The 97,560-nt window shown below is 42.0% G+C and carries 96 protein-coding genes and 1 other annotated feature; of the genes, 11 read left to right on the top strand and 85 right to left on the bottom strand.

What is annotated here, in order from left to right:
- Nucleotides 1–133 precede the first annotated feature (133 nt).
- From clpX to rpsO, 6 genes are all read right to left on the bottom strand, one after another.
- Nucleotides 134–1,387: an ATP-dependent Clp protease ATP-binding subunit ClpX gene (gene clpX, locus LOSG293_RS01785; RefSeq protein WP_152551065.1), complete on the bottom strand. Its 1,254-nt coding sequence runs from the start codon at nucleotides 1,385–1,387 to the stop codon at nucleotides 134–136.
- A gap of 186 nt (nucleotides 1,388–1,573) precedes the next feature.
- Nucleotides 1,574–2,890 carry a trigger factor gene (gene tig, locus LOSG293_RS01780; protein WP_034526293.1) on the bottom strand — a complete coding sequence of 439 codons (1,317 nt, stop codon included), beginning with the start codon at nucleotides 2,888–2,890 and terminating at the stop codon, nucleotides 1,574–1,576.
- A 204-nt stretch (nucleotides 2,891–3,094) separates the two neighbouring features.
- Nucleotides 3,095–4,282, bottom strand: coding sequence for an elongation factor Tu (gene tuf, locus LOSG293_RS01775; RefSeq protein ID WP_034526292.1), 1,188 nt, complete (start codon nucleotides 4,280–4,282; stop codon nucleotides 3,095–3,097).
- Nucleotides 4,283–4,582: 300 nt separating this feature from the next.
- Complete coding sequence (locus LOSG293_RS01770; protein ID WP_034526290.1) at nucleotides 4,583–5,515, bottom strand: outer membrane protein assembly factor BamD; 933 nt, start codon at nucleotides 5,513–5,515, stop codon at nucleotides 4,583–4,585.
- A gap of 64 nt (nucleotides 5,516–5,579) precedes the next feature.
- Nucleotides 5,580–7,307 carry a ribonuclease J gene (locus LOSG293_RS01765; protein ID WP_034526288.1) on the bottom strand — a complete coding sequence of 576 codons (1,728 nt, stop codon included), beginning with the start codon at nucleotides 7,305–7,307 and terminating at the stop codon, nucleotides 5,580–5,582.
- A 220-nt stretch (nucleotides 7,308–7,527) separates the two neighbouring features.
- Entirely contained in the window at nucleotides 7,528–7,797 is a 270-nt protein-coding gene (gene rpsO, locus LOSG293_RS01760; RefSeq protein ID WP_034526286.1) for a 30S ribosomal protein S15, read from the bottom strand.
- Nucleotides 7,798–8,079: 282 nt separating this feature from the next.
- On the opposite strand from rpsO, the gene rpsT reads away from it, so the two are divergent.
- On the top strand, nucleotides 8,080–8,343 hold the full coding sequence (rpsT, locus tag LOSG293_RS01755) for a 30S ribosomal protein S20 (RefSeq protein WP_034526284.1): 264 nt from the start codon (nucleotides 8,080–8,082) through the stop codon (nucleotides 8,341–8,343).
- Nucleotides 8,344–8,374: 31 nt separating this feature from the next.
- Here the strand turns inward: rpsT and holA are convergent, their stop codons facing one another.
- The 17 genes from holA to pdhA all read right to left on the bottom strand — a co-directional run bounded on the left by holA (nucleotide 8,375) and on the right by pdhA (nucleotide 25,753).
- On the bottom strand, nucleotides 8,375–9,409 hold the full coding sequence (gene holA, locus LOSG293_RS01750; RefSeq protein WP_034526283.1) for a DNA polymerase III subunit delta: 1,035 nt from the start codon (nucleotides 9,407–9,409) through the stop codon (nucleotides 8,375–8,377).
- Nucleotides 9,406–11,631: a DNA internalization-related competence protein ComEC/Rec2 gene (locus LOSG293_RS01745; protein WP_152551064.1), complete on the bottom strand. Its 2,226-nt coding sequence runs from the start codon at nucleotides 11,629–11,631 to the stop codon at nucleotides 9,406–9,408. The genes holA and LOSG293_RS01745 overlap by 4 nt, the downstream gene beginning before the upstream one ends.
- Before the next feature lie 38 nt (nucleotides 11,632–11,669).
- Complete coding sequence (locus tag LOSG293_RS01740; protein WP_034526281.1) at nucleotides 11,670–12,149, bottom strand: ComE operon protein 2; 480 nt, start codon at nucleotides 12,147–12,149, stop codon at nucleotides 11,670–11,672.
- Between the two features lie 74 nt (nucleotides 12,150–12,223).
- Nucleotides 12,224–12,925 carry a helix-hairpin-helix domain-containing protein gene (locus LOSG293_RS01735; protein ID WP_034526279.1) on the bottom strand — a complete coding sequence of 234 codons (702 nt, stop codon included), beginning with the start codon at nucleotides 12,923–12,925 and terminating at the stop codon, nucleotides 12,224–12,226.
- A gap of 76 nt (nucleotides 12,926–13,001) precedes the next feature.
- Nucleotides 13,002–14,045, bottom strand: coding sequence for a SepM family pheromone-processing serine protease (locus tag LOSG293_RS01730; protein WP_034526276.1), 1,044 nt, complete (start codon nucleotides 14,043–14,045; stop codon nucleotides 13,002–13,004).
- Nucleotides 14,042–14,533, bottom strand: coding sequence for a pantetheine-phosphate adenylyltransferase (coaD, locus tag LOSG293_RS01725; RefSeq protein WP_034526274.1), 492 nt, complete (start codon nucleotides 14,531–14,533; stop codon nucleotides 14,042–14,044). Before coaD ends, LOSG293_RS01730 begins: the two co-directional genes overlap by 4 nt.
- Nucleotides 14,534–14,535: 2 nt before the next feature.
- Entirely contained in the window at nucleotides 14,536–15,093 is a 558-nt protein-coding gene (rsmD, locus tag LOSG293_RS01720) for a 16S rRNA (guanine(966)-N(2))-methyltransferase RsmD (RefSeq protein ID WP_034526272.1), read from the bottom strand.
- A complete protein-coding gene (locus LOSG293_RS01715; RefSeq protein ID WP_034526270.1) occupies nucleotides 15,090–15,383 on the bottom strand; it encodes a YlbG family protein in 294 nt (97 codons plus the stop codon). Before LOSG293_RS01715 ends, rsmD begins: the two co-directional genes overlap by 4 nt.
- A gap of 9 nt (nucleotides 15,384–15,392) precedes the next feature.
- Nucleotides 15,393–16,553 (bottom strand): FtsW/RodA/SpoVE family cell cycle protein, encoded by a 1,161-nt coding sequence (locus LOSG293_RS01710; protein WP_034526267.1) that lies wholly within the window; start codon nucleotides 16,551–16,553, stop codon nucleotides 15,393–15,395.
- A gap of 160 nt (nucleotides 16,554–16,713) precedes the next feature.
- Nucleotides 16,714–18,552, bottom strand: coding sequence for a translational GTPase TypA (gene typA / locus LOSG293_RS01705; RefSeq protein WP_034526265.1), 1,839 nt, complete (start codon nucleotides 18,550–18,552; stop codon nucleotides 16,714–16,716).
- Between the two features lie 119 nt (nucleotides 18,553–18,671).
- Entirely contained in the window at nucleotides 18,672–19,457 is a 786-nt protein-coding gene (locus LOSG293_RS01700) for an inositol monophosphatase family protein (protein ID WP_034526264.1), read from the bottom strand.
- 6 nt (nucleotides 19,458–19,463) lie between these two features.
- Entirely contained in the window at nucleotides 19,464–19,751 is a 288-nt protein-coding gene (locus LOSG293_RS01695; RefSeq protein WP_034526262.1) for a UPF0223 family protein, read from the bottom strand.
- Entirely contained in the window at nucleotides 19,741–20,691 is a 951-nt protein-coding gene (locus LOSG293_RS01690; protein ID WP_034526260.1) for a hypothetical protein, read from the bottom strand. The genes LOSG293_RS01695 and LOSG293_RS01690 overlap by 11 nt, the downstream gene beginning before the upstream one ends.
- Nucleotides 20,692–20,821: 130 nt before the next feature.
- The gene (gene lpdA / locus LOSG293_RS01685) at nucleotides 20,822–22,246 is read right to left on the bottom strand and encodes a dihydrolipoyl dehydrogenase (RefSeq protein WP_034526258.1); all 1,425 of its coding nucleotides are present in this window, start codon (nucleotides 22,244–22,246) and stop codon (nucleotides 20,822–20,824) included.
- Nucleotides 22,247–22,253: 7 nt separating this feature from the next.
- Nucleotides 22,254–23,579: a dihydrolipoamide acetyltransferase family protein gene (locus LOSG293_RS01680; protein WP_034526256.1), complete on the bottom strand. Its 1,326-nt coding sequence runs from the start codon at nucleotides 23,577–23,579 to the stop codon at nucleotides 22,254–22,256.
- Nucleotides 23,580–23,651: 72 nt separating this feature from the next.
- On the bottom strand, nucleotides 23,652–24,629 hold the full coding sequence (locus LOSG293_RS01675) for an alpha-ketoacid dehydrogenase subunit beta (protein WP_034526254.1): 978 nt from the start codon (nucleotides 24,627–24,629) through the stop codon (nucleotides 23,652–23,654).
- A 2-nt stretch (nucleotides 24,630–24,631) separates the two neighbouring features.
- Nucleotides 24,632–25,753 carry a pyruvate dehydrogenase (acetyl-transferring) E1 component subunit alpha gene (pdhA, locus tag LOSG293_RS01670; RefSeq protein WP_034526252.1) on the bottom strand — a complete coding sequence of 374 codons (1,122 nt, stop codon included), beginning with the start codon at nucleotides 25,751–25,753 and terminating at the stop codon, nucleotides 24,632–24,634.
- Between the two features lie 296 nt (nucleotides 25,754–26,049).
- On the opposite strand from pdhA, the gene def reads away from it, so the two are divergent.
- On the top strand, nucleotides 26,050–26,610 hold the full coding sequence (gene def, locus LOSG293_RS01665; RefSeq protein WP_034526251.1) for a peptide deformylase: 561 nt from the start codon (nucleotides 26,050–26,052) through the stop codon (nucleotides 26,608–26,610).
- A gap of 16 nt (nucleotides 26,611–26,626) precedes the next feature.
- On the opposite strand, the gene LOSG293_RS01660 is transcribed toward def, so the two are convergent.
- The gene (locus LOSG293_RS01660; RefSeq protein WP_034526250.1) at nucleotides 26,627–27,127 is read right to left on the bottom strand and encodes a hypothetical protein; all 501 of its coding nucleotides are present in this window, start codon (nucleotides 27,125–27,127) and stop codon (nucleotides 26,627–26,629) included.
- A gap of 205 nt (nucleotides 27,128–27,332) precedes the next feature.
- Here LOSG293_RS01660 and LOSG293_RS01655 point away from each other — a divergent pair, with 205 nt between their 5' ends.
- The 4 genes from LOSG293_RS01655 to LOSG293_RS01640 all read left to right on the top strand — a co-directional run bounded on the left by LOSG293_RS01655 (nucleotide 27,333) and on the right by LOSG293_RS01640 (nucleotide 31,307).
- Nucleotides 27,333–27,554 (top strand): DNA-directed RNA polymerase subunit epsilon, encoded by a 222-nt coding sequence (locus tag LOSG293_RS01655; RefSeq protein ID WP_034526248.1) that lies wholly within the window; start codon nucleotides 27,333–27,335, stop codon nucleotides 27,552–27,554.
- Nucleotides 27,551–29,227 carry a ribonuclease J1 gene (gene rnjA / locus LOSG293_RS01650; RefSeq protein WP_034526247.1) on the top strand — a complete coding sequence of 559 codons (1,677 nt, stop codon included), beginning with the start codon at nucleotides 27,551–27,553 and terminating at the stop codon, nucleotides 29,225–29,227. Before LOSG293_RS01655 ends, rnjA begins: the two co-directional genes overlap by 4 nt.
- A 145-nt stretch (nucleotides 29,228–29,372) precedes the next feature.
- Complete coding sequence (locus LOSG293_RS01645; protein ID WP_034526246.1) at nucleotides 29,373–30,332, top strand: diacylglycerol/lipid kinase family protein; 960 nt, start codon at nucleotides 29,373–29,375, stop codon at nucleotides 30,330–30,332.
- Nucleotides 30,333–30,344: 12 nt separating this feature from the next.
- Nucleotides 30,345–31,307, top strand: a complete 963-nt coding sequence (locus LOSG293_RS01640) for an ADP-ribosylglycohydrolase family protein (protein WP_051907161.1) — start codon at nucleotides 30,345–30,347, stop codon at nucleotides 31,305–31,307.
- A 35-nt stretch (nucleotides 31,308–31,342) separates the two neighbouring features.
- Here LOSG293_RS01640 and LOSG293_RS01635 read toward each other — a convergent pair whose 3' ends face one another.
- From LOSG293_RS01635 to LOSG293_RS01605, 7 genes are all read right to left on the bottom strand, one after another.
- Entirely contained in the window at nucleotides 31,343–31,543 is a 201-nt protein-coding gene (locus LOSG293_RS01635) for a hypothetical protein (RefSeq protein ID WP_034526245.1), read from the bottom strand.
- 137 nt (nucleotides 31,544–31,680) lie between these two features.
- The gene (locus tag LOSG293_RS01630) at nucleotides 31,681–32,649 is read right to left on the bottom strand and encodes a C40 family peptidase (protein ID WP_051907160.1); all 969 of its coding nucleotides are present in this window, start codon (nucleotides 32,647–32,649) and stop codon (nucleotides 31,681–31,683) included.
- 192 nt (nucleotides 32,650–32,841) lie between these two features.
- Entirely contained in the window at nucleotides 32,842–33,840 is a 999-nt protein-coding gene (locus LOSG293_RS01625) for a DUF1002 domain-containing protein (protein ID WP_034526244.1), read from the bottom strand.
- 117 nt (nucleotides 33,841–33,957) lie between these two features.
- Nucleotides 33,958–34,710 (bottom strand): serine hydrolase, encoded by a 753-nt coding sequence (locus LOSG293_RS01620; RefSeq protein ID WP_034526243.1) that lies wholly within the window; start codon nucleotides 34,708–34,710, stop codon nucleotides 33,958–33,960.
- Complete coding sequence (locus tag LOSG293_RS01615; RefSeq protein WP_034526241.1) at nucleotides 34,703–35,602, bottom strand: C40 family peptidase; 900 nt, start codon at nucleotides 35,600–35,602, stop codon at nucleotides 34,703–34,705. The genes LOSG293_RS01620 and LOSG293_RS01615 overlap by 8 nt, the downstream gene beginning before the upstream one ends.
- 126 nt (nucleotides 35,603–35,728) lie before the next feature.
- Complete coding sequence (locus tag LOSG293_RS01610) at nucleotides 35,729–36,808, bottom strand: dipeptide epimerase (protein ID WP_034526239.1); 1,080 nt, start codon at nucleotides 36,806–36,808, stop codon at nucleotides 35,729–35,731.
- Nucleotides 36,809–36,820: 12 nt separating this feature from the next.
- Nucleotides 36,821–38,446 carry a peptide ABC transporter substrate-binding protein gene (locus LOSG293_RS01605; RefSeq protein ID WP_034526238.1) on the bottom strand — a complete coding sequence of 542 codons (1,626 nt, stop codon included), beginning with the start codon at nucleotides 38,444–38,446 and terminating at the stop codon, nucleotides 36,821–36,823.
- Nucleotides 38,447–38,681: 235 nt separating this feature from the next.
- On the opposite strand from LOSG293_RS01605, the gene LOSG293_RS01600 reads away from it, so the two are divergent.
- Nucleotides 38,682–39,125 (top strand): Lrp/AsnC family transcriptional regulator, encoded by a 444-nt coding sequence (locus LOSG293_RS01600; protein ID WP_034526236.1) that lies wholly within the window; start codon nucleotides 38,682–38,684, stop codon nucleotides 39,123–39,125.
- Nucleotides 39,126–39,162: 37 nt separating this feature from the next.
- Here LOSG293_RS01600 and LOSG293_RS01595 read toward each other — a convergent pair whose 3' ends face one another.
- From LOSG293_RS01595 to LOSG293_RS01405, 39 genes are all read right to left on the bottom strand, one after another.
- Nucleotides 39,163–39,711 (bottom strand): C39 family peptidase, encoded by a 549-nt coding sequence (locus LOSG293_RS01595; RefSeq protein WP_034526234.1) that lies wholly within the window; start codon nucleotides 39,709–39,711, stop codon nucleotides 39,163–39,165.
- Nucleotides 39,712–40,815 (bottom strand): DmpA family aminopeptidase, encoded by a 1,104-nt coding sequence (locus LOSG293_RS01590; RefSeq protein WP_034526232.1) that lies wholly within the window; start codon nucleotides 40,813–40,815, stop codon nucleotides 39,712–39,714.
- A 91-nt stretch (nucleotides 40,816–40,906) separates the two neighbouring features.
- Nucleotides 40,907–41,374 (bottom strand): arginine repressor, encoded by a 468-nt coding sequence (locus tag LOSG293_RS01585; protein WP_034526230.1) that lies wholly within the window; start codon nucleotides 41,372–41,374, stop codon nucleotides 40,907–40,909.
- A 34-nt stretch (nucleotides 41,375–41,408) separates the two neighbouring features.
- Nucleotides 41,409–42,881, bottom strand: a complete 1,473-nt coding sequence (gene arcD, locus LOSG293_RS01580; protein ID WP_034526228.1) for an arginine-ornithine antiporter — start codon at nucleotides 42,879–42,881, stop codon at nucleotides 41,409–41,411.
- A gap of 30 nt (nucleotides 42,882–42,911) precedes the next feature.
- On the bottom strand, nucleotides 42,912–43,601 hold the full coding sequence (locus LOSG293_RS01575; protein ID WP_034526225.1) for a Crp/Fnr family transcriptional regulator: 690 nt from the start codon (nucleotides 43,599–43,601) through the stop codon (nucleotides 42,912–42,914).
- Nucleotides 43,602–43,663: 62 nt separating this feature from the next.
- Nucleotides 43,664–44,608, bottom strand: coding sequence for a carbamate kinase (gene arcC / locus LOSG293_RS01570; protein ID WP_034526222.1), 945 nt, complete (start codon nucleotides 44,606–44,608; stop codon nucleotides 43,664–43,666).
- Between the two features lie 73 nt (nucleotides 44,609–44,681).
- Nucleotides 44,682–45,713: an ornithine carbamoyltransferase gene (gene argF, locus LOSG293_RS01565; RefSeq protein WP_152551069.1), complete on the bottom strand. Its 1,032-nt coding sequence runs from the start codon at nucleotides 45,711–45,713 to the stop codon at nucleotides 44,682–44,684.
- Between the two features lie 29 nt (nucleotides 45,714–45,742).
- On the bottom strand, nucleotides 45,743–46,975 hold the full coding sequence (gene arcA / locus LOSG293_RS01560) for an arginine deiminase (RefSeq protein WP_034526218.1): 1,233 nt from the start codon (nucleotides 46,973–46,975) through the stop codon (nucleotides 45,743–45,745).
- A gap of 378 nt (nucleotides 46,976–47,353) precedes the next feature.
- On the bottom strand, nucleotides 47,354–48,361 hold the full coding sequence (rbsR, locus tag LOSG293_RS01555; protein WP_034526216.1) for a ribose utilization transcriptional repressor RbsR: 1,008 nt from the start codon (nucleotides 48,359–48,361) through the stop codon (nucleotides 47,354–47,356).
- 80 nt (nucleotides 48,362–48,441) lie between these two features.
- A complete protein-coding gene (locus tag LOSG293_RS01550) occupies nucleotides 48,442–49,434 on the bottom strand; it encodes an aldo/keto reductase (RefSeq protein WP_034526213.1) in 993 nt (330 codons plus the stop codon).
- Nucleotides 49,435–49,522: 88 nt separating this feature from the next.
- Nucleotides 49,523–50,431 (bottom strand): N-acetylmuramic acid 6-phosphate etherase, encoded by a 909-nt coding sequence (gene murQ, locus LOSG293_RS01545; RefSeq protein ID WP_034526211.1) that lies wholly within the window; start codon nucleotides 50,429–50,431, stop codon nucleotides 49,523–49,525.
- A 163-nt stretch (nucleotides 50,432–50,594) separates the two neighbouring features.
- Entirely contained in the window at nucleotides 50,595–52,049 is a 1,455-nt protein-coding gene (locus LOSG293_RS01540) for an amidase (RefSeq protein ID WP_034526209.1), read from the bottom strand.
- Nucleotides 52,050–52,152: 103 nt separating this feature from the next.
- Nucleotides 52,153–53,133 carry a ribose-phosphate diphosphokinase gene (locus tag LOSG293_RS01535; protein WP_034526206.1) on the bottom strand — a complete coding sequence of 327 codons (981 nt, stop codon included), beginning with the start codon at nucleotides 53,131–53,133 and terminating at the stop codon, nucleotides 52,153–52,155.
- 61 nt (nucleotides 53,134–53,194) lie between these two features.
- A complete protein-coding gene (recD2, locus tag LOSG293_RS01530; RefSeq protein ID WP_034526205.1) occupies nucleotides 53,195–55,681 on the bottom strand; it encodes an SF1B family DNA helicase RecD2 in 2,487 nt (828 codons plus the stop codon).
- Nucleotides 55,682–55,701: 20 nt separating this feature from the next.
- On the bottom strand, nucleotides 55,702–56,385 hold the full coding sequence (locus LOSG293_RS01525; protein ID WP_235786779.1) for a tetratricopeptide repeat protein: 684 nt from the start codon (nucleotides 56,383–56,385) through the stop codon (nucleotides 55,702–55,704).
- Nucleotides 56,386–56,396: 11 nt separating this feature from the next.
- Entirely contained in the window at nucleotides 56,397–57,056 is a 660-nt protein-coding gene (locus LOSG293_RS01520) for a histidine phosphatase family protein (protein ID WP_034526201.1), read from the bottom strand.
- 129 nt (nucleotides 57,057–57,185) lie between these two features.
- Nucleotides 57,186–58,310 (bottom strand): tRNA 2-thiouridine(34) synthase MnmA, encoded by a 1,125-nt coding sequence (mnmA, locus tag LOSG293_RS01515; protein ID WP_034526199.1) that lies wholly within the window; start codon nucleotides 58,308–58,310, stop codon nucleotides 57,186–57,188.
- Between the two features lie 115 nt (nucleotides 58,311–58,425).
- Nucleotides 58,426–58,767 carry a DUF1831 domain-containing protein gene (locus LOSG293_RS01510; protein WP_034526197.1) on the bottom strand — a complete coding sequence of 114 codons (342 nt, stop codon included), beginning with the start codon at nucleotides 58,765–58,767 and terminating at the stop codon, nucleotides 58,426–58,428.
- A gap of 1 nt (nucleotide 58,768) precedes the next feature.
- Entirely contained in the window at nucleotides 58,769–59,932 is a 1,164-nt protein-coding gene (locus LOSG293_RS01505) for a cysteine desulfurase family protein (RefSeq protein WP_034526195.1), read from the bottom strand.
- A 20-nt stretch (nucleotides 59,933–59,952) separates the two neighbouring features.
- Nucleotides 59,953–60,651 (bottom strand): 5'-methylthioadenosine/adenosylhomocysteine nucleosidase, encoded by a 699-nt coding sequence (locus LOSG293_RS01500; RefSeq protein ID WP_034526193.1) that lies wholly within the window; start codon nucleotides 60,649–60,651, stop codon nucleotides 59,953–59,955.
- Between the two features lie 10 nt (nucleotides 60,652–60,661).
- Nucleotides 60,662–60,943, bottom strand: a complete 282-nt coding sequence (locus LOSG293_RS01495) for a hypothetical protein (RefSeq protein ID WP_034526190.1) — start codon at nucleotides 60,941–60,943, stop codon at nucleotides 60,662–60,664.
- 9 nt (nucleotides 60,944–60,952) lie between these two features.
- Nucleotides 60,953–61,498, bottom strand: a complete 546-nt coding sequence (locus tag LOSG293_RS01490) for an NUDIX hydrolase (RefSeq protein ID WP_034526188.1) — start codon at nucleotides 61,496–61,498, stop codon at nucleotides 60,953–60,955.
- Nucleotides 61,499–61,560: 62 nt separating this feature from the next.
- Nucleotides 61,561–61,779, bottom strand: coding sequence for a cold-shock protein (locus LOSG293_RS01485; RefSeq protein ID WP_034526186.1), 219 nt, complete (start codon nucleotides 61,777–61,779; stop codon nucleotides 61,561–61,563).
- A 93-nt stretch (nucleotides 61,780–61,872) separates the two neighbouring features.
- Entirely contained in the window at nucleotides 61,873–64,674 is a 2,802-nt protein-coding gene (ileS, locus tag LOSG293_RS01480) for an isoleucine--tRNA ligase (protein WP_034526183.1), read from the bottom strand.
- Nucleotides 64,675–64,777: 103 nt separating this feature from the next.
- Nucleotides 64,778–64,987, bottom strand: a binding site (T-box leader).
- 2 nt (nucleotides 64,988–64,989) lie between these two features.
- Nucleotides 64,990–65,697 carry a DivIVA domain-containing protein gene (locus LOSG293_RS01475; protein WP_034526181.1) on the bottom strand — a complete coding sequence of 236 codons (708 nt, stop codon included), beginning with the start codon at nucleotides 65,695–65,697 and terminating at the stop codon, nucleotides 64,990–64,992.
- Nucleotides 65,698–65,719: 22 nt separating this feature from the next.
- The gene (locus tag LOSG293_RS01470) at nucleotides 65,720–66,502 is read right to left on the bottom strand and encodes a YlmH family RNA-binding protein (RefSeq protein ID WP_034526178.1); all 783 of its coding nucleotides are present in this window, start codon (nucleotides 66,500–66,502) and stop codon (nucleotides 65,720–65,722) included.
- A 19-nt stretch (nucleotides 66,503–66,521) separates the two neighbouring features.
- Complete coding sequence (locus LOSG293_RS01465; protein ID WP_500797333.1) at nucleotides 66,522–66,779, bottom strand: YggT family protein; 258 nt, start codon at nucleotides 66,777–66,779, stop codon at nucleotides 66,522–66,524.
- 39 nt (nucleotides 66,780–66,818) lie between these two features.
- Nucleotides 66,819–67,241 (bottom strand): cell division protein SepF, encoded by a 423-nt coding sequence (locus LOSG293_RS01460; protein WP_034526174.1) that lies wholly within the window; start codon nucleotides 67,239–67,241, stop codon nucleotides 66,819–66,821.
- A 103-nt stretch (nucleotides 67,242–67,344) separates the two neighbouring features.
- On the bottom strand, nucleotides 67,345–68,619 hold the full coding sequence (ftsZ, locus tag LOSG293_RS01455; RefSeq protein WP_034526171.1) for a cell division protein FtsZ: 1,275 nt from the start codon (nucleotides 68,617–68,619) through the stop codon (nucleotides 67,345–67,347).
- Between the two features lie 24 nt (nucleotides 68,620–68,643).
- Nucleotides 68,644–69,963, bottom strand: coding sequence for a cell division protein FtsA (gene ftsA, locus LOSG293_RS01450; RefSeq protein WP_034526170.1), 1,320 nt, complete (start codon nucleotides 69,961–69,963; stop codon nucleotides 68,644–68,646).
- A gap of 130 nt (nucleotides 69,964–70,093) precedes the next feature.
- The gene (locus LOSG293_RS01445) at nucleotides 70,094–70,927 is read right to left on the bottom strand and encodes a cell division protein FtsQ/DivIB (protein WP_034526168.1); all 834 of its coding nucleotides are present in this window, start codon (nucleotides 70,925–70,927) and stop codon (nucleotides 70,094–70,096) included.
- 30 nt (nucleotides 70,928–70,957) lie between these two features.
- Nucleotides 70,958–72,052, bottom strand: coding sequence for an undecaprenyldiphospho-muramoylpentapeptide beta-N-acetylglucosaminyltransferase (gene murG / locus LOSG293_RS01440; RefSeq protein ID WP_034526166.1), 1,095 nt, complete (start codon nucleotides 72,050–72,052; stop codon nucleotides 70,958–70,960).
- Nucleotides 72,052–73,431 (bottom strand): UDP-N-acetylmuramoyl-L-alanine--D-glutamate ligase, encoded by a 1,380-nt coding sequence (murD, locus tag LOSG293_RS01435; RefSeq protein WP_034526164.1) that lies wholly within the window; start codon nucleotides 73,429–73,431, stop codon nucleotides 72,052–72,054. Before murD ends, murG begins: the two co-directional genes overlap by 1 nt.
- A gap of 24 nt (nucleotides 73,432–73,455) precedes the next feature.
- A complete protein-coding gene (mraY, locus tag LOSG293_RS01430; RefSeq protein WP_034526162.1) occupies nucleotides 73,456–74,433 on the bottom strand; it encodes a phospho-N-acetylmuramoyl-pentapeptide-transferase in 978 nt (325 codons plus the stop codon).
- 18 nt (nucleotides 74,434–74,451) lie between these two features.
- A complete protein-coding gene (locus LOSG293_RS01425; RefSeq protein WP_034526160.1) occupies nucleotides 74,452–76,605 on the bottom strand; it encodes a penicillin-binding transpeptidase domain-containing protein in 2,154 nt (717 codons plus the stop codon).
- A complete protein-coding gene (gene ftsL, locus LOSG293_RS10085) occupies nucleotides 76,602–76,844 on the bottom strand; it encodes a cell division protein FtsL (RefSeq protein WP_235786778.1) in 243 nt (80 codons plus the stop codon). Before ftsL ends, LOSG293_RS01425 begins: the two co-directional genes overlap by 4 nt.
- 165 nt (nucleotides 76,845–77,009) lie before the next feature.
- Nucleotides 77,010–77,954, bottom strand: a complete 945-nt coding sequence (rsmH, locus tag LOSG293_RS01415; RefSeq protein ID WP_034526154.1) for a 16S rRNA (cytosine(1402)-N(4))-methyltransferase RsmH — start codon at nucleotides 77,952–77,954, stop codon at nucleotides 77,010–77,012.
- 28 nt (nucleotides 77,955–77,982) lie between these two features.
- Nucleotides 77,983–78,414, bottom strand: a complete 432-nt coding sequence (gene mraZ / locus LOSG293_RS01410) for a division/cell wall cluster transcriptional repressor MraZ (RefSeq protein WP_034526151.1) — start codon at nucleotides 78,412–78,414, stop codon at nucleotides 77,983–77,985.
- A gap of 434 nt (nucleotides 78,415–78,848) precedes the next feature.
- Entirely contained in the window at nucleotides 78,849–79,199 is a 351-nt protein-coding gene (locus LOSG293_RS01405) for a DUF3397 family protein (protein WP_034526149.1), read from the bottom strand.
- Nucleotides 79,200–79,346: 147 nt separating this feature from the next.
- Here LOSG293_RS01405 and LOSG293_RS01400 point away from each other — a divergent pair, with 147 nt between their 5' ends.
- A complete protein-coding gene (locus LOSG293_RS01400) occupies nucleotides 79,347–79,466 on the top strand; it encodes a DUF4044 domain-containing protein (RefSeq protein WP_081919850.1) in 120 nt (39 codons plus the stop codon).
- 47 nt (nucleotides 79,467–79,513) lie between these two features.
- Here the strand turns inward: LOSG293_RS01400 and LOSG293_RS01395 are convergent, their stop codons facing one another.
- The 4 genes from LOSG293_RS01395 to LOSG293_RS01380 form a co-directional block, all read right to left on the bottom strand.
- Nucleotides 79,514–81,847, bottom strand: coding sequence for an FtsK/SpoIIIE family DNA translocase (locus tag LOSG293_RS01395; RefSeq protein ID WP_034526146.1), 2,334 nt, complete (start codon nucleotides 81,845–81,847; stop codon nucleotides 79,514–79,516).
- A gap of 19 nt (nucleotides 81,848–81,866) precedes the next feature.
- A complete protein-coding gene (locus LOSG293_RS01390) occupies nucleotides 81,867–82,379 on the bottom strand; it encodes a tRNA (cytidine(34)-2'-O)-methyltransferase (protein ID WP_034526143.1) in 513 nt (170 codons plus the stop codon).
- Between the two features lie 243 nt (nucleotides 82,380–82,622).
- A complete protein-coding gene (locus tag LOSG293_RS01385; protein ID WP_034526140.1) occupies nucleotides 82,623–83,474 on the bottom strand; it encodes a methyltransferase domain-containing protein in 852 nt (283 codons plus the stop codon).
- Between the two features lie 11 nt (nucleotides 83,475–83,485).
- A complete protein-coding gene (locus LOSG293_RS01380; protein WP_034526137.1) occupies nucleotides 83,486–84,643 on the bottom strand; it encodes an AI-2E family transporter in 1,158 nt (385 codons plus the stop codon).
- A gap of 104 nt (nucleotides 84,644–84,747) precedes the next feature.
- Between LOSG293_RS01380 and LOSG293_RS01375 the strand changes: the two genes are divergently transcribed.
- The gene (locus LOSG293_RS01375) at nucleotides 84,748–85,365 is read left to right on the top strand and encodes a copper homeostasis protein CutC (RefSeq protein ID WP_051907158.1); all 618 of its coding nucleotides are present in this window, start codon (nucleotides 84,748–84,750) and stop codon (nucleotides 85,363–85,365) included.
- A gap of 40 nt (nucleotides 85,366–85,405) precedes the next feature.
- Here LOSG293_RS01375 and LOSG293_RS01370 read toward each other — a convergent pair whose 3' ends face one another.
- The 3 genes from LOSG293_RS01370 to yjbM are packed head-to-tail and all read right to left on the bottom strand — an operon-like array spanning nucleotide 85,406 to nucleotide 87,768.
- Nucleotides 85,406–86,305 (bottom strand): RluA family pseudouridine synthase, encoded by a 900-nt coding sequence (locus LOSG293_RS01370; protein WP_034526135.1) that lies wholly within the window; start codon nucleotides 86,303–86,305, stop codon nucleotides 85,406–85,408.
- The gene (locus tag LOSG293_RS01365) at nucleotides 86,298–87,107 is read right to left on the bottom strand and encodes an NAD kinase (protein WP_034526133.1); all 810 of its coding nucleotides are present in this window, start codon (nucleotides 87,105–87,107) and stop codon (nucleotides 86,298–86,300) included. Before LOSG293_RS01365 ends, LOSG293_RS01370 begins: the two co-directional genes overlap by 8 nt.
- A 1-nt stretch (nucleotide 87,108) precedes the next feature.
- On the bottom strand, nucleotides 87,109–87,768 hold the full coding sequence (gene yjbM / locus LOSG293_RS01360) for a GTP diphosphokinase (protein ID WP_034526130.1): 660 nt from the start codon (nucleotides 87,766–87,768) through the stop codon (nucleotides 87,109–87,111).
- Between the two features lie 266 nt (nucleotides 87,769–88,034).
- Between yjbM and LOSG293_RS01355 the strand changes: the two genes are divergently transcribed.
- Complete coding sequence (locus LOSG293_RS01355; protein ID WP_369690582.1) at nucleotides 88,035–88,646, top strand: DsbA family protein; 612 nt, start codon at nucleotides 88,035–88,037, stop codon at nucleotides 88,644–88,646.
- A gap of 37 nt (nucleotides 88,647–88,683) precedes the next feature.
- Here the strand turns inward: LOSG293_RS01355 and pepF are convergent, their stop codons facing one another.
- The 5 genes from pepF to LOSG293_RS01330 all read right to left on the bottom strand — a co-directional run bounded on the left by pepF (nucleotide 88,684) and on the right by LOSG293_RS01330 (nucleotide 93,756).
- Nucleotides 88,684–90,483: an oligoendopeptidase F gene (gene pepF, locus LOSG293_RS01350; protein WP_034526126.1), complete on the bottom strand. Its 1,800-nt coding sequence runs from the start codon at nucleotides 90,481–90,483 to the stop codon at nucleotides 88,684–88,686.
- A 37-nt stretch (nucleotides 90,484–90,520) separates the two neighbouring features.
- Complete coding sequence (locus tag LOSG293_RS01345) at nucleotides 90,521–91,582, bottom strand: competence protein CoiA (RefSeq protein ID WP_051907157.1); 1,062 nt, start codon at nucleotides 91,580–91,582, stop codon at nucleotides 90,521–90,523.
- Between the two features lie 71 nt (nucleotides 91,583–91,653).
- Nucleotides 91,654–92,364: an adaptor protein MecA gene (locus LOSG293_RS01340; protein WP_034526123.1), complete on the bottom strand. Its 711-nt coding sequence runs from the start codon at nucleotides 92,362–92,364 to the stop codon at nucleotides 91,654–91,656.
- A 129-nt stretch (nucleotides 92,365–92,493) separates the two neighbouring features.
- On the bottom strand, nucleotides 92,494–92,895 hold the full coding sequence (gene spx / locus LOSG293_RS01335) for a transcriptional regulator Spx (protein WP_034526120.1): 402 nt from the start codon (nucleotides 92,893–92,895) through the stop codon (nucleotides 92,494–92,496).
- 120 nt (nucleotides 92,896–93,015) lie between these two features.
- Nucleotides 93,016–93,756 (bottom strand): MBL fold metallo-hydrolase, encoded by a 741-nt coding sequence (locus LOSG293_RS01330; protein ID WP_034526119.1) that lies wholly within the window; start codon nucleotides 93,754–93,756, stop codon nucleotides 93,016–93,018.
- Nucleotides 93,757–93,871: 115 nt separating this feature from the next.
- Between LOSG293_RS01330 and LOSG293_RS01325 the strand changes: the two genes are divergently transcribed.
- Nucleotides 93,872–94,384 (top strand): hypothetical protein, encoded by a 513-nt coding sequence (locus LOSG293_RS01325; protein WP_034526116.1) that lies wholly within the window; start codon nucleotides 93,872–93,874, stop codon nucleotides 94,382–94,384.
- 43 nt (nucleotides 94,385–94,427) lie between these two features.
- On the opposite strand, the gene LOSG293_RS01320 is transcribed toward LOSG293_RS01325, so the two are convergent.
- The 3 genes from LOSG293_RS01320 to LOSG293_RS01310 form a co-directional block, all read right to left on the bottom strand.
- Nucleotides 94,428–96,440: a heavy metal translocating P-type ATPase gene (locus LOSG293_RS01320; RefSeq protein WP_034526113.1), complete on the bottom strand. Its 2,013-nt coding sequence runs from the start codon at nucleotides 96,438–96,440 to the stop codon at nucleotides 94,428–94,430.
- 1 nt (nucleotide 96,441) lies between these two features.
- Nucleotides 96,442–96,900: a CopY/TcrY family copper transport repressor gene (locus LOSG293_RS01315; RefSeq protein ID WP_051907156.1), complete on the bottom strand. Its 459-nt coding sequence runs from the start codon at nucleotides 96,898–96,900 to the stop codon at nucleotides 96,442–96,444.
- Nucleotides 96,901–97,027: 127 nt separating this feature from the next.
- Nucleotides 97,028–97,420 carry a DUF1398 family protein gene (locus LOSG293_RS01310; protein ID WP_034526111.1) on the bottom strand — a complete coding sequence of 131 codons (393 nt, stop codon included), beginning with the start codon at nucleotides 97,418–97,420 and terminating at the stop codon, nucleotides 97,028–97,030.
- Nucleotides 97,421–97,560: the final 140 nt, after the last annotated feature.

The raw sequence follows: 97,560 nt of genomic DNA, 5'->3' as shown, positions 1-97,560 counted from the left end.
ATTAACCAGAGACCGCTTAAAATACTTGACTGGAAAACACCGTATCAGGTTATGCTGACCAATTTGTCCAAAAATTCGGATTAAATTTGCAATCTACCTAAAATGAAATTTCATTTTAGTCTTCTTTGATTGATTATGATGCTTTTTGATCTTTCAAAACCATTTCTGGTTCTGCTTTTTCAGTAACTGTTTCTGGGGTGATGATAACCTTTTCAATATCATCACGACCCGGAATTTCGAACATAATGTCGCGCATGACATCTTCAATGATTGACCGTAGTCCACGGGCACCGGTATCACGCTCAATGGCTAACTTAGCCATTTCTTTCAAGCTAGCAGGTTGGAATTCAAGTTGAACCCCATCCAACGAAATCAGCTTAGTATATTGCTTAACTAGTGCATTCTTAGGCTCAGTTAAGATTCTAACTAAATCTTCTTCAGTTAACTTCTCTAAAGCCGTCAAAATTGGTAAACGACCAATAAATTCAGGGATTAATCCAAACTCCAATAAGTCTTCAGGTACAACTTGTTGCATCAGACTTGCTTGAGCATTGAGCTTCTTTCGATCAGTATCCGTACCGAAACCAATTGTCTTATCACCTAAACGGTTCTTGACAATGGTCTCAATACCGTCAAAAGCACCACCTACGATAAAGAGGATGTTCGTGGTATCAATCTGAATAAACTCTTGTTGTGGGTGTTTTCTGCCACCCTGAGGTGGAACATTTGCTGTTGTGCCTTCAAGGATCTTCAGCAATGCTTGTTGGACCCCTTCACCGGAAACATCTCGAGTAATCGAAACATTTTCAGCCTTTTTAGCAATCTTGTCAATTTCATCAATATAAACAATACCCTTTTCGGCACGTTCAACATCATAATCGGCATTTTGTAAGAGTTTCAGCAAGATGTTTTCAACGTCTTCACCAACATACCCGGCTTCTGTCAACGTCGTAGCATCTGCAATTGCAAATGGGACGTTTAGAATTCGTGCCAAGGTCTGGGCGAGGAAAGTCTTACCTGAACCGGTTGGTCCAATCATGCTAATGTTACTCTTTTGTAATTCAGGACCATCTTCGTCCTTTTCCTTGTTCAATTGGTTCACACGCTTGTAATGGTTATAAACCGCAACAGACAACGTCCGTTTGGCTTCTTCTTGGCCAATCACGTATTCATTCAATGAGTTGACGATTTCTTGTGGTGTTGGTACCACTAAATCAGCGCCAGCTGCTTCCATGCTGAATTCTTCATCGATAATTTCCTTACATAAATCGATACATTCATTACAGATGTACACACCCGGTCCAGCAACGATCTTCTTAACTTGATCTTGTGACTTGCCACAAAAAGAACAGTTTACAGGACCGTTCGTATCGGTATTTTCAAACAAGCAACTCACTCCTTTATGCTTTTTTCATATATTTCAAATAAATTAACCGTTCAGCTAATATACCACAACCTCTACCATCTGACATGATAAAGGCTTGTTACTAATTTAAATTATACAACAAAGACCCTCGAAAGAAATTAATTAGCTTTCTCGGGTCTTTTGTTAAAGCCAAGTTAATCGATTAAATTACTCTTTGTCGGCTTTCTTGTCATCTTTTTTAGCTTCTTGCTTTGCTGAATCAGTAATTAATTCAACAGCCTTCTTGATAGCAATGTCATGCTTCAACATATCATCAGAAAGGGCAGCACGTACGGCACTTTCTTCCATACCGTATTGGCCAGCTAAGTCTTTAACTTCTGCTACGATATCTTCTTCAGCTGGTTCGATCTTTTGATCTTCAACAACGGCTTCAAGAACGAGGTTAGTCTTAACACGACGTTCTGCATCAGCAGAGAATTGCTTACGCAAGTCAGCTTCAGTTGTACCAGTGATTTGGTAGTAAGTCTTAGGGTCGATACCTTGTGATTGCATGTTAGCAAGGTATTGATCAGTTTGACGTTGAACATCTTCTTGGATCATGGCTTCTGGAATGTCCTGTACTTCAGCATTGTCAACGGCAGCAGTAATTGCAGCGTCTTCGATTGCATCGTGGGCTTCGTGAGTCTTTTGTTCCTTGAGTTCGTCCTTGATCTTAGTCTTCAATTCTTCAAGACTGTCAACTTCTTCATCAACATCCTTGGCAAATTCATCATCAAGTTCTGGTAATTGCTTTTCCTTAACTTCATGAATAGTTGTCTTAAAGGTTGCATCTTTACCTTGAAGTTCTTCTGCTTGGTATTGTTCTGGGAACGTTACCTTAACTTCAACGTCTTCGCCAGCCTTGTGACCAATCAATTGATCTTCAAAACCAGGAATAAATGAGTTTGAACCTAATTCTAAGGCGTAGTTGTTAGCTTGGCCACCATCGAATTGCTTGCCATCAACGTAACCATCGAAGTCAATAGTGACAGTGTCACCCTTCTTAGCTGCTTCGTCTTCTTTAAGAACAAGTTCAGCTTGTTGTTGACGACGCTTTTCAAGTTCTGCATCAACATCCTTAGCGTAAACACGTGTGTTTTGCTTAGGAACGCTTAAACCTTCGTATTCGCCCAACTTAACATCAGGCTTAACAGTTACGACTGCCTTAAGAACCCAAGGCTTGTCCTTTTCCATTGATTCAACGTCAATGTGAGGTTGGTCTACTGGTTCGATTTCAGTATCTTTAATTGCTTGTTCGTAAGCTTCTGGTAAAACGATGTTCAAAGCATCTTCATAAAGTGCTTCTTCACCATACATTTGGTTAAAAATTTGGCGAGGAACTTTTCCTTTACGGAATCCTGGTACAGAAAGGTTTTTCTTAGTACGGTCAAATGCCTGATCGATACCCTTCTTGATTTGGTCGGCGCTAATTTCAAAGGTTAATTCACCTTGGTTAGCTTCCTTTTTTTCAAATTTTGCAGTCATTAGTTTTCCTCCGAAACGAAAGTTATTTAATTACAATTCTATTAATTGCATACGAATTTTAGTTTAACGTATCCAGCTAAAAAAGTAAATTACTTTCACGTAAAATCCGCTTGATAGCGGTAAGTTTTGCCATAAAAACAAAAAAAGAGTTCGAAAAGTAACCTTTTCGAACTCTTCTTTTACTAATACTAAAATTAATTAATCTTAGTCAAGGATTTCTGAAACGACTCCGGCACCAACAGTGTGGCCACCTTCACGAACAGTAAACTTAGTACCCTTTTCAATGGCAGCTGGAGCAATCAAGTCAACTTCGAAAGTGACGTTGTCACCAGGCATAACCATTTCAACACCATCAGCTAATTCGATAACACCAGTGATATCAGTGGTATGGAAGTAGAATTGTGGACGGTAGTTTGAGAAGAATGGCGTATGACGGCCACCTTCTTCTTTAGAAAGGATGTAGACTTCTGACTTAAACTTAGTGTGAGTTTGGATCGAACCTGGCTTTGCAAGAACTTGGCCACGAACAACTTGTTCACGGTTAACACCACGAAGAAGCACACCAACGTTGTCTCCGGCTTCACCGAATTCAAGAGTCTTACGGAACATTTCAAGTCCAGTAACAGTAGACTTAATAACTTCTTCCTTCAAACCAACGATTTCGACTTCGTCACCAACGTTAACAGTACCACGATCGATACGACCTGAAGCAACAGTACCACGACCAGTGATCGTAAATACGTCTTCAACAGGCATCAAGAATGGCTTGTCGTTGTCACGTTCTGGAGTTGGGATGTATTCATCAACAACATCCATCAAGTGAAGGATAACCTTTTCTTGTTCTTCGTCGCCTTCAAGAGCTTTAAGAGCAGAACCGCGGATAACAGGAATGTCATCACCAGGGTAATCGTATTCTGAAAGTAATTCACGGACTTCCATTTCAACCAAGTCGATTAACTCATCATCATCAACAAGATCAGTCTTGTTAAGGAAGACGATAAGGTATTCAACACCAACCTGACGCGCTAACAAGATGTGTTCACGCGTTTGTGGCATAGGACCATCGGTTGCAGCAACAACTAAGATAGCACCGTCCATTTGAGCGGCACCAGTGATCATGTTCTTGATGTAATCAGCATGTCCTGGGGCATCGATATGGGCGTAGTGACGCTTTTCAGTTGAGTATTCAACGTGGGCAGTGTTGATCGTGATACCACGTTCACGTTCCTCAGGTGCCTTATCGATATCAGCGTAATCTTCGGCCTTAGCCAAACCCTTAGCGGCTAAAACTTTAGTGATAGCTGCGGTTAAAGTAGTCTTACCATGGTCAATATGGCCAATAGTACCAATATTTACATGGGGCTTACTTCTGTCATATGTTTCTTTTGCCATTAAATGAAACCTCCTGTTTTATCGCAAGAATAACTTCAGCACCACAGGCATGGTGCCAAAAATCCTTTGAGTATAATTATACTACTTCTTCACAAAAAGACAAAGTTACGTGTCTCTAGAAGAATCCTTAAAGTATTATATAGACTCAATTCGCTTTTGTAAACCAAAAATAGCTATTTTACTGATTTTTCCGAAAAATAGTTTATCGGATTATTTTCCAGTCCATTTTTAACGGATTTTAGGCCAAATTGTGTCCTAAATTGACCGGAAAAGTCAAAATTGCCTGTCATTCTAAAAAAATCACTCTACATTTTTAAACGAATCAATCATGCTTTTTGTATATTCTTGCAATTTTTCCTGCCAATTGCGAATATTCGCTAACTTTAAATTATCCACGGGCAACGATTCATCAGCATCGTAAACATGTACCAAATGATTGACCCAAAGTTGAGGATCATTAATGACCTTGTTCGTATAAGGATACAGATACATGGCTTGCAATCTGAGTTCTTCTTGCAACTGTGCCCCTAAGATAGGATCTTTTTTGGCGATGGACTCGTCTAAAGCCTGCATCATCGCCTTAAAACTTTGCATTTTTGAAAGCGGCTGTAACTCGCTACCCTTGATCTCATGACTGGTTTCGTCCAACCAATAAAATTGAAATTGGTTGGTCAACTTCATCTTTTCAATGGATTCCAACAAGCTTGCCCGCACTATTGGGTGAATGAATGGATCCAACAATAAAAATTGTGTGCCCTTCAGCCAATCAGACAAAGGTAATTTTCTGGCTAATTGAAACCGATTAATTTGAGTAATGACTGGTTGATCCGCCATATGGTAAAACTCATTTAAAACTTGGTGCTGGAATTCCACCAATTCCGTTTGTGATTTCACCTCTGCTTGCTGCAATTTATCTAATGCGCGTTGCTTAACATCAACCGATAATTTTGTACTACCCAAAAGTTCTCGTAGCAAAATAAAAGATTCACTTTTCAGAAAAACGGCCGTTAAAAAAGCAAAGTTAGTTTCATCATTTAGATAAACGTCCAACTTTTCTAAAATAATGCGTTCCGCTTCTTCATACTGTTGATTCAAGTAATACGCGTTACTTAATTCATGATTCATACCGCTTGTCGGGTTGGTAGCATAAAGTTGTTCAAATAGTGCAACAGCAGCCTGAAACTTTTCTTCTGCAATCGCCTTTCTAGCGTTTATTAGTAGCTCATCCTCCACTGCTTATCCTCCTTTTATTGCAAAAGAACCGGAGTCAATGTTCACTCCGGTCCTTATTTTTAGTTTATTCAGTTTCTTTTTCGGGCTTTGCTGTCGCCTTACTCTTGCTTTGCTTACTACGGTGGTGTTGGTTAACCTCCATAATAACTGGCAGAATCACTGGATGACGCTTAGTTTGCTCAAACAAGTAATGATTCAAGTTTTCTCGAACATCTTGCTTTAAGTGACCCCAATCAAATTCTTTATGATCTAGGTTAGCTTGTACAGCCTTTTTAATGATTTCTGAACTTTCGTGCATCAGATTTTTATTGGATTTTACATAGACAAAGCCACGAGACGTAATCTTAGGCTCGGCAATAATCTTCTTCTTCTTACGGTCAATCGTCACAACCGCAACAAAAATACCATCATCTGAAAGCACCTTACGATCACGCAAGACAATGTTTCCGATGTCACCAACACCAATTCCATCAATCATCGTATTTCCGACATCGATGCTACCACCCAAGAACATCGTCTCACCATCATAGGTCAAGACGTCTCCCTTAGCAGTCAAGAAGATGTGATCTGACTTCATACCAACTTCTTGAGCAGCCATAGCATGTGCCTCAAGCAAACGGTACTCACCTTGAACTGGAATCAAGTACTCTGGCTTTAGCATGTTAATCAAGAATTGTAAATCATTCTTGCTGGCATGGCCGGAAGAGTTCAATTCATTGGAGATTGAAATCACTTCTGCTCCAGCGCGATAAATCATGTCGTCCGTCTTAGCAACCGTGGTCTCCATAGCATGTGATGGTGTCGTTGTAATAAAGACAACATCCCCAGGCTCAATCTGTGGCCCCTTTTCTTGCTTGTTGGCCATTCTTTGCAGTGCCTTGATTGGTTCACCCATTCGACCAGTCTGTAAAATGACCGTTTCTTCTGGAGCTAATTTATCTAAATCAGCTTCTTCAACCAATAAGTTGTCGACGGGTAAAATTAATTTATTTAGTCTCAACGCAGTATTGACGATTTTTTCTAAATCGTGACCGGTCAAAAGAACTCGCCGACCAGTATTAGCGGCAGCGTTAAAGACTTGTTGTAGTCTGATAATGTTGGAAGCTACACTAGCAACGACAATTCGACCATGATTATATTTAAAAGTTTCTTTAACGAAGGCCGCAATATCCCGCTCATTGGTCGTTTCAGAAGGATTTTCAGCATTGGCCGAATCACTTAAAAGGGCTAAAACACCTTTTTGACCGATTTCGGCTAATCTAGCATAGTCTGTTTGGAAATCACTAGTTGCCGTTTGGTCAAACTTAAAATCACCTGTGTAGACAATTTGGCCTTCATCCGTACCTAACACAATTCCCATTGATCCAGGAACTGAGTGGGTAGTTCTGAAGAACGAAACCTTGATATCGCCAAAGTCGATTTCAGAATTGGCATCAACAACATGGAAGTCCGAAAACTTCTTGGCGCCTTCAACGCTTTCAACTGCTAACTTAGCTAATTCAATGGTCATCTTTGAGCCAAACACTGGAACGTTAAACTCGCTCAAAAAGTATGGTAATGCCCCAATGGCATCAGCATGTCCGTGAGTTAAGAAAACCCCTACAATTCGGTCCTTATTTTCCTCTAGATACGAAAAGTCTGGAATCACAATGTCAATTCCCAAAAGACTATTCTCAGGATACTGGAGACCACAATCCAAAATGTAAATGCCATCGTTGACATCCACAACATACATATTCTTCCCGTTTTCACGGACGCCGCCAAACGGGCTAATCTTAATCTTGCTACTCATAATTCACCTCATACACTATAGTTTTCGTCTAATATCATCTGAGATAACTAAGCTGCGCTTGAATTATCTCGCTATTTCATTAATCCAAATCACTTTGGAAACGATCTTATTTAAACTGCTTACAGTGTACCATATTTTAGAACTTTGCAATATAGAATGGGCTTTTTTATCATTAAGCAACAAAAAAAGCTCTCCCAAATTGGGAAAGCTTGAGTCGATATTAACGACGTAATCCTAAACTGTTGATAAGTTCACGGTAACGTTGAACATCCTTGCTACGAAGGTAAGCCAACAAGTTACGACGGTGACCAATCTTCTTCATTAACCCACGTTGTGAATGGAAGTCTTTTTTGTGAGTGCTCATGTGGTTGTTGATTTCAGTAATATCAGCAGTTAAAACTGCGATTTGTACTTCAGCAGAACCAGTGTCGCCTTCGTGACGCGCGTACTTCTTGATGATTTCGTTCTTTTGTGTTTGACTAATAGCCATTGTGTAATACCCACCTTTCAAATTTTTTTGTCCCCTTCACTGAGTAAAACGGCTGTGAGTGTCCGTTAAACTAAGTTCGGGATAGTTATCACACTCCGAATAGTATATCTTAGTCCTTGCACTCGCGCAAGTATCAATCTTTATTGATACACCCTATCAAGTAAAAAACCTTTACATTTAAACTGAGAATTGTTGCATTCAGTTCTAGGATTCTGTATAATAGCAAGCGTTGAAAAAAACGATGACCAGGCAACGGTTTTCTACTTGTTGGAGGTGAAATAGATGCCAATTATTAAATCTGCGATTGAACGTGCACGTACTAACGTTAAAGCTAACAAGCGTAACGCACCACAACTTAGCGCAATGAGAACTTCAGTTAAGAAGTTTGAAACTGCTGTAACTAAGGGTGACGAAAATGTAGCTGACTTGTTCAAGGCTGCTTCGGCTGCTGTTGATCACGCTGCATCAAAGGGCTTAATCAAGAAGAACAAGGCTTCACGTGACAAGTCACGTATGGCTGCTCGTCTTGCTAAAGCTGCTAAGTAAAAAAATCCGATCTAATTAGATCGGATTTTTTTTATGCGGAAATTGAGGTGTTGTTATATTGCACCATGAACATTTCAAATAACATTTCTGGATCTTCCGCCGTTGATTTCAATTTCTTCTCAACATCAATCAAACCAAGATAAGCTCTTTGCAGCAGTAACACATCAAAGTGCCGAACTGTTTGCAAAGATAACTTAACCCGATATGGATGCACTTTTAATGTACTAGCCAAGGTTCCCTGACTATAACCATGCTTATTAAGAATATGGACTTGCAGTAGCAGCCTAAACTGTCCAACTAAAATAGCATTAATTTGTAACGGTTCCACTTTTGATAACAATAGATCTTGATACAGACGAATGGCTAATTCGGTGTCACGTGCCAAAACCGCACTGACCAAATCAAAAACGTTCTGATCCAATGTTTTGGTCACTAATCCGGTAACTGCCTCGTCATCAATAACTTTCGTGTCATTTCTAAAAAGTTGTAATTTAGGTAGTTCATTCATAATTAATGTTAAATCAGCGTTAGTCCGTTCCAACAATAGTTGCTCCGCAGACGGTTCAATCGTAAAACCATTTTGTTTCAACTCAGTTTGAATAATTTGCCTAATTTGAGGTTCCTTAAGGTTGCTGATATCCACGACTTCGGCAACTTTTTTTAATTGCTTAGAAATCTTTTTTCGTGCATCTAATTTTTCGTATGGGGCAAAAAAGACCAGAATAGTGTCAGGCTGTGGATGCTCCAAGTAAGCCAATAGCTCATCCAAGTCATGATTAACCTTAATTCCCCTTTTTGTCGAACCCGTAAAGAAATACGGGTTATCAATAAACACAAGTCTGCGTTCACCAAAAAAAGGAGCAGAGGCTGCATCTGCCAAAGCTTGTGATACCGGCGTTGTTTCCATATCATAAGCAGCAAAATTCATCGTTAGTTCCTCTTCCGGGATTAACGATTTTAGTGCTTTTCTGAAATTTTGTTGTAAATATGGCTGATCACCTAGTATCAAGGTAACGTTTGATACTTTTTTTTCGTTGATTTGCGTTAAAAATTCTTTGTAAGTCATCTGTTCTCCTTTAGGAACGTTTTCCAACTACCAGTTTGGTGATTTCGAAACGTATAGGTAATCATGCCATCGACTTGGGTATTGAAATACGGAATTCGCAGTTTTGCAAGCGTTGCTAACGTTTCTTCATTCGGATGGCCATAACGATTTTTCCGTCCAGCTGATATAATGCCTACTTTGGGGCTTAATTGTTTGAGCACTTCAGGATCTGAGGACGTCTTGCTTCCATGATGTCCAAGCTTTAAAACGTCAACCTTCAACCCTGGGTACTGACGTATAATCTCACGCTCTCCGTCGCGATCAAGATCCCCCGTAAACAACCAGCTTAAATTACCCATCTCACAGTATAACACCATGGAATCCCCATTTTCACCCAGTCCCGGTTTAAACGGATGAACTACCTTAAAGGGTGAGTATGCCGGCTGGTTTCCCGCTTGTAATGGCATAATTCGGTTTGTCGAAATTAAGCCCTTCACTCGCTTCAAAAAATCAGGATTTTGCTGCATCCCCTTTGGGACATAGACATGATCGACGCGTAAATTTCTTAAAACAACTGGTGTATCCCCAGTGTGGTCAGCATCTTTATGACTCAAATACAACCCATCCAGATGCGCAATTCCCTTACTTTTTAAGTAATTAATCGTAATGGTTTCAGCTCGACTTCTTGCTGTCACCTTTCGAAAACCTGGTGTCTTAAAATTGAGTCGACCACCCGTATCAATCATAGATACGGAACGATTGAACGGTTCTCTGACCAAGAAGCAATCGCCTTGGCCGATATCAAAATAAGTAACTTCACCATTCATCGGCAAATGAATGCCCATAAACATGACCACATAACTCGCTAGAATAGTTAATTTAATCCAACCCGTCCTGCCGCGCTGACCAATCAGAATAAGCGTCAGCACAAAAACGATTACTAACCCTTCTAAGGGTGGCTTGCCAAAAGTAATCATCCCCGGCAACGTGGCAATCCCATTTAAACAGTCATTAAACCACCCAATCAATACATTAACGAATTGGGCAATTAATTGAAATTTGAGTCCCATAACCCCGCCAATGAAAGTTAACGGAAAAATCACCACACTAAAAAGTGGTAATACAAGCAGATTACTTAATAAGGACAATACGTGCCATTCAAATACGTGAAATAAAATAAAGGGCAAACTCACTAAATTCATGAGCAAAGTCTGTTTGATAAACGATACGTCATTTAAAAATAATAAACAAAATGCCAAACCAAAGCTTAACTGATTACCAAATTGCATCAGTAAGGCAGGCTGAATTAGCGTACATATTAATAAAGTTAAACCAAAATTATCAATCGACTCCACTTTAAACCCTAGACGATTAGCCAGCAGCCGATGCTCAGCCATAAGAATTGCCCGCAATAAGCCAGTGGCTCCACCCGTAAAGATGAAATACAACGGCAGCAACCCCAGAAGGAGCCACTCGATAAGCCGCTTGGAGCGTTTGAGAACCGTCAGCGAGCGTTCAACAATTGCCATAAAGAGTGTGACGTGCAAACCTGAGATGCTAAAAAGATGAATTAAGCCTAGTTGTTTAACCCCACTTAGCTGCTCATAGAAGTTCTGATTCCGAGCCCCCAGTACTAGCCCTTGATAATAGGTTTTCAGGCTTCCTGGTAGTTGATTCGATGCTTGAACCGCTCGATAGCGTGCAACGTGGCAGCCATTCAGGATAATTGCACTAAAACGAGCGGCCTTCACTGGCGTAATCCGTTGAACTTCATTAATCTTAATCGTATTTAAAATTCCAGATTGCTCATCATAGCGTCTTCTGTCGAACTCATTAATGTTAGTAGATTGAAGCGGTTCGCTAATATCGCCCACTATCATCAGATTAACCGTCGTTGAAACCGATGTAAACCGGTTTATTTCTTGGGGATCATTCAGAAAATAGATTGCCGTCACCTTAGCGTGATTGGGCAATTTTCCCGTTAACCTAAGCTGATTACCAACTAAGTCAATTTGATCCGGTTGAACTTGCAACCTTAGCGTCGCATTTTCCCTCGGCTCAAGTCGCAACTGACGTTGATGGTGATTAAAGCTCATAAAAAATAACCCGAACATTAATAGCAATCCTGCACTAATAAAAACCAGTCGTAGCCGTCGTAAACACAAAATTCGAATAAACCAGTAGGCAACAACTGCCAATCCGAGCCATTTATTGCCATAAAGCGTCATGGCTAACCCACTCACTAATACGGCCGGAAATATTAAATCGCCACGTTCAATAATTAATCAGTTAGATAAGTGTCTAACGATGTCGCTTCAAGAATATCAGAACTGAGCGACACCTGCTCCAAGTCGATGTTTTTAAGTTCCAGTAATTTTTTTGCGTAAGGATCATTGTGATAGTTCCTGAGATAATAAATTTTAGAAATGCCCGCTTGTAGTAGCATTTTAGTACATTGTAAGCACGGGAAATCTGTCACATAAATCTCTGCACCCTCGGTCGATTCGCCAAATTTAGCACATTGTAAAATGGCGTTCATTTCAGCATGAATCGTCCGAACGCAATGACCGTCCACCAAGTAGCAGCCTTCATCAATACAGTGTACATCCCCTGCAACAGATCCATTGTACCCACCCGCAATAATCCGTTTATCACGGACCAATGTCGCTCCTACAGAAAGGCGATTACAAGTACTTCGTGAGGCAAGTAAAACTGCTTGAATCATAAAATATTGATTCCATGGTATCCGTTTATCTTCCATAATGACAACTTCCCTTCGGCAACATTTCCATACCAGTATAGCAAAAGTTCACGACAATTCTGTCAATTTTCCAATCACACTGAAGCACTATCCGCAATTTTTTCGACAGTTTTATCGCCAAACCCACTGATATTCTTCAAGTCTTGAACGGATTTAAATGGACCATGCTCATCGCGATACTGAATAATTTGCTGGGCCTTCTTCTCACCAATTCCTGAGATTTGTTGCAGTTGAGTTGCATCGGCGTCATTCAAATTAATCTGGCTACTTTCACTTGATGCACTTTCATCTCCCGTAGGACTCGAACTAGTGACTGGTGTTCCGGATAGTGAACCAGGATTTCCTTTCACCTCTCCTTTTACAGGAACATAAATAACTTGTTGATCTGATAGCGTTTGGGCCAAATTAATATGTTTTTGATCTGCGGAAGAATTGAATCCACCAGCCAAATCTACTACATCTTTCACGCGCATGGTTGCAGTGACTTGAAAAACGCCAGGATTTTTCACCGCCCCTTTCACGTCCACCATAATTTGCTTATGGTCGTCCGTTGATCCAGATTGGCGAAAGTGGTTACTACTCGCAGTTGTGGTACCACTAACTTCCGTAGTCTGACTACTACTGGTGGATAAACTCGTTGGCTGTGCATCACTAGGTGCCTCGTGATGCCCCATCAACATCATTCCCACGCCAATCAGAACAACTGCCATCACCGCAACAAGGCCCAGTAAAATTTGAATCCGATATTCTTGATAAAGTTCCTTCAACCTATCCAACTTCTCGCCTCCTTTCATAGAGTAATTACGAAAAGAAGCGACAAAAAAATCAGCCAAATTTAAATTTGGCTGATTTTTATTTTTGAAGATAAGCAAGTGCTTGGTCAAAGCTCTTAACCGGTACAATCTTCATATTAGGTGCATATTTCTTGGCCGTTTTTTTGGCCTGTTGATAATTAGTTAAATGATTTGGCTCATATTTCAACAATTCTTTGGTTGGCTTGACGTATGGTGCAAAGAAAATAGTAGCTCCTGCCTTCTTTGCAGCAATAATTTTTTTATCGATGCCGCCAATTTCACCAACTGACCCGTCTGGATTGATCGTTCCAGTACCGGCAATTTTCTGTCCATGCGTAATATTGTCCCCGGTCAATTGCGAGTAAATTTGTAGACTAAACATCAAGCCACCTGAAGGACCACCAATATTACCAGGGTCCACCTGAATAGGCACTTTAGTTGTGACCTTAATATTATCTGTTAAGGTAATCCCAATTCCCGCCACACCCTTACCAATATTAACTAATCGGCCGGTTGCTTGACGTTGATGACCGTTATGCGTAAACCTAATCGTCAACTTGTCATTCTTTTTATGCTTTCTAATGTAACTTTGGAAACCATAGGCACTTGAAAAATGTTGATTATTGACCTTGGTTACGGTGTCACCCACCTTTAATTTTGACTTAAAGTTGGAATTTTTACTGATATTCAGAACGTAAATTCCGAGATATTTTTTATCAATTTTTTGATGGGCAGCTTTATAAGCGGTGGCAATTGCCTCGTTAATAGCACTCTTCATATAGAAAGTTTGTACCTTCTCGTAGGTTTCACCACTTTGACCCCCAGTGACAGACGCTTCACTCACAACCTCATAGTAATCTGGATGCATCTTCGCCCATACGTATGTAATGGGTCTCGCACGCGCAATTCGCACAGAAGTAATCATAAATGAACCCTTATCTTTATCTGGATGCTTAGAAATGTCGACAAAACTACCTAAATCATCCGCAGACCCTGGAGATTCAATATAACTCGACATCGGCCAGTAAAGGCCAATAAGAATCGCTACAAAAGCAATCAAGGCGAGTATCGTACCTGTTAACCGACGTTTACGATTTTTCATTTTCTGGTATCCTCAAACTTCCCAGATTCCAAAGCATCAGCGACCACCGCAGGCACTAGTTCAAGAATTGAGCCTTTGAAATGAACGACTTCTTTTAACAAACTAGACGCCACAAAATCATATTTGGAATCGGCAACCATAAACAAAGTCTCTACATGTTCATCTAAATAGTGATTCATCTGAGCCATCTTTTTTTCTAGCTCAAAGTCAGCACTATTTCTCAGCCCTCTGATGATAATGTTAGCCTTGACCTTTTTTAAAAATTCAACGGTTAAGCCCGTTTCAGTCTTCACAGAAACGTTTTTAAGATCAGCAACGCTCTCTTCAATGAAGTTCACCCGCTGTTCTGCGGTAAACATGGACTGTTTACCTGTATTAATACCAACAACGACAATGACTTCATCGAAGATTTTGCTGGCTCGCTGGATAATATTCAGGTGTCCATTGGTAATTGGGTCAAAACTTCCCGGATAAACTGCTACAACCATGTTTATTCCTCCTCACCGAATCGATAAATCGTAATTTCTGTGATGCCATAATCCTTTTTTTCAACTAACCGGAATCCGGTCACGTCCGCTAATTTCGCATTTTGATCAGTTTCACAAACAATTAGCGCATTGGGTGCAAGTAAGTTGAGTTCATTCAACGTTTGCATCTGTTCAGCAATTTTTTGTAAGGCATATGGCGGATCAAAGAAGACCAACGAGAACTTGACTGCATCTGCTGAAAATTGCTTAAGCGCCAAATTGGCATCTCGCTTCACCACTTTAAACCGATCCGGTGCCTTCGTGACTTCGATGTTTTGTTTGATTGTCTTAATAGCCAAGCCTTGTTTGTCCACAAGATAGGCCTCGTCAACGCCTCGAGAAACAGCTTCAATACTTAAGCCACCTGAACCCGCAAATAAATCTAAACTAGTGCCACCATCAAAATAAGGACCAATGATATTAAAAATATTTTCCTTAATTTTATCCGTTGTGGGTCGCGTCTTCGTCCCGGGAACAGCTTTTAACTTTCGCCCACCGAATTCGCCGGCTACAATTCTCATTCTTCTTCCTCCGCTGCATTTAAAACTTCTTTGGTTGGTTCATTTCGATCTTGTTTCCTAAACCAGACATCTAACTCTGCTCTTGGGGACTCAACCACACGTTTGACGAAATGCTGCTTTTCAAGCTGTTGTTTAGTTTCTTCAAGCTTTTCCTGGTTAACAAACAAAACGGCATAGCGCATTCGCCGCGAAATATAAGCCATATCGCCAAACCGTTTTAACTGTCTCATTTGTTTTAAATTATACGTGTAAACAATTAATTCTTCTTTAGCTTGAATTTTAAATTCCATGTATCCACCTTATTCTTCGTTCATTTTTTCTTTAGCACTAATATTTAACAACGTCCCAATTGCAATACTTGCGGTAATCATACTGGAACCTCCGTAACTGACAAACGGGAACGTCACCCCGGTAATTGGGAGCAATCCTAGTACACCGCCAAGATTGAACATCGTCTGGACAGTGAAATAGGTTGCAATACCGTAACAAATTAACGAGTAAAAATTGTTCTTACTCTTAATTCCTAACATGACCGTTCTTAAGATGATGGTCGCTAGCAAGATAACTAAGAATAAACAGAAGAGTAACCCAAGCTCCTCGGCTGTAATGGCAATGATAAAATCGGTATTTGGCATAGGTAAGTACCCTGTTTTTTGAATCGAACGACCAAGTCCAACACCGAATAATCCACCGTTACTCAATGCATAGTACGAATTGACCAATTGTTGCCCTACTGATTGTGCGTGAGCAAACGGATTCTCAAAAGCCACAATTCGTTGCAACTTATAGGAGTGCCCAGCGAGCGGTCCATTTGCCATCCAACTTAATAATGGTAGTAGCCCAAAGTAACCGACCCCTAGCGCACCGACGAGCCAGCCTGTGCTTCGTTTAATTCCCATCCCACTTGCTAACCAAATAACGGAGACAGCAGAAAAGTTAATCACAGCTCCACCCAAATCCGGTTGTGCCAAAATCAGCACAATCAAAATCCCACTTAACATCATTGGCGCTGCTAACTCACGCCACCAATCCCAATTCGATTCGTGCATTTCTGACTGCCGTCTTGGAATCGAAACATAGTAGGCACTTAAAATAATTAAGAAATACTTGGAAAATTCAGCCGGTTGAATACTGATAAAGCCCAGATTAATCCAACCCGCCGCCCCATTAACTGTTTTACCAACCACCAGCAGCCCTAGAAAGACCACAGCGAAGATACACCAGATAACAAACAAAAACCTAGCATTTTGCAACTTTTTAAGATTGAACCGGAAGAGGCCTATCACCATAGCGATACCAACAAAGAAGAACAATGTTTGCCGAATCAGATAGCTCGTCGGTGTTCCACCCGTTTGCATCGAAATATCTGAGCTTGACGAATACACCATGATGATTCCCACCACGGATAAAATCAAAAATGGAATTAAAATATAATAATCTAAGAATTTAAATTTTTTCATACCTTTTCACTTATCCACCACATATGTATGTAACAGTCCCCAATTTAATTATTGCCATCATTATATCATAACCGCATGTTACCAACGCGGTTTAAGGGGACTGGAGACTAATCTTTGAACAAAATAAAAGAACTGCCATTTCTGACAGTTCTCTGATTGTTTACTTGTTAGAACGGTTCTTCTTTGCTTCCTTTTCACGAGTGCTTGTGTTAAGGATTTGCTTACGCAAACGAACGTTTTCAGGCGTTACTTCACAATATTCATCATCGTTCAAGAATTCAAGTGATTCTTCAAGTGATAAGTGAGTAGGCGTCTTAATACGTGATGCTTCATCAGAACCAGAAGCACGAACGTTAGTTAAGTTCTTACCCTTAGTGATGTTAACAGTGATGTCGTTATCACGGCTATTTTCACCAACAATCATACCTTCGTATACTTCAGTACCTGGTTCAATGAGCAAAGTACCACGACTTTCAATACCCATCATGGCGTACATCGTAGCCTTACCAGAGTTCATTGAAACAAGGGTACCCTTTGTACGACCTGGGTGCCAGTTCTTGATAACTGGACCGTACTTTTCAAAGGTATGGTTCATGATCCCGTAACCACGGGTCATTGACATGAATTCGGTTGAGTAACCAATCAATCCACGTGATGGTGCAAGGAATGTCAAACGGGTTTGACCGTTTTCAGTTGATTCCATGTTTTGCATTTCACCTTTACGTTGTGACAAACTGTCAATCACACTACCAGTGTATTCATCAGGTGTGTCAATTTGAACTTCTTCAAATGGTTCGCTTTGAACGCCTTCAATTTCGCGGTAGATAACTTGTGGACGTGATACTTGTAATTCGAAGCCTTCACGACGCAATGTTTCAATCAAGATAGAAAGGTGAAGTTCACCACGACCAGAAACTGTCCAGGCAGCTGGTTCACCAGTGTTTTCAACTCGAAGAGAAACGTCGGTTTGTAGCTCACGCATCAAACGATCTTCAAGTTGACGACCCGTCACGAATTTACCTTCGCGACCAGCAAATGGTGAATCGTTAGTACGGAATGTCATTTGAAGGGTTGGTTCGTCAATCCGGAGAACAGGCAAAGCTTCAGGATTTGAAGCATCTGCAACAGTTTCACCAACGTTGATATCTTCCATACCTGAAATGGCAATCAAATCACCAGCCTTGGCTTCATCGATTTCAAGACGCTTCAAACCGAAGTAACCGAAAAGCTTTGTAACCCGGAAGTTCTTCTTACTACCGTCAAGCTTCATCAATGTCACGTTATCGCCGACCTTGATCTTACCTCGGAAGATACGACCAATACCAACACGTCCAACGAAGTCGTTGTAATCCAACATAGCAACTTGGAATTGAAGAGGTTCGTCTTCGTTATCAAGTGGTGATGGGATCTTTTCAACGATCGTATCAAAGATTGGTTGCATTGTGTGTTCTTGAGTTGCTAAATCAGGATCGTAGCTTGAAGTCCCGTTCATAGCAGATGCATAAACAACTGGGAAATCAAGTTGGTCTTCGTCAGCACCAAGTTCGATGAACAAGTCAAGCACTTCGTCAACAACTTCTGAAGGACGGGCACCTGGGCGGTCAACCTTGTTGATCACAACGATTGGGATCAAGTGTTGATCCAAGGCCTTCTTCAAAACGAAACGAGTTTGTGGCATTGTTCCTTCAAATGCATCAACAACAAGAAGAACACCATCAACCATTCGCATGATTCGTTCAACTTCACCACCAAAGTCAGCATGTCCTGGTGTGTCCAAAATGTTAATTTGCTTGTCCTTGTAACGAACAGCAGTGTTCTTTGAAAGAATGGTGATACCACGCTCACGCTCAATGGCGTTAGAGTCAAGTGCTCGGTCCTCAATTTGGACATGTTCATCAAGTGTATCTGATTGCTTTAGAAGCTCATTAACTAACGTTGTTTTACCATGGTCAACGTGGGCAATGATGGCAATGTTACGAATATCATCTCTGGTTTTCAAAATATTCTTCCTTTCATTACTTAAAACTTTTTCTTACATCTGGTCCGCCTAAAGCTTGGAAGACCTCATCAGTAATTCATAGTAATTCGCATAAAAAAACTGTGACCTACTCGTCACAGTCAGACGTTCTCGTTTACAATTGTTCGAATGTCTTGTTGTGCTTTCCCTGTCGTTACCAATACAAGGTTAGATGATAACATATCTAAAGGCGAGCCGTCAATCTTAGTGACCACTAATCCAAGTGTTTCTGCAAGAATTCTGCCAGCGGCAAAATCCCAGGGTTTCAAAAATGAGCTATAGCCAACCGTTTTGCCAAGAAAAGCATGGATAAACTCAATACCTGCAGATCCGTATATGCGCATACCTCGACTATGACGAATAATCTCTTGCATCCCCGATATATTGCCGATTACCAACGGGCCACTCGCACCAAACAGGCCTTCACTCAATGGAATATTATTGGGTGCTGTCAAGCGCTCATCGTTTGCGTACACTCCTACTGCAGGACCACCAGCGTATAGAACGTCATTCATCACGTCAAAAATATACCCAAGTACTCCCTTGCCATCTTGGTATAAGGCAATCATGATGGCAAAATGATCCCGCTGTTTAACGAAATTCATGGTGCCATCCAAGGGATCGACAATCCAAACATTTCCATCCATCGAGGTTAAACAATCACCGAATCCCTCTTCACCCAGAATTTTTGCATCAGGATCAAACGTTCGAATTTTTTCTATCAAAAAACGTTCACTCGCTTTGTCGACATTAGTCACCAAATCTCGTGGTCCCGTTTTTTCGGAAACCTCTAAATCTTTGTGCATCATTTTCTGCATTAAATCGTAATCCGCATGGAGCCATTTGCGAACCGTTTGATCAACTCGAATGATTGCTTGTTCATCCATTACACTTTACCCCTCACTCATTTTCACTCGTTTACTAGTTGCTTTTTGACTAGCTTGCATCGTTCGGTAAATACTGTACCCACTCGCTTTCTGAAAACTTTTATCTAATTGCTTTTCTTGCGCCTTAGTTGGCACAACTTCCTTGAATTGTTTATACCAACCATCTAATTCATTCTTGGAAACCCCATTTGCTGATTCATACGCCTCTTCCACACAGTGATAGAGGTTAGTAACTGCAATCATGTCTTCGGTGCTCCAATCCGTTTCTAATGGGTATTGATAACTATCCTTCATTATTAATATTCTCCAGTCCACCGTTTTCAATTTTATTGATCAGGGCCTTAATGGCAGTTTCAATTTCATTATATTGTGTTTGCTCATTTTCGGACAGTGAAAGCTCCGTTAACTTCGTCTGTCCATCTTGATTCACCAAAACCGGTGTGCTTGATACAAATGTGCTACTACCTGCACGGTCCGCCTTAATGTTAGTTACGGGAAGAATCGCGCTCTCGTTCAGCAACAGAGCCTTAACAATTCTAATCACGGCTAATCCCTGGAGCGTCGTATTTTCTGGTACGGTCACCGCTGAAATCTGAGTTTCCAATCCCGTTAGATCCTGAGCAGCAAAGTTGGAATCTTCATTTGCGACGTACATCAAAATGGGCGCTGGACCAATATAGACCCGACTCCAGGCAATTAAGGGATCACTTGCACGACCAATCACTGAAACATTGGGATCTTGGTCGCCGACCTCTAGTTGCTGGCGTAATAGTGCGTTTAGCAAAAGTGCTTGCGGCGTTGTCCCAACACCAATCACCTTTGCCCGATCCATACCCGTAAATCGCCAAGCAAAATAGGTCAATATCTCATCGAGGATGCCTGAAATCAGTAATTTACCTGTAAATCCATTTTCAATGGCCTCATTGACACTTTCCCGAAAAATTGGCAGATTCGCCTGAAGCAACATGAGCTCATCTACTTCCTCATCGGAAGCTGGTAACTGACTCTGGAACATAATCGCCAACTCAGCATCTGAATAATCTGCAGGAGTCCCAATGGCGATTGTCGTCTGACTGTTGAGCTTGCCTGCTGTAATTAATGTTCGATATTGCACTTCCTCCTCATCTGAATGTGTGAGCACAACAAAACTGAGGGGCAATTTTTCGCCCATCACTAATTGTAAGAAACTCTTTATATTGTCGTATTCTCCGGAAAGCACAATCTTAACTGTCATCAAAGTTCCTCCAACCAATTTTAAGTCTTACGCTTTAATTATAAGTTTATTCGAACGGATATCAAGCTGTGAAACTATGTATACAAAACGAGGACCTGACTTAATCGTCAGACCCTCGTTTTTAACCGCTTTAAATGTGAGTTGGGAATCCAATCGCAATATCAGCAGCTTCTTGAATTGGTTCGCTCAAAGTTGGATGTGGATGAATTGTCAAAGCAATATCTTCCGCATTCATGCCAGAGTTAACTGCCAAGCTTAATTCGGCGATTAAATCACTGGCACCAGGTCCAACAACTTGGCCACCAACGACATTATTGCCATCCTTGGTTGTAACAAGGCGGACAAACCCTTCAGCTTCATCAAGTGAAACCGCACGGGCATTACCAGCAAATGGGAATTTTGCAGTTGAAACTTCGATTCCCTTTTCCTTGGCTTCGCTCTCTGTCAAGCCAACTGTTGCTAATTCTGGATCAGCAAAACATACGGCTGGAACGCCAGCATAATCATTAGCTGTATTCTTGCCGGAAATGGCGCCAGCGGCTACTTTACCTTGGAAGAAGGCTTTGTGAGCCAAAGCTGGACCAGATGCAATATCACCAATTGCGTAAATATGTGGTGATGCAGTCCGACCTTGAATATCCGTTTCAATGATGCCGCGCTTATCAGTCTTTACGTCCGTAAATTCAATCCCGATATCATCGGTGTTTGGTTTACGGCCAACTGTTACCATGCAGTAATCGGCCTTAACAGTGCTTGCCTTACCGTCTACTTCATAAGTAACTGTTACGCTGCTGTCGTCTTGTTCGGAACTCTTGGCCATGGCATTGGTTACAATGTCAACGCCCTTCTTCTTCAAACTCTTAACAACGATAGAAACCATGTCCTTATCGAAGCCAGCAAGAATTGAATCAGTTCCTTCAAGAATGGTAACGTGTGATCCTAAGTTGGCATATGCGCCTGCTAACTCAGTACCAACATATCCGCCACCAATAACAACGAATTCCTTAGGGATATCTTTCAATCCAAGTCCACCAGTTGAGTCAACAACACGGCCTTCAAACTTGAAGCCTGGAATTTGGATTGGACGACTACCGGTTGCGATAATTAAGTCTTTAAACTCAATTGTCAAACCATCATCAGCACTCATGAATTGCTTTTCACCAGTGGAAACAACTCGTAAACGAGTATCACTGTCAATAACAGCTTCTCCTTGGATCACTTCGACCTTGTGCTTCTTGAGTAGCATCTTAACGCCACTCGTCATTCGGTCAACGACCTTGGTTTGCTTCCATTCTTGTGTTTTTGCAAAATCAATTGTTGCAGGTTGCGTTGTAATTCCCCAAGTTGAGGCATCGTTTGCTTCTTGCAAGCGGTGACCAGCGTTGATTAGCGCTTTAGAAGGGACACATCCCACGTTCAAACAGACACCACCAAGTGTATCTGATTTTTCAATTATAGTAACTTTTTGACCCAATTCAGCAGCACGAATGGCTGCGACGTAACCACCAGGGCCGGAACCGATAATAACGGTGTCCCTCTTCTCAGCATCAGCCATATTTATGTCATCCTTCCATTAATAGCATATCTGGATCGTGAAGCAATTGCGTAATTTCGTTCAAGACACGTTGAGCAGTAGCGCCATCGATTAAGCGGTGGTCATAACTCAATGAAAGCTTCAACATGTTACCAATTACAATTTCACCATCTTCGTTAACGATTGGTTCCTTGGCGATCTTACCAACACCCAAGATTGCAACTTCTGGGTAGTTGATAACTGGCGTGAACCAGCCACCACCAATTGAACCAACGTTACTAATCGTAATTGAACCGCCTGACATTTGAGCTGCACTAAGCTTGTTATCTTGGGCAGCTTGCGTGTTTTCAGAAATTTCCTTGGCAATAGCAAACATTCCCTTAGAATCTGCGTTCTTGATGTTTGGTACATACAAGCCGTGTGGTGTATCAGTTGCAATACCCACGTTGTAGTAATGCTTGTAGACGATTTCTTGAGTTGAATCATCAATAGATGCATTCAATTCTGGGAAGTCTTTCAAGACTGCTACAAGTGCTTTAACAACATATGGTAAGAAGGTCAAGTGAATGTCGCGATCTGCGGCTGCTTGCTTGTACTTCTTACGGTTAGCCATCAAGGCTGTAACATCAACATCATCAAATGAGGTAACGTGAGGTGCCGTATGCTTAGAAGTTACCATGGCCTTAGCAATGGCTTTTCTAGTCATTGACATTGGTTCACGAGTTTCCAAATCAGGTGTAGCTGATGTGTAAGGCTCGATTGGCGCAGCTGCAGTATCAGTAGCTGCGGCTGCTGGGGCAGCGGTTGCGGCAGCAGGAGCTGCGGCAGCAGGAGCTGCGGCACCTGAACCTGCGTTATCAATATCGGCCTTCAAAACTTGTCCGTGGTTACCGGTTGGTGCCACGCTCGTAATGTCAACACCCTTGTCACGTGCATATTGACGGACTGATGGCATTGCCAAAACTAATTTGTTTGGATCTGCGGCTGCAGGTACATCGGCTGGGGCGGCTGCAGGAGCAGGAGCTGCTTCAGCTTTAGGAGCCTCTGGGGCTGCGGGAGCTGGTGCTTCCTCTTTAGGTGCTTCAGCAGGAGCTGCTGACTCACCAGTGTCGGGAGAACCATCATCGATTTCAACGAGCACATCGCCGATTTCTGCGGTTTCCCCTTCTTGTTTAACGATCTTCTTAATTGTTCCAGCAACTGGAGAAGGTAATTCAGAGACTGATTTGTCGTTTTGGATTTCAACTAAAACGTCGTCTTCCTTAACGGTGTCTCCTTCTTTAACATCCCATGAAGAAATTTCACCTTCGGCCATTCCTTCTCCGAGTTCTGGGAGCTTGAACAGATAAGCCATGAGACAACTTCCTTTCTCTTACAAAATAATGATTAAATTCGATTTACTAAATGAATTCGCTTTCAATTCTAATTAGTAATTTACGAGTTCACGAACCTTTGCTTCAATATCATCGGCGTTTGGAATCCAATCATTTTCAGCTTGAGCCCATGGATAAATTGAATCTGGAGCTGCAACACGGCCAATAGGTGCATCCAATGACATAATGACATTTTCAGCGATATCTGAAGCAACTGTTGCACCGACACCAGCCATTCGTTGTGCTTCTTGAACAACGACCACTTTGTGAGTCTTTTCAACAGAAGCAAAGATAGTATCAGTATCGATTGGAGAAAGTGAACGTAAGTCAATGACTTCTACAGAGATATTTTCTTTCTCTAACTTTTCAGCCACTTTAAGTGCTTCATTAACTTCAGCACTGTAAGCAACAACCGTTACATCGGTTCCTTCTTTGACAACTTTAGCGCTGTCTAGCGGAACAGTATAGTGACCTTCAGGAACTTCATCCTTCATTGAACGGTACAACTTCAAGTTTTCCATGAAGAGCACTGGGTCATTGTTTTCAACGGCAGAGATTACAAGGCCTTTTGCATCGTATGGGTTACTTGGTGTAACCACACGTAAGCCTGGAACACCAGTGAAGAAGTTTTCCAAGTTATCGGCATGCATTTCAGCGGTATGAGTACCACCACCAAATGGTGTCCGGATGGTAACAGGCATTGCACGTTTGCCACTGAAACGGAAACGGTTACGTGACATTTGACCAGCAATTGAATCCATTGCTTCAAAAGTAAAGCCCATGAATTGAATTTCTGGAATTGGACGCCAACCAGTCCATGCAAGACCAATTGCTAAGCCCAAAATACCTGATTCGGCAAGAGGTGTATCGAATACTCGGTCTTCCCCATACTTGTCTTGAAGCCCAACAGTCGTACGGAAAACACCACCATTTTTACCAACATCTTCACCGAAGATTAGTGTCTTTGGATCTTTTTCTAAAACTTGATCCAACCCATCAGTAATAGCTTTGATATAAGTCATTTTAGCCATGGTTATTTCGACTCCTTTGCTTCGAATTCAGCAATTTGCTTCTTGATGTTAGGCGTTGGTTCTTCGAACGTCGTCTTCAACATCTCAACAACAGTTTGCTTTGGTGTTGCTTCAGCAGCTTTCATTTCTTCCTTAAAGCTGTTCTTGTATTCTTCAACAAGCTTATCTTCTTGCTCTTGTGACCATAACTTCTTGTCCGTTAAGATCTTACGCATTCTGATAAGTGGGTCTTTATCGAACCATGGTTGTTCTTCTTCCTTAGTACGATAACGACTAGGATCATCACCAGCTGATGAGTGAGCACCGTAACGGAATGTTAAGGTTTCAAGCATGACTGGGCCATTGCCTGCAGTGATGTAGTCACGCGCTTCTTTAGTTGCTTGATAAACGGCCAAGACATCCATACCATCAACTTGGATAGATGGAATTCCCATTGCAACCGCTTTTTGAGCTAACGTTTCAGCACCAGTTTGTTTTGCACGTGGAACTGAAATTGCGTAACCATTATTTTGAACGAAGAATAGTGCTGGTGCTTGGTAGGCAGCGGCAAAGTTCATACCTTCATAGAAGTCACCTTGCGATGTACCACCATCACCGGTATAAGTGAAGGCAACTGCATCTTTGTCACCGTTCTTCTTAATACCAAGTGCTGCACCGGCAGTTTCGACGTATTGAGCGCCGATAATAATTTGTGGGAACCATGCACGGCCCTCTCCATAATCATTACCAATGGCGTTACCCTTTGACCATAAGAAACCTTGCTTTACACTTGCTGCATGTTGAATTAATTGCGGAAGGTCACGGTAAGCTGGGAATAAATAGTCTTTATCAGTCATTGCTGATACAGATCCCATCTCACTGGCTTCTTCACCTTCAGTTGGTGCGTAGAAACCTAAACGACCTTGACGTGAAAAGTTCATGGTTTGTTCATGTAAAGCACGTTCCCAAACCATTTTCTTCATCAAATCAACGAGTTGATCATCTGAGAAGTTATCGAATAACTTCTGATTAACGATTTTTGCGTTCTCGTCAACAATTTGAAGGGGGTTCTTATATGGATCGCTCATTGTTGATTTGATTTTGTCAAAATCAACGGCTTTTGCTTCTTTCTTTGTCGCTGCCATAAATAACACTTTCCTTTCCGTGGTTATGTAAACATTGCTTTTAAAATTTCCAAAAAGTATGAAAACGCCCTCAAGCAATGAAATACTTTTTAACTACGACTTTAATTTAACATTTTTCATTTTTCGTTGCAAGCCCTTTCATCGGCTTTAATTCAATATTTTCATGAAAATATTGTCAGAATGGTTTTTCTCGATTATGAAAAAAATTTACATTAATTATTTTCATAATTCAGTTCGAAAAATGCTATATTCTATGATAAAATTATCTGATTGAGTACGTGTGGAGGTAAATAAAAGTGATATTAATGAAAGACATCGTTCGTGATGGTGACCCCGTCTTACGATCAGAAGCAAAACAAGTAACTTTCCCCTTAAGTGAGGAAGATCAAAAATTAGCTGCAGATATGATGGAATACTTGGTAGTTAGCCAAGATCCAGAACAAGCAAAGAAGTACGGATTACGAGCCGGCGTCGGTTTAGCAGCCCCTCAAGTGGGAGTTTCAAAGATGATGGCTGCCGTTTTGGTGCCATCTGAGGATCCCGAAAAGGCATCCCCCTTTACGGATGTCATCATTAATCCCGTCATCATCAGTAACTCGGTACAACCAGGTGCCCTCTTAGAAGGTGAAGGTTGTCTTTCCGTTGATGAAGATGTACCAGGATATGTGCCACGTCACGACCGAATTACCCTTCGTTATCAAAATCTAGATGGTGAGACCAAAAAAGTCCGTTTGCGCGACTATCCCGCCATTGTTTGCCAACATGAGATTGATCATCTTCACGGCATCCTGTTCTATGATCATATTGATAAAGAGCATCCATTCACTGCACCAGAAGATACAGTGATGTTTGAATAAAAAAATGAGTTGCCGTTTATGGCAACTCATTTTTGTCATCCAATTTTTTTAAATCCTCTAGATATTCAACTGTGGGTTCGTTCATCAAATAGGCGACATCCAAATGAAGGCGATCTTCATGCTGCCAAAGATCTGATACCTCAAACACGACATCAGAAACAGAAGAGCGCACCTGGTTAGCATCGGCGTAAGCCTGTAATTCCCTGCTCAGCGCTGTCCTTAGTTTCTTAGCCTCGTTCGTGTCACCTTTAAAGTCTTCGATGACATACTCAAACGCCATGACACCTCTGCCCCACACATTTGCCACTTCTTTTGAGTGAGTGGTCGTTCGTTGGTCAGGTGTTAGCTGTTCGTGCGCCACTAACTGATCTAACGCCCAACTCATGGCCCGGTCAGTTTGCCGTTGAGCATCTTCCTGAAGACGTCGCGTTATTCGTCGAACAAAGTAGCGTCTAACGCAGGCAAAAATGATTAAAATGACGATTAAACCTACAATAACTGTAATCGCTAAATTCATCTCGAAATCTCCCTTATTAAGAAGAATGTTAACCTAGTGTCTAACAATATCTTATCATTCATCCAGCAAAACAGGTAATTCTATACTTAGAATGTAAGTTATGCTAAAATTATACTTAATTGTTGTGTATAACAACCTGATGTTCGGAAAAATATATGTACCTTAGTCACCTTGACTAAAATTTAATTAAAGGAGTCATTATTGAATGATTTTTAAAGTTTATTACCAAAATGATCAAATCAAGAATCCCAAGCGAGAAAGCACCCACTCACTTTACATCGAAGCTGATACAGAAGTTGATGCACGTGCCCTCATCGAAGCTAACACAGATTACAACATCGAATTCATCGAACCTTTAGAGGGTAAGTTCCTTGAATACGAGCAACAAAGTCCTGAATACAAACTCACGGAGTTTAGTACTAAATGACCAAGTTAAACGTCAAAAATAACGAAGCCGCCATCTATGGTGTGGGTGGCCTCGGTGAAATTGGAAAAAATACTTATGGTATCCAATTTCAGGATGAAATTATCCTAGTTGATGCAGGTATCAAGTTCCCAGAAGACGAATTACTGGGAATCGATTACGTCATTCCTGACTATCAGTATCTAGTTGCTAATCAGCAAAAGATTAAAGCGCTAGTTATTACCCACGGTCATGAAGACCATATCGGTGGTATCCCCTATCTTCTAAAGGATTTGCATGTGCCAGTTTACGCTGGACCCTTAGCACTTGCACTGATTAAAAACAAGCTCGACGAACACGGGTTATTAAAAACCACAGAACTACACACAATTAACGAAGATACTGTTCTTAAGTTCCGTAAACTAAGTGTTTCGTTCTTCAGAACAACCCATTCAATTCCTGATACACTCGGAATTGCTGTGCATACACCGGTCGGCGTTATCGTCCAAACTGGTGACTTTAAGTTCGATCTCACGCCAGTTACCAACCAGCCACCTAATCTCCAAAAGATGGCTCGACTCGGTGAAGAAGGCGTACTCTGTTTAATGGCAGATAGTACTAACGCTGAACGACCAATTTGGACAAAGTCAGAAAAATGGGTTGGTAAATCCGTTCGTAAGATTTTTGATCAAGTTGATGGTCGAATCATCTTTGCTACTTTTGCATCTAACATTTCGCGAATTGAAACGGCTTGCGAGGTTGCCCTCGCCCATGGCCGTAAGATTGCGGTGTTTGGTCGAAGTATGGAAGCTGCCATTGTGAACGGTCGTGAATTGGGTTATTTGAATATTCCAGACGACGCTTTGGTTGATGCTAATGACATCAAGTCATTACCTGCAGACAAAGTCATGATTCTTTGTACCGGATCTCAAGGGGAACCTATGGCAGCCCTTTCTCGGATTGCCAATGGTACCCACCGTCAAATTTCAATTCAACCAAACGATACGGTTGTTTTCTCAAGTAACCCAATCCCTGGTAACACAATTAGTGTTAACCACGTGATTAATGAACTTGAAGAAGCTGGCGCCCACGTCATTCATGGGAAGGTTAACAACATCCATACTTCTGGTCATGGTGGCCAAGAAGAGCAAAAGCTCATGCTTCGTTTAATGAAGCCGAAGTTCTTTATGCCAATCCATGGTGAGTACCGCATGTTGAAAATCCATACTGAGTTAGCTGAAGAATGTGGTGTACCTTTGGAAAACAGCTACATCATGGAAAACGGTGATGTCTTAGCTTTGACGAAGGACTCTGCTCGGATTGCTGGCCACTTCAATGCCGGAGATGTTTACATCGATGGTAATGGTATCGGTGATATCGGCAACGTCGTTCTTCGTGATCGTCAACTCTTGTCTGAAGAAGGTTTAGTTGTCGTTGTAGCGACAATTAACCTAAAAGAACAAGAGATTCAAGCTGGTCCAGATTTGCTATCACGAGGCTTCGTTTACATGCGTGAATCCGGAGAACTTCTAAATGAAGGCCGTCGCCTTGTCTTTAGAACAATTCGCCGGGCAATGCGTTCGAACAAGGCCAACGAGGCATCGATTCGAAATGCCATCATTGATGATCTTCAGAATTTCTTATACGAAAAGACGGAGCGTCATCCAATGATTTTACCAATGCTAATCATCAATTAAACTCAAAACTGCGAATCCATTCTCTGGATTCGCAGTTTTTTTACATAATTGTTAAAATTAAGACAAATGAACCATTTAATGGGTATACGATTTTTTAAAAATTCGCTATAATTTAGTTCAGTGCTGTTTAGAGAGGAGAATTCAGGTGGCCATTAACTTTTACATAATCATTAACGAAACCGCTGGTGGCGGAAAAACCCGCCTTCTATGGCCTGAAATTAAACAGGAACTTGATCAACGCAACACCAGTTATGACTTCACATTTTCAACATACCCAGAACATACTGTTGAACTGGCTGAGCACTGGGCAAAGCACCTTGATCTCAGTACCCCTGAGCAACCAGTTTTACTCGCAATCGGTGGCGACGGCACACTGCATGAAGCCTTGACTGGCTTAGTCAAGGCTAACAGAGCACCACAAATACCGGTCGCCTATTTACCTATTGGTTCAGGCAACGATTTTGCTAGAGGCATGGGAATGGCAACCAATTGGCATAGCGCGCTTAACCAAATTCTAAATTGTACTCACGCCAGTAGAATTAACATTGGTACTTACAACGATACGATTAAATATGAACGTGGTGTTTTCACTAATAATCTTGGCATCGGCTTTGACGCCGCTGTGGTCTCAAAAACCAATCACTCTCCTCATAAGGAACGCCTCAATAAATTTAACCTAGGTTCATTAAGCTATATTGCGTCAATCATTGGTGTTCTATATAACCAAGAAGCCTTTCCATTGACGGTTCACATCGACCACAAACGTGACATTTATTCAAAAGCTTACCTTGTGACGGTATCTAACCATCCTTATTTTGGTGGTGGCGTTAAAATCATGCCACCTGCTTCCGTTAAGGACGAAGCCTTAGACTTAATCGTGATTGAAAAACATAATATTTTTGCCCTGCTCTTATTACTGCTCACTATTTTTCGTGGCAAGCATTTGAAGTACAAGGCCGTGCACCATTATCATGGTCAAAACATTCAGCTGTCCATCCCCTCAATCGAATATGGTCAAGTCGATGGTGAAGAAATGGGTGGCAGGTACTGGGACCTATATTTGGGAACGAGCACCTATCCGATTTGGATTGATCCGACACTCTAAGGAGGCGTTGGCATGAACCACAAGCTTATTAAAAATACCATTTACGGTGTCGCGATTGGCGATGCACTCGGTATGCCTCACCAATTTCTCCCCCCTCAAGAATTCGATAAACAGCCAGTCACCGAAATGACGGGCTACGGCGCGTTCAGTTATCCTGCCGGCACTTGGTCCGACGATACCAGTCTAACGCTTGCGTTATTGGACAGTTTGTCACAGGGGGTTAATTACACCCAGATAATGCAGGCATTTGCTAATTGGTATCAATTAGGCAAATATACGCCAACTGGTATTGCATTTGATATTGGCGCCGGTACTGCAGAGGCTATCAAAACCTTTCTAGCCGGAACTCTTGCACTAGCTGCGGGGAGCTCTAAGGTGACTAATAACGGTAACGGTGCCCTCATGCGACTAGCACCTGTGGTTTTATACTTGGCTAATCGAGACGACACATTAAGCCTTGCGGAACAATTCGAAATTCTGCATAATACCACTCGTCTCACACACGGACATGTGCGCGCGCTGGTTGCTTCTGGACTACTGGGAATGGCGATGTTAACCGTTCAACGGCATCCAGAGTGGCCGTTAAGACGAGCACTAACCACCGGCTTTCAGATAGCACGTGACTATTATCAAAACCAACCAGCGTTCCAATCCGAACTGATAGACTTCAAACCATTATTTCATCTGGAGCAGTTGATTAATACCAATCGAAACGACATTCCCAGTAGTGGCTACGTAGTAGATACCCTGATTGCAGTTAGCTGGTGCCTACTCACCGAACCCAATCCTAATGCGTGCCTGCTGAAAGCTGTTAATCTGGGCGAAGACACTGATACGATTGCAGCAATTACCGGCGGTGTTCTTGGACTTAACCCTGCAACTCACTTCAGTCATTCCTGGCTCTCCCAGCTTAAAGACCGAGCCCAAATTGATTATTATATCCATCAAGCAACTGAATCAGCCAATTTTAATTAGAAAAAGACACCCGAAAATTTTTTGGGTGTCTTTTCTTAGTCCTCAGAAGCTTCAATTGCTTCAAGAATCATTTTGAGCTGATCACATTGCTCGCTCAGGTGATGCGCTTTTTGGGTTAAGTTGCTCGTTTGCGTGGCTGTGGCGGTTCCTGCATATCGACCCGCGTTAGTTTCTAACTGGGTTAATTCGCTGTGTGCAGCTTCGTATTCAGCCAAAATCTCGGCTTTATTACTCACTTAAAACACACTCCTTTTAACAAAATTAGAAGTCTTTACTAAATCTTTACTTCGATAAGAGCACTATACACCCCACCACCCATTTTGTTAACCCTTTTGAGCGAAAAAAAACACCGATTTTATCGGTGTTTAAACGTTTATTTAACTGTGCCGGCAAAACTAGGCATCAAGTACTTACTAATCGTTTCAATTTGAACATTTTGTCCAGGTGTTGGTGCAGCAACATATTGATTATTACCAATATAAATGGCATCGTGATAAGTTGAGCCCTTGCTACCCCAGAATAGGATGTCACCAGGAACAGCCTTACCAACTGAGTGCGTTGATACATAGGATTCCTGAGCAACTGTATTGTGTGGTAATGAGATGCCAGTAGTGTGCTTATAGACATAAGCGACCAATCCGGAACAATCCATCCCTTTCAAAGAAGAACCACCCCATACGTATGGAATGTTCTCACCAGCCAACTTAACCGCTAAAGAGGTAACGGATGTCGTTGATGCAGTCGAGCTACTACTATCATCTGTATTCTTTGATGATGAAGCAGAAGTAGCAGAACTTGTACTAGTCGATGAAGCACTAGTAAAATCAACGTGATCTTCTTGCTTAGCCGTTGTTGTGGCTGCCGTACCACTCACTTTAAGTTGTTGACCGACGTAAATCGTATCGCTCTTTAGCTTGTTCAGTGACTTCAGCTTAGTAACCGTTGTGTCATAAGCGGACGCAATCTTAGAAAGCGTGTCACCTGACTTAACTTTATATGTATTCTGAGTTGATTGCTTTACTGTCGTCGCGCTAGAAGTTTGAGAAGCCGTCGCTGTTGGCGCTTTGGCCTTTGTTGCTGTTGTTGACGATGAATTTTTTTGCGTGATGGTCAACTTTTGACCTACGAAAATGAGATCCTGATTGTTCTTGTTCTTCTTGATATTGTTCAACTTCTCGATTGTTTGAACCGAGACGCTGTTCTTCTTGGCAATGCTCCAAACTGTATCATTAGCTTTAACCGTCACCGTTTTGGCACTCGCAGCTTCACTAGTGACCAACAAGAAACCAGCTGCACTAGCTACTCCTGCTAATACCTTAATCGAATTGTGACTATGTCCCATTAATCTTCACTCCCTTGAAGTAAAACTATGTTACTTACAAACAGTTAGATGTAACTGCTTCCAATATCCACATCATACCACATCTCATGAAATTTGTTGAAAATTTGCTTAAGAAAGTCTAAAGAACTTAGTAAATCCTTAAGCTCAGTCCACAAAAAAATCCGTCAACCACGCGGGTTAACGGATTTTGTATTAGCCAAAAAGGTTAGTAAAGAAGTCGACAATCTTTTGCCAGATTTGTTGGACGAAGTTTAAAGCTTTCTTGGCATCGGCACTATTTGCAAAGTCTTTCACCGAAGCCATTTTATCGCCAATTGAATTTTTAATATTATCAGCCGCGTTCGTTACGTTGGTGATATAAGTCTTAGTCGTTGAGACTGGTGCCTTTTGCACATTGCTCAAGGCAATGACAATATTATTGATTGAGGTACTTGGCGTTTGATTCTCGATACCTTGTTTCTTCAAAGCGGTATTCAGCATCTCTTGAATATCAGCTTTAGTTGCTAAGCTATTATCCGATTGACGTTGTTTTGCCAACTTACCGGAAACGTCACCGACGGCTGCCATCAATTTACCAGGATAACTGCTGTCATCACTGTTTTGGTTAATAGCTGGTTGTGTGGCATCCAACACATCATTAGCGGCTTGGGTGTTCTCCTTATTTAAGGAAAGGCCATCAGTTGCCAATGCTTTATAAACACCAGTTAACGCAGATTCACCTGAAACAGCCTTATCAGCGGTTACCGTAATAATGACATCTTTCACTCCAGCCATCGTAGCAACCATGGCATATTGTTGAGCCGTAACCTGAGTAATATTATTTTTACCGTTATATTTTTCAATATTGACCTTAACGCCAGTACCGGGATCCGCTGGCGCTAGCGAAACGGAACTAATCATACTAGCATCCGTCGTGCCCGCCGAGTTCAAGTAGGTCGCGTAGTCACTCCCCGTTGCTGTGAGAGCTTCGTAGTTTGATTTAACTCCTAATGCATCAGCAATGGCATCCTTGTCCTCACTGGCCAAGCCTGCACCATAGACGACATAAGGTTTCGAAAGCGCCTTAGTCTGAACAGCCGATTCACTTGTTGCATCAGCACTATCCGCAAAAGCTGACTGAGCCGGTAAGATTGCGCCCATCAAGATTGCTGCACCTGCAAAAACAATTGCGATTTTACTTCGCCATTTCATAATGAGACCTCATTTCAATTTGATGTCTTAATTGTACTATGAAATCCGCAATGATTGGTTATTTAGCATACGATTTTAGCGAATTGCTAATCCTTTTAGTAATCCATAAGAATTCGCTCACGATAATAAGGCGTTAGCAACCGTTAAGCCCAATTGTTGTAGATCCAAAAGCGTCTTGGAACGGTCTACTTGATTTTGCGTCAGTACAATAATGTCAACCAACTGGTCGGCAACGGCAAACCTGGCGATATCATGGTCAACACCATTGCCCTCTCCGGTTTTGTTATAAACATCAATTGGCCATCCCAGTTCATCAAAAGCCCCAGGAAGCTTGAAGCGCATTTGTTGATTTAAAAACCAGTCTAAAACGGATGCTGGCGCAGTCTCCAGAATCAGTTCAAATATCGTCATCATTTCATTAGCAGAGGTCGTATTTTCTCGTCCCTGGCTAAGTGCGATTCGATCCATTAACTTCCGGTTTAGTCGGGTAGCACTAAACCCATGCGTACTTAGCCAGTCATTAATTGTCGTCATCCCCACTGCATCAATAATCAAATTTGCCGCGGTATTATCCGAAACAACAATCATCAAACTCAGTAGATGACGCACTGTGTAACGCCCCTCTTTGAAGTTCTGTAATACTCCGGCACCACCAACAACTTGATCCGTTTTCAAAACGAGTTGTTGGTTCAAGTCCAGTTTTTCCAGAGCGACTTTTAAAATTGGCAATTTTATCAGCGATGCAGCTGGAAAAATACTATCCGCATTTTTTGCAATCAGTTGCTCACCATTTAGATCAACCAGTGCAGCCGCATTCGTCATGGTACTCAAACGTGTCGTCAATTCGCCTTTTAATTCTGCCTCATTCATGCCAATATCTCCTTGCTCCTGCCAGTTCAGGTGCATAACGCATTTCAGTTAGCGTCCCAATATCGACGTTTTTACCAATCGTTCGGGACTGAATCATTTGTCCGTTACCCACGTAAATGCCGACGTGGTGGACATATCCCTGTCCACGTTCATGGGCAAAAAATAACAAATCGCCAGGTTTTAAATCTTCCGGAGCCACTGCAGTCCCATTTTCGCTTTGATCGTCAGCATCACGTGGAATTTCAACACCCAAGACCCGATGTAAATTATAGGTGAGTCCTGAGCAATCAAAACCATAAGGACTAATTCCGGCCCACAAATAGCGGAGTCCCATAAACTGCTTTGCCAGTGCGACTAACTGATCACCCATGCTCGCACCGGTCACTGGAACTTCGGTAGCTTGCTTTTCAATGAAGAATTGTCCATCCAGTGGCGTCTCAACTTCGAGTAAGTCATCCTGACTCCCCACAACCTTAAATGCCGTACCCATTGTAATTTCAAGCACTGGATGACCTTCTGCATCTAACAACGATGTCTTAGGAATTGCCACTTGAACTTCTGTGGTGGGTTCGACAAAGGCTTCTGAAACGGGCTGACTCAATAACTTAAGTGGTACCCAACCTTGGTAACCATCCTCACCTGCATCATCCTGCTGGGCAAGGACTGAAACTTTGGCCCAATTCCCTTGGGTTTCTAAAACTTCAACTTGATCATTAAAAAGTGCCTGAGTGGCTAATCGATCGCCGTCAGCCAAATCGATTGAGCTTTCTAATGACATTTCTGACACCCATTTTGCAACATCGCCTTCGAGCGCTAGTCGATCTTCTTTTCGGGGTGCATCTGGTTTTGTCCAGATCGTGGCAACTGGCACGATAACTCTTCTTATTTCCATTCGAATCCCTCCTATTTCACTACAATATACAACATTGACTCTTGATTCGAAAGTAACTGTCTCTCGATGACTCTCTATGAAAGTAAAAAGGCTGCGACTAAATCTCGTCGCAACCTTTCCTTAATTTTATTTTTCTGTAATCCCAAGACCATTGGCTTTTGGTAAGGTAATTAACTCTCCCACCGTTTTAATGCCGCCTGCCATTGGATTTTCTGAAAACATCATTGACGCATCTAAATCAACGTATTTAATATTTGATTTTGCAGCCGCCAAATGTGCAGCTGCGGTGACGGAAACGACAGATTCAATCATGCTGCCCACCATGCATGAAATACCTGCTGCCTCAGCTAAGGTGTTAATTTTCAGCGCATTATCAATTCCGCCCGCCTTCATGAGTTTCAGATTGATAAGATCACACCCACCCATATGAATGAGGCGATCGGCATCCGCAACGGAAAAAATACTCTCATCAGCAAGGATTGGTGTATTTACGCGTTGCGTCACGTATGCCATTCCCTCAAAATCTGATGCCGCCACTGGCTGTTCCACCAATTCGACAGCTAACTTCTCCGCTTCCATTGCTTGAATGGCAGTTACGGCCTGCTTAGGGTGCCAACCCTGATTGGCATCTAAGCGAATTTTGATTTCTGGTCCAACTGCCTCTCTGAGCTCACGAACTTTTTGTAGATCATGCTGTTCAGAATCACTTCCAACCTTCACCTTCAGTGTATGAAAGCTCTGTGAAATTAGCCGTTTTGCGTGCGAAATCATTTCGGTTGAAGTGCCCACACTCACCGTATAATCCGTTACCACTTGCTGACGAAATCCACCCAATACCTCAGATAATGGTGCCTGATACTGTTTTGCAAGTAAGTCATTAATTGCAATATTCAGAGCAGCCTTGGGACTCGAATTATGAACAGCCGCCGTATCAATTAATTGCTTAATCGCCTCACTATTAGACAAGCTCATGCCTATCAATTTTGGTCCAATTAAGTCATCAATTATATAGTGAATACTTGCCTTACTATCACCCGTTATGACTGGTGTTGGTGCCGCTTCACCATACCCGACCTCGCCATTACTCAAATAAATAGCCACTAGAACAGTTTCAGCAGTGGTAACGGTTCGTAACGCCGTCTTAAATGGTTCCTTAAGTGGAATCGCAACGTCTCGCGAGACGATTCTTTCTATTGTTGGTTCCAATTGCTAGTCCCCCTATTTATCGATATAAGCTGACTTATAATCGTAGTTTGCACCAGCTGTGTTATAAACGATACCCTTGACGTAAGGACGTACCAGCCAGGCTTCACCAGATTGGTAAAGTGGCGTAATACCCTGCTCCTTCAGCAAAATGTTTTGGGCTTTCACCATGTCGTTCCAACGCTTAGTTGCGTCATTGGCATCGGCATTGTTGGAAGCATCAATTAGTTTGTCATAAGTCTTATTTGACCATTGAGCGTTGTTGCTACCATTTCCACTAGTCGTAATATTCAAGAATGTGATTGGATCAGAGAAGTCGGCAAACCAGTTACATACAGACGCCTCAAAATCATGATCAGCTTGTCTTGAAAGAAGCGTTCGGCCTGGAATGTTGCTCAATGAAACCTTTAGGTGTGGTAGTTGTTGTAACTCACTTTGAAGGTATTGGCTCAATTGTTGCATATCGTAGCCATCCGAGTTTAACAATGTGAAACTAACTTCCGTTTGCCCTGATTCCTTCAAGCCTTCGTTCCAAAGCTTTTTCGCCTGAGCCACGTTGTGCTTCATGGCTGCTGGCACTTCTATATCCTTCGTGAAATCAGTGCCGTCAGCTGGTGATTTGGCTAGTCCTTGCGAAACGAAACTCTTAGGATTAACTGCTCCGCCACCAACAACCTTTGAAACAAGCTCATCACGGTCAATAATCATTGACATTGCTTGACGCATTTTTTCGTTCTTAAACATCTTGTTCTTTTGGTTAAATGCAATGTAGTACGATGATGATTGACGACGATTGACTAGGTTTTTATCGTTCTTCATTTGTTTTGCTTGAGTCGTCGATAGCTGATCCATATCCAACTTCTTTTGGTTATAAAGATTCAAACCAGTTGACTGCTCTTTAATGACTTGAACGTTAATTTGTTGCATCTTAACGTCTGACTTATCCCAGTATGATTTGTTACGCTTCAAAGTATACTTCATGCTGGAACCATTCCAGTTCGTCAACGTAAATGGACCGTTGTAGACTTGTGTCTTAGCTGTTGTCCCATACTTGCTACCATACTTGTTTACAACTTTCTCGTTTTGTGGGAAGAAGACTGGGAAGCCCATCAATAATTTGAAATATGGAATCCGCTTTTCTAGCGTCACGGTTAGCTTATACTTACCATCCGCTTTGATACCAAGTGAACTCACTGGCTTTTTCTTATTCACAATTGAATCTGCATTTTTAATTCCGGAAAAGAGATACGTATATTGTGAAGCTGTTTTAGGGTTGACCGTGCGTTGCCATGAATAAACGAAATCTTGTGCCGTAACAGGGTCCCCATTACTCCATTTGGCATTCTTACGAAGATTAAACGTATAAGTTAGTCCATCCTTCGATACGCTATTCGTTTTAGCAATACCGGGTTCAACCTTACTATTTGCCCCCAAACGAACAAGACCTTCACCAACATTATTCAACGTATTAAAAGTTGCTAACGCGGTTGATTTAGATAAGTCAACACTCGTTAGTTGATCACTCGATGATGTTGAAAATTCTTGCTTAGATGCGCCAGTACTTGAATTGCCACAAGCAGCTAAGATCAGTGGAACAACTGCTAACCCTATGCCCACCGTAATTCGCTTCGATAAATGCATGCTTCCCACTCCTTAATTGTTAATACAGATTTTTGATTTACTATTACTAACTTAACACAAAATTTAATGAAAATATATTCACTTATTCATTTATACTTAATCATTACTTAATCATAAATTTTACTTTATATTTAATAGATATATTCAAAAATAGCTTTATTTTATTAAGAAAAATCGTTCAAAACTGCTTATTCATATGATATTATTTAATAAAATTAAGTTAGGCGGCTGTATAATGGACAAAACGGATATCATAATTATTAGTGAATTACAAAAAAATGCACGAGTTTCGTTAAAGGAGCTGGCTGAAAAATGTTTCATCACCTCACCAGCAATTGCTGCCCGCATCAATCGTCTGGAAACCAATGGCATTATCAAAAGTTACCAAGCTGTGGTGGATTTACCTAAATTAAATTACAACGTTAAGGCCTTTATTCGTTTACAACTAGATCCAACGCTTGAACCGCAGTTTTATCAGTTTGTCCGTGAATCCAAACACGTTCTGCAGTGCGACTGCGTTACTGGTGACTATTCTCAACTTATCCAGGTCGCCTTTGAAAATACCGGGGCGCTCGATCAGTTTGTCAATCAGGTTTCCCAATTCGGAAAAACAAGTACTCAGATTGTATTTACAACCAGCATAGATAATCGAGGCCCTCAACTGTCTCAAGGCGAATAAAAAAGCAAATTCTCAGTTTGAGAATTTGCTTTTTTGCTTACAGAATGACAATTGCCATTTTCCGCGCATTATAAATTTGTTCAAACTGATCTCGCTTCAACCAATACTGCCCATCAATCGGATCACTGACATGAACCTGACTATCATTCACACCATCCAAAATGACCGCATGATTATTGACTGGCGCCTCACCAAATTTGTAGGCTTTCCACACCGGTTTCTCGAAATGCACAGTCACATATGCCAAGACAGGATTGCCATGGTTGACCTCATTGTAGAGCCAATTCACATTCGCTCCCGTTAAATCCCTGACTGAACCATAACGACGTGACCAACGCTTTAACGGTACGGTGAAAATAGCCTCGAAATTTCCTGGCTCCGTTCGAAACGGTGATCCGCCAAACCCATGATAGGGATTGGCATCTTCAGCAATTGGCATTTGCTTCAAAAATTCCAAGTAAGAAAGATTTGTCAGTTTGCCTTTGTACCAGAAACCTTCTAGGAGACTAGCCGCTTCACAACCATTTTCAGCACCAAACGCTATTTGGTCAATATTGGGAACCCCCAAGAATTGCTTTTCAGTCATTTAAATTAACCCCAATTCCTGTTGAACTTTCGTAATCAACTCATGATTAATCGTTTCATCCTGACTCATTTTTTCTAAAATTGCAGGTAAGCTCATTCTTAATTTTCCCTTACGATCAACCACGGATTCAGCATGAACTAGTGAACTCCGAACCGATTCATCCACGCTACCGACTACGGATCGGAAAAATTGATCAATTTTATCGTCGTTATAACGAATCACCGATTCTAGATTATTTTGGGGATAGTGTGCCACCCGGTTGGCGGTTGAAAAAGCGACAACAATTTCGCCACTACCATGACCAATGAAGGAACCGGTTCTCGTAATTCCAACACTTGCTCGCTTCGCCAACCGTTTTAACTGTCTAGCGTCCAACGGAGCATCTGTTGCAACAATTGTGATAATTGAACCGTGTTCCTCTTTCTTTTCGGCTTGTTTTAAATAATCAAAAATTAACTGACCGATAGATTCGCCCGCGATGACCAGATCACGGAGAAAACCGAAATTACTCATGACCAGCGTGCCAATCGTAAACTGTTGTTGATCCACATCCACTAGTCGAGAAGAAGAGCCAATGCCCCCCTTCAAGTCATAGCACATCATACCCCGTCCGGCACCGACAGCGCCTTCTTCAAATTGAGTAGCACTATTTTCAAGTGCCATTGTCACGTCAGTTTCCTGAATGGCCATTTTGCGAATATCTGACACATCCCCGTCATTACACTCCAAAATAACCGGGTTAACCGTACTAGTCGTATCGCCAATATCTGAATTTTGTGCCAGCATCGCTTTAGTTAAAGCATTCAGTGCTGTCCCCACCCCAAACGTGTTCGTTAACACTAGTGGCGTTTCAAGCGTTCCCAGTTCCTCAATCTGAACAAGGCCCGCACTTTTCCCAAAACCATTGATGACATGAGTTGCCGCCGGTAATTTTTGTAAAAAGACATTGTCCGTTTGTGGCAAAATTGCCGTGACACCAGTATGGACATTTCCATCATCAATAGTCGTATGACCAACCTGAACACCCGGTACATCCGTAATCAAATTAAACCGACCCGTTCGACCAGTTGAGACATCATTTGATTGTCTATTTTTTAAACCCATCATCGCACCCCAATTCTTTTTCTAAAAATAGCATTGGTAGCCAAAATGGTCAACTATACAAAAAAAGTCAGGCCTCCGCCTGACTTCCTTCTTAGTTCAATAAACTCTGATCTGCATTTCCTAAAAATAACTTGTTGACCGCTGTAGCAGCGATGAGATTTTTGCTAAGTAACACAATTGTGTCATGTCCAGCTAGGGTTCCAACTATATTTGACAGCTGCAAGTCATCAACAATTGCCGCTAACATATTCGCATAACTCGGCAAGGTATGAATAATATTGATAAATTGAATTTGCTCAACCTTAACCACCGTATCGTGAATAGCATCAAAGAGGCGTTGCTGGTCTAAATCGTTCACTTTAGCGAAACGAACAAACCGCACTTTTCCCATTTCATTAGGCTGCTTCACAATTTGCATCTCACGAATATCCCGAGAAATCGTTGCTGGCGTAGCCGAAATTTGGTTTTCTTTAAGCTTTTCCATCAACTCATCTTGAGTTGCAATCTCAAACTGGTTGATCAGTTGTTCAATTTTCGACTGTCTAATGGCTTTGTTCATAACGAATTCCTCGCAGACTGCTCAATGCGTTAGTTTAAAACATATCACTAAATGTGCCCCATTCGAGACCAGTTACACCATTCACACCAAGGTGGAAGATTTCAAAAATGGTCAATAGTGCTAACAAAGCAACTAGAATGGCCACAACCATTTCAGTGGGACCAAATACTTTTTCAGCTTTATTGTCTCGCTTTTGAAGCAACCAGTATACTGGAATGCCTGCTGCAAACAGCAATGACATTAATAAGATGTAACCCAGGTTGGCAGCATAGAGCAACCAAACGGCATAAATACTAGAGATGACACCGACCCAAATATTGCCAGTTCTGCCAGCAACCGAGGCATCTTCTTGTAACGAATACTTTAACTGATAGAAAGCCGAAAAGGCGTATGGAATCAAAATTGCAGCACTCGCAATTGAGTAGAAGAAGTGATAAGCCTGTGCAGTAATCAAGTATGAGAACATGAATAATTCCACACAGATATTCGTAAACCAAAGTGAATTAACCGGCGCACCATTTTTATTTTCTTTAGCGAAAATCTTAGGGAACGTCCCTTCTTTGGCAGCTTCATATGGTAATTGACCGGCAAACATGGTCCATGATAACCAGGCACCAATAACTGAAATAATCAGTCCAGCATTGACTAATACGGCACCCCATTTACCAACCACACTTTGAAGTAACGCAGCCATGGCAGGTTGGCTCAATTCAGCTAATCCTGCTCTTCTCATAACACCCAATGACAGTAGGGTGATCAAAGCGTAAATCAAAATCACTGTAATGATTCCAAGGACGGTCGCTCTACCAACATCTTTCCGACGACGTGCACGTCCTGAGAAGACAACGGCACCTTCAATACCAATGAATACCCAAACAGTTACTAACATCGTGTTTCTAACTTGACTCATGACGTTACTGAATTGGAAATCACCTGATGGCGTGTACCAGAAACCACTAGTGAACACACCGAGGCGAAAGGCAATAATCATCGTGACTAAGAAAATGAAAATTGGAATTAACTTGGCAATCGTGATGATTGTGTTCACGAATGAGGCTGATTCAACCCCACGTAAAATCATAAAGTGACAGGCCCATAAAATAACTGAAGCAGCCAAAATGGACCAAATATTTTGACCATCTTTGAAGACTGGGAAGAAGTACGCTACCGCACTCATCATCAGAGTTGCATATCCAACGTTCCCTAACCATGCAGATAGCCAATAACCCCATGCGGAGTTAAAGCCCATGTATTTACCAAACCCAGCTTCTGCATAACTGTAGACCCCAGCTTCCAGATCTGGTCGTTTCATCGTTAAATTTTGGAATGTTTTGGCTAGCATCAGCATCCCGATACCAGTAATAACCCAACCAATAATAATTGCTCCGGCACCCGCACCGGCTGCCATATCGTGCATTAAGTTGAAGACTCCACCACCAATGATGGATCCAACAACTAATGCAATTAACTCAAGTAAACTTAATTTTCCCTTTCCAGATTCTTCCATTGTTAACACACTTCCTTATCCGTCGTATTATTAAGCAAGAGTCTCCCCGAAAAATGTGAAATTTTTATGCTGATAACTAATTAAACCATCTGAAATCAATTTTTGAACGGCTCGACTCGCAGTTTCTCTAGTCGTCCCACTCACTCGCGCTAATTCAATTAACGTAATCGGATACGGCACATAAGTTTCGCCATTGGCTTTAGGCTCACCTAACTGTTCACTAAAAATCTCTAATGCTTGCTCAACGCGTTTAGTTGCGCTAGAGATAACCATCCGTTGTAACTGGTCTTCATTTCGATTGATGATTTGACCCATTTCTTGAATGACCCGTTTGGTTGCCAATTGATTCTCCTGAATCACAGCTTCAAACTTGCTCATCGGAAACGAAATGATTTCAATGCTCGTCATAGCCTCTGCCGAATAGGCGTACTCCTCATCCTGGAATAAGCCACGATAAGGGAAGCCCTTCTTTTCTTTAATGTAACTAAGAAAGCCAAAGTTACCTGTATCATCTAGTCGTTCAGTTCTAACTAATCCCGAGATCATAAAGTAATAGCGATCCCGCATATCACCTTGATCGAATAGGATTTGCCCCTTTGCAAACGTTTTAACTTGCATCTGGTCAGTCAGATAATCGAATTGATCGTCCGTAAAATCCTTAAATTCCGCGACTCTTCTTAACCAAGCCTTGTACCGGGGATATTCATCTTTGCTTATCATGAGTTAACTCCTCCCATAAGGTTCAAGAAAAGTATAACCCAAAACGTTTTTGTTTTGCTAAACTATCGTGTGATGATTGTTCCGGAACCATTTTCAAGGAATTCGCCCACATTTTCCAAAGAGGTCACAACTGCTTTTCCGCCGTTACTATTCTTAACAAAATCAATTGCAGCTTGGACCTTTGGCAACATGCTACCCTTAGCAAATTGATCTTCTTTAATGTAGGTTTCCAGTTCGCTAACCGTCACGTTTTCCAGCTTCTTTTGATCCGGCTTATTGAAGTTAACATAAATGTTATCCACAGCAGTTAAAATAATCAAAAGGTCAGCATCGACGAGTTCGGCTAATTTTTCTGAAGCAAAGTCCTTATCAATAACGGCTTCGCGACCAACTAATCGATTGCCTTCTTTAACAACTGGTACGCCACCGCCACCAACTGAGATTGGCACAATACCGGCATCCACCAAGGCATTAACCACCCGGTATTCCTTAACGCCCGTTGGAATTGGTGATGGCACAACGCGACGGTAACCACGACCCGCATCTTCAACAAAGGTTTGATCAGGATTTTCTTGCCTCTTTTGATCAGCTTCTTCTTTTGAATAGAATGGCCCAATTGGTTTCGTTGGGTTCGTAAATGCCTTATCGTTAGCGTCTACTTCCACCTGTGTCACAACGGTTGCAACATCAACGTCCAAGTTAGATTCTGCTAGAACCTCACCCATGGCGTTTTGCATCCAATAACCAATGCTTCCTTGGGTCATTGAAACAGCCGTATCAAGTGGCATTGCTGGGTTCTTTTCGGTGCTACCCGCAGCTTGCTGAAGGAGCAGGTTTCCAACTTGAGGACCATTTCCGTGAGAGACGATTAACTTATCGCCCTGCTTAACAAATTGAACCAAGTACTTTGCTGTATCTCTTAATGCTTGTTGTTGTGCCGCTGCTGAGGCGTCCTTTGATAAAATGGCGTTACCACCTAATGCGACCACGACTTTTCTTCCTGACATATCGATTCCACCTTTACTTTTTCTATTAAAAACGAGCACATAGTTCGTCACTACATGCTCGTTGTAAATTTGATTAAACTCGTGGGATAAAGAGATTCCCTAGAGTTGCAGCCATCATTGCTTTGATAGAATGCATTCTGTTTTCAGCTTCTTCAAATTGACGAGCATACTTGCTATTGAACACTTCATCCGTAACTTCCATTTCTGAAAGACCGTACTTCTCTTTGATGTCTTCACCAACTTGAGTATCGGTATTATGGAAGGCTGGCAAACAGTGCATGAAGATTAATTGATCATCTGGTGTACCAGTTGCCTTCATCGCAGCCATATTTACTTGATAAGGCTTCAATTCTTTGATTCGTTCTTCCCAATTGTTTTCACCCATTGATACCCAGACGTCAGTGTAAACAATGTTAGAACCCTTCATACCTTCAGCAACATCATCAGTAATCAATAACTTTGCGCCAGACTTCTTAGCAAATTCTTTGGCAATATTTTGCGTTTCGTCTGTTGGGAACAAGTGCTTTGGTGAAACGATGTGTACGTTCACACCCAAAATGGCACCTGTTACTAGGAGTGAGTTGGCAACGTTGTTACGTCCATCACCCATAAATGTTAATGTCAGACCCTTCAAGTGACCAAAGTTTTCTTTGACCGTCATGAAATCGGCTAACATTTGAGTTGGATGCCATTCGTCAGTCAAACCGTTCCAAACTGGCACACCGCTGTCGCGAGCTAAAATTTCAGCATCGCTTTGTTTAAATCCACGGAATTCGATCCCATCGTACATGCTACCAAGCACTTTGGCAGTATCTGATGTGGTTTCCTTCTTACCCAAGTGAATATCACTTGGTCCAAGGAAGTCTGGGTGAGCACCCAAATCAACTGAAGCCGTCACAAATGACGCACGGGTTCTAGTTGAAGATTTTTCGAAGAGTAAGGCAATATTTTTGCCTTCCAAGTATCTGTGAGGAATATGGTTCTTCTTTAAATCCTTTAAATGTAAACCAAAATCAACTAGGAATTCCAATTCTTCCGCAGTAAAATCCTTTTCGGCAAGAACACTACGTCCTTGGAATACGCTTTGTTTAAAGTCTGACATAATCATAACCCCTATCTTTTATTTTAAATTTATTAAAGATCTTCACGAACCAATGGCATACTCATGCAACGTGGGCCACCCCGACCTCTTGATAATTCACTTGAGAGAACGTCAATCACCTTAAGGCCATGTTTTCTGAGTAATTCATTTGAAACATAGTTACGGTTATATGTTACAACAACGCCTGGGGCAATGGCCAATGTGTTTGAACCATCATTCCATTGTTCACGACCTGCGATAATTGGATCACCAGCACCGGTTGGAATTAAGTCAAGATCATCTAATCCAAGCGCATCCTTAAGAACTTGCTTCAAATCAGTTCTGTGATCGAGACTCAACTCGCCATTCTTACCTGGTGTGATTGTCCAAGTATCAATGTGACCACCTTCACCAAGAATACCTGGGTGAACCGTGAATTGATCCGTGTTGATCATGGTAAACACAGTATCCAAATGCATCATGGCGTGGTTATGAGGAATGCTAATGGCAATCACTTTGTCAAAGTTACTGTCCTTGAAGAGGTTTCTGGCAATATCTTCAATTGCATTTGCGGAAGTCCGTTGTGAAACTCCAATTGCGAGAACGTGGTCACTGAGGACAAGTTCATCGCCACCTTCGATTCGAGTGTCATGGTTCCGATCACGCCAAACGTTCAAACCTTGGTTAGCAAAACGTGGGTGATATTTAATGATTGTTTCCATAAATAGTGATTCTCTTTGACGAGCAGCAAATGTCATGTGGTTGATGCTTAAGCCATCACCAATTGAGGCTGCTGGATCACGTGTAAAGTAAAGGTTAGGCATTGGATCCATAAAGAATGGATAGCTTTCTTCTTCAGCGGCACTCACAAGATCACTTGGAATGAAGTCAAGTTCGTTCTTACGAACCCCACCCATAATCTTGTTAACCATATCTTGAGTGCTCATGCTCAAGAGATATTCGCTCAGAGCATCATGGGTAGCACCCATTGCGTAACCGCTTTCAGTTAACATCTGTTCTAGGAAGGCGTGTTTTACTTCTTCCCCACCAGCATCAATTGCTTCTGCTGATAATTTTTCGAGATAGAGAACTTCTGTCCCGTTTTGACGGAGTGTTTCTGCAAAATTGTCATGTTCCTGCTGTGCAATTGGTAAGTATGGAATATCATCGAACAAAAGACGTTCCATCATATCAGGGGTAAAGTTTTCAACTTCCACATCTGGTCGTTTCAACATTACGGTTTTTAATTTACCAATTTCTGAATTTACATGGATTGGACTTGTCATTTAGCATTCCTCCTATTACTTCTTGATTACGTGATTAAGCATATCGTGAAATGTAACCGCTTTCTAGAAAAATTTTACATTCAAAATGAGATGGATTTCGCATTCTAATTTTCGTCTGAATAAGGCCTTATAAAATTATTCACAAATCCACAAATTCATTAATAAATTGATTAATATGCACAAATAAATGTATAAAATTAGAAAATTAAAATTAGATAAAATGTGTTGTTTTTAAGAAAAATACTTATATATCAGTGTTTTTAGCAATTTATCATTACTATCTTCACATAATATTCACATTTTACATAAATAAGTGGATATTTGTATCCTAGAAATTAAGTGTATAAAAAAAAGACAGCATGCACGCTGTCTCTGAAGTTACTTGCTAAGTTGTCTCACACTCTCGCGTTCGACTAATCGAATCGGTAACTCCCGAATTTGTGGCGGTAGTTGCCGATTATTCAATCGATTGATCAAAAGTTCAGTCGCAGCCTGTCCCATTTCAAAGGCTGGTTGATGAACCGTTGTTAATTTTGGCGTTATATATGTAGCCAAATCAATATCATCGTAGCCAATCACCGAAATATCTTCCGGAATCGTGTAGCCCTGTTCCTGCAGCCCTCGATAAATACCAATCGCAATCTCATCACTAGTCGTAAAGACCGCAGAAGGCCTCTTGGCTATCACTTGCGATACTGCGGCATAACCGCCCGCTTTACTGGCCTCTGAGTAAACGAACGCTTCATTAGAAAGAGGTTTTCCAGCTTTCTCAAATGCTTGCTTAAAGCCCCCAATTCGATGAGAAACGTTTTCTGTAGGATTTTCTGGAGCCACGATGGTCACTCGTTCGTGGTTATGCTCCAGCAAATAGTTCGCAGCCATTTTCCCTCCAGCTTCATCATCGATTCGAACACGATCACCTTCACTAACCGCATTTTGGTCAAATAATAGGTAAGGAATTCCGTTACGCTTCAAAATGGTATCCACGGCATTTCGATCAATTGTGGCACTCGCAATAATCAGGCCGTCTGCTGCTCGCTGAATCAGTTCCTCAAGATAACTTTGGAGCTGTTTCGTATCGTTCGCATCAAAAATGATTGGAACAAATTTATTCTTTTGTGCAGCATCCTGAATGCCCTTGATAAACATACTGAAGAACGCATTAGCGATATCAGGTACGAGAACCCCGATTGTTCTAGCGGATTTCATTATTAAATTACGCGCATTAAAATCTGGAACGTAGCCCAACTTTTTTTGTAATTCAGCCACTCGGTGTTTCGTTTCCTCGCTGAACCGATCCCCTTTGCCATTTAAGATTTGAGAGACGGTCGTCACTGAAACCCCTGATGCTACTGCTAAATCCTTAATGGTCACTTTTTTAGTCATACAAACCCTTCCATTCACCATTTACTGAGAAGTGTTGCTCTTAAAAAAATCGAAACGTCACCGTTTCGATTTCTCTCCTGCTATGCTTTTAGAATTCTTTCAATTTCAGCCAATTCGTCAGCAGTAAAGTCTAAGTTTTTCATAGCTTCTAAGTTGTTGAGCAAGTGGTGAGGTTTTGAGGCCCCAGTAACGATACTTGCAACTGTCTTACGCTTAAGTAGCCATGCAATACTCATTTGTGCCAACGTCTGATGACGACCTTGAGCCAATTCATTGAGTTGGTTAAGTTTCTTTACCATCTTATCATTGCCCTGTTCCATCACTTCTGTACTGCTCCAGTGAATTTGGAAGTCATCTGAAATACCATTAAGGTACTTATCAGTTAATAATCCCTCTGCAAGTGGTCCATAGGCAACTAAACCGAGATTATCTGCGTCAAGCTCATCAAGTAAGCCGTCCTTTTCAATATTACGATTAAGCATGTTGTAAGAGACTTGGTTCACAACGAATGGTGTATGCAAGTCCTTGAAAATTTTCGCAATTTCATGCGTTTGTTCACTCGTATAGTTTGAAATACCCACATACAGCGCCTTGCCATCGCGAACCAACTGGTCAAGCGCCACCGCCGTTTCCTCAAGACTTGTCTCAGGATCAAATCGATGGCTATAGTAAACATCAACGTAATCAAGACCCATTCGTTTCAAGCTACCATCTAAAGCATTAATCAACGTCTTGCGTGAACTCATTTCACCATAAGGACCAGGCCACATATGGAAACCAGCCTTGGTCGTAATCACTAATTCATCACGATAAGGTTTGAGGTTCTTTTGGTACACTTCACCAAACATCCGCTCAGCTGCACCAGACTCAGGTCCGTAGTTATAAGCTAAATCGTAACTGAAGATGCCACTGTCAAATGCTTCAAGCATCACCGCTTCACTATCTTTGAAGTTTGCGTCATCCCCAAAACTATGCCACATCCCAAAAGAAATAGCTGGTAGTTGGAGACCGCTGTTACCTACTCGTCTAACCGGCATTTTACCGTCATAACGATTTTCATCCGCTTTATACAAATCTCTCACTCCTTAATCGTTGTCATAACTAAATTGTAAGAGACTTAGGCGGTCATAGTCAAGAAGTTTCGCCGTTCTAGCTGAATCCTCATTTTACGTTATCGCTTAAATTGACTGCTTTGCTAATATGACCATCTGCAGCATCTAAAAGTCGCTTTGCTTCCTCGATTGTTCCCTTTGTTTCGATGAGAACAATGGCCAATGGCACATTATTATTCGTACGAGAAAGCGCCCGTTCTGCTGCCAAAGTCGATGTTTCCGTAGCTGCTGCAATAATCCGCTTAGCCCGTTGCATGGTCTTCGCATTAGTTGGTACAACGTTAATCATCAAATTCTGGTAAACTTTCCCGGATTTAATCATAATTCCCGTAGACAACATATTTAAAATCATCTTTTGAGCAGTCCCAGCCTTCATCAAGGTTGCTCCAGTAATCACTTCTGGTCCCACAATCGGACAAAGGGTAATGGAAGAAACAGCTTCTAGCGGACTGTCCGCCACACAGGTAATCCCAATGGTTAAAGCACCAATACCTGCTGCGTATGCTAAAGCCCCATGGGTATACGGTGTTGTCCCGCTCGCTGTAATTCCAATCACAATATCCTGATCCGTTAACTTAACGTTTCTCAAGTCTTCAGCGCCTTGTTTGCTATTATCTTCGGCACCATCAATTGTTTTGGCCATAGCTTCCATACCACCAGCAACAATGCCAAAAGCTTGATCATCATCTAGGCCGTAAGTTGGTTTCAATTCCGTTGCGTCCAAAACGCCTAACCGACCAGACGTTCCGGCCCCTATGTAAATTAACCGGCCACCATTATTAAAGTTAATTACGGCTGCATCAATTGCCCGAGCAACATTTGGCAACTCCTTTTGAACTGCTCGACCGACTCGTTGATCTTCCCTATTCATAATGTCGGCCATTTCTAATGAACTCACTTCATCGATATGCGTTGAGTGCCGATTCCTTTGCTCGGTTAATAAATCTTCGAAATTCATGCGTTCCGCCTCCCATTTCGCCAATCAAAATCTATTATCATGAATATTGTATCACATAATGATAGCGCTTTCACTACCCGTAATTAATTCCGAACTTTTTGCAGGTAAGTTTCACAAAGTCGATCCGAGCACGTAAGTTAGCGGCCTAAATTCCTGAAAAAAATTACAAACGCTTAAATTGATCAGCATTTTCAAATAATTTCCCAATCCGTAATAGTTTCATTTCATCGCCCTTTTTGGCTAAAAACTGAATGCCTAATGGTAAACCATCTTGAGTCACATGGGTTGGTAAACTAATTGCCGGCTGTCCCGTTAAATTGGCCTGTTGCGTGAACGGTGATCTTGTCAGTGCAGGAAGCCATTGATCATAAATCAATTGTTGCTGTGCTGACGGAGAAAACGACTCAATGATTGCCAACTTTTGTTGATTTTCAGGTGAAATTAAAGGATCACCCACTTTTGGAGCGGGCCAGGCTGTCGTGGGTGTCAGGTACAAATCAAAGTCATCTAAAAATTGATCCATGACGTAACCCGCAGCATCCCATTTGCTCAGGGCATGACTGTAGTCAGCTGCACTAATATGTTTCCCCGTTTCGGACAACGCCCATGTTAACGGTTCAACTTCATCCTTTTTAATTGGTCGCTGAAACCCAATCGCCAGGTCTTCCATCATGGCTGCTGTCTCACCAGCATTCATTTGATAATAGGTCTCCATCAAATCAACGCCATTCACATCTGGCGATGCTTCTTCAACTTCATGACCTTGTTCTTCTAAAAAATGAACTGCTTGGTGAACTGCTTGCTTTGCTTCGTCGGAAACTGGCGTCCCAACAGGTGAAACATCGCTAAAGGCAATTTTTAACTTCGGTAATGGTTTTGCCAGTCCAGCCAAGAAACCGGATTTAAACGGTGGCACTTGGAAAACAGCTGCTGTCTGGAACGTTTGTAAACTATCCAATAAAGCAGCAGTGTCTGAAATGTTGCGAGTTAATCCAAAATCAATTGCCGCTCCCTGCCAAGAACGCCAGTCACTAGGGCCAACTGGGACACGTCCCCGGGTTGGCTTTAAACCAACTAAACCAGAAAATGAGGAAGGGATACGAATTGAGCCACCACCATCACTTCCAGCCGCAATTGGGACTAACTTAGCCGCCACGCTTGCCGCCGCACCCCCACTAGAACCTCCTGGCTGATAGTCAAGATTCCACGGATTATGCGCGTTTCCATATAATTTAGAATCAGTAATATTTTTAAACCCGAATTCAGGTACATTCGTCTGACCAATAATAATGAATCCTGCCCGTTGAAGCGCCTGCACAAAAAAGTTAGTTTGTGAGGCAACCTGTTGTCTTAACAGTCTGGATCCTGCTGTGCTGGATTCTCCAGCAAGAGACTGTCCGAGACCTTTAATAAGCAAAGGTACTCCTAAAAAAGTTTGGCCTTGATCAACAAGTGCCTCACTTTCTTGAAGCGCCTTTTCTTGACGTTGAGAAATCACAGCGTTTAACGCTTCGTTCTTTTCGTCAATCCGCTTGAAAGCATCCAGTATGAGTTCCCTACTTGATACTTCCTTTTCACGCACTAATTTTGCCATTTGTAATGCTGAAAGATCATCCATGCTTTCATCTCCAATGATTAATTAATCTAATCTTACCATGAAAGCGAATTCATTTACCGATAAAAAAGAAGCGTGTTCAAAAAACACGCTTCTTACTTAGAAACTATTTGTTAAGATCTTCTTTTTCTTGACGAATTAATTCCCCAACGCTTTTTTGGTCATAGATTCGACGAATGGTTTTACCCATTAAATTGCCAACAGACATAATGGCTAACTTATCAATTTGCTTTTCTTCAGGTAACTGAATGGAGTCAGTAATGACCACCTTTTTCAAAGGCACATCCTCTAGCTTTTGTGCAGCATCGCCACTAAAGACAGCATGCGTTGCTACCGCGTATACCTCATTGGCACCCGCTTGCTCGAGTGTTTTAGCCGAATTGGCCATCCGAACCCCAGTATCAATAATATCATCGATTAAAATAGCCCGTTTGCCCTTAACTTCACCAATGACAGCATCTGGCGAAGTGGTTGACTCACCATCATCACGGTTATCAATAATTGCAATTGGTGCGTGCAAGAATTCAGCCAACTTTCTAGCATTCGAAACCCCAGAATGGTCTGGTGAAACAACGACTACATCTTCCACGATATCATTGTCAATGAAGTACTTGGCTAATAATGGTGCCCCTTGCATGTGATCCATCGGAATATCGAAGAACCCTTGTAATTGAGCAACATGAAGGTCAAGCGTGACAACCCGACTAACCCCGTCCATCTCAAGCATTGTCGCAATTAATTTGGCTGTAATGGGTTCTCTTGAACGTGCCTTACGATCTGCTCGCGAGTAACCATAGTAAGGAATCACAACGTTAATTGAATTAGCACTCGCACGTCGAACAGCGTCAATCATAATGAGCAATTCCATTAGCATGCTATTAACTGGATCAGAAACTGACTGAATCAAGAAGACTTCGTCACCTCGAACACTTTCTTCAATGTTGATTTGAATCTCACCATCACTAAAATGCTTAACTGAAGTTTCTCCCAGTTCAACGCCAGCTGCTTTGGCAATCTTTTCTGCTAAAGGTTTATTTGAGTTAAGCGCAAATAATTTTAACGCTCCCTTTGTTTCGTTTTCCGACATGTCGTGCCTCCATTTATTTTCTAGCATGATTATCTCAACAATTACGACCTAAAGCAAGCGCCTATGCCCGTTTTGGCATAAATTGTTGTGGTGTCACATCATTCATCCCAATCATGGGGTCAATCCGACCACTTAAAACTAAATCGTTCGTTAAGCGGGTTTCATGTGGTAGTGGTGTTTCTTCTGGTACTATAGCTGCCACCGGTTGTGCTTCTTCCGGATGACTCGTCTCGTCAGTAACAGCAGGCTCAACTGGTTTACCCGTAATCACCGTCTGGATGCGTTCCTTTAATGTTGTCTTTCGATTAACTGATTCATTTTTAACACTTTGTTCAAATGAGTTTGTGTCACCCAGTAAAATCAGCATTTTTTCAGCTCGGGTCACCGCAGTGTACAGCAGATTGCGTTGCAACATTCTCGAATACTGTGGGACCATGGGTAGAATCACCATCTTAAACTCTGACCCTTGAGACTTATGAATCGAAGTCGTGTAGGCCAGCGTAATTCGAATCCAATCGTTTCGGCCGTATGTCACTTCAGTTTGATCAAACGCAATGGTAATCTGATCTGATTTGGGCTGATTTCCTTTATCACTGGCTAAATCAATTCCAACAATAATGCCAATATCACCGTTGAATACGTTATTCTCCGGGCTGTTGACTAAATGCAACACCTTATCGCCGATTCGGAAAACTTGCCCCCGAAATTCAACTTCCTTTTGCCGACTATTGGTATGGGGATTCATGATATTCTGAATCGTTTGATTTAGCCGGTCAATCCCCGCTACCCCACGGTACATGGGTGCCAACACTTGAATATCAGAGGTACTAAAGCCCTTGGCCTTGGCGCGAGTTACGATTTGGCCAATTACTGATTCCATTTGGCTTGCTGTACATGGGATAAAAGACCGATCAGGCTGATTCACTGTAAAATCATCTGGAAGGCGGCCCTCTTTAATGCTGTGTGCCAACGGGATAATGGAAGAACCATCCCCTTGACGATAAATTGTCTTTAATTCAATTTTAGTTAATTCGCCACTTTGCAATAGATCATGGAACACCTGTCCTGGTCCAACTGATGGCAACTGATCCTTATCACCCACTAGGACAACTTGCATGTGGCTGGGAATGGCCCGTAATAGTGATCTAAAGAGGAATACGTCAACCATCGACATTTCATCAACAATCAGTAAACCGCCCTCTAGTTCATTCGTATCAACGTCATTGCTGGATTCTCGACCCGTTAGTCCCAGCAGCCGATGAATCGTGCTAGCTGGCAATCCGGTGGTCTCACTCATCCGTTTGGCAGCACGGCCAGTTGGCGCAGCCAGTAAAACAGGAAACGGTTTGTCCTTATACTCGTTAATATCCAGTGACAAATCGTGTACTCGACCATAAAGGGAAACTAAACCATTAATAATGGTAGTTTTCCCAGTACCCGGTCCACCAGTCAGAAGAAAGACCCGGGAATTTATAGCCGTTTTTAAGGCTGCTTTTTGAGAATCATCGTACTCAATGCCAAGCTGTTTACCAACAACCCTAAATTGCTTCTCAATCACCGAATCCTCAACAGCTTCAACCGTTTCATCCTTTAACAAACGGTTGAGGTGTTCCGCAATTTGCCACTCGCTTTCATAAAGGTCCTTCAGGTAAATTCGGTCTTCATCCCCGACGACTTTTTTCTCCTGTGCTAAAGCCACTAACTGCTCCGCCACCGTTTGTGGATTAATCTGCATTTGCCGACTGCCCTCAAGCAATTGCAGCGTGGTCTTCATCAAAGGTTCTGCCGAGGTATAGACGTCGCCATCCTGCATCGAAAGGTCCTCAATTGTCTGCAATAGAGCAGCCCTAACTCGCTTGGGGTCGTCGGGCTTGATGCCAATTTGACTAGCCACTTGATCCGCACGCTTGAAATTAATTCCCACTATGTCTTCGACCAACTGATAAGGATTTTCTTTTAAAACATCAAGGGTTTCGCCACGATATTTTTCAAATATTTTAGCCGTCAATTGACTCCCGAAGCCATAACTATTGAGGCCAATAATAATTTGGTCCATCCCGTTATTTTCGGTCAGGTTCTCAATTAGGGTTTGTTTCACCTTATCCTTTAACCCTAATGCATCTAGGCTAGTCGGATCCTTGATAATTTTATCAATCGCTTGAAGTCCCAGATGATCCACAATTTTTTCGGCGGTTTTCTTTCCTAAACCAGGAAAATCATCTCCGGACAAATAACTGATGATTCCTGCTCTAGATGTTGGCGTTTCATTTTCGTAGTTTTCCGCCTGAAATTGGCTCCCGTACTTCGGATGAGAAACCTGCTTACCGACAAATCGATAGGTCGTTTCTTCATTAATTTCCGCAAAATTGCCGATGACGACGATCTCATCTTCGCCCCAGTCTAGGTTGGTCTCAGAGATACGTACCAGCAACACTTTATAGAAACTATCGGGACTAGAAAAGAACACAGCAGCTACGTTTCCAACCACGAATTTTTTTCCCTGATTAGCTACTGGTTGCTCATCGAATAAATTAATGGATTCTGCCACTGTGTCCCCTCCGTTTCAAGTTAATCTTCATCTTGTTGGCGTTGTGAATTGAGCAATTTTTCAATGCCTTCAAGTTTTTCTTGTTGTTTCTTAAAGTAGCCAGGATCGAGTTCCCTAGCTTTTTCAAAATAATCATCAAATGGTTCGGTCAACACCATTGCAACCAGTCCTCGATCAAAGGCCGTTTTACCATCTTTCGGATTAATTTCAAGTACTTGATCGTAGTAGCGAGCTGCCTCATCAAAATTACCCAAAGCTAATAAACTTTCGGCTACCAATCTTAGGGTATCCGTATCCTGATTGTCCTCATTCAAAGCAGTTAAAGCAAAGGCTAGTGCTTGTTTGTTATTGCCAAGTGTCACGTAACTTTGCGCTATCATTAAATACGTATCCTTGAGGAGCTTTTTCGTTTTTATTTTTTTAAATTCTGAAATGGCAGCTTCCAACTTTCCGGAAGAATAATAAACATTGCCTAATCCATAAGTTAAGGTGTCCTTTGTCTCATCATCCGCGTCTTGGAAAAGGCCAAGCGCCTTTACAAACAACTCTTCAGCCTGCTCATAGCTCTTCACTTCAATGAGCATTGCACCTAAATTATAGTAATTTTGGGCATTTTTAGGTTCAGATTCGACTTGTTTGACCAGCCCCTGTAGAATCTGCTCTGATTTTTTTTGATTAAGTTTGCGATCATAATGATTATCCAAGATGCCGCCTCCTAAATTGTACTGGTTTCATCTAATTCACTGCCTAAATATTCTGTATTATTCCAATCACTAAGGGTAAAGTGTTGTCCGCCGTCTTGTGTCTCTAAGACTGTCGTAGAAGTATTAGCTAAACCGCCACGATCTCGTAAATGAGCAATGGGTGTACCGAGAAGCGCATTAATTTCTGTGTTAAGTGCAGCACCATGGCTGACAACTAACACATTTTGAGTGGGACTGGGATAACGTTGGGCTATTAATTGGATAGCGGGCGTCATTCTTTGGATAACGTCCTCAAAGGACTCGCCACCAACAACCTCAGCCTGATACTTTTCTGGATGATTTCGAAACGCGTCAAATTCAACTGGAAAATTGGCCTTCACATCATCAAACTTTTGGCCTTCCCATTTACCCAATCCAAATTCAGCTAGCCGACTCCAGAGGCTCAGAGGTACTGGTCGGTCGAATTCAGACGCAATTCGTTCAGCTGTAATTCGAGCGCGTTTAATAGGACTCGCAAATACGTGTTCAAACTTAAACTGTTTTAGATAAGTTCCGGCTCGTTTCATATCCGTATAACTCTGCGGCAACAGCGGTGAATCGCCACCGGAACCCTGATATCTGGATTCGAGATTCCATTGCGTTTTTCCATGCCTAACAAAATAAATTTTCAACGTTATCTTCCTCACTCTACGTTTTTCGCATCTTAATTATTATGCCAGTTTGACCACTAAAATTCAAAAAAATCGCCGATAATAAAAAGCCACAACCAATTCAAAATTGGCTGCAGCTCTGCTTTAAATTTAAACGTATTGTAATTGACGACTCGTGTTATAAGCAGCATCAATAATTGCACTACCCAAACACTCCTCACCGTCATAGAAAACAACGGCTTGACCCGGCGTAATGGCTCGGACAGGTTCGTCAAATTGAACCGTTACCTTTTGACCATCATCGCTAATGTGAACCGTCACACCGCTATCCTTTTGACGATAACGGAATTTAGCTGTGATATGGAAGTCATTACCCTTATCTAGGTTATTCACCCAGTGGATATCTGAAGCTTCCAAATGAGTGGCATAAAGATGCTCGTTGTGATAACCCTTACCTACGTAAAGGACATTCTTTTCGAGATCCTTACCGATCACAAACCAAGGCTCGTTATCCTCACCGTCGCCACCAATACCTAAGCCGCGACGTTGGCCGATTGTGTAGTACATCAATCCGGCATGATCACCCTTAACCTCACCATCCACGGTCATCATCTTACCAGGTGTAGCAGGTAAGTATTGTCCGAGGAAGGACTTGAAGTTCTTCTCACCAATGAAGCAAATACCAACTGAGTCTTTCTTTTCAGCAGTTGCTAAGCCAGCATCCATTGCAATTTGGCGAACTTCAGGCTTAGTAATATCCCCAATTGGGAACATTACTCGGTCAAGCTGCTCAGTTGAAAGTTGACTCAAGAAGTAAGTCTGGTCCTTATTTTGATCAACGGCACGCATTAAGTGCATGTGGCCATTCTCGTCACGAGAAAGTTGTGCATAGTGGCCCGTTGCAACAAAATCGGCACCAAGATCAAGTGCGTAGTCTAAGAACGCCTTGAACTTAATCTCCTTGTTACAGATAACATCAGGGTTTGGGGTTCTCCCCTTCTTGTACTCATCGAGGAAATACGTGAACACGCGGTCCCAGTACTCCTTCTCAAAGTTAACAGAGTAGTATGGAATCCCAATCTTCGCTGCTACTTTAGCAACGTCCTTGTAGTCTTCTGTCGCCGTACAGACACCATTCTCATCGGTGTCGTCCCAGTTCTTCATGAAGACCCCAACGACGTCGTAGCCCTGCTCCTTAAGACGCAAAGCGACAACTGAAGAATCCACACCACCACTCATGCCGACAACGACACGAGTGTTGCTGTTGTCTTGCATTAAAATCACCATCATTCTTTTAGGTTCTGGAGAATCTACGATTTGAAGGTCGCAAAATCCAGTAAACCTTAGTTTAATCAAATCCGGCAACGATTGCAAGCCCGGTGTGCCATTTCTAACGGACTTCCAATACCTCGCGTTCTTCGAGAAGCTCAATTAAATGGCCAAACTGTTCAACCAACTTAGCATGATTTTCGTTTTTAAAAATATTGACCCGTTGAAGCCCATTAGCACTAACCGTTGAAAGCTTGAAGCTACCCAAATCTTTGGCTACCATCATTTTAAGTTTAATACTTTGTTGGTAAGGAGACTCTGGATCCAGTGAGCGTTCCAAACTGAAATTGCCCACCTTACTTTCGACAAATCCGAGATCCTTGAGGGTGTACTTTTTAACATTTTGACTCAACACGTAAGTCTTTTGATCACCTAAATCAGTTACTTCAGTTGCAAATGCCATTTTACTTTACCTCACTTCGTTTTTTTAATCGATTAACAATTGCGGTAATACTTGCAATCAGCTGATCAATTTCCTCAGCTGTGGTCCCGCGACCAAAACTAATCCGAATTGATTCTGCAATTCGGGGACTATCATCCCCATACATTGCAGTTAAAACATGTGAAGGCTCGATTGAACCAGCCGTACATGCCGACCCACCTGAAATTGCAATTCCTGCAAGATCCAAGTTCGTTTGCATTACATATGTCGAAATACCCTTAATCCAAATATTCAACACGTGTTGAAGCTCGGAACGGTCCAAGTCACCATTCACTTCAAATGCAATGTCGTTGGCCTTTAAACCTTCAACAATCTGCTGTTTGAAACCCGCGTACTTCTCTTGACGTGCGGCTTTTTCAGCACTCGTAATTTCTTCAACAGCTTTGGCAAAACCAGCAATTGCAGGTACATTTTCAGTCCCTGCTCGGCGCTTTTCCTCTTGTTCGCCACCCTTGAGTAAGCTAGGAATATTAACACCTTCACGCTTGTACAAGAAGCCAACCATCTTAGGCCCATTGATTTTATGTGCTGAAGTTGACAACATGTCAATGTGGTCCCGTTGAACGTCAATATCTAATAAGCCATAAGCTTGAACCGCGTCCGTGTGGAACCAGGCTTGGTGATCCTTTAACAGTTCACCAATTTCATGAATCGGCATCACTGAGCCAACTTCATTATTACCACTCATGATTGAAACGAGAATCGTATCATCTCGAAGCGCATTTTTTAAGTCATCCAATGAAATATGTCCAGTTGCATCAACTGGTAAATAGGTTACTTCATAGCCTAGACTTTCCAGATACAGCATGGGTTGTAGTACCGCTTGATGCTCAACTGCAGTGGTAATGAGATGCATGCCTTCCTTTTTTCTAGCAATGGCGGTTTGGATAATCGCTGTATTATCGCCTTCAGTCCCACCACTAGTGAAGACAATTTCGTCATCCGTCGCGTTAATACTTTGGGCGATAATATGCCGACTTTGTTCAAGTACCGTGTGAGATTCTCGACCGAGACCATATAGAGTTGACGCATTGCCATATACATTGCGCATTTTATCTGTCATTTCGGTCAATACTGCCTCAGACATCGGTGTCGTTGCGGCGTTATCTAAATAAATTTCTTTCACGATACTTCCTCCTGTATAGTTTAGCTTTTGGCTTCGTCAGCAAAAAGCGCTAGTAACATTTTTGCGGAACGCTTACCCGCATCAATAATGAAATCGTCAAAATTGACACCAGCGTCCTCATTTCCGACATCTGACATCGCTCTAACAACGAGGTAAGGAATGTCAAAATCATGGGCAACTTGTCCCACTGCGGCACCTTCCATTTCGCTAGAAAGGGCATCCGGGAAGTAAGACATGATTTTTGCAATAGCTTCCTTGCTGGCCACAAATTGGTCACCGGAAACGATTAAGCCTAGCTTAGTATTTAAACCAGTCTCTTTAGCTGCAGCAATCATCTTTTGTCCCCACTCTTTTGAAGCTTCAAAACGAGCTGGTTGACCAGGTAGTTGTCCGTACTCGTAGTTAAAGGCCCGTGCATCTGCATCATGGTAGGCTGTTTCAGTAGAAACGACCACATCGCCAATTTGCAGACCTTCGCCAATCCCACCAGCAGAGCCAGAATTAATGACTAAGTCGACATCAAAATTAATAATCAGAAGCGCGGTTGTAATTCCGGCTTCGACTTTTCCAATCCCTGAACGGACTAAGACAACTTCTTGTTCACTAATCGTTCCCGTGTAAAAGGTAATCTCTCTAACCTTTGTAACTGATTCATTTTCAAGTGCATCCCGAAGAGACTTAATCTCTTCATCCATCGCACAAATAACACCAAACTTCATTACATTCCCTCTAATCTACAAAAAATAAGATTAGCATCACCAAAATAATGCCAAGGACTAGGTAAAGAATTGTCCAATTCAGCTTTCGTTTTAGCTTTGCAACCTTGTGTTCCGTTAGTTCTTGTTGCGCAGATACCAGCTCTTCTGGTGCCTGTCGATGCGTTCGCGCATATTCTTTTTCAACTTGAATCCGTTTGCGATCCCGCTCCTGAAATTCACGATCTGCCTCTTCACGCTGTTGACGGTATTGTTTCCGTGTCATGCTTGATTTATCATTCGATTGCTCATTCATGAGATCACCCTACTTTTGCATCAATTCAAAATACCAGATAGCCATAATTGTTTTGGCGTCTTCAATCTCGCCACGTTTAATGAGTGCCTTGGCCTCATCGAGCGTATAAGTCTCTAAATTAAGAAACTCACCATCGTCACGTGGCAATTCATCAGTCACCGACTCAAGGTCACTAGCCACGTAGAGCGTCATTTCCTCATCAGAAAAACCAACCGAAGAATAAAAATGGGTAATTTCTTCTAGATAGCCTGGTTTAACACGCACTTCTTCATTTAATTCACGAATAACTGCGTGCGCTTTATCAGCGTGATCCCGATCATCCAGCTTACCCGCAGGAATCTCAAGGGTTTCCTTTGCAATTGGTGCTCGCCATTGTCGAACCAAAACAATTTTATTGTCATCGGTAATTGTTAATACACCCACGGCACCAGAATGGTGGACCACTTCGCGAAACGCCGATTCTCCATTTGGGAGTTCGACTGTTTGTCGTTCCACATCAATGATGACTCCCTGGTAGATTGAGTCAGTTGAAATAACTTTTTCTTCTAAATTCATGATTAATCTCCAAAATTAGTCTTAACAAAACTAGTTTAACGGTATTCCCGTTTCTTTGCAATTTAAGCGAGTTGATCTTCGTCGATTACATTCACTTTGGCTGCTTGTGGTCCTTTTTGACCCTGAACAACAACTAGTGAGACCTTTTGGCCTTCTTTTAATTCCTTGTATCCTGTTCCTTCAATGGCACTGTAGTGAACGAAAACATCGTCCACGCCAGGGACCGTGATGAACCCAAATCCTTTTTGACTATCATAACTTTTTACAATTCCTGTGATCATAAGCGCCACACTCCTTTAACTTGACCATTATGGCACGAAAAGAGGCTCAAGACAAAACGATTCTTGTCTGAGCCTCCATTTTTAAACGAAATATTATTCTTCAAAACCCTCTGTTGCAGTTTCTGGGAAATCTTGACGCACGATTGCAGCACAACGCGCACAGAATTCTGGATAATCTGAGTCGGCACCGATATCGGTCTTAGTGAGACGACAACGTTCACAAACTTCACCAGGTGCATGTGTCACTGTTAAAGCAATCTCATCGTTGAAGTTTTCAGCGTCAGCTGGTGCATCAGCCAAATCCTTCACCTGAAGTTCAGAAACCATCAAGATTAAGCGCACGTCAGTATCTAGTGAGTCGAATAAGCGCTTCGTCCCTTCACTGGCGTAAACTGTCAAACTGGCATCCAGTGACTTACCGATAACCTTCTCGTCACGTGCTTCTTCAAGCACTTTGAGAACATGACCACGAAGCTTCATAAATTGATTCCACTTAGATTCAATATCATCAGCATTCGCGATTTTAACTGGTTTTGGCATCTCTGCTAATTGAACAAAGTCTTCTGGTTCTTCAAGGAAGGACCAAATTTCTTCAGTCGTATGTGGCAATATTGGCGTCAACAGTTTGAGCAACGAAACCAACGTCTTGTAGAACACCGTTTGCATTGAACGTCTAGTATGGCTATCTGCTGAATCAATGTACAGAAGGTCCTTAGCAAAATCCAAGTAGAAAGCAGAAAGATCTGTAATCACAAAGTTCATCAGGCGCTTGTAGATGTTCAAGAAATCAAAACCGTCGTAGTCCGCTTCAATTTCGCCGACAAACTTGTTTAACTTAACCAACATAAATTGATCGGCAGATTCTAAATCATCGTCCGCAACAGTATTGGCCTTAGGATCGAAGTCAGAAAGGTTAGCTAACAAGTAACGTAGTGTGTTTCTGAGTTTCTTGTAAGAATCCGAAATCTTAACGAAGGCTTCCATTGAAACTCGTACATCGGCAGAAGAATCAACTGATGCAACCCAAAGACGGATAATTTCTGCCCCCATCTTATCGATTACTTCTTGTGGTGCAATGGTGTTACCCAAAGACTTACTCATCTTGTGACCTTGACCATCAAGCGTAAAGCCTTGAGAAAGCACTTGTTTATATGGTGCTTGACCTGAATAAGCAACACTCGTAATCAAACTCGAGTTAAACCAACCACGATATTGATCAGAGCCTTCAAGGTAAAGGTCTGCTGGGTATTCCAAATTATCACGTTCGGCTAGCACACCTTGATGTGATGAACCAGAATCAAACCAAACATCCATAATGTCGGTTTCCTTCGTGAATTCGCCATTTGGTGAATGCTCTGATGTGAAACCTTCAGGAAGTAAATCTTTAGCATCGCGTGCAAACCAAACGTCTGAACCGTTCTTTTCAAACAAGTCAGCGACGTGGGCAATGGTTTCAGGTGTAATAATGGCTTCTCCGTCTTCACCATAGAAGATAGGAAGTGGGACACCCCAAACTCGTTGACGAGAGATAACCCAATCGCCACGGTCGCGAATCATATTGTAGAGACGCTTCTTACCCCAACCAGGGAAAAATTCTACCGTATCAATCGCATTTAAAATTTGATCCCGAATCTTATCAACTGAAGCAAACCATTGTGGTGTTGCCCGGAAGATAACGGGTTTCTTTGTCCGCCAGTCAAATGGATAACTATGCTCGTAAGGCATGTAAGCAAGCAAGAGGTTTTGTTCCTTCAACTTATCCAATGAAATCTGGTTGGCATCGTCATAGAACACACCCTTAAAGTCGTCGCCGGCTTCTTCAGTCATGTAACCTTTATCGTCAACAGGAACTAGGATATCCAATCCATACTTCATACCGACTTCAAAGTCATCGGCACCAAAACCAGGCGCGGTATGAACTAATCCAGTACCGGCTTCAAGCGTTACGAAGTCGCCTAGCATTGTCACAAGCTTACGATCTTCATAGAATGGGTGTTGGCAAAGAACTCGATCTAATTCAGCACCCTTAACCGTTTTCACAGTTTCAACGTGGCTCCAACCGAATCGTTCAGCTGCATCATTAACAAGTTCCGTTGCAATCACAAATTCACGGGTATCGTCATCGTGTTTCACAACTGAGTAGTCAAATTTAGCGTCAACTGTGATTCCCTCTGATGCGGGAATCGTCCATGGTGTCGTTGTCCAAACAACAAGATAAGTGTTGTCATTATCCAAAACACCCTTACCATCAACAACCTTTTCACCATAAAAAGCTGATGGTGAGGTCACATCGTGGTATTCCACTTCGGCTTCTGCCATAGCAGATTCTGATGACCATGACCAGAAGACAGGCTTCTTACCTTTGTAAATCAAGCCCTTCTTAGCCATTTCGCCAAACACCCGAATTTCTTGCGCTTCAAACTCTGGTTTCAAAGTTAAGTATGGGTTGTCCCATTCACCAGCAACACCCAACCGTTTGAACTCTTCGCGTTGACGATTAACCTGTTCCAACGCGTAATCACGACAAAGTTGACGAAATTCAACAGTCGACATCTTCTTGCGATCATATCCTTGCTTCGTTAGTTGCTGTTCAATTGGCAAACCATGTGTATCCCAACCAGGAACGTATGGTGAGCGGTAGCCACTCATTGATTTGTAACGAGTGATAATGTCTTTGGAAATTTTGTTTAAGGCGTGTCCCATATGGATGTCACCATTAGCGTATGGTGGGCCATCATGAAGAATAAAAGTAGGCTTACCTTCATTTAATTTTTGTCTTAATTGGTAGACTTGGTTATCTTCCCAAGCTTTTTGACGTTCAACTTCCTTAACTGGCAAGTTACCGCGCATTTTAAACTTAGTTTTACCAAGATTAAGTGTATCCTTGATCCGCATATAACATCCTCCTCTTTTCCATCCGCTTTTCTGGAACGGTTAAATGAATGCACGACTACTCATGCGCTCATTTAACCGTTCCAGACACAAAAAAGACTCCATCCCAAGGGACGAAGTCTTCGTGGTACCACCCAAATTCAGAATTTAAAAAAATTCTCTCAAAAGTGATAACGGCACCACCGGTTTAGTTTAATGAATTCAACTAAACACTCAGAGATGATTAACCACTCAGTACTCACCTGTCAATCTCACACCAATCATTGACTCGCTTAAAGATTTCCTGAATTGTTCATGTTCTCTTCATCGTATTTAACACTATTTATTATTTGATTGATTAAACGCTTGATCCTTTGTTGCAGCCCCATCGTCCTCAGGGAAAATCACAACTGTCTGTGAATCCGCATCAGCGGCAACTTGTTGGTCTGCATCAAGAATCTCTGTATCTTCTGAGTCTACGCTAGCATTCTGGTCACTGTCAAGGTCATCTTGCATTAACTTACGAATTTCACTGTAAGAAGTTGGTTCGCCTTCTTGAAGCAGTTTGTCCCAGTCCTCACCCTTTGTCACTTCAAGCTGACTTTCTAGCATAACTTGTAAACGTTGACGGAAAACCCGAGTACTCTTCTTCAAATCATCCGTTTCCACTGCCAACTTTTCGGCTTGTCTAGCAGCTTTATCCAAAATATCATTGGCCTTTTCAGTTGCTTCAGTCACGATATCAGAGGCTTGTTTTTGTGCCTCTTGAGTAATGATTTCAGCTTCCCGTTGTGAATTACCACGAACCTTATCCGCAGCCTCTTGCGCTACAATGATGGATTGGTTCAAGGAATCTTTTAAGTCGTTGAAGTACTTTAATTTTTCGTCACTAGCAGTTAACTTTTCAGTTAACTCCTTATTTTCTTTCAACGTAATTTGGTAATCCTTAATGACTTGATCAAGAAAATCATTGACCTCATCGATGTTGTAACCCCTCATTTTTGTTGAAAATTCCTTATCGTGAATATCCATTGGACTAAGTACCATTACAATTTCCTCCCGGCTACAATTATTTTCGTAAGACGGCCATTGTCACTCTAATTTTATCTTTTTTAGTTTGACCGTTTAAACTGACTAACTTAATTCTGCCAAATCCCCTGACAGAGATGATATCTTCAATAGCTAGGTCGTAATCCGGCTTTTCTGAAACGGCCCAGTTAACTCGAACCTTGCTACCCTCAACCAACGCTTTGGCTCGATGTCGAGACAAATGAAAAGCTGTCGCAACAATATTATCCAGACGAATGGAAGATAAGGAAGCCCCTTCTTCTTCCCATTCGCTCAATGGCGAAATCGCTTCAGTAATCTCCAGCGGATCTAAGCGCACCTTAATTTTACCAATTTGATCCACTTGATTATCGAAATAAGTGGCCATAGCACCCTCAACGAAAAATTGCCAACGACTACCATCTGTAATAATGTCCCCGATTACTTCGCGATCAACACCAAGATTGGCTAAAGTTCCCAATACTTGACTATGGTGCAAAACCGCAAATTTGACCGGATAATTAATTTCAAATATCGCAATATCAAAGTCTTTTTGCTGTGGCTCGAAGTACTGTGGATAAATTAAAACTCGCTGTAACTCCGCATTTTCGTATCCACCAAAGGCCTGAATTTTAACGTCATCATTGCCATTCGCAATCGTAGTTAAAATATAAACTTGTCGGGGATTTAAGAAGTGAGTCAGTACCGGTCGATACTCTTCACTCGCTTCGTTAATGAGGTCAGTCACCATTTCAATAAATGGCACCTCGTCGCGCCGAAAATGTTGTGTCACATTGCTATCCAAGACGATTCTCCTTTGCCAATTATAAGTAAATACCAAATATCCTTGCGATCATGCGGATACCATCCTGAATTAAAAATAGGACAATTAAAGCTACGACAGGGGCAAACCCCACCATTCCGATTCGCGCAAAATTGAACCACCGTTGAAATGGTTCAACAATTCTGCCTAGAAATCTTCCTAGAGCAGAGTCATAGGCACCGGGGAACCAACTGAGCAAAGCGTAAATCACGATTGCCCAAGTGTAGATACCTATCAATTGAATAATTCCGGATAAAATCCAGGCAATAATTTCGATTGAAAGTCACTCCTTAATTCTTTAATTAAACTGATTATCTACGTTAGCCGACAAATTACCGGAAATTTCGAAGTTATGTGGCGTGCACAAGAAAATCTGATCTCCGATTCGTTCGATATCACCATTAATAGCAAATACCGTCCCGGTCAAAAAGTCGACAATCCGCTTCGCTTGATCCTCTTCAACTCTCGAAAAATTGACAATTGCAGCTTCATTTTGCAGAATCTGATTGGCAATTTCTTTGACGTCTGAATAAATTCGAGGCTCGAACAGGGCAATTTTACTAGAACCTGCTTTGGGTGAATTAATTGGAACCACGTTTGATTTATTTCTTACGGGAGAATCGGAATTTCGACCGAATGCGTCTTCTTCATAGTTTTCATTATTTTCGTAATCTTCATCATCCATACCGAAGAATTTACTAAAACTAAATTTTGCAGCCATTACTATCGCTCCCTTCGCGATTTCTTTGCCAGTGTTTGATTGATTGCACTAAAAGGCAGTCGAACGAAATGACACTCACCATTCCCAACGAACTGCCTTTTTATTAATCGTTTTTACGTCGATGCTTAAAGAATGGTGGTGTATCTAGACCATCTGATTCTTTTTGGCCATCAGCCTCGTTACTTGAAGCATCTGCGCTACCAAAAATATTAAAATCTGGCTTCTTAACCCCACTGAATTCGCTGTTAGTATCTTTTGGTTCTGGACGATTGCCACTTGTTGGTTCATGGCGCAAGTCCCAGTTACCAAATGGGTCATTGTTACTCGACTCTGTTGCTGCTGGCGCATCTTCATGCGGACGGGCAGTGCCTTCAGAGTGGCGTGCAGAACGCGTTTGGCGATCAGCCGCTCTTTCATCTGCCTTCTTATCGATTCCAGTTGCAATAACGGTTACTCGAACTTCATCGCCCAAGCTTTCGTCAATTGACGTACCGAAAATAATGTTGACGTCACTAGTTGCGGCACCAGACACAATTTCAGAAGCTGATTGGGTTTCGAAAAGTGACAAGTCAGGGCCACCGGTGATGTTAAGTAAGACTTGTTCAGCACCATCGATGGAAACTTCAAGCAATGGTGAAGAGATGGCCTTCTTAGTCGCCTCTTCAGTACGATTTTCACCGTTAGCTGAACCAATTCCCATTAAAGCAGAACCTTGGTTACTCATCACTGTCTTAACGTCAGCAAAGTCCAAGTTCACATAACCAGGACTTGTAATCAAATCAGAAATCCCCTGAACACCTTGACGAAGTACATTATCAGCTTCTTGGAAAGCTTCCATCATTGGCGTCTTCTTATCAACGATTTCCAACAAACGATTGTTGGCGATGACGATCAAAGTATCGACATTTTCCTTAAGTGAAGCAACACCTTCAGCAGCATAACGTGAACGTCTTGGTCCTTCAAAGCTAAATGGTCGTGTCACAACACCGACTGTTAAGGCACCTTGGTCTTTTGCAATTTTAGCCACAATTGGCGCGGCACCGTTACCAGTACCGCCACCCATTCCGGCAGTGACGAAGACCATATCTGCGCCAGAAAGTGCTTCCGTTAACGCTTCTTCACTTTCTTGTGCGGCCTTTGCACCAACTTCTGGGTTAGAACCGGCACCTAGTCCTTTGGTTAACTTTGGTCCAAGTTGAATTTTAGTTTCAGCTTTTGATGATTCAAGCGCTTGAACATCCGTGTTAGCTACGATAAATTCAACGCCTTTCACGTCTTCAGCGATCATTCGGTTGACGGCGTTGCTTCCGCCACCACCGACACCGATTACTTTAATTCTGGCGCCGTGGTTTTGCGCTTCGTCTAATGAAAATTCCATTTTAATTCCCTCCGTTTTTGGTAACTAGTCAAAGAAATCGCTGAAGAAACTCTTAATCCCCTGAGCTCGATCCTTCTTTTCTTTCTTAGGACGTTCCTTCTTTGCTGGCTGTTCTCTTCTGCGTTTGCCGCTTTGTTGTGGGGCTGCAAACTGATCTGAATTGTTAAATTGAATGGTGCCAGTACCATTAGCCGCAGATTTGACGAGCAAATCAATCTCACTCATTTGACCTCTGTACGTTACTAATGATAATGCTTGTGTAAATGACGGGTGACGTAACCCCATTTGATCTGGAATATAAACGCGGACATTTACATCGAACGTATCCGCTGCTAGGTCAGCAATTCCTGGCAAGGCAGCAACGCCACCAGTTAAAACAATACCACCTGGCAATTTCAACGCACCAATGCCAGTTAAATGCTGCTTTACATTTTCAAAAATCTGTCCCACTCTGGCTTCAATAATCTCGGCCAGGTAACGTTCAGAAATCTGAGTAGGCTGTGATTGTCCCACAACTTCCACTGGAAATTCATTATCATCCGAGGCCTGTAACGAATCTGCATAGCCGTAATCACGTTTTATTTTTTCCGCATTCTCAAGGGACGTATTCAATACTACCGAAATATCGCGGGTAATATAGGCGCCACCTTCATCATCAGTATATGTATATTTTAGTCGATGATCATGAATCACTGCAGCAGTCGTTTCACCACCACCGAGATCAATTAAAATCGTCCCAAAGTCTTGCTCGCCATCACTCATGATTGTCTTGCCTTGTGCTAATGGACTAACAATCATGGTTTCAATTGTTAATCCAGCTTGTTCCACTGCCTTACGAGTGTTGTGAATGACCGTCTTAGCACCAGTGAAGAGCATGCCATGCATCTCTAAACGGACACCGACCATGGCCCGTGGATCTTTAATTCCATCAAAGCCATCCACCACAAACTCTTCAGCTTGCAAATCAATCACTTCTCGCTCCGGTGGCAAGTTCTGCGTTAAAGCAGAAAGTGAAACGTTTTGAACGTCACGATCGTTAATTTCTCGAGCTTGATCATCAATTGTAATCATCCCGTTGCATGGCTCGATACTTAACATATTAGCGGGTATCCCTACTACCACATTTTGAATCTGAATACTGGCTTTTTCCTCCGCTTGACGAACTGCGCTCTTAATTGCCGCAACAGCCTTGTCAATATCAACGATGACACCACGGTTTAAGCCTTCTGAACGTTCGTTCCCTACACCAATAACATTCATTTGCCCTTTCACATATTCAGCAACAATGACTTTTATTGAGGTAGTCCCTATATCAAGTCCAACAAACATACCTGAATTGTCCATACGACAGGATCCTCCTAAAATGTTTTCATACGCAAAATAACGCATACATTTATTTTTTAGTTTACCACATTTACAGCGCGATTAGAAAGGCATTCAGCGATAATTGCGCCTTTCTTTAACAGTTTCAGAATTATTTAAAGGGGTACGAGTAAGCACCCACTTCTAAATTAATAACCCCATTCTGTTTCATCTCCGTAGAAATGCTGTTGTAATAAGCCATCTTCTTAGCCAACGTCGTCAACGTGGCGTACACCTCATTGCCATCATTCATAAATAAATGAACCCTCATTGGATTTGATTTTGTCGGTGCAAATCTAATTTCTGAGATGTTTTGCTGAACCGATTTCTCCAACTTATTGTATTGGCTAATCATTTTGTGCGTTGTGCTTTGCTTTTTAAAGCGGCTGATAATTGGATAATGGCCGGTAGGTTGTTTTTGACCCACTTTGCTGATGACACCACTTTCCAGAATGACATGATACTTGTTATTGTGTAGCAAAAAGGCCGCTGTCTTATACTCCGTGATGTGAACCTTCACGTGATTTAAGTGGGAAATTGACACCTGCAATGAACGAATTTTAACATTTTTGCTTCGAGCTCGCTGAGTCAATGCTTTTTCCTGACCGAGGACGTTAAAAATCGCATCCCCTTTCTTCAGACCCGCACTTGATAATACACTTCGGTCCGACAAGGCCTGATTACCGCTAACCTTAAGCGACTGAATGTGACTCAGTGGCGAAATGAGGTAAATGATAAACAGCAAAGCTGCCCCAAATATGACGATTAAACTACCCATTTTCCAGAAAAGTTTCCAATTCTGCTGTTTACGCAGTTTAGACAATTTTTTGCCAATTCGCTTGGGACGAGCCTTAGTAAAAACACTGCTTTGAGCACGCTGCTGCTCCTTTTGTTGCTTTTGATATTTTTGCCAAGGCGTCAACTCTTGGTTAGTCTTTCTACTCATTTTGCCACCTCCTCTACATGAAAAATTTAACTATTTCTTTGCGATTGACTCAAGAACGGCAAGCATCTCATCGGCCGCCTTGGGATTACCAGTTGCTTTAGAGGCTTTTCCCATCATCTCGCGTTCTTTGTCGTCAAGCATTAGTGAATCGATTGTTTCAATTAGCGTATCCGCATTAAGCTGCTCCTCGGTCAACATCTTCGCTGCACCAGCATTGACCACGCTCATCGCATTTTTGGTTTGATGATCCGCCGTCACGTAAGGGCTTGGAATTAAAATGGCCGGAATACCTAACGCCGTAATTTCTGCAATACTCGTTGCACCAGCTCGGCTGACAATTAAGTCCACCTTTGGCAATAATTCTGGCATACCATCAATATACGGTTTAACTAGTACATTTCCACGTAAGTCAACACTGTTGAGCTGTAACATGACTTCGTCGTAGCGTTTGGGTCCCGTCACAAAGAGCACTTGATACTGCCGGTCAGCTAACTCATGCATCCCCGCAACCACCGCACGATTCAGCTTTAATGCACCCTGGCTGCCTCCAAAGATGAGTACCGTTTGCTTGTCATCGCTAAGTCCGATGTCAGACCATTTAAAATGGCTAACCGTTTCTGCCATTTCTTGCGCCCGCGGATTTCCCGTTTTAACCACTTTGGCTTCCGGAAATTGAGCACGCGCATCATCAAAATTAATCGCAATTTTGTCTACATAACGGGCCAAAAATTTATTCGTAATGCCAACGACGCTGTTTTGCTCATGAATCATCGTTGGAATATGCATCTTGGCCGCTGCGTAGACAACGGCTCCGGAAACATATCCCCCTGTCCCAACCACAACGTCTGGTTTAAACGTTTTGATTAACTGTTTTGCCCGCTTAACACTTTTAAGAAATAAGTAAACCGTCTTAAAGTTTTGTAGTGATAGTGATCGTTTGAATCCCTGAATTTCCATAGCTTCAAAATCGATTCCCTGCTTAGGAACAATTTGGCTTTCAAGACCGCGATTAGAGCCCACAAAAAGAACTTCTGCATTGGTATCATGTTTTTTTAAATCGTTGATTAAGGCGAGGGCCGGATAAATATGGCCACCAGTTCCGCCTCCGGAAATCATTAATCGCATTACTTTTCTTCCTTCTCTCCAGTCAATTGTTCGACCGCTTTAATATACTCATCTCCGCGAACTTCGAAATTGGGGTATTGATCCCAACTCGCGTTCGCTGGTGAAAGGAGAATAACGTCACCTGGTGCGCTGAGCTTATAGGCTGCCGGCACCGCATCCACCACCGTATCCGCAAATTGAATTTGTTCAATTCCTGCTTGCTTGGCTGATTCCGCTAGTAACTGGGCCGTTTCACCGAATAACACAACCGCCTTCACGTGATTTCTCAAGGATGGCACTAATTTTTCAAAGGTATAACCCCGATCCAGACCACCCGCCAAAAGCACAACGGGTTGTTTAAATCCTTTAAGGGCCATCTGGGTTGCTTCAATATCGGTCGCCTTTGAATCATTGTAATATTGGCGGTCTTCAGCGGTTAACACGTATTGGGTTCGGTGTCGAACGCCACTAAAAGTAGTCAACACATGTGTAATTGCTTCGTTTGACTTGCCTTCAATTTTGGCCACGGCAATCGCAGCAAGTGCATTTTCAACATTATGATCACCCGGGACCTTGATGTCCTGAGCACCCATAATGTATTCATTTTGCCAGTACAGTTTACCGTCTCGCTCAAATGCACCAGATTCGTCCACATCAATTCGTGAAAACGGAACCACTTGAGCTTTACTCTGCTGACTTAATGTCCGCCATTCTGGGTCATCAAAATTGACCACAAAATAGTCGTCTGCTGTTTGATTCATCGTAATCCGCATCTTGGCGCGAACGTATGCTTCACGCGTTTTATGATAATCTAAGTGATTTGAGAAAATGTTCGTTAAAACGGCAATATGAGGGTGAAATTCAGTAATTCCCAGGAGCATAAAACTAGATACTTCCATAACAAGGGTGTCGTCTTTGGTTAATGTTTGGGCAACTTGACTCGCTGGAATACCAATGTTTCCAGCGTTACGACTCTCACCTACTGCCCGTTCTTGATTCAGCATCCGATTAATCATCGTGGTCGTCGTCGTTTTTCCGTTACTACCGGTAACCGCCACCAACTCGGCTTCTGAAATTTCACTCGCTAATTCAACCTCAGTGATAATCGGAATATCCCGAGTAAGTGCACCTGCAATAATTGGATTGTCATACGGAATCCCAGGATTTTTAACGACGAGCTCGAACCCATCATCTAAAAGTGAAAGTGGATGCCCACCTGAAACAACACGAATACCTTCGCGTTGTAAAGCTTGAGCGTCTTCACTTGCTTCAATATTTTGCTTATCATTTACTGTCACTTCAGCACCTAATTTTTGGAGTAACTTTGCAGCGTTATAACCGCTTTTAGCTAATCCTAAAACTAGAACCTTTTTGCCCTCATATTTACGAACAGTTTTCATCATATTACCTTCCAAACTACAAAATTAAATCATGCTATAAACGCCAGTAATGGCAACTATTAATCCAATACTCCAAAAGACCAGGTCAATTTTCCATTCACTCCAGCCCTTCATTTCAAAGTGGTGATGGATGGGGCTCATCAAGAAAATCCGTTTTCCCGTAAGCTTGAAACTAGCCACCTGAAGAATGACACTAAGCGTTTCAATAACGAAAATGAGGCCAATCCACAAAAGTGACAACTCATGATGTAGCGCAATTGAAACTGCCGCCAATGAGCCACCCAATGCCAAAGAGCCCATGTCACCCATGAAGATCTTTGCAGGCTTGTGATTGAAAATCCAAAAGCCCATCAAGCCACCGACGACAGCCGCACAAAAGATAAGAACATCGCCAGCATGCTGGACGTAAGCCACTACACCATAGGCTCCGAAAGCAATAATCGCTAACCCAGCAACTAATCCGTCTAGCCCGTCCGTTAGGTTGACCGCATTTGAGAAGCCAACGAGCCAAAAGACAACAAAGAGGACGAACCACCACTGAAGGTGAATTACGGGACCGAAAGGAATATGAATGCCAAATGGTAATTGTTGCTTAGCGTATACCGCAACGAAAACCAAAGCACCCACAATTTGGCCAAGCATTTTTTGCCAAGCCTTCAATCCTTCATTTTGACGCTTAAAGAGTTTGATCGAGTCGTCCCACATGCCTAACAAGCCGTATAGAACCAAAATGAACATCAAAACCAAAAGAAACGGCGTAAAACCGCCCTTGGAGGCTAAACTGTACCCGGCTGTCGAAATCACAATAGCCACAATAAACATCAGGCCCCCCATTGTGGGCGTCCCTGACTTCTTTTCATGCCAATTTGGGCCCTCTTCACGAATCATTTGGCCCTCGTGTCGACTTCTAAAATACCGAATCAAACTCGGCATAAATGCAACTGTGATGATAAAACTGGCTATTAACGGAATTAGCCAATCCGTGTACGGCAATATTGTCATTTTTCTCAATCCTATCCTCTAATTACTGGAACTTAGTTTTATTTTAAGGGTCTGGCCCTCGTTGACAACCTTATCGGCTGCAATACTTTGTTTCGAGACATAGCCCGATCCAGTCGTTTCTAGTTTAATTTTAAGCATTTGTGTCAATTTAACAACATCAGACCTTGACCACCCCGAAAGGTTAGGCATTAATTTTTCACCCGATGTGTCTAAGATAACTCGCTGGTTATCGTACAGTGTTGTCCCTGATTCAGGCACTTGGGCCGTAATCGTGCTCCCCGACCCTAGTACCGTCACTCGATACCCCTTTTTGGTGAGTTGATTCTCAACCGTGGTGGTCGTCTCACCAATCGTTGTTGGCATCGTCGTCGTTGTCGTTGTTTTAGCATCACTCTTATCGTCTTCAAGCGCACGATTCATAACGGGCTTAAAAATTGAGGCAACAAGTTGCGTTGGGGTTTTACTTCCCAGCGTCTGAGGCTGCTTCATCGTAATGTACATGATGTATTTGGGATTGTTTGCTGGTACCATTCCAGCAACAGAATAAAGGTAACTACTGTCACCAGAAAGGTATCCCGCTTTCCCATCACTCACTTGAGCGGTACCAGTTTTAGCGGCTACCTTATAGCCAGTCATTTTGAAGTCGGAACCAATCCCGTAAGATTTGTACACAACGTCCTCCATGTGACTACGAACTTCCTTCGCCGTCGCAGCACTGACCGGTTGACTAATAACCTTCTTTTTATTGCTCATGACCACTTTGTGTGTGTTAGGATTAACCACTTTTCTAATGAAGTATGGCTGCAACATTTTACCATCATTTCCAATGGCAGACAAAGCCCGCATCATTTGTAGCGCGGTCACCTGAACCCCTTGACCAAATGAGGTGTTCGCTTGCTCAATGCCCTTGCTAAACTGAATACTTCCAGACTGCTCACCCGCAAGACCACTCTTCGTACTCTTCAAAAACTTAAAGCGATTGATGTATTTTTTCCAAGTTTTCGAACCCATTTGTTGCTCTAAATGAGTCATCGCGACGTTACTAGACAAGGCAAATCCTTTGTTATAAGTAATTCGGCCCCAGCCTGTTTGATTCCAATCAGGAACCGTTCGACCATCAACCGTGGTTTTCCCTGAAAGATAGGTCGCATTACCATTATAGTTGCCACTATTAATTGAGGCAGCCATAGTAAAAATTTTCATAGTTGACCCAGGCTCGTAAGCATCTTGAACGAGTGTGTTTCGCCACATTTTGCTTAGCCCTTTTCCAGTCATTGGATCAAATGTTGGTCGTTGACTAGCCGCAACGATTGCCCCTGTTCTGGCATTCATCAAAATGGCACTCATTGAAGTTGGATGAGCCGAAGCGTAGACATTCGACATTTCAGTCTCAAGTAACGTCTGAAGGCGGGTATCAATCGTGGTATAGACGTTATCCCCATTCTTCGCTTGTTTTTCTTTTTTGGCGGTACCGGTCACTTGATAACCATAGTTATCCTTTTGAACCTGACTGACACCGTCACTCCCGGTTAGTTTAGCATTCAACATTTTTTCGATTCCCATTGTCCCTACCATGGACTTAGTCGAATCACTAGGCAACGTGACGTTGCCAATCAAATGAGAAGCAAAAATACCGTTTGGATACAAACGAGATTGACGCTGAATAAAGTTAATCCCGGTTAAGTGGGCAGCCTTGATTTTATTCCGCGTGGTGAGCGAAATGTTTTGTCCCGCCTCACCAAACTCGACTTGAAACGCTTTTGACTTCAGCTGCTTCAAAACTTTCGATTCATCCATTTTCAAATACTTAGCTAGAATCCGAGCAGTTTTACGCTTATGGGTCACATACAGTGGCTTGTCATCCAAGGATTTTTGACTCTTATCTAAGACCGCGTAAATCGAATAAGTACTCGTGTCTTCAGCAATTGCATCGTTGTCCGCGTCATAAATAGTCCCACGACTAGCTTTCACCGTTTGAGTTTCGGTATACAGTTTTTTTGTTCGCGCACTCAAATTAACGTGCTGAACATTTTTTCCAATTGAAATATACGAAAAACGGATGACGATTAGTCCAAACATGGCCAAAAAAACAAAGAAAAGCACAATGCCAAACTTTTTCCGGTTTTTTTGCGATTGGTTACTAGTCCCCATCCGTTCAGGTGAGTTCTTCATTTATCAACATTCCTTATTTTATCGTTTGAAAGTACCAAACCATTTGCCTTAGCAATCTTGTCTAAACGACTCCGACTTTGTAACTCATTAGCTTCTTGCCGGTGACTCGTATTCGACGTTTTCAATTGAGACACGCGGGTTTGCATGTCCTGCAAATGGTGTTGTGCAGTGGACACGCTAATTGTAACATTTATCGTCAAAATCATCATCACCGCGATGATAAATCCGCATAAAGTCATAAGGCACTTTTCAAACTTTGAAACAGGTGAATGTTTAGGTAATGTTTTAACTTGTGGATTATGTAACGGGCGCTCTTGAGGCGCTACATGTAAAGGTTCTATTGATTGTAAATCTTGGGCTAAATTATTTTGCGACATTTTGACCATCCATATTCTACAAAAGTATTAACTCTCTTTCTCAATAATTCGCAATTTGGCGCTATGTGCTCGGTGATTTGCTTCCAATTCCTCATCTGAAGGTAGAATTGGTTTTTTATTGACCAGTTTGAAATGAGGTTTCATTTCATCTGGAATAACCGGCAAACCAGCGGGTAGCTCCCCTACTTCCGTTCGCTCCTTGAACATCGTCTTAATCAGGCGATCCTCTAAGGATTGAAACGTAATAACACTTATCCGACCATGAATCGAAATCGTTTCTAAAGCTTGTTCAATCGAAGTTTCCAATGCCCCCAACTCATCATTGACTGAAATTCGAATGGCTTGAAAGGTTTTCTTAGCCGGATGCCCCCCGTGCCGCCTTGCAGCCGCCGGGATTCCTTCCTTAATGATGTCAACCAACTCCCCCGTGGTGTCGATTGACTTCGTTTCGCGATGCCGTTCAATGGCTCTAGCAATTGGTTTAGCAAATTTTTCTTCACCGTAACGGAATAAAATTCTAACCAAATCCTGATAGGACCATTTGTTAACGACTTGCCAGGCATCTAATTCAGCGGTTTGATCCATCCGCATATCGAGCGGTGCGTCGTGCTGGTAGCTAAACCCGCGATCCGCAACGTCAAATTGTGGTGACGAAACGCCTAAATCATAAAGCACCCCATCAACGTGGCTGACGCCTTCGCTTGCTAATTTTTCTTTTAGTTCTCTGAAGTTGGCTTTAATGAAAGTTAACTTACCTTGCTCCAGATATTTCTTTAAATGTTCCTGGTTGTAATCGATTGCAGTTTGATCTTGATCAAACGCATATAGATGACCTGTCTCAAGTGCTTCCAGGATTTTTTCACTATGACCGCCGCCCCCAAGGGTACAGTCAACATAAATGCCGTCCGGCTTGATATTGAGGCCGGCTACAGCCTCATTTAAAAGTACGGTACGGTGATTAAAATCCGCCATTAGAGTCCTCCTTCCTGACTGAATGAATTTAAATGTCGAAATCAACTAAATTTTCAGCAATATCGTCATAATTCTCTTCAGCAGTTTCAGAGAAGTCGTTCCATCGATCTTCGCTCCAAACTTCGAATCGGTTTGAAACACCAACGATGACACATTGCTTTTTAATCTCCGCATGCTCGATAAGTTGGTTTGGAATATTAATCCGTCCCTGCTTATCGAATTGGCAGGTTGTTGCGGCTGAGTAAAAGAAGCGGACAAACGCACGTGCATCACGTTTGTTCATCGGTAATTCCTTCAGTTTTTGTTGAAGAATTTCCCATTCCGCCATTGGATAGCCAAACAGACAGCCATCCAGTCCACGAGTGATAACAAATTCATCGTCTAATTGTTCCCGAAACTTCGCTGGAATAATTAAGCGACCTTTTGTGTCGATAGAGTGTTCAAATTCCCCCATAAACATTGTTATCACCCCCATTACATCAACCTCGTGATAAGTTTACCACAAGCCACCACTTTCTACCACAATATTTCCAAGAAATTCTCTAATTTACAATTTTTGTCAATAGTTTTTTTAATTTTCTATTAAAGGTGGCTAATAATCAGCGTTAAATCAATGATTTAATAACTCCATCCTTCAATCTCCCATGCAAAAAAGTACATCAAAAAGGTGGGGGATTTGCCCACAAAAAAGAGGCTGTGCCAAAAGTAAATTTTGGCACAGCCTCTTTCCATTTAACCGAACTATTTATTTTAATCGTGCTCCAGAAGTCAGTTTCCTCCGTCTAACTACGATCAACGAACAATTCCAGAACCAAATTATTCGCCAATCTAGGTTAGTACTCAGTAACTGCCCGACTTCTGTCACAACTTCTTTTAGCTATTAATCAACGATTATTAAATGAACGTGACACCGATTCCAACTATGTACCAAATCAACAAATAGAGGCTACTCAATCGCCAGATTCCCTTGAAATACTGCCGATACAGTAATACTCGGTTTTTTAAGCCAATGATTAGTAAGAAAATAATACAAATAATCAACCAGCCAAGGATGAACCATAGTAATAAGAATCTCAATTGCATCATGAGGCTCACACAAGCCACCAAGATAAATGGCGTAAAAATATCCAGCGCACTAATACGCCGGGGCCACCTCCGGATTCTACTTCTAATTAGGACAATTGCGCCATACACAACAATAAGCGCCGCAATCTGTACCCAGATATTTTCCAATACGTGTTCCAAATTCACCCCTCCTTAACAAGTCTTTTTTTCATACTACCAGAGAATTTGATGGTCGTAACTACCCAAAAAGTTTTATTAAAAAATTGCAATCTTCATTGAAGCAAGTTACACTGAAAAAAGTAAATTTTTTTGAAAAGAGTGTACCTAATGAAAAAGAAAAAAACAACTTTCCAAGTGATCACAATGGTCTTTGTTTGGATTATGATTATCGCAACCGTTGGATCACTCGTATTTTCCGCAATTTCATCACTTGGATTACTATACTAAACGTAAAAACCGACCCCATTCTGTCGAATGGGGTCGGTTTTTTGCTGTCACTCTTCTTCTGGTGCTTTTTGCTTATAAACCTGACGAGGCTTACTACCCTCCTGCGGTCCAATATAACCACCTTGTTCAAGGTCATCAATCATTCGAGCCGCACGATTGTAGCCAATTCGAAAATGCCGTTGCAAAAGCGAAGTGCTGGCTTTTTGCTGATCCACCACAAACGCTAGTGCCTCCTCAAACAATTCATCTTCCGAATTTTGTCCATCCTCTTGCGTTACTTCCTCATCAGAAACAAGCATACTGTCATCATATTCAGGTTCTTGCTCTGCCTTTATGAAGTCTACAACGCTTGCAACATCCTGGTCAGAAATGAACGCTCCCTGAACACGAACCGGCGTATTTTGGTCAATTGGCAGATAAAGCATATCCCCACGTCCTAGAAGCTTTTCAGCGCCATTTGAATCTAAAATAGTCCGTGAATCAATCCCACTAGATACTGCAAACGCAATTCGAGACGGAACGTTGGCCTTAATCAAACCAGTAATGACATCCACAGATGGTCGCTGCGTCGCCAAAATCATGTGAATTCCAGCTGCCCGACCCATTTGTGCCAAACGAATAATCGCATCTTCGACCTCGTTAGAGACTGTCATCATCAAATCAGCAAGTTCATCCACAATGACAACAACGTATGGGAGTGAAGGCAACTTGGGATCGTTCGTTTCATTAAATTCAGCAACAAACTTATTATATCCTGTGATGTTTCGCTGCCCATGTTGTGAAAATAAGTCATAACGACGTTCCATCTCGGCAACCACTTTATGAAGTGCTCTTGCTGCTTTCTTTGGAACTGACACAACCGGTGTCAAAAGATGGGGGATCCCATTATAAACGCTCAATTCAACCTTTTTCGGATCAATCAGCATCATCTTCACTTGACTCGGCTTAGCCTTCATCAAGATACTCGTAATAATGCCATTAATTGCGACCGATTTCCCACTCCCTGTTGATCCGGCGATTAATAGATGTGGCATTTTCGTCAAATCAGCCGTTACCACTTGACCGCTCACATCCCGTCCTAGCGGTACTTCGAGTAAACTCTGTTTCTGACCTGCAACAGCCTCAGCCATGTCTCTAAACGAAACCGTCGAAATCTTTCGGTTCGGCACTTCAATCCCAATTAACGATTTTCCAGGGATTGGTGCTTCGATTCGAATATCTTTTGCGGCAAGTGCTAAGGCTAAATCATCCGCTAAGTTGACAATTCGTGATACCTTGACCCCCACTGCTGGATGCAACTCATATTCCGTAACGGAAGGCCCCAAGCTGACGTTTTTAACCTCAGCTTCTACACCAAAACTATTAAGGGTCTTTTTCAAGACCTTCGTATTTTTATCAATTGCATTATATTCCTCAGTCTGATCAGTCTGTGGGATTTCCGTTAGTAGATCAGTTGTTGGCAATTGGTAATTTGTTTCATCAGAACCACTTGCTTCAATTTTGGGTCCCTCTTCAGTAACGGCAGGCTTAGGATCCGGTTTGGGTACTAATTTGCCATTTGCAATCTCTTGATTAGCGACTGTAATTTTATAGTCAGGTTCATCATTGCTCTTATCTGATAGCGCTGGCGTTGGTTCGTCCGGTAATAGCTCCGTTTGCTTGGCTGCTTTGGGAGGCCTAGATGTGTCCTGCTTTTCTTTAACTATAGTAGCTGGCTGCCGTTTTTTCGGCTTAGATTCCGACAGTCCACCCATTAATCTTCCTAAAGCTTGGCCAATCGAAAGGAGAAAGGCCCCAATTTCTGAAATAATTTTAGAAGCCGGAAGTTGGAAAGCAACCACTACCCCGGCCACCATCAACAGCACAGCAATTAGCTGAGAACCGAGAATAGCAACTAAGAAAGCCGTCACAGATAATACATATGCCCCAATCATCCCGCCACCAACGGACGACATAACGGTTTGTTGGGCAAAATCAGCCTTAATTAATCCCCAGGTAAAATTGGCAAAATCTACGTGTTGGTTACGCGCTAACGACAAACTGCAGGCTAGCCACAAAATGATTCCAAGATACGTTAGCCCAATTCCAGTCCAATGTCGTTTAGTTAGCTTTGGCCCATGACCACTAAAAATCATAAACACAGCCACAACAGTCAATGCATTTAACAAAACGCGATAAGTGTCCCCAACGAAGATTCGAAAAACATTGGCAAACAGGACGCCAACAATTCCTAAATTTAGGTATGCAATGAACGCCACTAGTAAAATCACTGCACCCGTAATTTGCATTTTGTATTTAGTTTGATTTGCCTTCTTCTGCTTTGTAGTCGTCCGCTTGCGCGGTTTTTTCGACTTGCTTGCAGATTTTTTTCGCTTTGCCAAAGTATGTACTCCCCACTACTTATTTTAATTTGTCGTTGTCGTACAAATGTGTTTGCTCCAAATGATTAAAGTTCTGCTGACGTAATGCTTCATAAATGACGATTGCAGCTGAATTAGAAAGATTAAGTGCCCGAATATTACTGTCATCTTGTGGAATTCGAATTGCTTTTTCTGGATGCATTCTCATGAAGGGTTCAGGCAATCCGGTTGTTTCCTTACCAAATAAGAAGTAATAATCATTTGCTTCATTAGCATAATCTGGATCAACGTAAGATTGGTTAGCAAACTTAGAAACTAAAAAGAGTTTGCCATTTTCTGGAATTGAGTCCACAAAAGCAGGCAAGTTCTGGTGAATTTTGATTTTAACCTTATCCCAGTAGTCCAATCCTGCACGTTTCATGTGCTTATCATCAATGGAAAATCCCAATGGTTCAATTAAATCTAATACGGTGTCTGTTCCCGCACAAGTTCTGGCAATGTTTCCCGTATTTGCGGGCATTAATGGTTCAAAAAGTACAATATGGTTAGTCATAGGTTCTCCTCTTTGCGATGTTATTGCTTTATGATAGCACCTTTTAAAAAGGCTATGCAAGACAGCAAAAAAAACGCAACTCCTCGGTGTGGGCACGGCGAGGAACTGCGTTAATGAAGTGCAAATTGTCAGCCACTAACGGTCAAAACCGATATCAACTGCCAAACGATTTCTCATAGAGAATATAACACTTCTATGTGCGTTATGCAATACTTTGTGAATTATTTATTTTTAATGAAAGCGTTATACTTCCGCAATTAGCAGCGTTACATCCACTGTAATTTCGCTAAGTGGTGCTTGACGTGCCTGTGTGAGCTGCGCCTGATCTGCTCCCCAACTCAATGGTGTCATTGCCAATAGGTCGGCAAATTGATCTTGATCAATTGGCACCGTATAACGAATGGGTTGCTCCTGCACGTTTGCGTAATGATCCTTAAACAAAGACACCACCCGGTCATTACTATAGGAATGATTAGCACTCGTTTCAGGATACAAAAGTTCACGTAATTCTACTAGATAATGACTATTTGGCACAACCTTTAGCAATTTTCCACCAGGTTTCAGTACACGGTTAAACTCCGCGTAAGCAGATGGCGAAAAAATATCGATGATGGCGTCAAATTGGTGATCAGTAAATGGTAACTGGGCCAAATCAGCCACACACCAAAATGCCGAAGACGTCAATTGTGTGGCTAAATTAATGCCCGGTTTGGAAATGTCGAATCCAATAGCCGTGTCATTTTTTGTTATTCTACTATCTAATAACTTTTTTAACGGTGTCCCTTCACCACTACCAACATCTAAAATGGTAGCAGCCGCGCTTGGCATTGCTTCAGAAATTGCTGCTAAAAAACCATCAAATAATCCTGCAGAAAGAATTCGTCGTCTAGAGTTTAGCATTTCTGCATCGTATTCAGTAGATACTTCATGATTAAGAAAATAGAGGGTTCCTTTCTTGGAAAGATCCATCTCATGTCCATTGTCACAAGTCATCCCGTGTTCAATAACAGTTGTATACGGTAAATGACAAACCGGACATCGAAATAGCCCTAGTTGCTGTTGTAAAAACGCAGTTGCGCGCTCAATTTTTTTCAAGATACTGCTCCTTAATATTTATGAGACTCAATTTCTTCAACGTACAAGCCTGAATACCGCTTATACCACCAGAATATCTGGGTAACGAATACTCGTAATACTGCATAACCTGGAATCCCTAAGATAACGCCTAAAACGCCAAATAGTTTACCGGCGGCTAGCAAAATAACGATAATCGTCACTGGATGTATTTTAAGCGTATTTCCCAAAACCAGTGGTGACACAAATCGCCCTTCCAGGGTCTGTTCAATCACAAATACAATCAGCACCTTGACCAACATCAGTGGTGAAACGAATGCCCCGACGACAATCGCGGGAACTAATGCTAAAAACGATCCCAAATAAGGAACTAAATTCAAAACGCCAGCTGAAATGGCCAGCAGCAAGGCAAACTTTAACCCAATAATCCAATAGCCTACAAGAAACATTAAAGCAACGAAGAAGGCAACGATTAATTGTCCTCGAACATAGTTACTAACCTGATGATTCATTGCCGTCAATACCTGCCCAATTGACTTTCGAGCACGAGTTGGGAACACCCGAACAATATAGGTGGGTAATTTGTGACCATCTTTTAAAAGATAGAACAAAATAAACGGCGCCGTGATAATTGAAACGGCGATAGTTGTCACTCGTGATACCACTCCACCAACGGAATTCAGCGTCTGATTCAAAAAATCAGACGAAACGGCAGAATACTGCTTCGATAACTGATCGTTAAAGTCATCTAACTGGTGACGGAATGAATCAAAATGTGGATTATTGGTAAACTTTGTTAGCTCCTCAATGACCTTGTTCCAATAGTCCGGCCAGTTTGCTAATAAACTGACAATCTGTTCCTGAATTATTGGAATAATTGCCACGATTCCCCAAACAATCAGACCAAGGATTAAAATGAAGACTCCAGTAATACTCCAAACCCGTTTGATTTTAAAACGTGCTTCAAGCTTATCCACCAAGGGATTAATCAAATAGTAAAACACGCCCGCAATAATAATCGGTGTACCAATAATACCGAACAGTGCCTTAAACGGATAAAAAATCCACTGAACCTTGCTCAGTGTAAATAAAATTAATAATGCTAGTAAGATGACCGTTAAAACGGAAACGAGTCGATTGTTCACTACCCAGTTATAAAACCAGGAGTGATTGGTTTTTTCGTTATTCATATTAGATAGCCTCCTCACTAGTTATTTATTGGTGAGTCCTTTATAATCATTGTAGCATAACGAAATTTGAATCTTTAGCAATAAGCAAGGAAGGATCTATACAATTGCAAATTAATGAAATTATTGTTCAGAACTATGCTGAACTACCCAGTGCCGTTGCGAACGGCGCTAAACGACTCTTATTAGCATCTGACCTAACAGCTGGTGGTGTCACACCTAGCTTTGGCACGATTGCCGAATCAACCAATTACGCTCACGATCACGGGGTCACGATTTCGGTGCTTGTCCGTCCTCGCCACGGCGAGGCTGTGTACAATGATGCCGAAATTAAAATTATGGACACCGACTTATTGCGTATTCAGCAGCTTGGTGTTGATGGTGTCGTCTTTGGTGCCCTTGATGAATCAGGAGCTCTGGATGAAGAAGCAATGGCAAACTTAGTGGCTGCAGCGGGTGGCATGAGTCTTGGCTTTTCAACTGGCCTCAACCAAAAGCCGTCCGACCTAACAGTTGACCAATTGAATTGGTTAAGCGAAAATGACTTCACTCGGGTTTACACGTCAATTAATCAAGAGCTTTCAGCATTACAATCGGCAACGACGACGCTTGTAGCACATCAACTGCAACTCATCCCTACCAGCACATCAGTCTCAACCGACCTGGCACAATTCCAAAATAATGGGGACTTTACCCAACTTGCCATTCTGCCAGAACAAGCTTAAGAATTGAAAAAAGCGAACTGCAAATTGCAGCTCGCTTTTCTTATAGTTTCGATTCTTCAGAAATCAAGGTTGCCATGTCTTGAGGTATCGGTGTAATACATTGAATAGTTCGCCCTAAAAACGGGTGATAGAAGCTGACTGACATGCAGTGCAACGCCTGCCGATTAATCCACGGATTATTAGTTGAGCCATACAGCCAGTCTCCTATGAGCGGATGACCGATTGCTTCAAAATGGACTCGAATCTGGTGTGTGCGCCCCGTATGTAATTGGATCCGCAACAAGGTTGCTGTCCGCATTTGCTTGATTCGCCAAAACTCCGTCACAGAAGGCTTACCTCCTGGAATAACCTGACGCTTTACGAACGAATCAGGTGCACGATCAATTGGTAGATTGATGACATCATGTTCACTGTCAATTTGACCCTCAGCAACCGCTAAGTAAGTCTTCTTCAGTGAATGCTTCTTCAATTGTAGGTCCAGCACCGAATGGGCAAGATGATGCTTAGCAAAAATGACTACACCACTAGTTTCCCGGTCTAGCCGTGTCACAATGTGGGTGACTTGATTCTCATAGTGTTGCCTTAAATAATAGCCCTTCACCCGATTACTCAAAGAGTCGGTTGGATACACATGTGAAGGTACAGAGGCGACCTTAGCTGGCTTATTAACCACGAGAAAATGATCATCTTCGAATAAAATATCTAACGGGATATTTGATGGTGAAATCACGTCATTACCTGGTTCGGGTGGTAAAACTAACCTAATTTCATCACCATAATCCAGATTCTCATTCACACGACGCTCGACACCATTAACCTCTACAAGTCCCCCATGATATTTAATCTGTTTTAACAACGTCCTCGTAACCCCATGTTCAGCTAGAAGTGTCCTCACTTTCAGTGGCGTTCGACTTTGGTTCTTCCAGGCGAATTCAGTCATGATTACCTTGCCCGATGAACGAGCCGCTCACTCGTTTCCAAAATTGTGTGTGCCGGTATTGTGCAAATGAAATCCGTTGCTGCGAAATCCGATACGAGATCGATTTAATGGGTCGATCAGAAACGGTCAATTGGTCACAGGTCAGCACGTCCGTATCTCCAGCTTCTGGCACGATTCTAATCCACTCATCTGCTGGCAAGATCAACGGCGAGCCAATGGTTCTGAACACCCGATTGTTGATTGACGCAATTTCGGTAACCTGAATCGCATCAAATTGGGGGTTAATGATTGCGCCACCAACTGATTTATTATATGCCGTTGAACCCGTTGGCGTTGAAATACAAAGACCATCCCCACGAAAACTTTCAAAAAATTCGCCCTTGATGTAAATATCTGCCTGCATCGTATTCGTTGGTCGTTTGATTGTGGATTCATTCAACGCCAAAATGGTATCGGTAATCTCATCGTCTTGGTAAGCCACTTGAACATCCAACAATGGGTAGCTGACACTTTGACCATCGTCGTGTTCAAGACTTTTGACGAGCTCGTTCACCTCATAATCACGCCAATCCGTGTAAAAGCCTAAATGGCCGGTATGGATACCAACAAAACGGATATCTTCCAAGCGATCGATGTAGTGGTGAAAAGCAGATAGTAGCGTTCCGTCTCCACCAACAGAAATCACGATGTCGGGATTTAGGCCATCTAGCAACAAGCTTGGACTCTTCGTTATTAATTTATTTAAGGCGTCGGCTACTTTTCGTGATGCCTCGCCTTTATTGCTAAAAATTGCAATTCTCATCTTAATCATCCTTATTTTGCTGGTTCCGTTTTCTGACAATTTCACCCTTGCCAAACGAGAACAGGTGTTGCGCCTCTTGAATTTCTTCTCTAATTTCCGACATTTCTGTATCAAGTTTAAAAGCAGCTTCGGCAGCTCGATGGAGTCGCTCGCTAAGCTCCTCAGGGAACTCTCCCTGATACTTGTAGTTTAAGGAGTGTTCGATTGTTGCCCAGAAATTCATCGCCAATGTGCGAATCTGAATCTCTGCTAAAATCTTCTTTTCGCCGCCAATCAACTGGACGGGATATTCAATCACAATGTGATATGAACGATAACCACTCGGTTTTTCATTATGAATGTAATCGCGTTCTTCCAAAATCTTTAAATCGGTTCTTTTTCTAAGTAAATCAACAACTTGATAGATGTCTTCCACAAACTGGCACATAATGCGCAATCCCGCAATATCTTCCATATCTTGCTCGAGACGTTCTTCAGCAACATGCCGACGTTGCATCTTTTCTTGAATGCTATCGATTGGTTTGACACGGCCGGTGACAAATTCAATTGGCGCCCGTTCATTTTGATTTTGAAACTGCTCGCGAATGCCCCTAAGCTTTATTTTTAACTCGCTAACAGCTTGTTTATATGGTAATAAAACATGGTTCCAATCCTCAATCATATTGTTCACCCCGCTGTATCTTCTTAAGGTTTCTTAGCCTATTCAATTCTATCATAGATTTCACTTTGCGAAAGAAACAGTGCACTTTTTCATGTCTCGTTTCATAAATTTTTCCTTGATAAGTCAAAAAACTTTACTCTGCGATTAAAATGGCGCATTATAATCTTGTTAAATCAATCAAGTGTATATTGGTTGCTTTTTTTCACGAATTCAATTATTCTGAATAAACAATTTTTGACTTACATACAAGGCGTAAGTACAAGAATGTGGGAGGAACTATTTTGCTAGAAATTTATTTATTCGTGAATCCGCTAGGGGGAAAATGTTTAGCGTCTGAGCGGACAATCCTTAAATTGGCGAGAGAATTGCCAGAAAAGATATCTTATCAATTTATACCTTTGCTGAGCATGCAAATGGGACACACCCACAATGCCAGCTTGGCTGAACGTAATCAAGCTTACCAAGATCGTTATCGTACTATTCTTGATTACAAAGCCGCTCTATTTCAAGGAAAAAAACGTGGCCGTCAATTTTTAATTCGGTTACAAGATACGATGATTGAAAATGAACTTTCCTATTCAGAAGACTTAGCTACTTTGGTTGCAGATGCCACTCACTTAGATATGGATATGTTTTTGGAAGATCGTCATTCCGAGATCGCTAGAAAATCCTTCATTACGGATCAACGTCTGGCCGCTGAAATGGGGATTCAACATCCTTCGACAGCCGTCTTCTATAACGCTTTATCGGAAGATGCCGGTTTGAAGGTAGAAGAAATCAGCTACCCTATCGTAAAAGAAGTATGTGAAAGCCAAGGCTTTTCAATTAATGAAGCACAAGAAGAATACGGTAGTCGCAATAATTTCCGTGTACTATAAAATCCTGTTAACCAGTTTTCTGGCTAACAGGATTTTTTTATCCAATAATCGATTCTAATTCATTTAATCGCTGTTCAAAAATCTTAAACGCATCTTCCAAGTAATCTGGCTTCGTCATATCGACACCAGCCAACTTCATGACGTCAATTGGGTAATTGGAACTACCTGACTTCAAATAAGTTAAGTAGGCATCGCGATTAGTCTGATCACCATTAACAACACCATTAGCTAACGCCGTCGCAGCAGCAAATCCAGTCGCATACTGGTAAACGTAGTAGTTATAGTAAAAATGAGGAATTCGACTCCACTCTAATGCAATTTGTGGGTCTCGAGCAACTGCATCCCCATAGTAACGGGCATTTAAATCACCATAGAAGTCGCTCATCATATCAGAAGTTAAGGGGTTTCCTTGCGCATCTTCCGTATGAATAAAGTGTTCGAACTCCGCAAATTGTGTTTGGCGGAAAATAGTTCCTTTAAAGCCATCCAAGTAGAAGTTCAAAACATAGGCGCGAACTTTTGGATCCTGGTATTTTTCCAACAAGTAGTCGGTTAGAATATTCTCGTTGGTCGTAGAAGCAATCTCAGCTACAAAAATGGAGTAATCACCATATTGATAAGGCTGGTTGTGACGAGTATACCAACTATGCATACTGTGGCCCATTTCGTGCACCAGTGTATACAGATTGTCTAAATCATCTTGCCAGTTGAGTAACATATATGGTGCTGTATCATATGCACCACCTGAATAAGCACCGCTACGTTTACCCTTATTTTCAGTAACATCAATCCATCGTGAATCAAATGCTTCCTTCACGTGTGAAACATAATCGTCACCAAAGACCTTGAGAGCATCTAGTGCAGTTGCTTTAGCCTCCTCATAGGTATACGAAAGGCTGGGTTCACCCGTAATTGGTGTGTACATGTCATACATATGCAAATCATCTAGCTTCAAAACCTTTTGACGTAGCTTCACATAGCGATGTAATAGGCCTAAATGATTATTAACCGAGCTAACCAGTGTTTCAAAAACTGCTTCCGGAATATGGTTATTGCTTAATGCTTGCTGGCGTGCTGTTTCGTAATGGTGCGTTTTGGCCAAATAGTTGTGGGTTTTAACCTCACCAGAAAGCGTTGATGCCAATGTGTTTCTAAACTGCCGATAAACTTCATACAGTTTTTCGAACGCTTGCTTTCTGACAGCACGATCCGTGGACTTAATCAGGGTATCGTAAACACCTTGTGACAACTGAACCTCATCGCCGGTTTCATCCTTTACATTACCAAATTCTAAATCAGAATCATTAATCATACTGAAGGTTCTCGACGAGCTGGCAAAAATATCGCCTGCTCCCGCGAGTAATTTTTCTTCATTAGCTGAGAGAACATGCCCACGTTGTTGGTTAACGGCATCAAAGTAATGGCGGTATTTTTGTAGTTCCGTATCACTATTAATCATTTTTGAAAGGTCGACTTCTGGAAGCGCCAATAATTCAGGCTCAAACCAAGCCGTATCCGCTGAAAAATCAGCAGCTAAACTTTCGGCACGACTATTTAAAGCTAGGTTAACCGAATCGCTTGTATCCACGTCACTGCGTAATGAAGTATAGACATATAGCTTCTCCAATTTGCGGTCAACGGCCAAAATAGCTTCCAGCGCATGCCGTAATGCATCGGCTCCTTGGCTAAGGCTCCCCTTCAGACTGGCTAGTTTAGGTAAACTCTCTTGAATTTCTTTAAACGCAGCTTCAAACTCCGCATCCGACTGATAAATTAAACTTAAATCCCAAGTCATTGATTCAGAAACTTCATTTCGTTTTGGTAATTGTTTAACCATATTATCTAACCTCCAATTTCTTGTTTAAACCATCATACTACTTTACATCCCCAAATTTTATTTTTAAGTCACGACTTTTTTGCAAATGCTGCCATAAATTTAAAAAAAGTTGATGATAGAGCGGCTTAGCGTGCTGAATTTGAGGAAAATGAATTGGACCACCTAGCTGCTCAATTGCTAACCAGCAGCACTTTAAATAGGCCTCAGTTGTCATACAGTCAAGACTCGTCGTTTTCATATTTAGCCATACCAGCATCGCAAAAACAATGGCTGGTTCACGAAGTAACGGCAGCTGTTCGTAGGTCCCCCATAACCAAACTGGAATTTGGTGTAAGGACATCCCATGTAGGTAAAAATTGTTTTGCAACCGGATAGACTTAGGATTAGCGCGAACAATGCCATAAGTTATTCGGCGCTGCACTTTTGATATTGCTGCAGTGGTCAGCCTCGAATCCATTATTGAAAGTTGCGATTGCTTCCGCCACTCCTGAAAATCGGTAAACGCCTTAAATCTCGCAACTCGCCAGGTCACATCATCTCCAGTATTAACCCGAATTTGGTAGTGAACTTCTAAAATTGCGGTCTGCGTACGCCAAAAAAGTAAATGCAACCCAATCGTTGTTTTATAGTAAGCGAACTGGCCGATTTTTTCGACGGTCATTTTTCGTCGCAGGTACGTTTCACCCAAAACCCACATCACAGTTAAATCTGATTGCCGGTAACCACGATTACGTTCTAGATGTCGTTGCAACCCTAATGGACTGCATTGAAACTCAACTGCTATCTTGTTCCCCTCAAACGTCATGAGTAAGTCCGGCCGCTGTTGGACACCTGATAAGTAAACTTCTAGTTCTGGTCGACCAGACTCACTTGTAAGAAATGTTTGAAGCCCTAATTTACCTTTAACATGTAGCTCTGATTCGTTCTCCAACAGCGCTTGACAACTTGCATCTCGTTCATGCGTAAAGTACGGCGCTTTAATGTTGCCACGGCGTAAGGTCACGTCTGAATGGCAAGCTGGGCAAGTAAATGGTTGTTTTTTTTCGATTAAATAATCGGCCATAACTAGCCGGTTATCTTCGTTCAATGCCATCAACATTTGCATCATCTCCAAAGATAACTACGAAAAAAACCACTGATTATCGTGAAATAATCAGTGGTTTTAAAAATCTATTTAACGAAATAGCGTCTGGTTAACTCAAATGCCGCATTTTCCATTAATCTGGTACCATGCTCCTCAAGTAAATCAATTGTAACGGGGGTTTGGTCAGCATACTCATATGCGACCGCTAATTCATCCTTAATCGACTCTTTAGAAGCAATATTCAGATCAAATACAAACTCAAGATAATAATCACCTTGGTATTTGTATAGGCTCGTTTTTGCATCAGTTAAGTGCATCAACTGGGAAATAGCGATCAAGCCGTCAAAATCATGAAGTTTAATGACGACATCATGAACTGGTGCTTCTACCTTTTCACTCGTTTGTTTATTGATTGTATAACCATCCTTATTGTGTGATTCATCGGTTTGTTCATCATTAGCAGCGTTATCCGTTGCCATTAATTCTTGTCTTAGAAAATCAGGAACCTCTTCTTCAGTGGTATCCTCCGTAAAGGTGTCAGAATCGTCATCATTCCCGACATCCCCCTTACTAATGAAAAGCTCTAATCCATTGCGATTTGGTAATACTTGAAAAGTTACCGCATCGTTTTGCTGGAATTGGTGATCAGTGTCCACTTCTTCCAGAATGCTGTAGAAGAAACTCTCAATTTGTTTGTGATTCCCAAGCAGATCAAGAACTGTGATGCCTCGTTCGGAAAGGTCTTCATTTCCAATAAGAACCCTGATTGTATTTTCGTTAATTCTTTCCATTTTCATGAATAAGCACCCCTTTCTCTGCGCCATTAGGGTATAGTCCTACAGCTACAATTCTATAAGAATTTGCAGAAAAGTAAAGGATAAGCGTCCTATTTTAGATGATTATTCTCGAATTTTTAATATTTACATCTAAATTTCAGCGCGCTGTCGTGCTTCTTCGAGTTCAAGAACCCGAATGTGTTTAGGTAGGAAACGACGAATTTCATCGTCATTATAGCCAATTTGAAGCCGTTTTTCATCAATCAAAATTGGTCGTCTAAGCAATCCAGGATGCTTTTCAATCATTGAAATAAGGCGGCCAAGAGGAATATCATCTAGGTTAAACTTTAATTCATCATACTCTTTTGATCGAGTTGAGATGATATCCTCAGTCCCGTTTTCTGTCATTTGAAGAATCCGTTTAATTTCGTTTTTGTTTAGTGGTTTGGCAAAAATATTTTGCTCAACAAAATCCACTTCGTGATCGATTAACCACGCCTTCGCTTTTCGACAAGACGTGCAACTTGGTGATGTATATAGTGTGACTGTCATAATGTGCCCTCCTTAAGCTGGGTAACTTATGCCTATGCATTAAGTATAAGTCATCAAAATCATAATTTGAACCCACTTTACAGAAAGTGCATTAACACTTCACACAATCTTCACATTCTGTTAAATCACAATTTCCTGCCGCAATTTGACATGCGCAACATTTATTTCTGAACCCGCAGTTTCTTTGGCTTGGGCCACTAATGTATCTAAATCACCAACCTGTGGTAAGTGTGTCAGTAACAGCTGCTTAACGTTTGCTTGGTGAGCCAGGTAACCCGATTCTCCAGCAGTTAAGTGCCATCGTTGACCAGTTTTATCATTAAAGAAATTAGTATCGGTCAGCAACAGCTCTGCATTTTTTGAAAATTCCACGAGATTGTCAAAGTAATTCGTATCCGCTGTAAAGGCCAATACTTTTCCTGTCTGAATTTCTTCTATCCTCATGGCAAACGCTGGTACTGGATGTTGCGTACGCATCAATTTAATTTTAAAGGGTCCTAGATTCAACACCTCATTCACTGAATAAGCATGAGCTTCTGTGGCACCAGCCCAATTTAACGCATCAAGTTGCGGTTGATCCTCTGCATGGCCGTAAATCGGCAATATAGCTTGTTTATGGCCCTCTGGATGCAGTTGCCAGTAATATTGCAGAACGCCCACGTCTGCGGTGTGATCATAATGATAATGGGATAAAATCACAGCGTCCAGTTTGAGTGGATCTAACACTTCCTCCAAACTAAGCAACGCACCACTACCACAATCAATCAACAGGTTGAATCCCTCACTTTGCAACAGGTAACTACTCGTGCCGATGCCATGATCCGGGTAGCCACCGTAATAGCCTAAAACCGTTAGTTTCATCTTCTTCGCTCCTTTAACCAATTACGCCAAGTTTAATCCGTGCATTCCAGAATGTAAACATTTACTATTAACTCGAATAATCAGTATAATGAAGTTAGATAAGGAGGTCATTTCTATGTTAAAACAAGTTTCCATCACCTTTGGCAGCTACGACATATTGTCTCGATTGCAGGCACAATATCGTGACCGTCAGCTTCGGCTGGTACAAGCTAACAATGCGACAGACAGTTTGGCGTTAGTGGACTTGTCAGGTCAGGACAACGTTTTTAAATCAGGTGCCGTCTATGATGTTAAATCTACAGCCGGTAGCGCTGAACACACTGGCGAAGTATTGGCTTTTATTTATATTAAAAATTTGTCCCCAGACGATCAGAAGGTTTTCAATGCAACCGCAAACGAAATTACGAGCTCACCGAACCTGCCACAAGAGCTAGAGTCCCTTTATTTCATGAAGGAACAAAAGAATCGTGGTAATAACGTCATCTTCTCAATTTGGGATAGCTTATCTGGTTTCAATGACTGGCTTCGAAGTCCACAATTTGCTCGCATTAAGGGATTCGATACTGCCTTACATGACTTCCGGACTATTACTTATTCCCAGTATCATCAATCTGATCAATCTAACTAATCAAAAAACATGGCTACCTGAGCTGAACTCGGGTAGCCATATTTTATTTCAATCTAAGGGTCATGGCGTTAATTGCCACAATAATTGTGCTAAGCGACATGACGACCGCACCGACCATTGGATTCAGTAAAAATCCAATTGGTGCCAAGATACCGGCCGCTAATGGAATCGCCAATATATTATAGCCAGCCCCCCACCAGAGGTTTTGAACCATTTTCCGATTGGTGGCCTTTTCGAGTTCAATCAAGGTCGTAATGGCTTCTGGATTGGAATTAACCAGTACTACATCCGCTGAATCAATGGCAATGTCGGTACCAGAACCGATAGCAACCCCAATCGAGGCCTTGGCTAAACTAGGCGCATCATTGACACCATCACCCACAAACATGGATAACCCATCTTGCTCATACTGGTTGACAATTTGCTGTTTTTCCTCTGGCAACAGCCCCGCCTTAACATCTTTGATCCCAATTTGGTTAGCGACTGTCTCGGCTGCCAACTCGTTATCACCGGTCAGCATAACTGGTACAATGCCCATGGCCTTTATTTTATCAATAGCGAGTTTGGCCGTTGACTTAATTTGATCGGCTTCAGCGACCAGACCAATCACCTGACTACCTTGCACTAAATAACTCACAGTATTACCCTTGTTTGCCAGTGTTTTAAACGTGTCCTGATTAAAGGCGACATTCTTTTTCTTCAAGTAATTGGCGGTCACAATTTGATAAGTGGTGCCATTAATTTCACCAACGATTCCCACACCAACAACCTGTTTGACATTTTGTGCTTCGACTGCTTGAATTTGGTGCTCTTCGGCGTAAGCTATGATGCCAGTTGCGAGCGGATGGGTTGCACTCGCCTCTAGTCCGGCAAATAATTGAGCAACTTCAACATCGCTTAACTTATCCGTCAAACTAACCAATTTTGAGACTTTAAACTTTCCTTCAGTCAACGTACCGGTTTTATCCATCAAAACATACTTGACCTGATTTATTTTTTCTAGAACTGTTCGATTTTGAATCAACAATCCATTTGTAGCTGCGATGGATGTGCTGCGTGCGGTTACCAATGGTACGGCTAATCCAAGTGCATGAGGACAAGCAATGACTAAAACAGTTACCGCAATGGACAAGGCCATCGCTAAGTTAGCGGTTAGCAGCCACACGACGAATGCAATTAAGCTGATCGTCAGGGCAGCATAGAATAGATAACCCGCCACAATATTTGCTCGGTTTTCCAACTTAGACTTGCTGTGTTGGGCTGCCTTAACCAAATTCATAATTTGAGCGAGATAACTATCCTTACCAGCCTTCGTTACTCGAAAACGAAAGGTGCCATTTCCGTTTAACGCGCCACCAATGACGTTATCACCCTGGGCTTTTTCTACTTCTTTGGACTCACCCGTAATCAAAGCTTCGTTAACCGTTGTTTCCCCAGTTTCAATAGTACCATCGGCAGGAATCTGTTCTCCAGAACGCACTTCTACAAGTTGCGCGGGTTGTAACTCGCTTACAGGTACCTCTTCGATCTCATTATCTTTTACCAAATGAGCCGATTTGGGAATTAAAGCCGCTAATTGATTAACATCGACGCTGGCTTTCATAACTGCATTCATTTCAATCCAGTGGCCAAGCAACATAATATCGATTAACGTAGCAAGCTCCCAGAAAAAGTCCATTACCATGGGGTGTACATGTAATAGATTATTCGCAATAACCGCGTAAAGACTATATAAATAAGCAACGGTAATTCCCATCGTAATTAAGGTCATCATAGCCGGCTTTTTATCCATTAACTCTCCCCTTGCGCCGGAGAAAAATGGATAACCGCCATAGAAAAACAGAATACTTCCAATAACCGCAACCAAGTAATCCGCCCCTGGAAAGGTCACTTGAAATGGTAAGTTCATGCCCATCATTGGTGACATCAAAATAACTGGAATTGTTAAAATAAGTGAGACCCAAAATTTTAGTTTTAAATTACCCATATGCATCATGTGCGAACCGTGTTGCATCGTGTCATCATGCATTTGATGATTCATATGCATATCTTCCATGCTAAATTTCCTCCTTACCGGCGGACATTGCTAAACAGTTACAGGTTACTTCATCAGGGGCTGTCTCCAAACGTTTTTCCAGCAACGTTATTAAGCTCTGAATATCGTTCTTACTCAATTCGACGTTATCAACTACCTTCAATAAAGTGTGGCCGGCACACATGGCGCACATATTATCAAAAACCGATAAGCCCACTTGATCATTAGATTCATTTTGCGATATAAGTGGCCGGTAAGTAAAACTATTTGCATTCTTATCGGCAGCTAAATAGTCTTTCTTTACTAATCGACTAATTAACGTTTTTATTGTGGACGCTTTCCAGTCCTTTTTTTGTGTCAGATTATCGATAATATCATGGCTTTTGGCTTCCCCTAAAGTCCAAACAATTCGCATAACTTCCCATTCTGCATCTGAGATATTTAATGTTTCGGTCAAGGCAATCTCCCTTTCTTTGTTCATTTATTTTTATCGTCTACAAGCGTAGTCTAACATTCTAGTTTACATTTGTAAATATCATGCCACTAAATGAAAAACAAAAACGCCCCCCATTGGGAAGCGTCTCTATAAACTACCACTGATTATTCCACTACAATCCTGGAATTGGTTCTGCTAGTTGAATTTGATTATCACGATCAAAATAAGAAACAACTTTTTGGTCTAAAACCGTTGACCAGTAGAGAATGCCTGCTTCTCCAGCTAATTCACAAAACGCTTCAAACGTAATTAGACCAGCTTGGGCTTTTTGAACTGCACGTTTACTTGCAATATCATCGCCTTTTAGAGCAACCGTTTTTGCAACACCGTTCATCTTCAAATCAATGGTGCTAGTTGCATCAAAATAACGGTACATACCCGACTCGACTAGATAGTCATACCTTACGACCCCTAATTTTTGAAACGCCTTCATCAAATTAGCAAAGCCACCGGCGTTCTTTTCTTCCTGCACAGCTCGTTCAATTGCTCGAAAATCCAAGGTCATTTATTTATCCTCCTATACCCATTTCCATGATGGCATTATAGCGGCTCTATACTAAATCCTGTTGATGGATATCTTAAGTGATATTCTATTAACAGGATTTTTTGCATAAAAAAAGGCCCATGGCCTCATATACTTAAAAT

Origin of the sequence: Secundilactobacillus oryzae JCM 18671, from assembly GCF_000740055.1 — a bacterium.
Lineage (GTDB): Bacteria > Bacillota > Bacilli > Lactobacillales > Lactobacillaceae > Secundilactobacillus > Secundilactobacillus oryzae.
The sequence above is the reverse complement of the archived record's forward strand: the minus strand, read 5'-3'. Positions and strand labels throughout refer to the sequence as shown.

Bases quoted from the DNA above. Each gene is read 5' to 3' on its own strand.
- tig (WP_034526293.1), bottom strand. From the start codon at position 2,890: ATGACTGCAAAATTTGAAAAAAAGGAAGCTAACCAAGGTGAATTAACC.
- tuf (WP_034526292.1), bottom strand. From the start codon at position 4,282: ATGGCAAAAGAAACATATGACAGAAGTAAGCCCCATGTAAATATTGGT.
- LOSG293_RS01765 (WP_034526288.1), bottom strand. From the start codon at position 7,307: ATGAGTAGCAAGATTAAGATTAGCCCGTTTGGCGGCGTCCGTGAAAAC.
- rpsO (WP_034526286.1), bottom strand. From the start codon at position 7,797: ATGGCTATTAGTCAAACACAAAAGAACGAAATCATCAAGAAGTACGCG.
- rpsT (WP_034526284.1), top strand. From the start codon at position 8,080: ATGCCAATTATTAAATCTGCGATTGAACGTGCACGTACTAACGTTAAA.
- holA (WP_034526283.1), bottom strand. From the start codon at position 9,409: ATGACTTACAAAGAATTTTTAACGCAAATCAACGAAAAAAAAGTATCA.
- LOSG293_RS01740 (WP_034526281.1), bottom strand. From the start codon at position 12,149: ATGGAAGATAAACGGATACCATGGAATCAATATTTTATGATTCAAGCA.
- LOSG293_RS01730 (WP_034526276.1), bottom strand. From the start codon at position 14,045: ATGAAAAATCGTAAACGTCGGTTAACAGGTACGATACTCGCCTTGATT.
- coaD (WP_034526274.1), bottom strand. From the start codon at position 14,533: ATGGTTGTAGCAGTTTATCCGGGAAGTTTTGACCCAATTACCAATGGA.
- rsmD (WP_034526272.1), bottom strand. From the start codon at position 15,093: ATGAGAATTGTAGCCGGCGAATTCGGTGGGCGAAAGTTAAAAGCTGTT.
- LOSG293_RS01715 (WP_034526270.1), bottom strand. From the start codon at position 15,383: ATGGAATTTAAAATTCAAGCTAAAGAAGAATTAATTGTTTACACGTAT.
- LOSG293_RS01710 (WP_034526267.1), bottom strand. From the start codon at position 16,553: ATGAAAAAATTTAAATTCTTAGATTATTATATTTTAATTCCATTTTTG.
- LOSG293_RS01700 (WP_034526264.1), bottom strand. From the start codon at position 19,457: ATGGATGAACAAGCAATCATTCGAGTTGATCAAACGGTTCGCAAATGG.
- LOSG293_RS01695 (WP_034526262.1), bottom strand. From the start codon at position 19,751: ATGAAGGATAGTTATCAATACCCATTAGAAACGGATTGGAGCACCGAA.
- LOSG293_RS01690 (WP_034526260.1), bottom strand. From the start codon at position 20,691: ATGACAGTTAAGATTGTGCTTTCCGGAGAATACGACAATATAAAGAGT.
- lpdA (WP_034526258.1), bottom strand. From the start codon at position 22,246: ATGGCTGATGCTGAGAAGAGGGACACCGTTATTATCGGTTCCGGCCCT.
- LOSG293_RS01680 (WP_034526256.1), bottom strand. From the start codon at position 23,579: ATGGCTTATCTGTTCAAGCTCCCAGAACTCGGAGAAGGAATGGCCGAA.
- LOSG293_RS01675 (WP_034526254.1), bottom strand. From the start codon at position 24,629: ATGGCTAAAATGACTTATATCAAAGCTATTACTGATGGGTTGGATCAA.
- pdhA (WP_034526252.1), bottom strand. From the start codon at position 25,753: ATGGCAGCGACAAAGAAAGAAGCAAAAGCCGTTGATTTTGACAAAATC.
- LOSG293_RS01660 (WP_034526250.1), bottom strand. From the start codon at position 27,127: ATGAATTTAGCGATTACAGTTATTGTAGGTTTAATCGTCATTTTAATC.
- LOSG293_RS01655 (WP_034526248.1), top strand. From the start codon at position 27,333: ATGATTTTTAAAGTTTATTACCAAAATGATCAAATCAAGAATCCCAAG.
- rnjA (WP_034526247.1), top strand. From the start codon at position 27,551: ATGACCAAGTTAAACGTCAAAAATAACGAAGCCGCCATCTATGGTGTG.
- LOSG293_RS01640 (WP_051907161.1), top strand. From the start codon at position 30,345: ATGAACCACAAGCTTATTAAAAATACCATTTACGGTGTCGCGATTGGC.
- LOSG293_RS01630 (WP_051907160.1), bottom strand. From the start codon at position 32,649: ATGGGACATAGTCACAATTCGATTAAGGTATTAGCAGGAGTAGCTAGT.
- LOSG293_RS01625 (WP_034526244.1), bottom strand. From the start codon at position 33,840: ATGAAATGGCGAAGTAAAATCGCAATTGTTTTTGCAGGTGCAGCAATC.
- LOSG293_RS01620 (WP_034526243.1), bottom strand. From the start codon at position 34,710: ATGAATGAGGCAGAATTAAAAGGCGAATTGACGACACGTTTGAGTACC.
- LOSG293_RS01615 (WP_034526241.1), bottom strand. From the start codon at position 35,602: ATGGAAATAAGAAGAGTTATCGTGCCAGTTGCCACGATCTGGACAAAA.
- LOSG293_RS01605 (WP_034526238.1), bottom strand. From the start codon at position 38,446: ATGCATTTATCGAAGCGAATTACGGTGGGCATAGGGTTAGCAGTTGTT.
- LOSG293_RS01600 (WP_034526236.1), top strand. From the start codon at position 38,682: ATGGACAAAACGGATATCATAATTATTAGTGAATTACAAAAAAATGCA.
- LOSG293_RS01595 (WP_034526234.1), bottom strand. From the start codon at position 39,711: ATGACTGAAAAGCAATTCTTGGGGGTTCCCAATATTGACCAAATAGCG.
- LOSG293_RS01590 (WP_034526232.1), bottom strand. From the start codon at position 40,815: ATGGGTTTAAAAAATAGACAATCAAATGATGTCTCAACTGGTCGAACG.
- LOSG293_RS01585 (WP_034526230.1), bottom strand. From the start codon at position 41,374: ATGAACAAAGCCATTAGACAGTCGAAAATTGAACAACTGATCAACCAG.
- arcD (WP_034526228.1), bottom strand. From the start codon at position 42,881: ATGGAAGAATCTGGAAAGGGAAAATTAAGTTTACTTGAGTTAATTGCA.
- LOSG293_RS01575 (WP_034526225.1), bottom strand. From the start codon at position 43,601: ATGATAAGCAAAGATGAATATCCCCGGTACAAGGCTTGGTTAAGAAGA.
- arcC (WP_034526222.1), bottom strand. From the start codon at position 44,608: ATGTCAGGAAGAAAAGTCGTGGTCGCATTAGGTGGTAACGCCATTTTA.
- arcA (WP_034526218.1), bottom strand. From the start codon at position 46,975: ATGACAAGTCCAATCCATGTAAATTCAGAAATTGGTAAATTAAAAACC.
- rbsR (WP_034526216.1), bottom strand. From the start codon at position 48,361: ATGACTAAAAAAGTGACCATTAAGGATTTAGCAGTAGCATCAGGGGTT.
- murQ (WP_034526211.1), bottom strand. From the start codon at position 50,431: ATGAATTTCGAAGATTTATTAACCGAGCAAAGGAATCGGCACTCAACG.
- LOSG293_RS01540 (WP_034526209.1), bottom strand. From the start codon at position 52,049: ATGGATGATCTTTCAGCATTACAAATGGCAAAATTAGTGCGTGAAAAG.
- LOSG293_RS01535 (WP_034526206.1), bottom strand. From the start codon at position 53,133: ATGTCGGAAAACGAAACAAAGGGAGCGTTAAAATTATTTGCGCTTAAC.
- mnmA (WP_034526199.1), bottom strand. From the start codon at position 58,310: ATGCAAGACAACAGCAACACTCGTGTCGTTGTCGGCATGAGTGGTGGT.
- LOSG293_RS01510 (WP_034526197.1), bottom strand. From the start codon at position 58,767: ATGGCATTTGCAACTGAAGTAACTGATTTAGGTGATCAAAAGACTTAC.
- LOSG293_RS01500 (WP_034526193.1), bottom strand. From the start codon at position 60,651: ATGAAGTTTGGTGTTATTTGTGCGATGGATGAAGAGATTAAGTCTCTT.
- LOSG293_RS01495 (WP_034526190.1), bottom strand. From the start codon at position 60,943: ATGAATGAGCAATCGAATGATAAATCAAGCATGACACGGAAACAATAC.
- LOSG293_RS01490 (WP_034526188.1), bottom strand. From the start codon at position 61,498: ATGAATTTAGAAGAAAAAGTTATTTCAACTGACTCAATCTACCAGGGA.
- LOSG293_RS01485 (WP_034526186.1), bottom strand. From the start codon at position 61,779: ATGATCACAGGAATTGTAAAAAGTTATGATAGTCAAAAAGGATTTGGG.
- ileS (WP_034526183.1), bottom strand. From the start codon at position 64,674: ATGCGGATCAAGGATACACTTAATCTTGGTAAAACTAAGTTTAAAATG.
- LOSG293_RS01475 (WP_034526181.1), bottom strand. From the start codon at position 65,697: ATGGTACTTAGTCCAATGGATATTCACGATAAGGAATTTTCAACAAAA.
- LOSG293_RS01460 (WP_034526174.1), bottom strand. From the start codon at position 67,241: ATGGCTGCAAAATTTAGTTTTAGTAAATTCTTCGGTATGGATGATGAA.
- ftsZ (WP_034526171.1), bottom strand. From the start codon at position 68,619: ATGGAATTTTCATTAGACGAAGCGCAAAACCACGGCGCCAGAATTAAA.
- ftsA (WP_034526170.1), bottom strand. From the start codon at position 69,963: ATGGACAATTCAGGTATGTTTGTTGGACTTGATATAGGGACTACCTCA.
- LOSG293_RS01445 (WP_034526168.1), bottom strand. From the start codon at position 70,927: ATGAGTAGAAAGACTAACCAAGAGTTGACGCCTTGGCAAAAATATCAA.
- murG (WP_034526166.1), bottom strand. From the start codon at position 72,052: ATGCGATTAATGATTTCCGGAGGCGGAACTGGTGGCCATATTTATCCG.
- murD (WP_034526164.1), bottom strand. From the start codon at position 73,431: ATGAAAACTGTTCGTAAATATGAGGGCAAAAAGGTTCTAGTTTTAGGA.
- mraY (WP_034526162.1), bottom strand. From the start codon at position 74,433: ATGACAATATTGCCGTACACGGATTGGCTAATTCCGTTAATAGCCAGT.
- LOSG293_RS01425 (WP_034526160.1), bottom strand. From the start codon at position 76,605: ATGAAGAACTCACCTGAACGGATGGGGACTAGTAACCAATCGCAAAAA.
- ftsL (WP_235786778.1), bottom strand. From the start codon at position 76,844: ATGACTTTATGCGGATTTATCATCGCGGTGATGATGATTTTGACGATA.
- rsmH (WP_034526154.1), bottom strand. From the start codon at position 77,954: ATGGCGGATTTTAATCACCGTACCGTACTTTTAAATGAGGCTGTAGCC.
- mraZ (WP_034526151.1), bottom strand. From the start codon at position 78,414: ATGTTTATGGGGGAATTTGAACACTCTATCGACACAAAAGGTCGCTTA.
- LOSG293_RS01400 (WP_081919850.1), top strand. From the start codon at position 79,347: ATGAAAAAGAAAAAAACAACTTTCCAAGTGATCACAATGGTCTTTGTT.
- LOSG293_RS01390 (WP_034526143.1), bottom strand. From the start codon at position 82,379: ATGACTAACCATATTGTACTTTTTGAACCATTAATGCCCGCAAATACG.
- LOSG293_RS01380 (WP_034526137.1), bottom strand. From the start codon at position 84,643: ATGAATAACGAAAAAACCAATCACTCCTGGTTTTATAACTGGGTAGTG.
- LOSG293_RS01370 (WP_034526135.1), bottom strand. From the start codon at position 86,305: ATGACTGAATTCGCCTGGAAGAACCAAAGTCGAACGCCACTGAAAGTG.
- LOSG293_RS01365 (WP_034526133.1), bottom strand. From the start codon at position 87,107: ATGAGAATTGCAATTTTTAGCAATAAAGGCGAGGCATCACGAAAAGTA.
- yjbM (WP_034526130.1), bottom strand. From the start codon at position 87,768: ATGATTGAGGATTGGAACCATGTTTTATTACCATATAAACAAGCTGTT.
- pepF (WP_034526126.1), bottom strand. From the start codon at position 90,483: ATGGTTAAACAATTACCAAAACGAAATGAAGTTTCTGAATCAATGACT.
- LOSG293_RS01345 (WP_051907157.1), bottom strand. From the start codon at position 91,582: ATGTTGATGGCATTGAACGAAGATAACCGGCTAGTTATGGCCGATTAT.
- LOSG293_RS01340 (WP_034526123.1), bottom strand. From the start codon at position 92,364: ATGAAAATGGAAAGAATTAACGAAAATACAATCAGGGTTCTTATTGGA.
- spx (WP_034526120.1), bottom strand. From the start codon at position 92,895: ATGACAGTCACACTATATACATCACCAAGTTGCACGTCTTGTCGAAAA.
- LOSG293_RS01330 (WP_034526119.1), bottom strand. From the start codon at position 93,756: ATGAAACTAACGGTTTTAGGCTATTACGGTGGCTACCCGGATCATGGC.
- LOSG293_RS01325 (WP_034526116.1), top strand. From the start codon at position 93,872: ATGTTAAAACAAGTTTCCATCACCTTTGGCAGCTACGACATATTGTCT.
- LOSG293_RS01320 (WP_034526113.1), bottom strand. From the start codon at position 96,440: ATGGAAGATATGCATATGAATCATCAAATGCATGATGACACGATGCAA.
- LOSG293_RS01315 (WP_051907156.1), bottom strand. From the start codon at position 96,900: ATGAACAAAGAAAGGGAGATTGCCTTGACCGAAACATTAAATATCTCA.
- LOSG293_RS01310 (WP_034526111.1), bottom strand. From the start codon at position 97,420: ATGACCTTGGATTTTCGAGCAATTGAACGAGCTGTGCAGGAAGAAAAG.